Genomic DNA, 115343 nt, shown 5'->3' with positions numbered 1-115343 from the left:
TGTATCGCCTGGATGAGCTGTTTGCGCCGCTGGTCTCGGAGTTCCAGTCGGTGGCGTTGGCGGCCGGGCTGAACCTGCGCGCGCGTACCGGCCATTATGCGATTCGCACCGACTTGCGCCTGGTGACGCGGATTCTGCGCAACTTTCTCAGCAACGCCTGCCGCTACACCGACGAGGGCTGCATCCTGCTCGGCGCGCGCCGCCGTGGCGATCGCCTGCGCCTGGAGGTGTGGGACACCGGGCGTGGCATCGCGGCCGACCGGCTGGAGGCGATCTTCCTTGAGTTCAACCAGCTCGACGTCGGCCGTGCCTCCGACCGCAAAGGCGTGGGGTTGGGACTGGCGATTGTCGAGCGCATTGCCGAGATCCTCGGCTATCCGGTGGCGGTGCGGTCGTGGCCGGGGCGTGGCTCGATGTTCAGTATCGAGGTGCCCATCAGCGAAGAGATGCCCCTGGCGATCAGCCAACTGCCGGTGCTACCGACCACGGGCAACCCGCTGCCGGGGCGGCGTTTGCTGGTGATCGACAACGAGGTGAGCATCCTCGACAGCATGCGCGCGCTGCTGGCGCAGTGGGGCTGTGAGGTGATCACCGCCACCGACCAGGCCGGGGCGTTGCTGGCGTTGCAGGGCAGGGCGCCGGAGCTGATCCTCGCCGACTACCACCTCGACCATGGGGTGGTGGGCTGTGCGGTGGTCAAGCACTTGCGCGAGCATTTCGCGCAGAACATCCCTGCCGTGATCATTACCGCCGACCGCACCGACCAGTGCCGCCGCGCGCTGCGCCGCCTGGACGCGCCGTTGCTGAACAAACCGCTCAAGCCCGGCAAGTTGCGGGCGGTATTGAGTCAGTTATTGACCTAGGGACTTGATACCCGTCAACACCCGTTGCGGCGCTTTGCCCCATGCTGTGGGCCTGATTCAGAGCCTGACGGAGCCCGCCATGAACGCCCCCGCAACAACCGCAGCATCCTTCAAGTTGCCCCTGGGCCTGGTGATCGGCGTGTTGGTGATGGTCGGCGTGCTGCTGTTGCCGCTGCCCGCCGATCTGCCGGTGGCCGGGCAGCGCATGCTGGCGATCCTCGCGTTTGCCGTGGTGGTGTGGATCACCGAGGCGGTGTCCTATGAGGCCAGCGCGATCATGATCACCTCGCTCATGGCGTTTTTGCTCGGCACGGCGCCGTCGCTGCAAGACCCCACGCACCTGATCGGCTCCAGCCCGGCCATCAGCATGGCGCTCACCGGTTTTTCCAACCCGGCACTGGCGCTGGTGGCGGGCGCGTTGTTCATTGCGGCGGCCATGACCCACACCGGCCTGGACCGGCGCATCGCGCTGGTGACTCTGACCCGCGTCGGCACCAGCACCCGCGGCATTCTGCTGGGGGCGATTGCGGTGACCATCCTGCTCAGCCTCGTGGTGCCCAGCGCCACTGCGCGCAGCGCCTGTGTCGTGCCGATCATGATGGGCGTGGTCGCCGCGTTTGGCGTGGACAAGCGCTCCAACATCGCCGCCGGCCTGATGATCGTGGTGGCCCAGGGCACCAGCATCTGGAACGTCGGCATCCAGACCGCCGCCGCGCAAAACCTGCTGACCGTGGGCTTTATGGACAAGATGCTCGGCCAGCGCGTGTCGTGGATCGACTGGCTGATCGCCGGCGCGCCGTGGGCGGTGATCATGTCGGCGGTGTTGCTGTTCCTGGTGATCAAGCTGCTGCCGCCGGAAACCGACAGCATCCCCGGTGGCAAGGAGGCCGTGGCCCAGTCCCTGGTGGACATCGGCCCGATGACCGGCCCGCAGAAACGCTTGCTGACGGTGTCGGTGTTGTTGCTGTTGGCATGGGCGACGGAAGGGCGCCTGCACCCTTTCGACACCACCTCGACCACCTACGCCGGGCTGGTGTTCCTGCTGCTGCCGGGGATTGGGGTGATGACCTGGAAGGATGTGCAGTCGCGCATTCCATGGGGCACGGTGATTGTGTTTGGCGTGGGCATCAGCCTCGGTACCGCGCTGCTGACTACCCAGGCCGGGCAATGGCTGGGCTCCCAAGTGGTGGCGCACACCGGCCTGGATCAGGTCGGGCCGTTGGGGGTGTTTGCGATCCTGGGGGCGTTTTTGATAGTGATCCACCTGGGCTTTGCCAGCGCCACGGCGCTGACCTCGGCGCTGTTGCCGATCTTGATTGCGGTGTTGCAGACCTTGCCCGGGGAGTTCAACCGGTTGGAGATGACCATGCTGCTGGGGTTTGTGATGAGCTACGGGTTTATCCTGCCGATCAATGCGCCGCAGAACATGGTGTGTTTGGGGACCGGGACGTTTACGGCGCGGCAGTTTGCCAAGGTGGGGATTTTGGTGACGTTGATCGGGTATGGGTTGATGTTGGTGTTTGCGGCGACTTATTGGAGTTGGTTGGGCTGGATCTGATTTGGAGTGTGCTTCTGGATGCACATGAGATCCAATGTGGGAGGCCGCTGAATCCCCGACTCAGCGCTGTCGCACGGCAAACTGGAACCCCCGCTCGCCACAAGTCTGCACCTCTTGTGATTCAAACCGGCAGGCGAAATTGCTTACGCAAGGCCTTGTCGAAGAACCCCGCAGGGGCGAAGCGGCGCAGCAGGCTGATTTGTCGTGCGGCCTTGCCAGCCGTGTAGCGAGGCTGAGGGTGGATGTCGGTCGCGGCTTTGACCACGACTGTCGCGACGACGTCTGGTCGGTCGGCTTTCGGCACCACCTCGGCCAGCAGTGCCTTGAATCCGGCTCGGGGTTGATCGTAGGTCTTCAGCGGCGAGTCTGGCTCAATACCGTTTTGATCGAAGACGGTACGCACGAATGCGGGCTCGATGACCGAGACGCGAATATTGAAGGCACGCACCTCGTGGTCAAGGGATTCGGAATAGCCTTCCAGCGCGTGCTTGACCGCCGAATAATGAGCGGAGTAGGGCGCGGGGATTACCCCTAGAATCGATCCGATATTGATGATGCGCCCCTGGCCACGCTCTCGCATTGCCGGGAGTACCGCATTGGTCATGCGGATGACGCCGAACAGATTGACGTCGAACAGTGCCTGTACCTGTGGGAGCGAGAATTCTTCAGCGCCGCCCAGCAGGCCGATGCCGGCATTGTTGACCAGCAGATCGATCCGCCCGGTCTGTGCGAGCACGGTGGAGACGAGCGCACTGACAGAGGCGTCGTCTGTCACGTCGCAGGTGAGCATGGACACCGGCGTTGAGCTGGCCCCCGCCTTCCGACTCGTGCCAAATACCCTATACCCTGCACGCGCCAATGCTTCAGCAGTTGCTTGACCAATACCGGATGAGGCACCGGTGACTATCGCGGTTTTTTCGGAAGGTGTTTTCATTTGATGTTCCGCCGGTTGTTGAGTGCGTGCTGGGTCATAGGATCTTGATGACCACCTTTCCCTTGGCTATGCCCCGCTCGACGTAGCTCAATGCCTCAGCCGTTGCCTCGAAAGGGAAGGTTCGGTCGATCACCGGTGTGATAGCGCCGGACTCGACAAGCTCAGTGATTTTCTGCAATTGCGCACCGCTCGCACGCATGAACACGAATGCATAGTCGATGCGCTGCTTGCGGGCTTTTCTGCGTATGCCGCTGCTTAACAGGCGCATGATCCAACCGAGTCCCCAGAACAGCTTTTGCTCGTGTGCGAACTCAGCGGTGGGTGGACCTGAGATGGAGATGAGCTGCCCACCCGGCTTGAGAATGCGCAGGGATTTTTCCAGTTCGGCAGGGCCGAGGCTGTTCAATACGACGTCGTAGTCGCGCAACACGTTTTCGACGTTTTGCTGTGTGTAGTCGATGACGACGTCTGCTCCCAACGCCTTGACCCACTCCACGTTATGGGTGCTGGTCGTGGTGGCAACAAAAGCGCCCAGGTGTTTTGCAAGCTGGATGGCAATGCTGCCAACGCCACCGGAGCCGGCGTGGATAAAGACTTTTTGCCCCTTCTTCACGCGGGCTGTTTGAACCAGCACCTGCCAGGCCGTCAGTGCGACCAGGGGCAGGGCAGCGGCTTGTTCCATGCTGGTGTTTTTGGGTTTCAGCGCGAGGGCACTCTCCTCGATCGCGATCAGCTCGGCAAAGCCACCGATGCGCGCCTGGGGTGGGCGGGCATAGACCTCATCACCGGGTTTGAAGGTGCGCACGCCTGACCCCACGCGAACGACGACGCCAGCCACGTCGTTACCCATGATCAGCGGGAATGTGTAGGGCAGGATCAGTTTGAATTCACCTTTGCTGATCTTCGAATCCAGCAGGTTGACGCTGCTGGCGTGCACCTTGACCAGGACGTCGTTGATGCCCGGTTCCGGGTCTGGTACCTCGGCAAGACGTCCGTGATTCTTGCCGTAACGGTCGATCAAAAAGGCTTTCATCGTTCAGTTCTCATGGTTCGCGTGACGATCACGCCTGGGCTTGATAGCGCTCGGCGACGACCGATTGGCGAATCTCTGAGAGCAAACCTTGGCGGGCGGCCTGCAGAGCATCCCAGCGCGCGGCGTCCTGCAATGGCGGAATGGTCACTGGCTCGCGACGATCAAAACCGACCAGCGCCGCATCGACCAGCTCGTCCACGCTCATGATTTCGCTCAGGGTATTGATGTCGATGCCTGCGCGATCCCAGATTTCCGTGCGGGTGGCGGCTGGCAGGACAGCTTGCACGTAGACGCCTTTGGGCGAGAGTTCGAGGCTCAGCCCTTGGGATAGAAACAGCACGAACGCCTTGGTTGCGCCGTAGACGCTCATGCCGAATTCCGGTGCCAGCCCCACCACCGAGCCAATGTTGATAATCGCGCCGTTACCGGCGTGTGCCAGGCCTGGAGCGATGGCGCTGGCAAGTCGCACCAAGGCGGTGGTGTTGAGCGCGACCAGGTTGGTAACGCTGTCGATGGATTGCTCGATGAAGCTGCCGGAGAGGGCGGCGCCCGCGTTGTTCACAAGGATGCTGATACTGGCGTCATCACGCAGGCGAGCTTCGACGGTGGTCAGATCGCTGGTTTGAGTCAGGTCGGCCTGAATCACGTCAATGGACACCGCATGTTTCTCGCGCAGCTGTGAGGCCAGTGCGTCCAACCGGTTTTTGTCGCGGGCTACCAGCACCAGGTTGTGCCCACGCTGGGCAAAACGCTCGGCGTAGGTCGCGCCAATGCCTGTTGAGGCGCCGGTAATCAGTACGGTTTCTGGGGTGCTCATAAGTAGATGCTCTTGATGGTTCAGGATGATCAGAGACGGCGATCCGCGCCGCACAGCCGCAGAGACATGCGCTGGTGTTTTTATGATGTCGATCATAATCAAAGCTGTCAACGGTTTTGATTGTGATCGACATCAGAGTATAGTCAGGCCATTGTTCAGAGGTCCCAGGGGCGCGAAATGAAGATCACCAAGACGCAATCACTCGCCAATCGAGCTCATATTGTGGAGACGGCGTCAGAGCTTTTTCGTGAGCGTGGCTATGACGGTGTGGGTGTGGCCGAACTCATGGCTACCGCCGGTTTTACCCAGGGAGGCTTCTACAAGCACTTCGGCTCCAAGGCCGACTTGATGGCTGAAGCGGCCGAAAATAGCCTGGCAAAATCCCTGTCGAGTACGTGCGATCTCGACGTGCCGGGCTTTGTGAACCTGTACGTGTCCAGGGATCACAGAGACGGCAGGGGAGAGGGGTGCACCCTGGCAGCCCTGTGTGGTGACGCCGCCCGTCAGCCAGATGATCTGAAGGCGACCTTTGCCAGTGGCGTTGAAAACACGCTGGCGGCGCTTGAGGACAAGTACACGGCGGGAATGGATGTCACCAGGCAAGAGGCCCGCGCGAAAATGATCGACCTGCTGGCCCACGCAATCGGTGCGGTCATGCTGTCACGGGCGTGTCCGGATGACTCACCCCTCGCGGATGAAATATTGGAAACGTGCCGCGCTGAGATAATGGCATCCCTGCCATCGAGTAAAGAAAGCAGCGCATGAGGGGCAAGATGGGCGCTCACCGATGCGCCCAGGATGGCAAGATGAACCCCGCTCAGGTTTACTACTCTGAGTAATGGTTTTACCGACGTCACCCGTCGGGTCATCTAGGTCATCGAATGGATAAATACACCCCCCACACCTGGGAACCCCACGAGCGCCCGAGTCTGCCCGGTTCGCCGTCGACGCCGTGGCACCCCACCCACAAGCGCTGGCTGTATGCGCTGGTGGGCGTGCTGGTGGCAATCACCGGTGGCCTGGGCAACGCGCTGGTGATCGCCAACCTGCAATACCTGCAAGGCGCCCTCGGTGCGACCACCGCAGAAATGGCCTGGCTGCCCGCCGCCTATGTGATGACCAACGTGTGCATGAACCTGCTGCTGGTGAAGTTTCGCCAGCAATTCGGCCTGCGGGCGTTTACCGAGGTGTTCCTGGTGCTCTATGCGCTGGTGACCTTCGGCCACTTGTTCGTCAACGACCTCAACTCGGCCATCGCCGTACGGGCGGCCCACGGCATGGTCGGCGCGGCGCTGAGTTCGTTGGGCTTGTACTACATGATCCAGGCGTTCCCGGCGAAGTGGCGGTTGAAATCCCTGGTGCTGGGGTTGGGCACGGCGCAGTTGGCCTTGCCGCTGGCGCGACTGTTCTCCGAAGACCTGCTGCAAATTGCCGAGTGGCGTGGTTTGTACCTGTTCGAACTGGGCATGGCGCTGATCTGCCTGGGCTGTGTGTTCCTGCTCAAGCTGCCCCCTGGCGACCGCTTCAAGACCTTTGAAAAACTCGATTTCCTCACCTTCGCCATCCTCGCCAGCGGTGTGGCCCTGCTGTGCGCGGTGCTGTCCCTGGGGCGTATCGACTGGTGGCTGGAAGCGCCGTGGATCGGCGTGGCCTCGGCCTGTTCCCTGGTGCTGATCATGGCCGGCCTGGCCATCGAGCATAACCGCGCCAACCCGCTGCTGATGACGCGCTGGCTGGGCAGCGGCACCATGATTCGCCTGGCGCTGGCGGTGATCCTGATTCGCATGGTGCTGTCGGAGCAGTCCACCGGCGCTGTCGGGTTCATGCAGATGTTGAACATGAGCTACCAGCAGATGCACACGCTGTACGTGGTGATGCTGGCGGGTGCGATCGCCGGGTTGGTGGTCAGTGCGCTGACGATCAACCCGGCGCACCTGCTGATGCCGCTGGTGATTTCCCTGGCGCTGATGGCGACCGGCTCGGTGATGGACAGTTTCTCCAGCAACCTCACGCGCCCGCAGAACCTGTACATCAGCCAGTTCCTGCTAGGCTTCGGCGGTACGTTCTTTCTGGGGCCGACCATGGTGCTGGGGACCAAAAACGTGCTGGCCAACCCCCGTAACCTGGTGAGCTTTTCGGTGATGTTCGGGATTTGCCAGAACCTCGGCGGCCTGATCGGCGCGGCCTTGCTCGGCACCTTCCAGATCGTGCGCGAGAAGTATCACTCCAGCATGATCGTCGAGCACCTGACGCTGCTCGACCCGCGTGTGGCCGCGCGGGTGCAGAACGGCGGGTCGGCCTATGGCGGTATCGTCGCCGACCCGGAACTGCGTAACCTCATGGGCATCCGCAGCCTGGCCACGGCGGCGACCCGTGAGGCGAATGTCATGGCCTACAACGATGTGTTCATGCTGATCGCGATTATCGCGATCCTGACCATGATCTGGATCTTTATCCGCAGTCTGTGGCTGATGAGCACCACTAAAGCAGCCACTCCCGTTCAACCCAGCGGCGCTACTTCATGACCGAACCGACCACCACGACCACCAACGCCATCGCCGCCACCCCGGAAGGCACCACGCCGCCCGGCGCCACGGTCACCGAGCCGCGCTCATTGCGTGTGCGCATCCTCTCGTCCCTGGGCTTTGCCGCGATTGCCATCGTCGGGGTGCTGATCGTGCTGTATGCCTGGCAATTGCCGCCGTTCAGCAGCGCGGTGGAAACCACCGAGAACGCCTTGGTGCGTGGCCAGGTGACCATCATCGGGCCGCAGCTCAGCGGCTATGTGTTCGAGGTGCCGGTGCAGGACTTCCAGTACGTCAAGGCCGGCGACCTGCTGGTGCGCCTGGATGACCGCATCTACAGGCAGCGCCTCGACCAGGCGCTGGCGCAACTGGCGGTGCAGAAGGCTTCGCTGGCCAATGTGGTGCAGCAACGCAACAGTGCCGAAGCGACGATCAAGCTGCGCCAGGCCGCACTGGTGGACAGCCAGGCCCAGGCGCGCAAAAGCACCGCCGACCTGCGCCGCAACGAAGAGCTGATCAGCGACGGTTCGGTGTCCAAGCGCGAGCTGGACGTGACCCGCGCCGCCAATGCGCAGACCATCGCGGCGGTGGCCCAGGCCCAGGCCAGTCTGGAAATTGCGCGGCAGGATTTGCAAACGGTGATCGTCAATCGCGGCTCCCTGGAAGCGGCGGTCGCGAGTGCCGAGGCGGCAGTGGAGTTGGCGCGTATCGACCTGTCCAACACCCGCATTACGGCGCCGCGTGACGGGCAGCTGGGGCAGATTGGCGTGCGTCTGGGGGCCTACGTCAACTCCGGCGCGCAGTTGATGGCACTGGTGCCGAAGCAGCTGTGGGTGATCGCCAACATGAAGGAAACCCAGATGGACAATGTGCAGGTCGGCCAGCCGGTGACCTTCACCGTGGATGCGCTGAACCACCGCAGGTTTCACGGCACGGTGCAGCATATTTCCCCGGCCACGGGCTCGGAGTTCAGCCTGTTGCAGGCGGACAACGCGACGGGCAACTTTGTGAAGATTGCCCAGCGCGTGCCGGTAAGGATTACGGTGGACCCGGATCAGGCTGAGAGTGAGCGGCTGCGGCCGGGGTTGTCGGTAGTGGTGAGTATCGACACGGCTGGGCGGCTGAAAAACTCTCCACCGTGAGCATGGCGCTGATCCCTGTAGGCGCGAGCTTGCTCGCGAAGATCGTCAACGATAACGCGGGGCGCCTGCTGCCCCGCGTTGCCCTGAGGTTTTTCGCGAGCAAGCTCGCTCCTACAAGGGGGTGTATTTCAGGTTGAAATTGAGTTGGATCGACTGATTGTGTTCCAGCAGTTTCAGGCCCGGCCGTCCCGCCAGGTGATGAGCATTCACCGGATGACTCACCGGCTCGATGCAAAAGAACCCCAGCCCCGGTGGGCAGTACAGCAGGAAGTAATCGGCGCCGCTGGCCTGGCATTCCAGCGCATACCCCAGGTCCGGCTGTTCGATCCGACAATGTCCGTCCCACTGGCAAAACCCGTTGTCCACCAGGCCTTCGGGCAGGGTATTCAATACCTGGAAGTCCCACTCGCCCGGCACCGGCGCCAACCCGGTCGGCAGCTTGGACGCATCACTCATCCACACCTGCGTGGCGTTGGCCTGCAGCCGGGTACCCGGCCGGCGCGGAAAGTACGGATGCAAGCCCACGCCATGCCATGCGGCTGTTTCGGCCAGGTGCGTTACCCGCAACTCGATACGCAAGACCCCGTCGCTCAAGCGAATCCGCTGCTCGGCGCGATAGGCAAACGGCGTGTCACACAGCACCTCCAGCACCACTTCATCCGCCGACTGGCTGACCACCTGCCACGCCTGCTGCCAGGCCGAGCCATGGATCGGCAGCGGATCGGTCAGGCTGTTGGGCGTGAGCGCGAGCCAACCGTCGGGGTTGTCAAAACCGCCGTGGGCAATGCGGTTGGACCAAGGTACCAATGGATAGCACCCCAGCTTGCCCGGCAAACCGGTATGGATCGCCTGCTCATCGTTATGGCGCAGCAGCGGCTGGCCGGTGGCGCGCACCGTCCAGTTGACGAGGCTGCCGCCCACGGCCGGGTTCAGGGTGAGGTGGGTCAGGTTGTCTTCAAGTTCAATCATCATCACAACACCACGCTTGGCAGCCACAACGACAAGGCCGGAATGTAAGTCACCGCCATCAGCACCAGGAACAGCACGCCATAAAACGGCAGCAGCGCCTTCACGGTCTTCTCGATACTCACCTTGCCCACCGCCGCGCCCACGAACAGCACCGCACCCACCGGCGGCGTAATCAAGCCAATGCCGAGATTGACCAGCATGATCATGCCAAAGTGCACCGGGTCGACGCCGATACCGAGCACTACCGGCAGCAGGATCGGCGTGAGGATCAGGATCAGCGGCGCCATGTCCATCACCGTGCCGAGCAACAGCAGCATGGCGTTGATGCACATCAGGATCACGTAGCGGTTGTCCGACAGGGTCAGGAACAGCGTGGTGATCTTCGCCGGGATCTGCATCAGGGTCATGATGTAGCCGAAGCTGGCGGCGAAGGCGATCAGGATCATCACGATGGAAATGGTGCGCACCGTGCGGTGCATCAGCTTGGGCAGCTCGCTCCATTTGTAGTCGCGGTAGATGAACATGGTCACGAAGAACGCCCACAGCACGGCAATCGCGGCGGACTCGGTGGCAGTGAAAATGCCCGACAGGATGCCGCCGAGGATGATCACCATGGCCATCAGGCCCCAAAGCGCGTCGGCGCAGATTTTCAGCGCCTGCTTCAAGGGGATGACTTCGCCCTTGGGGTAGTCGCGTTTCTTCGCGAAGATCAGGCACAGCACCATCAGGCATGCGCTCATCAACAACCCAGGCACCACGCCGGCCATGAACAGCGAGGCGATTGAAACGGTGCCGCCGGCCGCCAGGGAGTAGAGCACCGAGTTATGACTGGGCGGGGTCAGCAGCGCCTGTACCGAGCCGCTGATGGTCACCGCCGTGGCGAATTCCCGGGGATACCCGCGCCGCTCCATTTCCGGGATCAGCACCGAGCCCACCGAGGCGGTGTCGGCCACCGATGAGCCGGAGATGGCGCCGAAAAACGTCGAGGCCATGATATTCACCAGGGACAGGCCGCCGCGCACAAACCCCACCAGCACCCCGGCAAACGCCACCAGCCGGCGCGACATGCCGCCCTCGGCCATGATCGCCCCCGCCAGCACGAAGAACGGAATCGCCATCAGCGAAAACTTGTTCACCCCGCCTGCGACCTGAATCATCAGGGCCTGGAACGGGATGTCGATCCACCACGCGCCAATCAACGCGGCAAGCCCGAGCGCGTAGGCCACCGGCATGCCGATCAGGATCAACGCGATAAAGCTGCCCAACAGAATCAATGCGTCCATATCAGGCAGCCCCTTCGCTTTCTTCCACCAGGTCGAAGCGCACCACGCGCCGGTTGCTCTGGTCACCGAGCAGGAGTTTTTCCAGCACGAACACCAGGGTCAGCACGCCGCCGATCGGGATCGGCATATAGGTGATGCCCACGCGCAGGGTCGGGATGGCGCTCATGAACTGGTTCCAGGTCGACAGACACAGCTTGGTGCCCCAGATGGCCATGAACAGGCAGATGGTGCCCATCAGCAGTTGCGAAAGGATGCCGACGATGCGGCGCTGGGCGGGCGGCAGGCGGTCCGTGATCATGGCCACCGACATATGCGCGCCGGCGCGGTAGCTGGCGGCGGCGCCGATAAAGGTGAACACCAGCATCAGCAGGATGGCGGTGGGTTCCGGCCAACTGGAGCCGGTGCCGAGGACGTAGCGGGCGAAGATGCCCCAGGGGATGATCAGTGCGACGCCGAGAACCGAGAGGCCGGCGACCCAGATGCAGGTCATGTAGATGCGGTCGTTGATGCGCAGCAGCAGATTCTTCATGGCGTTCACCGTAACCGGGCGCGTCGGTGCAGACCGCGCCGGGCCTTTTCGAGAGGCTGGAGAAGTTATTGAACGGCGTCGATGCGCGCGATGATGTCGGCGTAAGGCGCGCCGTACTTGGCGCGAACCGCTGCGGTGGCGTCATAGAAGGGCTTTTTGTCGACGGTGATGAACTCGACACCGGCCTTTTTGAGTTTTTCCTCACTGCTGGCGGACTTGGCATCCCACAGCGCGCGCTCATCGGCCTGGGCGGCCTTGGCGGCGTTTTTGACCATGACCTGTTGCGCCGGGGTGAGCTTGTTCCAGGTGATTTTCGACATCACGATGGGCTCAGGCAGGATCAGGTGCTCGGTGAGGGTGTAGTACTTGGCGTTCTGGAAGTGGTTGTGTTCCAGCAGGGTCGGCGGGTTGTTCTCCGCGCCGTCGATCACCCCGGTCTGCAGGGCGCTGAAGATCTCGCCAGTGTCCATGGCAATGCCGTTGGCGCCCATCGCGTTGAACGCATCGATGAACAGCGGGTTGCCTTGCACACGGATCTTCATGCCCTTGAGGTCTTCGATCTTGCGCACCGGCTTCTTGGTGTAGAGGTTGCGCGTGCCGCCGTCCATCCAGGCCAGGGCCACCAGGCCGAACTCGGAGTCGGTGATCTTGGCGAGGATTTCATCGCCGATCTCGCCATCGATGACCTTGCGCATATGCGCCTGGTCGCGGAACACGAACGGCAGGTTGAACACGTTCACGTCCGGCACCACCGGCCCGACGATGCCGAGGCTGACGCGCGTCATCTGCACGGCGCCGACCTGGGCCTGTTCGACCACTTCCTTCTCGGAGCCCAGCACGCCGCCTGGGAAGTACTTGAAGGTCAGTTCGCCGTTGCTTTCCTTGGTCAGGGCCTTGCCCATGTTTTCTTCGGCGACGACGGTGGGGTAGCCCGCGGGGTGGATGTCGGCAAATTTGATTTCCAGCGCGTGGGCGGCGCTGCTGAGGGTAAAGACTGCGGCGGCGAGCAAGGTGCGTTTGAAGTCCATGGGAGGTCACTCCTGTGTTGTTATTGTTGTATTCAAGGCACAGCGATGCAGCTAGAGGGTGAACGTCGGTTCAGGCAGTCCTTGGACGCCGGGGTTGAGGGCGAACACGCCGCCGGACACTGACTGTTCACTCTGGTCGTCACGGATCGAGGTGACGAACAGGGTGTCCAGGCGGCTGCCGCCGAAGGCGCACATGGTGGGTTTTTTCACCGGTACGGTAAGGGAGCGGTCCAGGCGCCCCTCGGGGGTGAAGCGGTGGATCAGGCCGGCATCGTTGGCGCAGATCCAGTAGCAGCCATCGGCGTCCACGGCGGCGCCATCGGGACGGCCGAGGTGCTGGTGCATATCGACGAACACGCGGCGATTGGACGGCGTGCCGGTGTCGAGGTCGTAGTCGAAGGCCCAGATCTGCTGGACCAGCGGGTGCGAATCCGAGGCGTACATCGTGCGGCCATCGGGGCTGAAAGCCAGGCCGTTCAGGGTGATAAAACCGTCGAGCTGGGCATGGGGCGCTGAACCCGATGCATAGCGATAGAGGATGCCTTCGGCCGCATTCGCGCCCATGTTCAGCACCATGCTGCCGGCCCAGAAACGCCCTTGGCGATCACAGCGGCCGTCGTTCAGGCGCATGTCCGGGCGTGGGTGCTCGACGCTGGCCAACGGCGTGGTATCGAGGCTGCCGTCGTTGTGCGGCGTGAGTTGGAAGAAACCGGTTTCCATCCCGGCGACCCAGTTGCCCGCCGTGGTGCGGGCAATGCAGGCGAGCATCTGCGGGGCTTTCCAGGCGGCAACGTGGCCGGTGGCGGCGCTCCAGCGTTGCAGGCCGCCGTTGGGGATGTCCACCCAGTACAGGGCATTTTCTTCGGGCACCCACACCGGGCATTCGCCCACGGCATTGCGGGCGTCGACGATCAATTCAGCAGTCATGGCAACTCATTCCCTTGGGTTGGTGTGAACTCAGTCACCGAATGGCCCGGCGGCGCAGAACGCACCGCCCTGATAGACCTTGGCGGGGTCATCGGCGGCCACGGGTGGCTGGGTTTCGACCTGGGCGCGGAAGACTTCGGAGCTGTCTTTCGGGGCGTAGCCCAGGTGCGCGGCGTAGCGGTTGTCCCACCAGGTGTCGAGGTTATCCGACATGCCGTAGACCACGGTGTGGCCGACGTTCGGCGTATACAGCGCGCGTTCGAGCAGTTGGGTCAGGTCGTCGAAGCTCAGCCAGGTGTGCATCATCCGGCGGTTCTGCGGTTCCGGGAACGAGGAGCCGATACGGATGCTCACGGTCTCGATGCCGTAGCGGTCGAAGTAGAAACTCGCCATGTCTTCGCCGTAGGACTTGGACAGCCCGTAGTAACTGTCGGGGCGGCGTGGGGAATGGGCGTCGATGGTTTCGGTCTGCTTATAGAAACCGATCACATGGTTGGAGCTGGCGAAGATCACGCGCTTTACCCCGTGGCGGCGCGCGGCTTCGTAGATATGGAAGGTGCCGCTGATATTGGCGCCGAGGATTTCTTCAAACGGACGCTCCACCGATACACCGCCGAAGTGCAGGATAGCGTCGACGCCCTCCACCAGGTGGTGCACGGCTTGTTTGTCGGCGAGGTCGCAGGGCTGGACTTCTTCCGAGGCATCCACCGGCGGGGCCATGCTGGCGATGTCCGACAGGCGCAGCACTTGGGCGTAAGGACGCAGGCGTTCGCGCAGGACTTTGCCGAGGCCGCCGGCGGCACCGGTGAGCAGCAGGCGGTTGAAGGGAGTGGGGGTGGTCGTGGTCATGGGGATTCCAAATTTTTTGTTGTAGGTTGTCGTATGACTATGCCGAAGTATTGTTAGGGATCCCCCAGGTTGTCAACGTTCTTCCAGATGAGTGAGATTCAAACTGTGGGAGGGGGCTTGCCCTCGACGAGGGCGTGCCAGTGAATGCATCTGTTACTGACCCACCGCCATCGGGAGCAAGTCCCCTCCCACAGGGGATTTTCTGGGGCTGGGAGACTAGGTTCTACAGCAGGGAGATCGGGTAGCTGATAAAGATCCGGTTTTCGTCGAACTCGTTGTTGCTGAAATCTCGACGCATGGTGGAATTACGCCACTTAACGTTCAGGTTCTTCAACGCACCGCTCTGCACGGTGTAGGCCAACTCCGATTCGCGCCCCCATTCCTTGCCATCGGTGATCGCCCCGGTGTGCACGTTACTGCCGCTGATATAGCGGTTCATCATGGTCAGCCCTGGCACACCGAGTACGACGAAGTTGAAGTCATGCCGCACCTGCCAGGATTTTTCCTTGGCGTTGTCGTAGCTGGCGTTGTAGCTGTCGTTGGCCAGGGTGCCGCCGCTGGTGCCGTTGACGCGCATCCACACGCTGTCGCCGGTGAGTTTCTGCAAGCCAACGTAGAAGGTGTTGCCGCCGTATTTGGCCGAGAGCAGGGCGAACACGGTTTTGTTGTCGAGGTCGCCGGCCAGGGCGCTGCCGTCTTCCTTGCCGTTGAAGAAACCCAGGTTGGCGCCCAGGGTCCAGTCGCCCACGGGTTGGCTGTGGGTCAGGTTGAGGTACTGCTGCTGGTAGATATCGGTCAACTCGGCGTACCACACGCCGACCTGGGTGCGCTTGTCGTTGAAGGTGTATTCGCCGCCGCCGAAGTTGAAGCGGTCAGAGGTGAACGCGGCTTTGCCGTTCATGAACATGTCTTCCATGCTCGCGTCGTTGCGCGGGCTGTTGCCGCGAAACTGGCCGCCGTAGAGGGTCAGGCCGGCGATTTCGTTGGACGTCACCTGGCCGCCACGAAAGGTCTGGGGCAGCGAGCGGCCATCGTCGGAGCGCAGGATCGGCAGCACCGGCATCCATTCGCCGACCTTCAATTCGGTCTTCGACAGCCTGGTTTTCAGCGCCACGCCCAGGCGTCCGAAATTGTCGGCGGGGCGGCCGTCATCGTGGATCGGCAGCAACTGAGTACCGCCGGTGCCTTTGCCGCCATCGAGTTTCTGTGAATACAGCCCCAGCACATCAATGCCGAACCCCACGGTGCCCTGGGTGAAGCCGGACTTGGCGTCGAGAATAAAACTCTGCGTCCACTCTTCGGCCTTACCCTGAGGGTTGCTCGGGTTGGTGAAGTTGCGGTTGAAGTAGGCGTTGCGCAGGTTGAGCGTGGCCTTGGCGTCGTCGACAAAACCTTCGGCGTGGGCGACGAGGGGCAGGGTGAGGGCCAGGCTGGTGAGACCGATAAGGCCGATACACGACGAGGAATTACGGGCGAATTGACTCACAGTGACGCTCCCTTCATTTGTTGTTTTTATTATTTGTTATACGTCGTCGTACAACATTGGGGCGGATATTTGCGGGGTTTTCGTGGCTTGTCAACAATAAGTTATACGATGACTAAGTGAAGGCGGGCACATTCAGTCCGCCAGGACCATCGGTGGCAAGGTGCCCAGCAGGGACACGGCGGCGACTGCGCAAATACCCAGCAGCCACTCCACCATCACACTGGCCTTCAAGCTGCCCGGTCGCTGTTCGCAGCGATCAAGGCGTAATCGGTTCAGCAGCGCCAAGGCCAACATGCCCAGCACCAGCATCACCTTGATCAACAGAATCAGCGCAAACCCACTGAACAACGGCGTGGGCCACAGTTGGCCGGTAAGCACGCGTACGTTGATCAAGCCCGTGACCAGCAGCCCGGCAACAAGGCCATAGCCCACACCGCTGAAGCGCCGCAGGATCGGCTCCAACGCCGGACGCGGCGATTGCCTGAGGATCAACACCAGCAACAACAATCCACCCAGCCACGCACCGACACACGCCAGGTGCACCACTTGATTGAGGATCAGCAGTTGTCCGCTGAGCCCATCGAGCATCGCACCATGACCAACGGGCGCCAGGGTTGCCAGCAGCAACGCGAGCAACGGCGGGCGCAAGGCAGGCCAGGGCTTGATCAGGACGATCACCAGCAACAGGTTGAGCAGCAGGTGCCAGGTCCACACTTGGCCAAAAAAGGTCTTGCCCAGCACCTGTTGCACGGTCGAGAGTTCCAGCGCTGCCGGCCATGAGCCGGCCATGCTGGCGGTAATCAACCCCAACCAGATCACCCCCGACGCGAGGGCCGTCCCTGCCAGCCCACGGGTGATACGCAACAATTGCCGGTCCAGCATGGGCTGCGGTGCAGCGCCCAGGAGCCAGGGCCTGAACACCCAGGCCCCGAACATCAACAGCACGACGATGAAATGCACGAACCGGCACAGCACCAGCAGCGTTGCCATGGGTTATTGGCCGACCTTGAAGCTGTATTCGCCGTTGCTTTTATGGGTGTCGACCGACACCGCATTCCACACCACTTTGTAGTTACCGGCCGCGAGCGGTGCGGCAGGCGTCACCACCAGGGTTTTCTTGTCGGCGTCCGGGGTTTCCAGGCCTTTGATGGCGATTTCGGTGCCGTCCTTGCTCAAGGACACCTTGGTGAAGGTGGCTTCGACGCCTTCGCTGAAGGTCAGGCGCAGATCGGCAGGCGCGGCGACGCTGCTGTCTGCCGCAGGCGTGGCACTTTTGAGATGAGCATGGGCAAATGCTGCGGAGGCACCCAGCAGCGAGGCGAGCAGGGCGACAGTGGTCAGGGTTTTCTTGATCAACATTGTGCGATACCCATCAATGGTTAGGAGCGGGCAGTGTACGAAGTTTCGACTGCGCCTGTCGCCCCGATCTAGAGCGGTGGTAGTCTTTGGGTCATGTCTTTGTCAGGGAGCCCTTATGGGCAATCACAAGAGCGGAATTCGCCGGGTCAACGTCGAAAAAATCCTGCTGGCGGCGGAGAAAATCTTCGCTGAAAAGGGCTACGGCAGCACCGCCATGGCCGATATTGCCGAAGAAGTGCAACTGCCGCGCTCCAACCTGCATTACTACTTCACCACCAAGAGCGAGCTGTACAGCGCGGTGCTGTTCGACCTGTTGGAAGTGTGGAAGCAGGACGCCCTCAGCTTCGAGACCTTCGATGACCCCCGTGTGGTGCTCAGCAGTTACATCCGCGCCAAGATGCAACGCTCGCGCACGCGGCCCTATGGTTCCAAGGTCTGGGCCAACGAGATCATCCACGGCGCGCCGACACTCGGTGAGGCCCTGGATGAGAGCCTGTACGACTGGGCCAAGATGAAGGAAGCGAAAATTCGCCAGTGGGTGGAAGACAAACGCATCCTGCCGGTGGAACCGTCGAGCCTGCTGTACATGATCTGGGCGTCGACCCAGCACTATGCCGACTTTGATCACCAGGTGAAGATTCTGAATGATCACCAGCCGTTGTCGGATATGCAGTTCGAGAAGGCGATCCAGACGGTGACCAGTGTGATTTTGCGCGGGATTGGGTTGGAGCCTTGAGTGTTGTGGTGGGGCTGAGGGCCGCTATCGGGGGCTTGCCCCCGATAGCGGCCTAAAGGCCTACACCGCCTCCCGGTAAGGATTCCTCGGATCCTGCGTCCAATTCAAAAACGGCTTGCCCGTGTCGATGGGCACCATCTCGATGCAATCCGCCACCGGGCAGGTGATCTGGCACAGGTTGCAGCCCACGCACTCATCATCGATCACTTCGTATTTATGCGTGCCGTCCGCCTGTTTCAGGCTGGCGATGGCCTGGTGCGAGGTGTCCTCACAAGCAATATGGCAACGCCCACAGCCAATGCACGCCTCTTGGTCGATCTTGGCGATTACCTGGTAGTTGATGTCCAGATACTTCCAGTCCGTGGTGTTGCCCACCGCGCGCCCGGAAAATTCCTGCAAGCTCTGGTAGCCCTGACTGTCCATCCACCGTGACAGCCCATCCTTCATCTCTTCCACGATGCGAAAACCATGCAGCATCGCCGCCGTGCACACCTGCACCGCGCCGCAACCAAGGGCGACGAATTCCGCGGCGTCGCGCCAGTTGCCAATGCCGCCGATCCCGCAGATCGGCAGGCCCTGGGTCTGTGGGTCGCGGGCGATTTCGGCGACCATGTTCAGGGCAATCGGCTTGACCGCCGAGCCGCAGTAGCCGCCGTGGGTGCTCTGGGTGCCGACCATCGGCAGGGCGACCATGCGTTCCAGGTCCACGCTGGTGATGGAGTTGATGGTGTTGATCAGCGACACCGCGTCCGCACCGCCGCGATACGCTGCCCGCGCGGCCACACGGATGTCGGTGATATTCGGCGTGAGTTTGACGATCACCGGCAGCGAGCAATAGGTCTTGCACCAGCGCGTCACCTGTTCCACGTACTCCGGCACCTGGCCCACCGCTGCGCCCATGCCGCGTTCGGGCATGCCGTGGGGGCAACCGAAGTTCAGCTCAATGCCGTCGCAGCCGGTGGCTTCCACCAGGGGCAGGATGTTTTTCCAGGATTCCTCAACGCAGGGCACCATCAGCGACACGATCAGCGCGCGGTCGGGCCAATCCTTTTTCACCTGGGTGATTTCCCGCAGGTTGATCTCCAGGGAACGGTCGGTGATCAGCTCGATATTGTTGATGCCCAGCACTTCACGGTTGGCGCCGTAGTGCGCCGAGTACCGGGATGACACGTTGACCGCCGCCGGGTCTTCACCCAGGGTCTTCCACACCACGCCGCCCCAGCCCGCTTCAAACGCTCGGACCACGTTGTAGGCTTTGTCGGTGGGCGGCGCGGAGGCCAGCCAGAACGGGTTGGGGGCCTTGATACCGGCGAACACAATCGAGAGATCGGCCATTACGCAGCCTCCACATTCAGCATGAGTTGGGCGTGCATGGCTTCGGCGGCCAGCTTGCCGTGTTGCACCGCCTGCACGGTGAGGTCCTGGCCGAGGCTGACGCAGTCGCCGCCGGCATAGACCCCAGGGATGCTGGTGCGCAACTGTTCATCGACGAAAATACGCTCGCCGACGCGGTGCAGCTGTTGCGCCAGGGGATCGTGCAAGGCGTCGTGATCGAAGCCCTGGCCGATGGCCTTGAAGATGGCATCGGCGGCCAGTTCGAAGGTCTCACCGGTGGGGTGCAGGCGGCCGTTTTCCAGGCGGGTACGGGCGAAACGCATGCCGCGTACGTGGCCCTGGTCGTCAAGCAGGACTTCTTCAGGTTGGGCCCAGGTCAGCAGGCGCACCAGGTTGGCCTTGGCGATGTCCTGCTCATGCTGGGTGGCGCCCATGTCGGACAGGCCACGACGGTAGACGAGATTTACGTCGCGTGCTCCGAGCCGGGCCATTTGCACGGCCATGTCGATGGCGGTATTGCCGGCGCCGAGCACGATGCAGCGGTCGGCCAGGGGCAGTTGGGTCAGGTCATCGGCCTGGCGCAGTTCACGGATATAGTCGGTGGCAGCGAGCAGGCCGGGTGCGTCCTCATGGGGTAAGCCGAGTTGCTTGCTCGCAGCCAGGCCCAGGCCGAGGAACACCGAGTCGAATTGCTGGTGCAGTTCGCTCAAGGTCAGGTTGTCGCCCAGGCGCTGGCCGTGGCGGATTTCGATGCCGCCGATCTGCAGGAGGAAGTCCAGTTCCTTCTGGGCGAAGTCGTCCACCAGCTTGTACTTGGCGATTCCGTATTCATTCAGGCCGCCGGCTTTTTCCCGCGCTTCGAAGATCACCACGTCATGCCCGTGCAGGGCGGCACGATGGGCACAGGCCAGCCCTGCGGGACCTGCGCCGACCACGGCGATGCGTTTACCGGTCGGTGCGGCGCGCTGGAACGGGTGTTCGCTGAAGTGTGCATTATCGATGGCGTAGCGCTGCAACAGGCCGATCAGCACCGGTGCGCATTCGTCGGCGTTGTTACGGACACAGGCTTGCTGGCAGAGGATTTCTGTCGGGCAGACTCGCGCGCAACTGCCGCCGAGGATGTTGGCCGAGAGGATTTTCTGCGCGGCGCCCTGGACGTTGTCGGTGTGGATATTGCGGATGAACGACGGGATGTCGATTTCGCTGGGGCATGCGTTCACGCAAGGGGCGTCGTAGCAATACAGGCAGCGCGAGGCTTCCAGTTGGGCCTGGCGGGCGTTGAGGGGCGGCGCCAGGTCGGTGAAGTGGCTGGCGAGGGTGGCCCCGTCTTCATGGGGATGGGGGAGGTGGGTCAGGGTCTGGATCACGGTGTTGGCCTCACGGTTTTTTTGGATTGCCTCTAAGTGGGCATTTTTGTTGCCGGTTCGGGCTTCATCGGGGGCAAGTCTCAGCGCTTCACAGCAACCGGCCTGGAATGCTCCGCCCGCTTGCTCAACTGCTCAAACACCGACGGATACGCCGGCCGTTCCACATAGCGCCCGGCCCCGCGCTCGGCGCGCAGGTCGCCATCGGCCCAGACCAGCTTGCCCTGGCTGATGGTGTGGCTCGGCACGCCGCGCACGGTCTTGCCTTCGAAGATGTTGAAGTCGACCTTCTGATGGTGGGTCTTGGCGGAAATGGTCCGCGTACCTTCGGGATCCCACAGCACCAGGTCGGCATCCGCACCCACGCGGATCGCGCCTTTGCGCGGGTAGAGATTGAAGATCTTCGCGGTGTTGGTGGAGGTCAGCGCGACGAACCCCTGCATCGACAGGCGCCCGGTGTTGACCCCTTCGTGCCACAGCAGCGCCATGCGGTCTTCGATACCGGCGGTGCCGTTGGGAATCTTGCTGAAATCATCACGCCCGGCAGCTTTTTGCTCGGCGCAGAAGCAGCAGTGGTCGGTGGCGGTGGTGTGCAGGTTGCCGGATTGCAGGCCATGCCACAGCGCTTCCTGATGCCCGCGCGGACGGAACGGCGGGCTCATCACATAGCCGGCGGCGGTTTGCCAGTCGGGGTGCTGGTAGACGCTGTCGTCCAGCAACAGGTGGCCGGCGAGCACTTCGCCGTAGACCGCCTGGCCCTTGCCCCGGGCGTAGGTAATTTCATCCAGCGCCTCCTTGGTAGACACGTGCACCAGGTACAGCGGCGTGCCGATGGTCTCGGCGATACGAATGGCGCGGCTGGCCGCTTCGCCTTCCACCTGGGACGGGCGCGACAGCGGGTGCGCTTCCGGCCCGGTGATGCCCTGGGCCATCAGCTTGCGTTGCAGGTGGTACACCAACTCGCCGTTTTCCGCATGCACGGTGGGCACGGCGCCGAGTTCCAGGCAGCGTTCGAAGCTGGCCACCAGGGTGTCGTCGGCCGCCATGATTGCGTTCTTGTAGGCCATGAAATGCTTGAAGCTGTTAATGCCGTGATGGCTGACCAGCTCGGCCATTTCCTCGCGCACCTGTTCGCTCCACCAGGTAATTGCCACATGGAAGCCGTAGTCGGACGCAGACTTTTGCGCCCAGCCACGCCACTGATGGAACGCTTCCATCAACGATTGCTGCGGGTTGGGAATCACGAAGTCGATGATCGAGGTGGTGCCTCCCGCCAAACCCGCCGCCGTGCCGCTGAAAAAATCTTCACTGGCCACCGTGCCCATGAAGGGCAGTTGCATATGGGTATGGGGGTCGATGCCGCCGGGCATCAAATATTGGCCGCTGCCGTCGAGTTGTTCAGTGCCGGCGGGAATATCCAAGTCCGTGCCAATGGCGCGAATCAGACCGCCTGCGCATAAAACATCGGCGCGGTAACTTTCATCATGGGTAATAACGGTGGCGCCACGGATCAACAGCGACATGTCGAGTTCCTCACAGGCTTGACCGGCTTGTGCCAGTTCTAAGTGTTGTATGGCTACGCGCCGATGTTCGGTTAATTCCTGTCATCGGTGACAGGAATAGAAACTAGCCCGAGTTTTTCGATAGAGCAAGAAGATTTTTTATAAGCATATATCGTATTTAATATATTGATTTATAAGGATAAAAATACAAAATCACCAAAATGTAGCGGTCTCTCACCATTTTGACGCACTTGACAGGTTATTAATATGAGCAACATTTCTTATTGCAAATCAGACGCTTGAGACATGCCTCTTGACGGGGTCGGTAAATAAAAATAATTGTGGTGCACCAGATTGAGTCCTGACCGTTCGGATAACTGGCGCGTTATTTAGCCTGAGTAGCGCGGCAAGTACCGCAGGCACAATCGGAAAGCTGATTAACATCAGCGAGTTATATAAGCGGTGCGGGTTAAAGGGTGGTTGTCGGCACGGTTATTGAGTGCAGTGGCGGCTGGCCGGACCCGTGATGTCATGTTGTTTACGAGGTACTCCGGCCACCCAGCGTTCAGCGCGGGGTGAGCAACAATAATTCGAAAAAACCGTGGAGCGGCCATGCAACAGAACAGATCGCAAGTCATTGAGCGCAACGGCCTGTACGAACTCGACGCCGGCCCCGACGTCCTCGACAGTCCTCGCTACAACCACGACATGGCACCGACCAAGGTGCACGAACGCACCTGGAACAAGTGGCACATCACCGCGCTGTGGGTCGGCATGTCGATCTGCGTGCCCACCTACACCCTGGGCGGGGTGCTCACCGCGTATTTCGGGTTGTCGGTGGGCGAGGCGCTGATGGCGATTTTGCTCGCCAATATCGTGGTGCTGATCCCGCTGACCCTTAACGCCTTCCCCGGCACCAAGTACGGCATTCCGTTTCCGGTGTTGCTGCGTTCGTCCTTCGGCATCCTCGGTTCCAACGTGCCGTGCCTGATCCGCGCGCTGGTGGCGTGCGGCTGGTTCGGGATCCAGACCATGTTTGGCGGGCTGGCGATTCACCTGTTCCTGGGCTCGATTTTCGAGGGATGGAAGTCCCTCGGCGGTACCGGTGAAGTGATCGGCTTCATGATTTTCTGGTGCCTGAATTTGTGGGTGGTGCTGCGGGGCGCCGAGTCGATCAAGCGCCTGGAAACCCTGTCGGCGCCGTTGCTGGTGGCGGTGGGCATTGGTCTGCTGGTGTGGGCGATGCCGAATGTGTCGCTCAGCGAACTGATGGCGATCCCGCCCAAGCGTCCCGAGGGCGCGAGCCTTACCGGTTACTTCATGGCCGGCCTGACTGCGATGGTGGGCTTCTGGGCCACCTTGTCGCTGAATATTCCCGACTTCAGCCGCTACGCCAAAAGCCAGAAGGACCAGATCCTCGGGCAGATTTTCGGCCTGCCGCTGACCATGTTCCTGTTCGCCGCCCTCGGTGTGATCATGACCGCCGCCTCGGTGAAACTGGTGGGCGTCAGCGTGTCCGATCCCGTGACCCTGATCGGGCATATCCAGAGCCCGGTGTGGGTGGCCGTGGCGATGGCGCTGATCATCGTCGCGACCTTGTCCACCAACACCGCCGCGAACATCGTCTCGCCCACCAACGACTTCCAGAACATCGCGCCCAAGCTGATCAACCGCACCACGGCGGTGATCCTTACCGGCCTGGTCGGGCTGGCGTTGATGGGCCATGAGCTGCTGAAAAAACTCGGGCTGATCGTCTCGGATGTGAGCCTGGAAACGGTCTATTCCAACTGGTTGCTGGGCTACTCAAGCCTGCTGGGCCCGATCGCCGGGATCATGGTGGTGGACTACTTCATCACCCGCAAACAGCAACTGGACCTGGCCGGTTTGTACCGCGATGACGTGTACCCGGCGTGGAACTGGAGCGGCTTCATCGCCTTTGGCGTGCCGGTGGTGTTGACGTTGCTGTCCCTGGGCAGTGATGCGTTCAGCTGGTTCTACAGCTACGGCTGGTTTACCGGTTCGGCCTTGGGCGGTTTGTTGTATTACGGCCTGAATGCCAGGCGCGGAGCCAGCCCGGTCGTTGTCAATTCATAAGAAATACACGCTTGAGGAGATCCCCATGAACGCTGCCCTTGACGTTCTGCAATCGACCCACCAGCACATCAACCGCGACCGCTTGTGGCAGTCGCTGATGGACCTGGCCAAACTCGGTGCCACTCCCAAGGGCGGCGTGTGCCGCCTGGCCCTCACCGACCTCGACCGCAAGGCCCGCGACCTGTTTGTGCAGTGGTGCGAAGACGCTGGTTGCATCGTGACCGTCGACGGCATCGGCAATATCTTCGCGCGCCGTCCCGGTCGTAATCCCAACCTGCCGCCGGTGATGACCGGCAGCCATATCGACACCCAGCCCACAGGTGGCAAGTTCGATGGCTGCTTTGGCGTGCTGGCGGGAGTGGAGGTGCTGCGTACGCTCAATGACCTCAAGATCGAAACCGAGGCGCCCTTGGAAGTGGTGGTGTGGACCAACGAGGAAGGCTCGCGCTTCCCGCCGTGCATGATGGGCTCGGGGGTATTTGCCGAGAAATTCACCCTGGCCGATACCTTGGCCAAGGTTGATGCGGACGGCGTCAGCGTGGGTGATGCGCTGAATGCGATTGGCTACGCGGGAACCCGTCCTGAGAGTGGGCACAAGGTCGGTGCGTATTTCGAAGCGCATATCGAACAAGGGCCGATTCTGGAGGACGAGAAGAAGACCATCGGCGTGGTGCTCGGCGCCCTCGGGCAAAAGTGGTTCGACCTGAAACTGCGCGGCGTTGAAGCGCATGCGGGGCCGACGCCGATGCACCTGCGCAAGGACGCCCTGGTCGGCGCGGCAGCGGTGGTGGCTGCGGTCAATGCGGCGGCGCTGGGGCATCAGCCCCATGCGTGCGGGACCGTCGGTTGCCTGCAGGCGTATCCCGGTTCACGCAACGTCATTCCTGGCGAAGTGCGCATGACCTTGGACTTTCGTCACTTGGAACCGGCGCGGTTGGATTCGATGATTGCCGAGGTGCGCAAGGTGATTGACGAGACCTGTGCCAAGCACGGGTTGAGTTTTGAAATGGAACCCACGGCTGACTTCCCGCCGCTGTACTTCGACAAAGGCTGCGTCGACGCCGTGCGCGATGCGGCAAATGGGCTGGGCTTGTCGAACATGGACATCGTCAGTGGGGCAGGGCACGACGCGATTTTTGTCGCCGAGTTGGGGCCTGCGGGGATGATCTTTGTGCCGTGTGAGGGGGGGATCAGCCATAACGAGATCGAGAATGCCGCCCCCGATGATCTGGCGGCGGGGTGTGCGGTCTTGCTGCGCGCCATGGTGGCTGCATCGGCAGCCATCGCCAGCGGCAAACTCGCGGCTTGAAATGCGGGTAAAAAATGTGGGAGGGGGCTTGCTCCCGATTGCGGTGTATCAGTACAGATAAGCTGGCTGACCTACCGCAATCGGGAGCAAGCCCCCTCCCACATTTGAACTGTGTTTGACGTTAAACCCAGATGGCATCCCACAGTGGGTAGTCGCCAATCCGCTCGACCAAGCCCGCCCGCAATGGATTAGCCACCACATACCGGGCCATTTTCACCAAGTCATCTTCCTTGCGCAGTGCGCGGTCATGAAAGCTTTCTTGCCAAAGCCGTCCCTTGCGACCGCTCAGGGCATTGACGGTCCTGGTGCTTTTTGACTTCACCTGGCACATCAAGTCCGTCAGCGAGCCTTTTTTCAGTTCAAGCAGCCAATGGAAATGGTCCGGCATGATGACCCACGCCAGCGAGTTGGCCAGCCCTTGGTACTGGGCCAACCGAAATTGCCAGACCACCAGGCGAGCGAGCTGGAAATTGTCGAATATCGGTATGCGTTCGTGGGTGTTGGTGGTGATGAGGTAGATGCGGTTGGGGTCGCTGAATCGACCGATGCGCAGGCGGTGTGAAGCGGGTAAATCTGCCATTCCCTGGCCCTCTCTAGATGTGCTTAGAGAGGCTAGATTGGAGAGCAAGAGGTTGATGGGCGGGCTTTTGGCAGGATGTGTCTGGAAGGACGCTATCGGGGGCAAGCCCCCTCCCACATTGGTTCAGCGGTGTTCATACATTGTGTGTCTGACGCGGGGCTAGTGTGGGAGGGGGCTTGCTCCCGATTGCGGTGGCTCAGCTACGGATAAACTGGCTGTTTCACCGCTATCGGGGGCAAGCTCTCTCCTGGATTTAGCTTGAACTGTGCCTGGAGGTGATGTCAGGCGCCAGGTTGCCAGCCGCCGCCGAGTGCAGTCATGAGTCCTACACTGGCCTGCAACTGCCGTGTCTGCACCGCCTGCAATGTCCGCTGCGCTTGCAACGCCGCCGTCTGCGCTGTCACCACATCCAGGTAACTCACCGCACCCGCTTGATAGCTGTTCATCGCCAGCGATTGCGTGTGTTGCGCCGCGTCCGCCGCCGCTTGCTCATCCTGCGCTTGCTGCTGCAAATCCCGCAGTTGCGCGAGGTTATCTTCCACCTCGCGCACGGCCTTCAGCACCTGGCTGCGGTACTGCGCGGACGCTTCTTCAAACTCGGCCTTGGCCTGGCGTTCATTGGCGCTCAGGCGCCCGCCATCAAAGATCGGCACATTTACCAACGGCCCCAGCGCCCAATACCGATTACCCGCCGACAGCAGGTTGCCAACGCCCTGCGTCTGTCCGCCTATCAACCCGGTCAAGCTGAAGTCCGGATACCATGCCGCCTTGGCTACGCCGATATTCGCGTTGGCCGCAAACACCCGGCGCTCTGCCGCCGCAATATCCGGGCGACGTTGCAGCAGGTGGCTTGGCAACTGCGACGGAATTCCCGGCAGGGCGATCAGTTGCTGGCCGGGTGGCAGCGTGAAGTCGCTGGCTGCCACACCTACCAATTCACCGATGGCGTGCTCGGTGAGGTTGCGTTGGCCGCGTACCTCATCCAATTGCGCCTTGGCCTGCGCCAATTGATTTTGCGCCCGGGTCAGGTCCAGCTCCGAGGCTATCTGGCCCTCGTAACGGCTGCGGGTCAGTTGCAGTGCCTGGCTGAAATCCTCCAGCGAGCCAGTAAGAATCCGGCTCTGCGCATCCAGCCCATTGAGCTGCACGTACAAAGTCGCCAACTGACGCTGCAAACTCAGGCGCGCCACCGCCAGGTCATCCCCGGACGCTTGCGCCTGGGCGTCACCGTTCGCGACCTGATTGCGAATTTTGCCCCACAGGTCCAGGTCGTAACTCAACGAAAAACCGGCGGTGTTGCTGTTGTACACCGACGGTTGTGTATTCCCCCGCAACGGCCGCGAGTCAGATTGGCGCTGGCGCAACGGTTGTGCGCTGGCGGTGATCTGTGGGAACAGCCCGGCATGTAGCTGACTGGCATAGGCTTGGGACGCATCGAAGTGCGCCAGCGCCGCCGCCAAGTCCGGGTTGGCCTTGAGCAGTTGCTGCTGCAGGTCATTCAGGCGCGTGTCGTTGTAGAGCGTCCACCATTCGGGGGCCAGTTGGTCGGACGGCTGCGCGCTGTGCCAGGGGCCGTCGCTGGTCTGTTCGCGGTAGTTGGCCGGCAGGTCAATCGCCGGGACCTTGTAGGTCGGGGCCATCGAGCAGCCTTGTAAGGTCAGCAGCATCAACGCGGCGAGCGGTTTAAGCCTTATGCGCATGTGCACCTCCGGAGGCATCGGCGAGTTGTACGGGATCACCTTCGCGCAACGCATCGGGCGGGTTGTCGACGATGCGGTCGGCGGGCTTCAAACCTTGGTCGATCACCAGGCGTTCGCCTAGGTCGAGGCCGATATGGATGGCTTGCAGGTGCACATGGTTCTGCCCATCCAGCACCGCCACCTGGGTGCCCTGGGCGCGGAAGATCAGCGCGCTGGCCGGGATGCTCACGCCATGGGTATCGGCCGGAATCGGCAGAGTAGCCTCGGCATAATCACCGGGCAGCAATTCGCCGTTGGGGTTGTCGGCGACGAACTGGGCGAGCAGGGTGCCGGAGCGGCGGTCGATGGCGGTGGAATCACCGATCAAGCGCGCCTTGAAGTGCTTGCCGGGATGCTCGGGCACGGTCAGCTCGGCTTCAAGGCCGGGATGGATGACCGCCGCGTAGTTCTGCGGCACCGGCACATAGAGGCGCAATTGGTGGGTGTCGGCGATGTTGAACAGTTCCGGATCGCTGTCGGTGTCGGCCTTGATCAATTGGCCGATATCGGTGTTGCGCGCGGTGATGGTGCCGGCGAACGGTGCGCGCAGCGTCTTGTAGCTTTCCAGGGCGGACAGTCGTGCATAGTCGGCAGCGGCGGCCTCGGCGTTGGCCTTTGCGGCAGCGGCGTTGGAGGTTTTTTCATCGGCCTCCTGGCGCGAGACCGAATGGCTGGCCAACAGGTTTTGCCAGCGCGTGGCGGTGGTTTCTGCCAGGCGTGCATTGGCCTGTTCCTGCACCAGGCGTGCACGGGTTTGTGCCAGTTGCTGATCGAGGTCGGGGCTGTCGATTTCAGCGAGGACTTGCCCGGCCTTGACCTGGCTGCCGATGTCGACTTTCCAGTCCTTCAAATAGCCGCTGACGCGGGCGTGGATCGGTGCCTTGCTCCAGGCTTCCAGGTGCGCCGGCAGGCGCAAGGTGTCGCCGGCCACATTCTGCTTGGGCTGGAACACCATCACCTGCGGGATGGCGGCGGTCTCGGTCCAGGCGGTGACCGATTGTTCGTGCAGCGTGCGGGCATGCAAGCCGTTGGCGACCAACAGGGCGGCCAGGGTCAGGCCGCCGACACCCATGAGCATCAGACGCTTGCGCGAGGGTTTGTGATCAGACGACATGTGGGGTTTCTCCTGCAACTGCGCGAGTAGGGTGACGACCGTGGACCAGGCTGAAGACCACGGGAACAAACAACAACGTGGCGAGGGTGGCGAAGATCAAACCGCCGATAACGGCGCGCCCGAGCGGGGCGTTCTGCTCTTCGGAAATCGCCAGGGGCAACATGCCGATGATCATCGCCAGGGCAGTCATGCACACCGGGCGGAAGCGCGTGTAACCGGCCTCCATGGCGGCCTTCAACGCATCACCATGTTCGGCCAGGCGCTCACGGCAGAAGCTCACCACCAGGATCGAGTTGGCCGTGGCGACGCCCATGCACAAGATGGCTCCGGTGAGCGCCGGCACCGACAATGAGGTGCCGCTGAGGAACAGCATCCACACGATCCCTGCGAGTGCCGCAGGCAAGGCCGTAATGATCACAAACGGGTCGGCCCACGACTGGAAGTTGACCACGATCAGCAGGTAGATCAGCACCACCGCGCCGAGCAGGCCGAGGCTCAGGCCGCTGAAGGCTTCATGCAGCGCATCGATTTGCCCATGCAGGCTGATCACCGCGCCTTTGGGGCGCAGGGACGCGGTGTCATCCAGCACTTTTTGCACGTCGCGGGCCACGCCGCCGAGGTCGCGGCCTTGCACGTTGGCGTACAGGTCCAGGGTCGGTTCGATGTTGTAGTGGGTCACCACCGCCGGGCTTTGCACGCGGGAGATGGTTGCCACGCCGCCGAGGATCTGTGACTGGCCATCGGCGCCGGTCACCGGCAGGGCTTCCAGTGACGGCAGGCTGTCGAGGCGGTATTGCGGGGTGGCGGCGACGATGGAATAGGACACGCCGTTGGCCGGGTTGAGCCAGAAGGTCGGCGCGGTTTGCGAACTGCCGGCGAGGGAGGCAACCATGCTGTTGGTCACGTCCCGCTCGGTAATGCCAAGGCCGTTGGCGCGCATGCGGTCGACATTCACCTGCAGCGACGGGTAGCCGGTGGACTGCTGGATGCGCAGGTCGGCGATGCCGGGCACGTGTTGCAGGCGACGTTCCAACTCGACGGCGTAGGCGCGGTTTTCTTCATCGCTGCGCCCAGAGATTTTTACGTCCAGCGGCGCCGGCGCGCCGAAGTTGAGGATCTGGCTGCTGATGTCCGCCGGCAGGAACGCGAAGTGGCTGCCGGGGAAACTTTGTGGCAGCGCTTCACGCAGTTTTTTCACGTAGTCGGCGGTGGGTGCGTGGTGTTTTTTCAGGCTGACCTGAATGTCGCCATCCTGCGGGCCGATGGTGCCGCTGCTGCTGTAGGCCATGTCGATGCCGCTGAGCGGGATGCCGATGTTATCGACGATGGTGTCCAGTTCCTCGGCGGGGATCACTTCACGGATCCGTGCTTCGATGCGGTCGAAGGCGGCAGCGCTTTCTTCGATGCGCGTGCCCAGCGGCAGGCGCACATGCAAGGCCAGCGCACCGGCATCCGTCGCCGGGAAAAAGTCCTGGCCAAGGCTGGGTATTAGCAGGAATGAGGCGAGCACACAGGCCAGAAAGCCCACGATAAAGCGCTTGCGATGACCCAGGGCCAACGTCAGCAAGCCATGGTAGGTGTCGCGGATATTCGAGAAGTGGCGCTCGAAACCTTGCTGGAAATTCAGCACGGCTTGCAGCGCGGCATTGCGCGGTTTCTTGTGCTGCTCGCCCTCATGGTGGTTGATGAATTCGTCTTCAGGGTGATGTCCGGCACCTGGCTCCGGCATATGTGGCTTGAGCAGGAACATCGCCAGTGTCGGCACCAAGGTGCGCGAGAGAATGAACGAGCTGGCCATGGCAAAGATCACCGCCAGCGCCATCGGCCGGAACAGATAACCGGCGATGCCTTGCAGCAGGAACATCGGCACGAACACGATGCAGATGCACAGCAGTGAGACGAACGCCGGGCCGACAATTTGCGCGGCGCCGTCGAGGATCGCGGTCTTCACCGCCTTGCCTTGCTCCAGGTGCCAGTTGATGTTTTCGATGGTCACCGTGGCGTCGTCCACCAGGATCCCCACCGCCAACGCCAGCCCGCCGAGGGTCATGACGTTGAGGGTTTGTCCGCTGACGGCCAGCAGCGCAATGGCCGACAGCACCGCCAGGGGAATCGACGCCGCAATAATGAGCGTGGAGCGCCAGCTGCCGAGGAACAGCAGGATCATCGCACTGGTCAGCAGCGCGGCGATGATGCCTTCCTGGGCCACGCTGCCCACCGATTGCTTGACGAACACCGACGCGTCGCCCAGCAACGAGGTTTTCAGTGACGGCGGCAGGGTTTCGTTGATGCGCGGCAGCATCTTGCGGATACCGTCGATGATCGACAGGGTGGAAATGCTGCCGTTTTTCAACGCCGGCATCAGCACCGCGCGATGGCCGTCGACGCGCACGATGTTGGTCTGCGGCGGCGAGCCGTCGCGCACATGGGCAACCTGGCCGATGGTGATCAGCGCGCCGTCGACGGTCTTGATCGGCAGGTCGTTGAGCTCATCGATAGCCTTGGGGCTGTTGTTGAGCAGGATCGTGTATTCGTTGGGGCCGAGTTTGGCGGTGCCCACCGGAATGATCTGGTTCTGCAGCGCCAGGGCATTGCCCACATCCTGGGCCGACAAGCCCTTGGCAGCCAGCGCCTGGGGGTCGAGATCGAGGGTGATCTGGCGCTGTTTGCCGCCCATTGGCGTGGGCATGGCCAGGCCGGGGAGAGCGCTGAGGGGCAGGCGGATATTGTTCTGTACCAGGTCGCGAATCCTGGCTTCCGACAGCGTCGGGCTGGAGAACGCCATTTGCAGGATCGGCACCGTGGAGGCGCTGTAGTTGAGGATCAGCGGCGGCGTGATACCCGGTGGCATCTGCTTGAGCACGGTCTGTGACACGGCGGTCACTTGGGCGTTGGCAGTGCGGATGTCGACGCCGGGCTGGAAGAAAATCTTCACGATGCCCATGCCGGGCAGGGATTGCGATTCGATATGTTCGATGTCGTTGACGGTGGTGCTCAGGGAGCGTTCGTAGGTGTAGATCACCCGACCGGCCATGGCGTCCGGCGACAGGCCGTTGTACTGCCAGACCACGGCGACCACCGGGATGCCGATGTCGGGGAACACGTCGGTGGGGGTTCGCAGGGCCGCCATCGGCCCGATGATGCAGATGAATATGGCCAACACGATAAACGTGTACGGCTTTTGCAGTGCGGTCTTTACCAGCCCGAGCATGCGTGAACCTCCGAGGGAGCAGGATTGCAAACCCCGGCAGTCTTGCCCGACCCACCTAACACGCGCCTTTCAGCCAGGTGAAGGAACATTTAGTTAAGGGCTGAAGATCGTTTCATATGTATTCATTTGTTCTACAAAGGGCGGCTCGCCAAGCTTGTGACCCATCGGATACGACTTTTTATTGATGCCCTTTGGAGCCCTGCCATGTCACTGAAACCTCTGTTGTTGATCCCTGCCCTTGGCGCTGTTTTGTTGTTGTCGGCGTGTGCGGGCCCAATCCCGAAGGCTGATCCGAGCGAAGCCTGGATTGGTTTGAAAGAGGAAGCACCGAATGACCTGATGGCCGAACGCGTGGATGGCAAGCGCGTGGATGACGGCCGCTTTTTTGAAGTGGCGCCTGGAGATCATCGCCTGGATGTGACGTTATTCGAGGAAGAGGCTGGCGACGACAACCAGCAGGACTGCCAGGGCCGTGTCGAGTACAAGCATTTCAAGGCGGGTGAGCATTACACCCTGGTGGAGTCCAGCCTGGGCACCACCGTGCGAGCATCCCTGAGGGATGGGCACGGTAAGGAAGTCGCAGCAACTCAGGATTTCAATTGCATGCCTGGCTAGGCGTGGTGCACCGCCGCTCTATGGGGCTTGGCGGGCGCCGCAGGTTTGACGTGGGGGTGATGGTGCCGGCGGGTAATGCGCAACACCCCCCACAACATGGCGCTGGCTACCGCCAGCCATCCGCAGATCAACAGGAAAATCGTTGTTGCAAGGCTCATTTTGGCCTCCTTTCGCCCCGCAGGGGGCACACACAGTCTTCTCAATGGACAGTCTAGCTACCCGGTGGTTGCCTGCTATTGACCAATGGTCGTGTTCGACCAACTCGTTTGCTCTATCCACGACGCTTTACTAAGCCTGTGGGCTATACCCGCGTGGCAGAGCGTCCTATGATCAGGGCCCTCACCGGCAGTTGATCAAGAGAGTAAAAAATTGCGGTTACGGTCGAACGTTAAAACATCCTTGTTGCTGGCCTGTGTCATAGGGCTCGCGGCCTGTTCCGGGCATCCGTCGAAACTTCCGGGCCTGCCGGAACGTGTCGAACTCAATGGTGTGCCGACCTTTCGCAGCGAGGCTTATCAGAGTGGTCCTACGGCGTTAGCCAGCATGCTGTCGCAACAAGGCATTGTCATGACACCGGGCCTGTTGGATAAGCCGTTGCATTTGCCGGGCGGTGAAGCGGACCTGGAGCGCAACATGCAGGTGCTGGCCCGTGAGTACGGGCTGATGGTGTACCCGCTGGACGCCAAGCTGACCGCGGTTCTGGCGCAGGTGGCGGCGGGTTACCCGGTGATGGCACGGATTGGCGGCGGCCTGTTGTCTGACGCGCACTACGTGGTCGTGGTGGGTTTCAACCAGCAGAAAAGCACGGTGCTGTTGCGCTCAGGCATGGACCGACGCCTGCTGATGAGCTTCAGCGACTTTGAGTCGAAGTGGAACAGCGCCGGGCACTGGGCAATCCTCAACCAGCGCCCGAGCCAGTTGCCGGCCAATGTGGATGCGCAGCGTTGGCGGGATGCGGCGAATGCGACGGCCCAGGCCGGGCAGGAGCAGGCGGCTGCGCAGGCACTCAAAGTGCTGGCGGAACACAGATAAAAATGTGGGAGGGGGATTGCTCCTCCCACATGGGGTCTTCGGTGTTCTTTAGCGGCGGACTTCGGCTGCGTTCGCGCGGTTCTTCAGGTTCTTGTCAGCCTTGTAGCGCAGCGCAACGTCCGGCACCGAGCCGCCCTTGCCGGTTTCAACCCAGCTACGAATACGGCTGGCATCGGCAAAGTGCGTGAATTTGCCGAACGCATCCAGGATTACCAGCGACACCGGGCGATTCCCCATGCTCGTCACCAGTACCAGGCAATGGCCAGCCTGGTTGGTAAAGCCGGTCTTGGTCAGCTTGATATCCCAGTTGGCGCGATTGATCAGGTGGTCGGTGTTGGAGAAGCCCAGGGTGTAGTTGGGCTTGCGGAACGCTACGGTCTTTTCCTTGGTGGTGCTCAGCTGGCTCAGCATTGGAAACTTGTGTGCGTAGGCCAGCAGCTTGCTCAGGTCACGGGCGGTGGACACGTTGTGGATCGACAGGCCGGTGGGCTCAACATAATGGGTGCTGGTCATGCCCAGAGCCTTGGCCTTGGCGTTCATCGCGGCAATAAAAGCCGCGTAGCCGCCCGGATAGTGGTGCGCCAGGCTCGCGGCGGCGCGGTTTTCCGAGGACATCAGGGCGATCAGCAGCATCTCTTTGCGCGGCATCTGACTGCCGATCTTCACGCGCGAGAACACACCTTTCATTTCCGGTGTGTCGGTGATGTTGATGTCGATGTACTCGTCCATGTTCTGCTTGGCTTCGAGCACGATCAGGCCCGTCATCAGCTTGCTCACCGAGGCGATAGGCACCACCACGTCGGGGTTGCTGGCGTAGATGACCTTGTTGGTTTGCAGATCCACCAGCATGGCGCTGCCGGAAGCGATCTGCAGTTTGGACGGATCACGCGGCGCCAGGGTGGATTCGGCGGCGTGCGCAAAGGTGCCTGTGAAAACAAAAAATAGGCTGACAATAGAAAGACGAATTTTCACGCGGATGAACTCGCTAAAAAAGTAAGAAATACCGTTGGGAAACGGGTTTTGTGACAAATGGCGTTACATTTTAGGAGTATGGACGAGAGACTGTCGAATGTTCTTCTAAAACCAGACGAAAGTGCTTAAAAACTAAGAAAAAACAGGTTTTCTTCCGGGCAATAAAAAGCCCTGCGATAAGGCAGGGCTTTTTCAGTGCTGCTGGTTATTAGTCGTGCAGGGTTTCGGCTGCATACAGGGTATTTTCCAGCAGGCAGGCACGGGTCATCGGGCCAACGCCGCCTGGCACCGGGGTGATCCAGCCAGCGCGGGGCAGGGCGGTCTCGTACACTACGTCACCCACCAGCTTGCCGTCTTCCTGGCGGTTGATGCCCACGTCGATGACGATGGCGCCTTCCTTGATCCATTCGCCCTTGACCAGTCCCGGCTTGCCGGCGGCCACAACGACCAGATCGGCACGGCCAACGTGGCCGGCGAGGTCCTTGGTGAAGCGGTGGGTCACGGTCACGGTGCAACCGGCCAGCAGCAACTCCATGGCCATGGGGCGGCCCACGATGTTGGACGCGCCGACAACAACGGCGTCGAGGCCGTACAGGTCGACACCGGTGCTTTCCAGCAGGGTCATGATGCCTTTGGGCGTGCACGGGCGCAGCAGCGGGATACGCTGGGCCAGGCGACCGACGTTATAAGGATGGAAACCGTCGACGTCTTTGTCTGGGCGGATGCGTTCCAGCAACTTGGATGCGTCGAGGTGCGCAGGCAATGGCAATTGCAGGAGGATGCCGTCCATCGCCGGGTCGTCGTTGAGGCTGTCGATCAGGTCGGTCAGGGCCTGCTGGGTGGTGTCGGCAGGCAGGTCGTAGGCCTTGGAAATAAAGCCGACCTCTTCACAGTCTTTACGCTTGTGCGAGACATAAACCTGAGAGGCAGGATCGCTGCCGACCAGGATCACCGCGAGGCCAGGCGTGCGCAAGCCTTGTTGGCTGCGCTCGGTGACTCGTTTGGCGATCTGCTGGCGCAGGCTGGCGGCGATTGATTTGCCGTCGATAAGTTGTGCAGTCATTACGCGTGATTAACCATCGAGAGGGGGAGGAAAAGTGCGCGCATTCTCGCACGCCATGACGTGAGGGCAAAGGCGCTTGGTCCGCAAATTGGCCTAACCCCTTAAATAAAATGAATTTTTTTCAAAAAAGATTTGACGGGTTTCCAGGCCCTCTATACTATTCGTCGCACTTGTCGGGCACAGCCTAGCACTGGTTAAGAAGGTCGAGCAGAATCGTTGTTCTGTAAGGCTGGAAGCACTTAGTTTGTAATCCTCCAAGAGTACAGATTAATAAGGCGCCCGTAGCTCAGCTGGATAGAGCATCCGCCTTCTAAGCGGATGGTCGCAGGTTCGAGTCCTGCCGGGTGCGCCATTAGGCAGCTTTGGCACAAGTAGCGCTATATGGTGGGCGTAGCTCAGTTGGTAGAGCACGGGATTGTGACTCCCGTTGTCGAGGGTTCGATCCCCTTCGTCCACCCCATATTTTGAAAAGGCGCCAGATTAATCGTCTGGCGCCTTTGCTTTAAGAGCTTCAAGCGCGGATGTGGTGGAATTGGTAGACACACTGGATTTAGGTTCCAGCGCCGCGAGGCGTAAGAGTTCGAGTCTCTTCATCCGCACCAATAAAGCTTTACTCGGTCTATACGCAGGGTAGGGCTCGACAAAGAAGTGGTTTGGTTTCTTTGTTAACGCAATATGGTGGGCGTAGCTCAGTTGGTAGAGCACGGGATTGTGACTCCCGTTGTCGAGGGTTCGATCCCCTTCGTCCACCCCATATTCGAAAGGCGCCAGATTTAACAGTCTGGCGCCTTTTTTGGTTTTGGCGGTTCGGATTTTCGTGGCTGCAGGTTCTGGGTCGCGATGGCGGTGCATTTCATCGTATTTATGTGTCTCGATGATGCTGCGTTGTCTATCTGCCCTCACTGCGGGGTGGGCGTCAGGGAGATGGGTGACGACCCCTTCTATATATAGAAGGGGCGGCGCAGAGCCCTGGCGTGATTGGCTTTATTTGTCACCGGGGCGGGGCGCGACAGTGCCTTCGTACCGATAAATTGCCGGCTGTTTACGGGCGTATTTCCAGTAGGGTGACTTCTTGAGTTTGACCCACTAGAATGCATGCCCTTGATTGGGGTCGGAAATGGCCGGCTAACGTCTGTGCAACGAGGAATATCCATGCAAGTTTCTGTTGAAAATACTACTGCTCTCGAGCGCCGCATGAGCATCACCGTGCCGGCTGAGCGCATCGAGACTGCGGTCAACAAGCGTCTGCAGCAGACTGCCCAAAAGGCCAAGATCGCTGGTTTCCGTCCAGGCAAAGTGCCAATGAGCGAAATCAAGCGCCGTTTTGGTGCTGATGCGCGCAATGAAGCCGTCGGTGACGTGATCCAGGCTTCCTTCTATGAAGCAGTGGTTGAGCAAAAGCTGAACCCGGCTGGTTCGCCTTCGATCGAACCTAAGTCCCTGGAAGCAGGCAAGGACCTGGAGTACGTTGCCGTATTCGAAGTCTTCCCTGAGTTCGAAGTGGCCGGTTTCGACGGTATCGCTATCGAGCGCCTGAGCGCCGAAGTGGCTGATTCGGACCTGGACAACATGCTGGAAATCCTGCGCAAGCAGAACACTCGTTTCGAAGTGGCCGACCGTGCCGCCCAGAACGAAGACCAGCTGAACATCGATTTCGTGGGCAAGGTTGACGGCGAAGCGTTCGCTGGCGGCTCCGCCAAGGGTACTCAGCTGGTGCTGGGTTCCAACCGCATGATCCCTGGTTTCGAAGACGGTCTGGTCGGCGCCAAGGCCGGTGAAGAGCGCGTTCTGAACCTGACTTTCCCTGCTGACTACCAGAACCTGGACCTGGCTGGCAAAGCCGCCGAGTTCACCGTGACGGTCAACAGCGTTTCCGAGCCTAAGCTGCCAGAGCTGAACGAAGAGTTCTTCAATCAGTTCGGTATCAAGGAAACCGGTATCGAAGGCTTCCGCACCGAAGTTCGCAAGAACATGGAGCGCGAGCTGCGCCAGGCCATCAAATCCAAGGTCAAGAACCAGGTCATGGACGGTCTGCTGGCTGCCAACCCGATCGAAGTGCCTAAGGCCCTGCTGTCCAACGAAGTGGATCGCCTGCGCGTACAAGCTGTTCAGCAGTTCGGCGGCAACATCAAGCCAGACCAACTGCCGGCCGAGCTGTTCGAAGAGCAAGCCAAGCGTCGTGTGGTACTGGGCCTGGTCGTGGCTGAAGTGGTCAAGCAGTTCGACCTCAAGCCTGACGAAGACCGCGTTCGCGAAATGATCCAGGAAATGGCTTCGGCCTACCAGGAGCCTGAGCAGGTTGTGGCTTGGTACTACAAGAACGACCAGCAACTGAACGAAGTACGTTCGGTTGTGCTGGAAGAACAAGTTGTGGATACTGTTCTGCAGAAGGCTAAGGTGACCGATAAAGCGGTCTCTTACGAAGAAGCAGTCAAACCGGCGGAAGCAGCACAAGCCGACTGATTGTCCAACTCGTTGGAAATACAACCATAAGCCAGCCTCGCGCTGGCTTATGCGTTTTCAAGACATGACTATTTGGGAGTAACTGCAGAGCATGTTCCGTAATTCCTATATTCAGCAGAACTCTGATATCCAGGCCGCAGGCGGCTTGGTCCCGATGGTTGTCGAGCAGTCCGCTCGTGGCGAACGCGCCTACGACATCTACTCGCGCCTGCTCAAGGAGCGAGTGATCTTTCTGGTGGGCCCGGTAGAGGACTACATGGCCAACCTGATCTGTGCGCAACTGCTGTTCCTTGAAGCGGAAAACCCGGACAAGGACATCCATCTCTACATCAACTCGCCGGGCGGTTCGGTGACAGCGGGTATGTCGATCTACGACACCATGCAGTTCATCAAGCCGAACGTATCGACTACCTGCATTGGCCAGGCCTGCAGCATGGGCGCGTTCCTGCTGACCGCAGGTGCCGAGGGCAAGCGTTACTGCCTGCCGAACTCGCGCGTGATGATTCACCAGCCACTGGGCGGTTTCCAGGGCCAGGCGTCGGACATCGAAATCCACGCCAAGGAAATCCTCTTCATCCGCGAACGTCTCAACACGCTGATGGCCAAGCACAGCGGGCACACCCTGGAAGAAATCGAGCGCGACACCAACCGCGACAACTTCATGAGCGCCGAAGCCGCACGTGAATACGGGTTGATCGACGCAGTGATCGAAAAGCGCCCCGCTTAATATAAGCCGCTCAAAATAGGGCTGGTCGGGTTTTCCGATCATCGGCGGGCTTGAAAAAGCCCGCATAAGCCTTCATCTTGTGTTGCAAGCCTATCGGATTTGGATCGAACGAATGACTGACACCCGCAACGGCGAGGACAACGGCAAGCTGCTCTATTGCTCCTTCTGTGGCAAAAGCCAGCATGAAGTGCGCAAATTGATTGCCGGCCCCTCGGTCTTTATCTGCGACGAGTGCGTCGACCTGTGCAATGACATCATCCGTGAGGAGGTGCAGGAAGCCCAGGCCGAAAGCAGCGCGCATAAATTGCCTTCGCCTAAAGAAATCAGCGGCATCCTTGATCAGTATGTGATTGGTCAAGAGCGTGCAAAGAAGGTTCTGGCCGTAGCGGTGTACAACCACTACAAGCGTCTGAACCAGCGTGACAAGAAAGGCGACGAAGTCGAACTCGGCAAGAGCAACATCTTGCTGATCGGTCCTACAGGCTCGGGTAAGACCCTGCTTGCAGAAACCCTCGCTCGCCTGCTGAACGTTCCGTTCACCATCGCCGACGCCACCACCCTCACTGAGGCCGGTTACGTGGGTGAGGATGTCGAGAACATCATTCAGAAACTGCTGCAAAAGTGCGACTACGACGTAGAGAAAGCCCAGATGGGTATTGTCTACATCGACGAAATCGACAAGATCTCGCGCAAGTCCGACAACCCGTCGATCACCCGGGACGTTTCCGGTGAGGGCGTGCAGCAGGCACTGTTGAAACTGATCGAAGGCACGGTAGCTTCCGTACCGCCACAAGGCGGCCGCAAGCACCCGCAGCAGGAATTCCTTCAGGTTGATACGCGCAACATCCTGTTTATCTGTGGCGGTGCGTTCTCCGGCCTGGAGAAGGTTATTCAGCAACGGTCTACCCGTGGCGGCATCGGTTTCAGTGCAGAAGTTCGCAGCAAGGAAGAAGGCAAGAAGGTGGGCGAGTCCCTGCGTGAAGTCGAGCCTGACGATCTGGTCAAGTTCGGTCTGATCCCGGAATTCGTTGGCCGTCTGCCGGTCCTGGCCACGTTGGACGAGTTGGATGAGGCGGCTCTGATTCAGATCCTCACCGAACCGAAAAACGCCCTGACCAAGCAATATGCCAAGCTGTTCGAGATGGAAGGTGTGGACCTTGAGTTCCGTACTGACGCACTCAAGTCGGTAGCCAAGCGGGCACTGGAGCGCAAGACCGGTGCACGTGGTCTGCGGTCTATCCTCGAAGGCGTATTGCTCGACACCATGTACGAGATCCCCTCGCAGTCAGAGGTGAGTAAAGTGGTGATCGACGAAAGCGTTATAGAAGGCAAGTCCAAGCCACTGTATATCTATGAAAACAGTGAGCCGACTGCCAAGGCTGCGCCTGACGCGTAAGCGTTTCGCAGTTTCGGTACAAACAAGGGGCCTCTAGGGGCCCCTTTGTTTTTCATAAGGATTTTTACTGCGTGTAACTGCCAGCATTGAGCTTGTTTTTTTTACACGTAGCCCCCATCTTGGTTTCAAGTTTATTTTTCAACTGTCATAGAGGCGAAATCATGAAGACAACCATCGAATTGCCTCTCCTGCCGTTGCGTGATGTCGTCGTCTATCCGCACATGGTTATCCCGCTGTTCGTGGGGCGCGAGAAGTCTATCGAAGCCCTTGAGGCCGCGATGACGGGCGACAAGCAGATCCTGCTGTTGGCCCAGAGAAATCCTGCTGATGATGATCCAGGCGAAGATGCCCTGTATCGCGTCGGCACCATTGCCACTGTCCTGCAACTGCTCAAACTGCCTGACGGCACCGTCAAGGTGCTGGTGGAAGGCGAGCAGCGCGGTGCAGTCGAGCGCTTCATGGAGGTGGATGGCCACCTGCGCGCTGAAGTAGTGCTGATCGACGAAGTCGAGGCGCCTGAGCGCGAGTCCGAAGTATTTGTACGCAGCCTGCTCTCGCAATTTGAGCAGTATGTGCAGTTGGGCAAGAAAGTCCCGGCTGAAGTCCTGTCTTCCCTCAATAGCATCGATGAGCCAAGCCGCCTGGTCGACACCATGGCCGCGCACATGGCGCTGAAGATCGAGCAGAAGCAAGACATCCTTGAAATCATCGACCTCTCGGCCCGTGTCGAACACGTGCTGGCATTGCTGGATGCCTAAATCGATCTGCTCCAGGTCGAGAAGCGCATCCGTGGTCGTGTCAAAAAACAAATGGAGCGCAGCCAGCGCGAGTACTACCTGAATGAGCAGATGAAGGCCATTCAGAAGGAACTCGGCGACAGCGAGGAAGGCCACAACGAAATCGAAGAGCTGAAAAAGCGCATCGATGCTGCCGGCCTGCCGAAAGACGCCCTGACCAAAGCCACCGCCGAGTTGAACAAGCTCAAGCAGATGTCGCCGATGTCCGCCGAGGCCACCGTGGTGCGCTCGTACATCGACTGGCTGGTGCAGGTGCCGTGGAAGGCCCAGACCAAGGTACGCCTGGACCTGGCGCGCGCGGAAGACATTCTTGATGCCGACCACTATGGTCTCGAAGAAGTCAAAGAACGCATCCTCGAATACCTCGCCGTGCAAAAGCGCGTGAAGAAGATTCGTGGCCCCGTGTTGTGCCTGGTTGGCCCGCCTGGCGTGGGTAAAACCTCCCTGGCCGAGTCCATCGCCAATGCCACTAACCGTAAATTCGTGCGTATGGCCCTCGGTGGTGTGCGCGATGAAGCGGAAATTCGTGGTCATCGCCGGACTTACATCGGTTCGATGCCAGGAAGATTGATTCAAAAAATGACAAAGGTGGGTGTGCGCAACCCGCTTTTCCTGCTCGATGAAATCGACAAAATGGGCAGCGACATGCGTGGCGATCCGGCATCGGCCTTGCTGGAAGTGCTCGACCCTGAGCAGAACCACAACTTCAACGACCATTACCTGGAGGTCGACTACGACCTGTCCGACGTAATGTTCCTGTGCACCTCCAACTCCATGAACATTCCGCCAGCATTGCTGGACCGGATGGAGGTGATTCGTCTGCCGGGTTACACCGAAGACGAGAAGATCAACATCGCCGTCAAATACCTCGCGCCCAAGCAGATTTCGGCCAACGGCCTGAAGAAGGGCGAGATCGAATTCGACGTCGAGTCGATCCGCGACATTGTGCGTTATTACACTCGCGAGGCCGGTGTACGGGGCCTTGAGCGCCAGATCGCGAAGATTTGCCGCAAGGCGGTCAAGGAGCACGCACTGGAAAAACGCTTCTCGGTGAAGGTCACGGCCGACGCTCTTGAGCACTTCCTGGGCGTGCGTAAATTCCGTTACGGCCTGGCTGAGCAGCAGGATCAAGTAGGGCAGGTGACTGGCCTGGCGTGGACCCAGGTGGGCGGTGAATTGCTGACCATCGAAGCTGCGGTGATCCCCGGCAAAGGCCAGTTGATCAAGACCGGCTCCCTCGGGGACGTGATGGTCGAATCCATTACCGCCGCGCAGACCGTGGTGCGCAGCCGCGCGCGGAGCCTGGGGATCCCCCTGGACTTCCACGAGAAGCACGACACTCACATCCACATGCCGGAAGGGGCCACTCCTAAAGACGGCCCTAGCGCTGGCGTAGGCATGTGCACGGCCCTGGTATCGGCGTTGACCGGCATTCCGGTGCGCGCCGACGTGGCCATGACCGGGGAAATCACCCTGCGTGGTCAGGTATTGGCCATCGGTGGCCTGAAGGAGAAATTGCTGGCGGCGCACCGGGGTGGAATCAAGACCGTGATCATTCCTGAAGAGAATGTTCGCGACTTGAAGGAAATTCCTGACAATATCAAGCAGGATCTCCAGATTAAACCGGTTAAATGGATTGACGAGGTCCTGCAAATTGCGCTGCAATACGCGCCGGAGCCCTTGCCGGATGTGGCTCCGGAGATAGTTGCAAAGGACGAAAAACGAGAGTCTGATTCCAAGGAAAGAATTAGCACGCATTAATGTGAATAAGCCTGGGTGCTTCCTTGACAGCTTTTTAGAGCCCTTGTTATAAAGCGGCTCTTAAGTGTCTGTAGGCCATTCAGCACTGGTTTTTGCTGTTTACCAAAAAACTTAGAATCATACTCAATAGATATATAAGGGGACTTAGAGTGAACAAGTCGGAACTGATTGATGCTATCGCTGCATCCGCTGATATCCCGAAAGCTGCTGCTGGCCGTGCGCTGGATGCAGTAATCGAATCCGTCACTGGCGCTCTGAAGGCCGGCGACTCCGTGGTACTGGTAGGCTTCGGTACTTTCTCTGTGACTGACCGCCCAGCTCGCACTGGCCGCAACCCACAGACTGGCAAAGCACTGCAAATCGCTGCTGCCAAGAAACCAGGTTTCAAAGCCGGTAAAGCCCTGAAAGAAGCGGTTAACTAAGCTTCGATCGAGCCTTTACCGACCCGGGTCAGACGCAGGTCTGGCCTGGCAGCGGAGCGACAGCTGACCCCAGTATCCATCGGGTCGCCAAGCCGGGGGTTCAAGTTCAACCCCCCGTCCGCTCCGCCAGTTACGAGAAGGCGCATCCTCGGATGCGCCTTTCTTCTATCCGGACTCTACCCACGCTCCACGGTTGCCAATTTTTGAAGTTCAACCGTTTCTGGGGGACGCATGCTGCAAAATATCAGGGACAATTCACAAGGCTGGATTGCCAAGACCATTATCGGGATCATCGTCGCATTGATGGCGTTCACCGGTATCGAGGCCATTTTCCAGGCTTCGACCAACACCAAGCAGGACGTGGCCAAGGTCAACGGTGAAGAGATCACCCAAACCGAACTGAGCCAGGCCGTCGACATGCAACGTCGCCAGCTGATGCAACAGCTGGGCAAGGATTTCGATGCTTCACTGCTGGACGAAAAACTGCTGCGCGAAGCGGCCCTCAAGGGTCTGATCGATCGCAAACTGCTGCTGCAAGGCGCCGCCGATTCCAAGTTTGGCTTCTCTGAAGCTGCGCTGGACCAGGTGATCCTGCAAACGCCGGAATTCCAGGTGGACGGCAAGTTCAATGCCGAACGTTTTGATCAGGTGATCCGCCAACTGGGCTACAGCCGTCTGCAGTTCCGTCAGATGCTGACCCAGGAAATGCTGATCGGCCAGGTACGCGCAGGTATTGCCGGCAGCGGTTTCGTGACCGACGCCGAAGTGCTGGCATTCGCCCGTCTGGAAAAACAGACCCGCGATTTTGCCACCGTCAATATCAAGGCCAACCCTGCGGCGGTGAAACTCACCGACGACGAGGTCAAGGCTTACTATGACCAGCACGCCAAAGAGTTCATGACCCCGGACCAAGTGGTCATCGACTACCTGGAACTGAAGAAGTCGTCCTTCTTCGACCAGGTCAGCGTCAAGGACGATGAGCTGCAGGCTGCTTATCAGAAAGAAACCGCCAACCTCGCTGAACAGCGTCGTGCGGCGCACATCCTGATTGAAGTCAACGACAAGGTCACCGAGGCGCAAGCCAAGGCCAAGATCGAAGAAATCCAGGCACGCCTGGCCAAGGGGGAGAAGTTCGATGCCCTGGCCAAGGAGTTCTCCCAGGATCCAGGTTCGGCCAACAACGGTGGCGACCTCGGCTTTGCCGGCCCAGGCGTCTACGACCCGGACTTCGAAGCAGCCTTGTACGCGCTGAACAAAGACCAGGTTTCGGCGCCAGTGCGCAGCACCTTCGGTTGGCACTTGATCAAGCTGTTGGGCGTTGAAGCACCGCAAGTGCCGACGTTTGCCAGCCTGAAAGACAAGCTGACCCGCGAGCTCAAGACCCAACAGGTTGAGCAGCGTTTTGTCGAAGCGACCAAGCAATTGGAAGATGCGGCATTCGAAGCCTCTGACCTGGCCCAACCAGCATCGGACCTGAAGCTGAGCGTGCACACCTCCGCGCCGTTCGGCCGTGAAGGTGGTGAGGGTGTTGCGGCCAACCGTGCCGTAGTTACCGCAGCGTTCAGCCCGGAAGTGTTGGATGAGGGTGCCAACAGCACCGCCATCGAGCTGGACCCGGAAACCATCATCGTGCTGCGTGCCAAAGAGCACCGCAAACCTGCGCAACTGCCGCTGGAAAGCGTTGCTGCGGCGATTCGCACTCAGATGGCCAAAGAGCGCGCCAGCGCGGCTGCCAAGACTCACGCTGACGAGTTGATCGCCAGCCTGCGTGACGGTAAGACCCCGCTGAACCAGCCGGTCGACGGCCAGGCCTGGAAAGTCACAGAAGCGGCTACCCGTAGCCAGGAAACGATTGACCCTGCCGTGCTGCAAGCCCTGTTCCGCATGCCTAAGCCTGCGGCCAAGGACAAGCCGACGTTCACCACCGTGACCCTGGCTGATGGCAGCCTGGTGATCGTGCGCTTGAACGGCGTCAACGAAGCGGCTGCCCCAACGGACGAAGAAAAGGCGCAATACCGCCGCTTCCTCGCTTCCCGTGTTGGCCAGCAGGACTTCGCGGCGTACCGCAAGCAGCTGGAAACCAAGGCTGATATCAAGAAGTTCTGATATCGGTTTGAATAAGAAGCCCCCGGCCTGAAAAGACCGGGGGCTTTTTTATGTGCGCTAGACTGGGTGCTCGTTACCGTCGACCCAGGAGTTTCAAGCGTGTTGATTCAAGGAATGGATGGCTTGCTGATCCGCCGCGCCAGTGTGGCGGATGTTCCTGCCGTGCTGCAGGTGTTCGACGAGGTGATCGCCTGGTTCGTTGGCATGGGCAATACCCATCAGTGGGGCACCGAGCCCTGGTCGGCTTCGCCCGGGCGGGTCGCGCAAGTGGCTGAAGCCTGCGCGTTGCCCGGAGCCTGGGTGGTCGAGGGCCCCGGAGGGCATCTCAGCGGAGCGCTGGTGTTGGGCGATCCCATGCCTTATGTACCGTCGGCGACTGAGCCCGAGGTGTATGTGCGCCTGTTGATTGCCGCGCGTAACCCGAGTGTTCGCGGCCTTGGGCGGCGCATGATGGCCTTCGCCGATGACCAGGCCCGCGCAGCAGGAGTGACACGCTTGCGTGTGGACTGCTACGGCGGCGGGACCGGGGATCTGGTGCGTTTTTATGAGTCCTGTGGCTACGAGCGCATTTCAACGTTCGACTTGGCGGGGTGGCCGGGCCAGCTGTTGGGGCGCCGTCTGTGATGCTCCGGCCCACGCCAGTAGCATCAGCAGCATAACGGCCCATGGAAAGCCCGCGACGCCCCAGCCCTGAAGCAACACGCCACCCGCCAGTCCGCCACCGGCTATCCCCAGGTTCCACACGGTCACCAGCATGGCTTGTGCGGCATCCGCCGACTCGCCCGCCGATTGGGCCAATGCGGTTTGCAGCAGTGCCGGCACGCCGCCGAACGCCAGTCCCCATAACGCCACGGCGGTATAGATGACTGCTGGCACATTGATCCAGAACGCCAACCCCAGGGCGATCAAGCCAAACAACGCACAGCTGATCAGCAGCAAGGCGCGCAGCCACCGGTCAATCAACACACCTGCCAGCCAGATGCTCAGTACCGCCGAAAGGCCAAACACCAGCAGCACTCGGTCAACATCCGCATCGATCCCGGCGGGCACCAGCAACGGAGCGATGTAGGTGTACAGAATGTTGTGGGCCAGCACGTAGGTAAACGTCACCCACAGCACCGGACGAATGCCCCGCAGGTTCAGCACCTGGCGCAGCCCCAAGCGTTTATCCGCCCGTTCGCCGGCAAAATCCGGCAGTTGCCAACGCGCCCAGGCCAGTAACACCAAGGTCAGCCCGGTCATGATTGCAAAACTCAGGCGCCAGCCAACGGCGGTGCCGAGGAAGGTGCCCGCAGGCACACCCAGTGACAGCGCCAGCGGTGCACCCAGCATCGCCACGGCAATGGCGCGACCTTGCAGGTGTGGCGCCACCATTCGGCTCGCATAACCCGCCAGCAACGCCCAGAGCAGGCCCGCGAAGACCCCGGCAAAAAAGCGTGCCACCAGGGTCAGCCCGTAGTGGCTGGACAGAGCCGTCACGCTATTGACCAAGGCAAAGCCGCCAATGGCCAGCAGTAGCAACGGCCGCCTGCGCCAGCCGCGGGTCAGCAGCGTCAGCGGGATGGCGGCCAGCAGGGAGCCAAGGGCGTAGAGGGTGACCAATTGGCCGACCAAGGCGGGCGACACGTCCAGGCCTTCGCCCATCTGCGGCAGAAGTCCGGCGGGCATGGCTTCGGTGAGGATGGTGATAAAGCCGGCGCTGGCCAGGGCCAGTAGTCCGCCCAGCGGTAATGAATCCCGCTGGGCTGATGCGGCGAGTGAAGGGCTGCTGCTCATGACGTTTTATCCAGGTAAAAGGGCAAGCAGGCAGAGTAGGGGGCTGTGGTTGACGGAAAAACAGGCTAAGGTTCCGAACTTATCGGACGCCAGAGTCCGCAATCGCTAAAGGCGGGATCATGGACAGCTTGGGCAGCCTTTCGGTATTCGTGCAGGTGGCGCAGACGCTCAGCTTCACCGCTGCCGGCCGTGTGCTGGGGGTGTCGTCGTCGGCCGTGGGCAAAAGCATTGCGCGGATGGAAGAGCGCCTGGGCGTGCGGCTGTTTCACCGCAGCACGCGCAGTATCACCTTGACCAGTGAAGGCTCGCTGTTCCTTGAGCGGTCGCGGCGGATTCTCGCTGAGGTGGAAGCGGCAGAGCAGGAGCTGACGGACGCCGGTGCAGCGCCACGGGGCAAGCTGCGCATCAGTGTGCCGCAGGTGCGGGGCTTGTTGATGCCGGTACTCAGTGACTTTATGCGCGCCTATCCGGATATCGAGTTGGATGTGGATTTCTCCGACCGCATGGTGGACGTGATCGAGGAAGGTTTCGATGCGGTGATTCGCACCGGCAAGCCAGAGGATTCGCGGTTGATGGCGCGCCACTTGGGGCACTACCAGTTGGTACTCGTCGCCACGCCGGGCTACTTTGCCCAGCACGGCACCCCACAGCAACCGCAGGACCTGAATGGCCACGCCTGCCTGCGCCACAAGTTCTGCGCCACGGGCAAGCTCGAGCCCTGGCCGTTGCGTCTTGCCCCAGGCGCAGCCGAACCGCTGTTGCGCACGCCGTTGGTCAGCACCACCATCGAGTCCCTCAACCATGTGGTGCTCGAAGGATTGGGCATTGCCTGCCTGCCGGACTACATGGTCAAGCAGGCCGTGGGCGAGGGGCGCTTGCAACGGGTGCTGGATGATTATCTGGAACACCGGGGCAGTTTCTGGATGTTGTGGCCCGGTCGCCATACCTCGACCAAGCTGCGCGTGTTTATCGAGCATATGTGCGCCGGGCTTTTTCCTGCAGCTCCCGGTGGGTAACCCTGTGACGTTTTACCGACAGGAATGCGCGCGCCAAGGCCTCGTTCTGTTGCACAATACCGCCCGGACCGTTTTCCTCAGGATTTTCAATGTCGACATCATTCCACTTGCGTAGCCTCGGGCTGGCGCTGGTGCTGGCGGGCGCCGCGGGCTGCTCGTCACCCAAGACCGCTATTTATGAACATGAGAACTTCGACGACTCCGGTACGTTTTCCCGGGATTATCCGGTCAGTGATACGGCAGCGTGCGAAGCCGCGCGACGTGCCTTGCTGAGCCAGGGCTACATCATCACCAGCAGCGATCCGAAACTGGTCGTGGGTAACAAGAGCTTCCAGCAGACCGGCGAAACTCACCTGCAGATCAGCTTCAACGTGGTGTGTGCCGATGATGGCAAGGGCAAAAACCACTCGACGATGTTTGCCAACGCCCTGCAGGATCGTTATGCACTGAAGAAGGTCAATAACTCCGCGAGCCTGGGTGTGGGCGTGCTGGGGTCGGTGTCGATGCCGATCGGTTCCACCGATGACTCGATGGTGAAGGTGGCCAGTGAGACAGTGTCCGCGCCGAAGTTCTACGACCGTTACTTTGCGTTGGTGGATGTGTTCCTGCCCCAGGAAGTGAAGAAGGCTGAGCATATCCCCGAGCAGCCAAAGGCCGACCTCGGTGTACCGGAGCCGAAGGCCGCACCGGCTGTCGAGAAGGTCGAGGCGCCGAAGGAAGAGCCTGCCGCGCCAGCGGCCTCGGAGCCGGTTGTGCCTGCGCCTGAAGCCGCACCGATTGCACCGCAGGCCGAACCCGCACCTGCTGCGACCACGCCGGACCTGCCGCCGCCGACAGAAGCGATTCCGCCCCTGCCGACGCCTGCGCAGTAAATCAAACGGCTACGGGGTCGACCTTGTCGACGTTGATCCCGTAGCGTTTGATCGCTTCACTGACCTTGTCGCGACCGATCGCGCCGTCATCCGCCAGCGCCTTCAGGGCAGCCAGGGCGATGAAGTGGCGATCCACCTCAAAGAACGCACGCAAGGCTTCCCGGGTGTCTGATTGCCCGAAGCCATCCGTGCCCAGTGCGGTCAAGCGTCGGCCTGGCACAAACGGACGAATCTGATCGGCGAACAGTTTCACGTAGTCCGTCGCCACCACCACTGGCCCGGTTTGCCCGGCCAGGCATTGCTCTACATAGCTCACGCGAGGCTCGCTTTCCGGGTGCAGCAGGTTCCAGCGTTCGGCCGCATGCCCGTCACGTCGCAACTCGGTGAGGCTGGTCACGCTCCACACGTTGCTGTGCACGCCGAAATCGGTGGCCAACAGTTCAGCGGCGGCGATCACTTCTCGCAGGATCGAACCACTGCCCATCAATTGCACTTGTGCCTGAGGGTTGGCGCTGAGCCGGTACATACCCTTGAGAATGCCGTCTTCCACGCCTTCGGGCATCGCTGGGTGCGGGTAGTTTTCGTTGAGCAGGGTGATGTAGTAGTAAATGTCCTCTTGCTCGACGTACATGCGCCGCATGCCCTCGCGGATAATCACCGCGAGTTCGTAGGCAAAGGTCGGGTCATAGGAGATGCAGCACGGAATCACCGACGAGAGGATATGGCTATGACCATCGTCGTGCTGCAAGCCTTCGCCCATCAGCGTGGTGCGCCCGGCGGTGGCGCCGAGCAGGAAGCCGCGTGCTCGTGCATCGCCCGCTGCCCAGGCCAGGTCGCCGACGCGCTGGAAGCCGAACATCGAATAGAAGATATAGAACGGCACGGTCATCAGGCCGTGGTTGCTGTAGGACGTACTTGCTGCGATCCACGAGGAAATGGCGCCGGACTCATTCAAGCCTTCCTGCATGATCTGTCCGTCCTTGCTCTCCTTGTAATAGCTCAGTTGCCCGGAGTCCTGTGGGGTGTAGAGCTGGCCGACGGCGGAGTGGATGCCGATCTGACGGAACAGGCTTTCCATGCCGAAGGTGCGTGATTCGTCCGGCACGATGGGCACGATCAGTTTGCCCAGGTGTGGGTCTTTCAGCAGGGTGCCAAGGATGCGCACGAAGGCCATTGTGGTTGAGATCGCGCGCTCGCCAGTGTCCTTGAGCTGAGTGGCGAAGGCGCTCAGTTCGGGGATCTGCAGCGATTCGACCGCCGTGTGGCGCGCGGGCACATAGCCGCCCAGGGCCTGGCGACGTGCGGCGAAGTAACGGGCTTCTTCGCTGTCGGCTGTGGGCTTGAGGTACGGAATTTCAGCGAGTTGCTCATCGGGTACTTCCAGGCCGAAGCGATCGCGGAAGGCTTTGACGGCGTCGGCGCCCATCTTCTTCAATTGGTGGTTGATGTTCTGGCCTTCGCCGGCTTCGCCCATGCCAAAGCCCTTGACGGTTTTTGCCAGGATCACCGTCGGTTGGCCGCTGTGACGCACGGCGGCGGCATAGGCGTTGTAGACCTTGTCCGGGTCATGGCCGCCTCGGGAGAGTTTCCAGATGTCGTCGTCGGACAGGTCCGCAACCAGTGCCAGCAACTCCGGGTATTTGCCGAAGAAGTGTTCGCGTACGTAGGCGCCGTTCTGGGATTTGTAGTTCTGATAGTCACCGTCCACGCATTCCATCATGCGTTGGCGCAGCAGGCCGCTTGTGTCTTTTTCCAGCAGTGCATCCCAGCCACCGCCCCAGATCACTTTGATCACATTCCAGTCGGCGGCACGGTACAGGCTTTCGAATTCCTGGATCACCTTGGCGTTGCCGCGTACCGGGCCGTCCAGGCGTTGCAGGTTGCAGTTGACCACGAAGATCAGGTTGTCGAGTTTCTCGCGCCCGGCCAGGGAAATGGCGGCCAGGGATTCTGGCTGGTCCATTTCGCCATCACCCAGGAATGCCCAGACCTTGCGGCCCTGGTGTTGCTTGAGGTCACGAAACTCCAGGTAGCGCATAAAGCGCGCCTGATAGGCCGCCGTGATCGGCCCGAGGCCCATGGACACGGTGGGGAATTGCCAGAAGTCCGGCATCAGCCGTGGGTGGGGGTACGACGAAATGCCTTCACCACCGACTTCGCGGCGGAAGTTATCCAGTTGTGCTTCGCTGATGCGGCCTTCGAGGTAGGCACGGCCGTAGATGCCTGGGGAGGAGTGGCCCTGGATGTACACCAGGTCGCCGTCGAAGTTGTCGGTGCGGCCACGGAAGAAGTGGTCGAAACCTACGTCGTACAGTACAGCGGCTGACGCATAAGTGGCGATATGCCCACCCACGCCTGAGTGCTTGCCTGCACGCAAGACCATGGCCATGGCGTTCCAGCGGATAAACGCATTGGTGCGGCGTTCGATGGCCAGGTTGCCGGGGTAGGGCAACTGGCGATCCACCGGGATGGTGTTGACGTAAGGCGTGGTCACCCGCCCGTAGAAGTCGCCATGCCGCGCCACGTCAAAATCCAGCAACTGATCGATCAGGTAGTGGGCGCGCGAGCGGCCTTCGGTGGACAGCACCGATTCGATGGACTCCAGCCATTCGCGGGTTTCCTGTGGATCGGCGTCGCGTCTGACTGCGTTATTCGGGGTCATGTGAGGCTCCAGGGTCGGCGGATTTCAAGTGGCGGGCTCCTTGTGGGAACGTCGCCAAAGTTGTTGCAATTGCAACTACATGGCCGAATCTAGCGCGGGATGAGCTACTATTGCAACCTTCTTGAAATCCACCGGATGGTGTTGCATGTCGTCGAAAGAGCCCGATGTATGGTTCCGTTTTGTCAGGGCCCACAGGACGGTCATCCGTGAAATCGAGCGCCGCCTGGCGGCCGCCGACTTGCCGCCTTACGCCTGGTACGACGCACTGTGGGGCCTGGAAAGCGGCCCCGAAGGCACGCGCCGCATGCACGAATTGGCCGATGTGCTGGCCATTGAGCGCTATAACCTCACGCGTCTGGTCGACCGCCTGGAAAAGGACGGCCTGGTGGTGCGTTCACGCTCCGACGGCGATGGCCGCGCCGCATTTGCGTCGATCACCGATGCCGGCCGGGCGTTGCGTAAAAAAATGTGGAAGATCTACGAAAGTACGGTGGACGAGTTGTTCCTGTCGCAGATCGAACCGGAGCAGCGCTGGGCGTTTGCCGAGGCGTTGGAGCGTACCGCCGGGATGGCGGTGGAGGCAGGTGTTCAAACCCGTGGCCGACGCAAGTCTGAAACTTGATGCATTGCATTTCAGTGCATGCCTGATTGCAATCGCGCCTCAAAACCCCGGTGCTAAATCCGCATAACGCTGCTACGTTTAATCCTGGAGTGCAGGAACGTCATGACGTCGACATTTTTTCGTCATCACGGCACTTTAGGCTGGCTGTGCAGGTCATTTATCTGCAGCCGCTTTTAATTCAAAACAAGGAGCCCACCATGGACGAATATCAGGAAGAACTGCTGGAGTACCAGGCCTTTGAACTGGATCCTCTGGATCCGGCCGATGATGCCACCGAGCTGTAAGACCGACTTCAGGCGGAATGCCGCTGACTGCGGCGAAATTCCCCTGGGGTCTGGTTGTTCCATCGCCTGAACGCCCGTTGAAACGCTTGGGCCGAGGCAAAACCGAGCAAGTAGGCGATTTCGCCGAATGCCAGTTCCGTATCGCGAATGTAGGTCATGGCCAGGTCGCGGCGGGTATCGTTGAGAATTGCGCGAAACTGTGTGCCTTCCTCGGCCAGTTTGCGGCGCAGTGTCCAGGTCGGCAGCTTCAAGCGTGCCGCCACTTCTTCCAGGTCGGGTTCCCGGCCGCCATTGAGCATCGGCCCGAGCAACCGGGTAATCCGCTCGCGCAGGCTGCGGGTACGGGTCAACTGCTCCAATTCCCTTTCACACAATTGCAGCAACAGCTGCCAGGTGCTCGGGCAATGCTGCGGATTGCGCAGGGCCAGGGTGGATTGGCTCAGGCGCACTTGATTGGCCTCGGCGCCGAACTGGATCGGACCATCGCCCAGCACCGCGTACCGTTCGCTGTAGTCCGGCGCTTCAAACTCGATTTCAATCCGCTGCGCCTGCACGGTTTGCTGGGCCAGGCTCGACAGTTGCTGCAGCCAGCCGGCGATGATCGAGTCCACCACAAAACGGTTATAGGCGTTGTACGGGCTGATGGAATAGAACCGCAGCCAGGCACCTTCGGCGTCTTCGTGAAAACTCGATTGCCCACGATAGTTGGAGCCGTATAGCGCTTCGAAGCGGGTCAGCGTGCGAGCCGCTTCGCGCACGTTGGGCGCCTGGGCGGCAGTGACCCCGGCCAATCCCGCCTGGCTCAGGCGGCTGCACTGGCCCATGCGCAGGCCCAGGGCGCAGTCGCCGGTCAACTGAATGGCAGCATGGCCCAGGCGCATATAACGTGGGATCGACAAGCGTGCGCCGGCTTCCGCGAGGCGCGCCGGGTCAAGGCCGTATTGCAGCAGCAGCGGTTGCGGGTCGAGGCCGTGGCTGTGGATCGCGTCGGCCAGGGTGTGCACGAAGCCCACCGACAGATCCCCCAGGCGCACCGGCTTCACGGGGTTACAGCCAGATATTCAGCAGACGCGCGCCACGGGCGTCGCCGTCAGCGTTGATCTGCCCGTTGCTGCTGAGAAAACTGTGCCCGGCGGTGCCCAGGTCCCAGAACTGCCCGCGCAGGAATACGCTCATGCCGGCGCTGGCCTGGCTGATCGGCGCTTGGCTGATCAAGGTCAGGCGGCGCCACGCTTCGCCCTCGCTGAGCTCCTCGGGCTTGAGGCTGATTTCCTGTGGCGTGGAGACACTTTTGAAACCGCGCCATGGCCGGTCCCAGGTATCGCGGCCGAGCACAAACGCCGGCACCGCGATTAACTGCGCACCTTGCTCGTTGAGCTTGCGGTAGTTGTCCGGGTACCAGCTGTCACTGCCCACCAAGACGCCCAGGCGGCCGGCCGGTGTATCGACCACACTGACGATGTTTTCATCGCCGGGCTCGATAAAGCCGCGCTCGTCGTAGATCGGATAGAGCTGGCGCTGGGGATCGCCGATGGGCAAGCCGTCAGCATTAAACACCACGCTGGCGTTGTACAACGCCCCCGAGCCGACCAACAGTTGTCCCTGGCTGACACTCGGGTTAGGCAAGGCGATGGAGCCGGCCACCAGCGTGACGCCAAACTCCTTGGCCAGGCCGCCGAACAGCACCTGATAGTCCCGCGCCATGCCCTTGGCTTTCATCCGCAGATAGGCGTCATCGGTGCGATTTTCGCCGGTGGCACTGATCCAGGCGCGGGCAAAAAGCAGCGGGTTGCTGACCGATAGCCAGTTCATCGCATCCTTCACGTGCAGCGCCTGGTACACCTCATTTTTTTCGCCGGTCAACATGAGCCAGGTGCCGATATGTTCGGGCAGCACCACGATGGTTTTTTCGTTGATCAACCCCTGGTCCCGGGCCTTTTGCAGGTAAGCCGCGAGCTTCAGGTGCAGGCGTTCCAGGCTCTGGTAATCGGCCGGAAACAGCTCCGGCTGAATGCCCAGCAGGTTACCGCGATCGGCGGGCAGGCCTTCATTCACGGCCAGGGTGATGCGCAGGTCCGACAGGTAATGCGCCACGGGGCGCTCCTGGGTCCAGACCAGATACGCGGCGACGGCGGCAACCAGGGCCATGGAGACGGTAAAAGCTAGAAGTTTACGCATGGGGCAACAGACAACAGACCGGGTGCAGGGTTCGCGACTAGGGTAGGGCCCATGCAGCGGCTTGCCAAGGGGCGCTGTGCATTTGGATCAATAACTTGTCAGTTTCAGTCATTGAGCCGTTGTCCACCGCCTCTTAGTCTGTGGGACATAAACCGATGGGGTGCCATTCGAGCCCCCCACGTCCCGTGATGATCCGTTGTGGAGCTGTACCATGACCGCTGCTGCCTACCCGCACCTGTTGGCCCCGTTGGACCTGGGTTTTACCACCTTGCGCAACCGTACCCTGATGGGGTCGATGCACACTGGCCTGGAAGAAAAACCCGGTGGTTTCGAGCGCATGGCGGCCTACTTTGCCGAGCGTGCCCGTGGTGGCGTCGGGCTGATGGTCACCGGCGGCATTGGCCCGAATGATGAAGGCGGGGTGTACTCCGGCGCGGCCAAGCTCACCACCGAAGAAGAAGCGCAGAAGCACAAGATCGTCACGCAGGCCGTGCATGAGGCGGGCGGCAAGATCTGCATGCAGATCCTCCACGCCGGCCGTTATGCCTACAGCCCCAAACAGGTCGCGCCGAGTGCGATCCAGGCGCCGATCAACCCGTTCAAGCCCAAGGAGCTGGACGAGGAAGGCATCGAGAAGCAGATTCAGGATTTCGTCACCTGTTCGCTGCTGGCCCAGGTCGCCGAGTACGACGGCGTGGAAATCATGGGGTCCGAAGGCTACTTCATTAACCAGTTCCTCGCCGCCCACACCAACCACCGCACCGACCGTTGGGGCGGCAGCTACGAAAACCGCATGCGCCTGGCGGTGGAGATCGTGCGCCGCGTGCGTGAAGCGGTGGGCCCGAACTTCATCATTATCTTCCGCCTGTCGATGCTCGACCTGGTGGAAGGCGGCAGCGTCTGGGAAGAAATCGTGCAACTGGCCAAGGCCATCGAGCAGGCTGGCGCGACCCTTATCAACACCGGGATTGGTTGGCACGAAGCGCGTATCCCGACCATCGCCACCAAAGTACCGCGTGGCGCGTTCAGCAAAGTCACTGCCAAGTTGCGCGGCGCGGTGCAGATCCCGCTGATCACCACCAACCGCATCAACACACCGGAAATCGCCGAGCAGATCCTCGCCGAAGGCGATGCCGACATGGTCTCGATGGCGCGGCCGTTCCTCGCCGACCCGGAGTTCGTCAACAAGGCCGCCGCCGGCCGCGCCGATGAAATCAACACCTGCATCGGCTGCAACCAGGCCTGCCTGGACCACACCTTTGGCGGCAAGTTGACCACCTGCCTGGTTAACCCTCGGGCCTGCTATGAAACCGAACTCAACTATTTGCCGGTCAAGCAGGTCAAGAAAATCGCCGTGGTCGGCGCCGGTCCCGCCGGTCTGGCGGCTGCCACCGTAGCGGCTGAGCGTGGTCACCAGGTGACCTTGTTCGATTCGGCCAGTGAGATCGGTGGCCAGTTCAATATCGCCAAGCGCGTACCGGGCAAGGAAGAGTTTTTCGAGACCCTGCGCTACTTCAATCGCAAGTTGCAGACCACCCACGTCGAACTGTGCCTCAACACCCGTGTCGACACCGCACAACTGGTGGCGGGCGGTTACGACGAGATCATCCTGGCCACCGGCATTGCGCCGCGTACGCCGGCGATTCCGGGCGTTGAAAATGCCAAGGTGCTGAGCTACCTGGACGTGATCCTCGAGCGCAAGCCGGTCGGCAAGCGTGTGGCGGTGATCGGCGCCGGCGGCATTGGTTTTGACGTATCGGAATTCCTTGTGCACGAAGGCGTGTCCACCAGCCTCGACCGCGAAGCGTTCTGGAAGGAATGGGGCATCGATACCCAGTTGCAAGCCCGTGGCGGCGTGGCCGGGATCAAGCCGCAACCCCATGCCCCGGCGCGTGAGGTGTTCCTGCTGCAACGCAAGACCTCCAAGGTCGGCGACGGCCTGGGCAAGACCACCGGCTGGATCCACCGTACCGGCTTGAAGAACAAGCGCGTGCAGATGCTTAACAGCGTCGAGTACCTGAAGATCGACGATGACGGCCTGCATATCCGCATCGGCGCCGAGGGTGAGCCGCAACTGCTGGCCGTGGACAATATCGTCATCTGCGCCGGGCAAGACCCGCTGCGCGAATTGCAGGATGGCTTGGTCGCGGCGAGGCAGAACGTGCACCTGATCGGCGGCGCCGATGTGGCGGCCGAGCTGGACGCCAAGCGCGCGATCAACCAAGGCTCACGCCTCGCCGCCGAGCTGTAAGACGACGCAAGGGGCGGTGTTAGACTACCGCCCCTTTTTCGATGCAGATGCCGCCCGATGGGTCCTTTCGATTGGCTTCCCCATGCACCGCTTGAACCGTTAGCGCTGGAGTGGCTGAACGGCGTCGAGTTGGCCGTGCTGCGCCTGGACCGTATCGACCCACTGATCAGCGGCAATAAGTGGTTCAAGCTCACCCAGCACCTGGCCCGGGCGCAGCAGGCCGGTGCCAGCGGCATCGTCAGCCTCGGCGGTGCTTACTCCAACCATCTGCACGCGCTGGCAGCGGCGGGCAAGCGCTTTGGTTTTCCCACCGTCGGCCTGTTGCGTGGTCACCCTCAAGACACCCCCACAGTCCTCGATCTGAAAGCCTTTGGCATGCAGTTGCATTGGCTGGGCTATGCCGGCTACCGCGCGCGCCACGCGGAGGATTTCTGGTTGCCGTGGCGCGCGCAATATCCCGATCTTTACCCCGTGCCCGAAGGCGGCGGCGGGATGGCCGGGGCGTTGGGTTGCGGGGTCTTGGTCGAGCAGGCACGCCGGCAATTGAGCACCGTGGGCTGGGCCGATTACGACGCCTGGTGGTTGGCGGCAGGCACCGGTACGACGTTGGCAGGTTTGGCGTTGGCAGAGGCGGGCGCGCATCCGGTGTATGGCGCCATGGCGGTACCGGATGATCATGGTGTGGCGCAGAACGTGAGTGCCCTGGTGCAGGGTGGTTATGAATTGCTGGACGCCAGTCGGGGCGGTTTTGCCAAGGTTGATCCGCTGTTGCTTGAATTTATCGAGAGCACTGAACAGGCCTGCGGTTTACCGCTGGAGCCGCTCTATACCGGCAAGGCGTTGCTGGCGTTGAAGCAGCAGATCGAGGCCGGGCGTTTCGCACCCGGCACTCGCCTGATCTTCGTGCATACCGGTGGCTTGCAAGGCCGCCGAGGGTTTACAGCCTAGCGCGCTTACCCGGCATCATTCGCAGCGCCGTGTTATCACGCATCACATAATGATGAAAGATCCCCGCCAACGCATGCAGCCCGATCAGCCAGTAACCGACCTTGCCGAACCACACATGCCAGCCTTCAATCTCTTTGGCCAGCGCCTTGTTTTCAGCGATCAGCGGCGGCAACTCGATCCCGTAAAACATCACCGAATGCCCCTCGGCACTGACGATCAGCCACCCCGCAATCGGCATGCCGATCATCAAGGCGTACAGCGCGAAGTGCATCAGCGTGGCGAGCAGGCTTTGCCATTGCGGCGGAGCGGGGACGATCTTCGGCGCAACCCCCAGGCTGCGCGCGAACAGGCGCAGCCACACCAGCACAAACACGGTGAGGCCGAACATAAAATGCATCTCGACGATCAACGTCCGTGCACCGCTGCCTTTGGGAAACTGTCCGCGTAACTCAATGCAGGCGTAGACCACCGCCAGTAGCACCACCATCAACCAGTGCAGCGCAATCGACATGGTGCTGTAGCGCGTATCGGAATTTTTCCACGGCATCGCTGGGTTCCTCACTCATCAGGGCAAACCTTCGTTCTTTGGCGACGAAGTCCTTTTACTGTAAGCCTGTTTTGTGCGGTTTGCCCGGCGCGATGCCGTTGTTTTGACCTCTATCAGTAGCTTTGCGGCATTTCACCGCGTGCAAGGCGCTGGTTGATGTCGGTGATGACGGCCGGCAGGTCGGTAATGGTGTCGATCAGGTAGTGAGGGCGCGAGCCTTCGAACATCGCTTCGATACGCGTGCGCTCGCTGGCCAACGTGGCGCTGTCCAGGGCGCGGAACTGCGCGTAGGTCAGGCCCAGTGCGTTGCCGGAGCAGGTCAGCGCCACGGTCCACATCCCGGCGCGACGGCCTTCGAGGATACCCGGCACGGTGTCGTCAACCTTGACGCACGCAGCCACATCGTCAATACCCAGCGCGATCACGTTGGCGAGTGCCTGGGCCGGCCATGGGCGGCCGTTGGGCACTTCGTCGGTGGCGACCACGTGGTCGGCGACGTAGCCGTTGGTGGTGGCCAGTGCGACGACCTTGTCCATCACTTGCTTGGGGTAGCCGGAGCAAGAGCCGATCTTGATGCCTTGCACGCGCAACCGGGCGATGGTGTCGAGGGCGCCGGGGATCAGCGCAGAGTGTTCGGCGATCTTCTCGATCTGCAACGGCATGAAGCGCTGGTAGATCGCCGTCACGTCGTCATCGGTGGGCGTGCGGCCGAACGCCTGGCGGTAGCGCTCGGCGACTTGCGGCTGGTCGCACAGGGTGCGGATATGGTCCCACTTGCCCATGCCCATCGGGCCACGGGCTTCTTCGATGGATACCTGCACATCGAACTCGGCGAAGGCCTCGACAAAAATCTGCGTGGGGGCGAAGGAGCCGAAGTCGACCACGGTGCCGGCCCAGTCGAGGATAACGGCCTGGAGGGTGTTGGGGTTTTGATAGTTCATGGTTCAGATCCTGTGGGTAGGGGGCAATCAGATGTCCAACACTTCCATTTCTTCCAGCACCTCGGCGATCGCTTTGACCGCAGCGCGCATGCCGGCCGCGTCGACATGGCCGATACAGCCCACGCGGAACGTCTCCACCTGGGTCAATTTGCCGGGGTACAGAATGAAACCCTTGGCCTTGACCCGTTCGTAGAAATCCTTGAACTGGTAGCGCGGGTCTGTCGGGGCATGAAAGGTCACGATGATCGGTGCCTGGATCGCCGCCGGCAGGAAGCTGCGCAGGCCCAGTGCGGCCATGCCGTCGAGCAAGGCCTGGCAGTTGTCGGCATAGCGTCGGTGGCGCGCGGGCAGGCTGCCTTCTTCCTGGTATTGCAGCAGCGCTTCGTGCAGGGCGGCGACCACATGGGTCGGCGGGGTAAAGCGCCATTGGCCGGTCTTGAGCATGTAGCTGTGCTGGTCGAACAGGTCCATCGCCAGGGAGTGGCAGTTGCCCTGGGCGGCGGCCAGCGCCTGTTTGTCGGCAAAGACGAAGCCCATGCCCGGCACGCCTTCCAGGCACTTGCCCGAGGCGGCGATCAGTGCGTCGAACGGCACCTCACGGGCATCGATCGGCAGCGCGCCGAAGGAGCTCATGGCGTCGATGATCAGGCGCTTGCCGTGGTTTTTCACGACCTGGGCGATCTGCGGCAGCGGGTTGAGGATGCCGGTGCTGGTTTCGCAGTGGATCAACGCAACGTGGGTGATGGCGCTGTCTGCCGCCAGCAGGCGGTCCACGTCGGCGGCGGTGGTGGGCTCGTCCTCGGCGGTTTCAAAGGTGCTGAAATCACGGCCGAGCACTTCGCAGATCTTGGCCAGGCGCTTGCCGTAGGCGCCGTTGATCAGCACCAGTACCTTGCCGTCACGCGGGACCAGGGTGCCGATGGCGGCTTCGACCGCAAAGGTGCCGCTGCCTTGCAACGGCACGCAATGGTGGCTGCCTTCGCCGTGGAGGATCGCCAGCAATTGCTCGCAGACGCTGGCGGTGAGTTGGTTGAAACGGTCATCCCATGAACCCCAGTCCACCATCATCGCCTGACGGGTGCGGTTGGATGTGGTCAGGGGGCCAGGGGTCAGCAGGATCGGCGCGGCAGTGGTCATCTCAAGTCCTCGCAAGGCATCGGGGTTGAAGCTACGGCGCCTAAATTGCAGTTTGGCTTGTCATCAATCAAATTGTTTGTTGTTATGCGAGCTATCAGTGAGGCCGATAACCATGAACCTGTTCCAACTGCGCGCATTCGATGCCGTGGCCCGCGAGGGCAGCTTTACCCGTGCTGCCGCGCGGCTGTTCATCAGCCAACCGGCGGTGACCGGGCATATCAAGGCCTTGGAGGAGCACTACCAGATCCCATTGCTGCGCCGCACCGCCCGACGGGTGGAGTTGACCGAAGAGGGCGCGCGGCTGGCGGCGATCACGCGGGCGATCTTTGGTCTGGTGGACGAAGCCCAGACGATGCTGGAGGCCAACCGCCAACTGCTGACCGGGCGCCTGGAAGTCGCGGCGGACGGCCCGCACCTGGTGATGCCGATGATTGCCAGCCTGCGCGCGCGCTACCCCGGGATTACCGTCAACCTGCGCCTGGGCAATGCCCAGGAAACCCTCGCCGCGCTGTTGTCCGAGCATGCGGATGTGGCGGTGCTCACCGAAGTGGAGCCGCGCAATGGCCTGCACCTGCAACCGTTGAACGAGTCGCGGATTTGCGCACTGGTGCCGGCCAGTCATCCATGGGCACAGCAACCCGAGGGTATTCGCCTTGAGCAACTCAACGACGTGATCATGGTGCTGCGCGAGCCCAGTTCCATCACCCGGCGCACCTTCGATGACGCCTGTGTGGCGGCGAATGTGCAGCCCAAGGTGCTGCTGGAACTGGACAGCCGCGAGGCGGTGACCGAAGCCGTCGCCGCTGAGCTGGGGGTGGGCGTGGTCTCGTCCATGGAAGTCAGCCCTGACCCGCGCGTGCAGGCCGTGGCGATCCAGGGCGATGGGCTGGTCAACCGGCATACGCTCGGTTGCATGGAGCGGCGTCGCTCGTTGCGCCTGATTCAGGCGTTCTTCGAGTTGGCGCCTGGCTGAAGGCTGTCGCGCACGATCTCCAGGAACGTCGCCACCACCCGGCGCGAACTCTGTTCCTTGAGGCATACCAGGGTTTCTTTCATGCGCTGGCTGCAATCGCGGATCGGCATGGCGCACACCCGTGAATCGGCGCCGAACTCCGCCGCCGAGACCACGCCCACGCCGATGCCCACCACCACCGCTTCACGCGCGGCCTCACGGCCTTCCACCTGGATCGCCGGGCGAATGCGCAAGCCGGCCTGGCTCATTTCCTGTTCCAGGGTCTGGCGGGTGACCGAGCCGATTTCGCGCAATACCAGCGGGGTGTCGTCCAGGTCAGCCAGGCAGATGGACTCGCGCCCGGCCCACGGATGGTTGCGCGCGACAAAGGCAAGCAACTGGTCGTCCGGGAGCGGCAGTGACAGCAGGCGTTCATCGTCGACATCGCGCCCCAGCAAGGCCAGGTCGGCCTGGTAGTTGTATAGGCGAAACAGCGATTCGTCGGTGTTGCCGGTTTCGATCTTCACGCTGATCCCAGGGTACAGCTGGCAAAACCGCGCGATCTGCGGCAGCACATGCACGGGGGCATCCACGGCGAGGGTGAGGGTGCCGGTGAGCAGCGCGCGGGAGTCCTGCAACAGTTCCTCGGCTTCGGCCTCGATCACAAACAGGCGCTGGGTGATGCTCAGCAGGCGTTCGCCCAGGTCGGTCAGGCGCACCGAGCGCTTGTTGCGATGAAACAACAGCACGCCGAAGCGCTCCTCGAGTTTGCGCACCTGGTCGGAAATCGCCGGTTGCGTCAGAAACAACCGTTCGGCGGCCTGGGTAAAACTGCCGTGGACGGCCACGGCATGAAAGGCTTTGAGTTGGGCGTGGGACACCGACATCGCGAATCCTCTTACAAGCTGAGCTTATATTTGAAATACGATAAATCGATTTTACCTATTAGTCAGCCATTGCTTTGATACGCCTCAACCGCCGTAGGTTGAGTCCTACAACCTACGGTGGTCATGGGCTCTGGGACACCGGACTCATCTGACCAATGTCGCGCTTTCCAGGGCTCGGCATTGCAGTGCTTAACCATAAAAACAACAGGCATTTGCTTCTCGATTCTGCCGGCACACTCACCTGAGGTCAGAACCACCATGAATATCCCTATGGGTAGCATCAAGCGTTGGCGCGTGCAGATTTTCGCCATCACCTGGCTGGCGTACGCCGCGTTCTATTTCACTCGCAAAGCGTTTTCCGTGGCCAAACTGGGGATCGTCGACGACCCGAGTTTCCCCCTCGACAAAATGATGATGGCCAACCTGGATGGCATTTACCTGGCGGCCTACGCCGTCGGTCAGTTCACCTGGGGCATGCTGGCTGACCGCTTCGGGCCGCGTGTCGTGGTGCTCGGCGGGTTACTGATTTCTGCCGCAGCGGCGCTGGTGATGGGCACGTTCGCCACCTTGCCGATCTTTATCAGTTGCATGTTGATCCAGGGCTTGGCGCAGTCCACAGGCTGGTCGGGACTGTGCAAGAACCTCGGCAGTTTCTTCCCGGCGCAACAGCGCGGGCGGGTGTTGGGGTTATGGAGTTCGTGCTACGCCTTCGGTGGCCTGGTGGCGTCGCCCTTTGCCGGGTGGTGGGCGTACACCCTGATTGGCAGTTGGCATGCGGCGTTTATCTCCAGTGCGGCGGTGGTGGCGTTCGTGGCGTTGCTGTTCTTCATCTTCCAGCGCAACACCCCGCAGGATGTGGGCTTGCCGGCCGTAGAGCCGGAGCCGCTGTTGAGCGCCGAGGAGGCCGCCGCCGAGAAGCGCATCAGCGTGCTGGAACCGCTGCGGGCGATCTTGCGTAACCGCACCGTCTTGACCCTGGGGCTGGCGTACTTCCTGCTGAAACCGGCGCGCTACGCGATCCTGTTGTGGGGACCGGTGATCGTGTATGAGCAAATGCCCTCGGTCGGTAAGGTCGGCGCGGCCATCGTGCCGACGGCGTTCGAACTGGCCGGTTTGCTGGGGCCAGTGCTGATCGGGCTGGCGTCCGACAAACTCTTCGGCGCCCGACGCATGCCGGCCTGTGTGCTCAGCCTGCTGGCCCTGACCGTTGCTCTTGCGCTGTTCATGGGTGCGCTGCACACCGGCAGCGTGCTGCTGGTGATGGCCTTGCTGTTTGTGATGGGCCTGACCCTCTATGGGCCGGACTCGATGATCAGCAGCACCGCTGCCATCGACTTCGGCACCGCCAAGGCCGGCGCCACGGCCGCAGGTTTTGTGAACGGTTGCGGTTCGGTAGGGGCGATCCTCGGCGGGTTGCTGCCGGGTTACTTCGATACGGTGACGGTGTTTATCGTGTTTGCTGGCGCCGCGCTGTTTTCCTCGCTGGTGCTGCTGCCCTACTGGAACGCCAGGCCGGCCGTGCTGGCGCAGGTCGGGGATTTCGTGCCGGAGCGCGGTGCTGCGATCAAACCCTTGCGAACCTGAGGGGTATGGCCGGTTTTTGGTGGATCAGAGCGTTTTTGCCCTATAAACTCTGCCCCCAAAGCGCCGGCCAGTAGACGTTTCGGCGCGATGTATAGAAGAGAGTGAGTCATGGGCGCACAGTGGAAAGTCAAACATAAAGAAGCGGCATCCAATGCCAAGGGCAAGATCTTCGGCAAGCTGGTGAAAGAAATCACCATCGCCGCCCGCAACGGTGCGGACACCGCGACCAACGCCCACCTGCGTCTGGTCGTGGAACAGGCCAAAAAGGCCTCGATGCCCAAGGAAACCCTGGAACGCGCGATCAAGAAGGGCGCCGGTCTGCTCGGTGAAACCGTGCAATACCACCGCGTGACCTACGAAGGGTTCGCCCCGCACCAGGTGCCGTTGATCGTCGAGTGCGTGACCGACAACATCAACCGCACCGTGGCGGAAATCCGCGTGGCGTTCCGCAAGGGTCAGTTGGGTGCTTCCGGCTCCGTGGCCTGGGACTTCAACCATGTCGGCCTGATCGAAGCCTCGCCAGACACCCCGGACGCTGATCCGGAGATGGCCGCGATTGAAGCCGGTGCACAGGACTTTGAAGACGGCGAAGAAGAGGGCGCCACCCTGTTCATCACCGAAACCACTGACCTGGACGCCGTGCAAAAAGCCCTGCCGGAACAGGGTTTCACCGTGCTGTCGGCCAAGCTGGGCTACATCTCGAAAAACCCGGTAAGCGGCCTGACCGATGAGCAGATGGCTGAAGTCGAAGCCTTCCTCGAAGGCCTGGACAACCACGACGACGTGCAGGATATGTTCGTCGGCCTGGCGGGCTGATTTATCAACTGAAGAAACGCGATCCACATGTGGGAGGGGGCAAGTCGAATCGTCGCACCGCCCCTCCCACAGTTGCTTAGTGGTGTTGGATGGATTGCAGCAAGGCGTTGATGTCTTCGAAGCTCGGCCGTGCCAACACGTCGGGCTGGCAACAGCTTTTCTGCAAATCCAACAGCGCTTCGTCAATCAAACCCGCCTCAACCCGCTCCAGCAATTCCCCCAGCAACACCCCGAACGCGCGCACTTCAATGCGTTGCAATGCTCGCGTTTCCAGGGTGTCCGCCAGGGCATGGAACGACGCCGCGCCGAAGTCGCCGAGCAAACAATCTCCCGCTTCATTCCACAGGATATTGTGGCCATACAGGTCGCCATGGGTGATGCCGTGCCGGTGCAAATGTGCGGCGACGGAGGCGATGCCCCGTGCCATGCGCAAGGCTACGTCGACGCTGAAGCGGATGGTGGGGTCGTAGACGTCGCGTGTGCAGGAGGCCAGGCTCGGCAGGGCGGCGAGGTTGCGGTAGCTCGGGTCGATCAGGTCCATGACCAACGCGGCCTGATCCTGAGGGGCACCCACCACGCGGCCTTGCACCTTGATCAGGTTAGGGTGCAGCCCGGCGGCGATGCAGGCCTGCATTTCGTGCAGCGGCGAGCCGTCGCTGGTGATCGTGCCCTTATACAACTTGACGGCGACGGGCTTGGCCGTGGGGGTCCACAGGGCCTTGCGAATCACCCCCGAGGCGCCTTCGCCGAGCACGTCGGCCAGCTCCAGTTCCGTCCAGGCAATAGCCGGTGTCGCGTCGTCCGTCGCCACCTCTACAGCCATCTCCACCGGGTTGCCCGCATAGGCCAGCCAGGTCAGGCTCGGCAGTGTCAGCAGCCACTCGGGCAGGCGCGTGAGGCGGTTGGAGGCGATGCGGATCAGCTCCAGGTTGCTGCAGTTGGCCAGGCTCTCCGGCAACTGTGTCAGATGGTTCCCGGCGAGCATCAGCTTCTGCAGCAGCGGTCGCTCGCCCAACTCGCTGGGTAACTGGCTGATGCGGTTGTCGGTGAGGATCAGCCAGCGCAGCAACGGTGGCAGCGCGGCGGCGGGCACGTGGCTGATCTGGTTGGCCTTGAAGCCGATCATGCTCAGTTTGGCGCACTGGCCCAGGCATTCCGGCAGTTCGGTAAAGGCGTTGTCCGAGCAGAACAGCACGCGCAGGTGTGGCAGGCGGTGCAGGTCGTCGGGCAGTCGACTCAGGGCATTGCCGCTGAGGTTGAGGATTTCCAGGGAGTCGGCCAGCCCGAAGATTTCCTCAGGGAATTCGGTGAGCCCGCAGGACAGGTCCAGGCGCGTAATGCCGGCCAAGTGGCCGGCCTTGAGTTGGGCGAGGGTATTCATGAACGGCGCGGTCACTCGGCAAGGGGGGCGTAAATGGCGCTCATGATACCGGTTCGGTCAGCGGTTGCGGGTTGACCTGCTGCAATTGGCTCAGGCGGCTGGCGGTGCGTGCCAGGTCGATGGCCTCGCCGCTCATCGCCTGGGCCAGGGGATGTTCGCCGATCAGGATCAGGTGCTTGTCCTTGTCGTAGAGCACGTCCACCAGGTTGATAAAGCGCTGCTGCACGGCGATTGGACACTCTGCCAGGTGGGGCAGGCCGTCGATGATCCACTGATCGAACGCCTCGCACAGCAGCAAGTAGTCCATCACTGCTGTCAGCTGTTCGCACAGGTCGTTGAAGGTGAATACGATGGTGCGGGCGTGATGCTGGCGGCAGATCAGTGTGCGGTTGCCCACCGTCAGCGTCTGCGCGGCGCCACCGCTGACAGGCGCGCCGAGCGCCATGCGCTGGGCCGGCGTGCCGGGCCACACGTACCTGCCGGTGGTAAAGCGCTGCACGGCATGGGCCTGGGGCAGGCTACGAAAGTCCTGGGGCGAACTGACTTCCACTACGTCCATGCGCGCGGCGATCAAGTCGATCACCGGCTTGAAACGCTGATGGTACAGCGGGTTGGGCAACAGCCCTTCGGGCGCGTAGTTGGAGGTGACCAGCACCCACACGCCGCGCTGGAACAGGGCCTTGAACAGTCGGGTAATGAGCATGGCATCGCCGATGTCGTGCACGTGGAACTCGTCGAAACACAGCACGCGGCAGCCATCGAGCAGCTCATCCAGGGTCACGGCGAGGGCGTCGTGCGCCGCCTGGTGGGTGAACATACCGCAGTGCAGTTGGGCGAAAAACCCATGGAAATGCACGCGCTGCTTCTCGGCGATGGGCAACGCCTGGAAGAAGCCATCCAGCAGCCAGCTTTTGCCGCGTCCCACCGGGCCGTGCAGGTACAGGCTGCGGGTGGGCTGGCCGGCGAGCAGGTGCCCGGTCTGGCGCGCCATCGCAGCGATGGCCTGGGCTTGGCCTGCACTGAGGGTATAGCCCTGCTGCAGGGCTTTGTTCTGAAAGAACGTCTGGATAGGTGCATCGTCGTGGGTGTCGGTTTTTTTACCGAGCAAACGACGGATAAGGGCAAGCACGGCCAATGCAAGTCACTCTGTAGTGCGGTGGTCGCTCACTTTAGGGCCCTCGTGGCGATTTGACCAATAGAGAAGGGCGCCACCGGCTATCGCAAAACAGCATAGGTGGCGAAATCCTGTCCTGACTGGCAGATTTTTCCTGAGTGTCTAACCTCTACGCAGAAGTCACCCCTGTACAAGGATTTGGGGCTGTGAAGGGACGAGCAGTATTGACAGTGATGGGCGCGATGCTCTGCAGCACGGTTTACGCTGCGCAACTGCAAGTGGTGGTGCGTATCGACGTGCAGCGCGGCTGCCAACTGGTGGGCACCACCCGCAGCGCTGGCATCGAGCAACTGGGCCTACTGGATTTTGGCAGCGGGCCGCGCCTGGATGACCCGGCCGGGCCCTTGAGTGCCGCACTGATCAGCCAGCGCCAGCCGCGCCTGGAATGTAACCCTGACACCCCGTACCAAATGCGCGTGGATGGCGGATTGAACGGCGGTACGGGCGAAGTGCGTTACCTGAGCACGGGCGTTCCCGCCAGCAAACCCATTGCCTATCGTATCTACGCTGACGCCGCGCGTCGCATCCCCCTGCCGGTCAATGTGCCGCTCAGTGGCCGTGTACCGGACTCCGGCTCCGTCGACCTGCCGCTGTATGGCCGTATTGAACCGCTCAAGGACATCCCCGCCGTGGGCCGTTACACCGACCTGCTCAAGGTCACCGTCACATGGTAAGTCGCGGCTGGACCCTGGTGGCCATGGGCGGCCTGCTGTTGCTGGCCGAAGACGCCCGCGCGGCGGTGGCCAGCGGCTTCATCCAGGCGCGCATGGTGATCACCGCCAGTTGCGAGGTGAGCAAAGGCACTGACACGGCGCCGGTCAGCCCGACGGGTGGCACGGCGATGCTGGATTTCGGCAGCCAGGGCCCGACCTGGAGCAACCCCTTGGGGGCGGGGCTCTCGGCTGGCGATAACGCGCCGTTGACGGTCTCATGCAACCCGACAGTCGCCAGTTTTACCGTGACCATCGACGGTGGCACCAATGCCGTCGGCACCACCCGGCGCCTGAGCAACGGCCGCCAGACCATTGCCTACCACTTGATGGCCGACCCGCTCGGGCGTGTGCCCTACCGCATCGGCCAGCAACGCAGTTTTGTAGCCACCAACGGCACGCAAATGACCATCCCGGTGTGGGGCGCCGTGGTGGCTAATACCACGGCCCTCCCGGCAGGAACCTATACCGACACTTTGACGGTGACACTGGATTGGTAAATCAAAAGGATGACGATCATGCATGCACTTGTATCTCGAATCGGCGTAGGCGCACTGGGTCTGGCCATGGCCATGGCCAGCGGCGCGATGGCAGCCACCACGGTGACCGGTCAGATCACCTCCAGCCTGACATTGATTGCCAGTTGCCAGGTCAACGGCTCCGGCGCGGCCACCGGCCTCAACTTCGGTAGCCTGAACTTCGGTACCACCAACAGCCTGTTTACCAACGCCGACGCCCAACTGCTGGGCGGTACCGGCACCGGCGGCGCGCTCTCGATCCTGTGTTCCAGCGGCACCACGCCAGCCGTGAAGGTGCGTGCCGGTGCCCATGATGGCGCCTCACCGGGCGGCACTCGGGCGTTGGCGGACGGCGCGGGCAACTTCGTGCCTTACGACTTCTACACCGACAGCGGGCACTCTGCGCTGCTGGCGATTGACGGCGTGATCACCCTCGCCACCAGCACCGGCGTGGCGCAAACCGTGAACCTCTATGGTCGCGCGGTGGGCAAGGCGGGGCTGCCGGCAGGCACCTATTCCGACACGGTGGCGGTTGAACTGACGTTCTGATGCGCTGGCTTGGAGCGTTGTTGGCGTGTGGGCTGGCGGTGCCGCTGCCGTTGTCGGCGGTGACCAGCCAGAGCTTCCAGGTGAGCGCGACCGTCACGCCCGGCTGCCTTGTCGTGGGGGCAGGTGCCAATTATGGCGCGCTGGCTTTCGGCAGTTATTCGGCCTTGGCCACCAGCACGGTGACTGCCGCACTGACCGCTGGGGTGACTTTGCAGTGCACGCCGGGCGTGGCGTTGAGCATGAGCGTCGATGGCGGCCTGCATAACAGCAGCGGGCGCAACTTGCAGCTCAACAGCGGCAGTGCGCGGGTGGCTTACCAACTGTTCCGCGATGCGGCGTTCAGTCAGAGCCTGGGGGTCAGTCAGAGCGTCAGCGTGACGTACAGCGATGCCAACAACATCAGCCTGCCGATCTACGGGCGGGTGGTTTTACCGGGCAATCAGCCTGGGGGGACGTACAGCGACACGCTGCAGGTGCAGCTGACGTGGTAGGGCTTACCGGTATAAGGAGTGGTTTTATGCGTTCACCTTCCCGGCGGTTGTGGGCCGCGGGTATCACCTTGGGGGCCTTGTGCGCGACGGGGTTCGCACAGGCCGCCAGCTCTGTGCTGATCTGGCCCATCGACCCGGTGCTGGAGGCCGATCAACAGGCCAGTGCGCTGTGGCTGGAGAATCGCGGTACGGAAACCGCGAGCCTGCAGATTCGCGTATTTGCCTGGAGCCAGAGTGGCTTTGACGAGCAGTACCAGAACCAGCGCGATGTGATCGGCAGCCCGCCGGTGGCCAGGATCGAACCGGGGCAAAAGCAATTGGTACGCCTGACCCGCACCCGTGAGGTGCCGCCGGGTCGGGAGTTGGCCTATCGCATCATCATCGATGAAATCCCCTCGCCGTTGCAGGTGCCCACGCCGCCGGAAGGCAAAAACACCGCCGCCGCGATTCGCTTCCAGATGCGTTATTCGGTGCCGTTGTTCGCCTACGGCGCGGGACTGTGGAGCAAGCAAGACGCCACGCGTGAGCGCGACCCGGCGGGGGCGGGGAAGCCGGACCTGAGTTGGCACAAGGTCACGGTGGCCGGGCGCAATTATATCGAGGTGCGTAACCAGGGCGCGGTGCATGCACGGCTGACGGATGCGTCGTTCAAGCAGGGCGGGCAGACCCGGCCGCTGGTGGAAGGCTTGCTGGGTTACGTGCTGCCCGGCGCGACCATGCGCTGGCCGGTACCGGATACCGTGTCCGCCGATCAGCCGTTGCAAGTACGCATCAACGGTGCGTCGCAGTTGGAGAGCCTGGCGCCGAAGCGTTGAGGGCGGTGTAGCGGGGCGGGGAAGCCCCGGGTTTTAAGCGGATGGAGATGTCCATTGAAGGACACAACGCCATGGTGAGTCGTGGTCAGGCTCGTTGTATATGGCTGTCGATGGCGGTAAGCGGGTTGTGGGGCGCAGCGGTGGCTGGCGACCTGCCGCCGCCGCCGAGCAGTATGGAGGCTGTCGCCGATGCACAGCTGTTTCTGGAGCTGGTGGTCAACCAGATGGACACCGGTCGTGTCATTGCGGTCGATCAGCGCGCTGGGCAGTTGTATGTGGCGGCGAGCGCGCTGCAGGACGTGGGCATGAAGCTGCCCGGTGAACTCAATGGCAGCGTGGCCCTGGACCAGGTGCCCGGCCTGCACAGTGACTACGACAGCCATGGCCAGCGCCTGCTGATCGACGTGCCGCCGTCATGGTTGCAGGCACAGTTCATCGGCAACCGCAGCACCTATCCGCGCACCCAGGCGATGAGCAGCTTCGGCGCCTTGCTCAACTACGACCTGTACTTCAACGACACCGACGAAGGCGGCAGCTACCTCGCCGCATGGAACGAAGTGCGGCTATTTGACAATTGGGGCACCTTGTCCAACACCGGCCAATACCGCCAAACCCTGGCCGGCGGTATCAGCGACAGCACGTTCAACCACGGCTATCGGCGCTACGACACCACCTGGCGTTTCTCTGATGATGAGCGGCTGCTGACCTATGAGGCCGGCGACGTGATCAGCAGCGCGTTGCCCTGGAGCAGTTCGGTGCGCCTGGGCGGGGTGCAGCTGTCGCGGGATTTTGCGGTGCGTCCGGACCTGGTGACTTACCCCTTGCCGCAATTTGCCGGCGAGGCGGCGGTGCCGTCGTCGGTGGATTTGTTTATCAACGGCTACAAGTCCGAAAGCGCGCTGCTGCAACCGGGGCCCTACACCCTGACCAATATCCCGTTTATCAACGGCGCCGGCGAAGCGGTGGTGGTCACCACCGATGCGCTGGGCCGCCAGGTATCGACCACGGTGCCGTTCTACGTCACCAGCACGTTGCTGCAAAAAGGCCTGACGGATTTCTCGCTGGCGGCCGGGACGTTGCGCCGCGATTACACCTTGCGGGATTTCGCCTACGGGCCAGGGGTGACCAGCGCCACGTTGCGTTATGGCTATTCCGATAACCTGACCCTGGAGAGCCACGCCGAAGCCGCCAGCAGCCTGACCCTCGGCGGCCTGGGCGGCAACCTGCGCCTGGGCAATTTCGGCGTGCTTAACACCGCCGTCAGCCAGAGCCAGTTCGAAGGCCGCGGTGGCCAGCAACTGAGCCTCGGCTATCAGTACAACAGCACGCGCTACAGCCTGTCCTACCAGCGGGTCGAACGGCGCGAACACTACGCCGACCTGACCCTGGTCGACACGCCCTACGCCAGCCTCAGCAAGCGCAGCGAACAGGTAACCCTGAGCCTCAACCTGGAACGTTTCGGCAGCCTGGGCCTGGGCTATTTCGACGTGCAGGCTGCGGATGACTCGCGTACGCGGCTGCTCAACCTGAGTTGGAGCAAGCCGCTGTGGCGCAACACCAGTTTCTACCTGTCGGCCAACCGCGAGATCGGTGACCGCAATTGGGCCATGCAGGCACAGCTGGTGATTCCGTTCGACCTCAACGGCAGCCTGGCGCTGAGCACCGAGCGCGGCAAGGACGGCGCCAGTCGCCAGCGGCTCAACTACAGCAGCGCAGTGCCCAGCCAGGGTGGGTTCGGCTACAACTTGGGGTATGCCCAAGGTGATGCGCCCACCTATCGGCAGGCTGACCTGACCTGGCGCCTGCAGTCGGTGCAGTTGCAGGCCGGTGTGTACGGCAGCCGCGACGCCGAGACGCGCTGGGCGGATGCCAGTGGGTCTGTGGTGTGGATGGGCGGTGACACCTTTGCCGCCAACCGCATCAACGATGCCTTCGTGGTGGTCAGCACCCAGGGTTTTGCCGGGATTCCGGTGCGCTACGAAAACCAGTTGGTAGGCGAGACCGATCGCAACGGTCATTTGCTGGTGCCATGGAGCAGTGCGTACTACCGCGGCAAGTATGAAATTGATCCGCTGAACCTGCCGCTCAATGTGCAGAGTCCCAATGTCGAGCAACGGGTATCGGTGCGTCGTGGTGCGGGCTATCTGTTGGAGTTCCCGCTGCGCCGGGTACTGGCGGCAAGTGTCACGCTGGTCGACAGCCAGCACCAGGAACTGCCACTGGGCAGCCTGGTGGCGCATGAGCAAAGCGGCCAGCAGGCGGTGGTGGGCTGGGATGGCTTGGTGTACCTGGAGAACCTGTCGGCCCATAACACTTTGCAGGTAACGCTGGGGCAAGGGCGTACCTGCCAGGCGACATTCGATATCGACGAGCAGCAACAGGGCGTGCCGTTGATTGGGCCGTTGGTGTGCCAATGAGGGGCAAGGGCTGGCTGCTGGCTGGACTGCTGTTGTCGGGCCAGGCCATGGCGGCGTGCTCGGTGGTCACGACCGCCCCGGCCAGTTTCGGCTCGATCAGTTCGATGACGGTGCGTACGGCTGCACAAACCAGTTCCACGCTCAATGCCGGGTTGAACTGCACCTCGGCGCTGATTTCGCTATTGGCGTCGACGGATCATTTTTACGCCACGATCACCTCGACACAGAGCGGCATGGTCGGGCCTACGGGGGATGTCATCGGCTACACCCTCTACGGCAACAACAGCAGCAGTTATCCGATAACCCGAGGGACGCAATTCGATTTTGGCGGCGCCGGGGGAATTGCCCAAGTGCTGGGGCTGATTGCTGGCCCAGGGGCGAAATCCTTGCCGCTGTATATGAGCAGTATCACCGGCAGCAATGTGGCGGCGGGGCTGTATACCGAGACGTTGAACGTCGCCTGGAACTGGAACTATTGCTCGGGGATCGGCATTGGTGGCATCTGCCTGGGACGCGACACCGGCAGTGGCACGGCGTCCCTGACGGTCAGCATGACCGTGACCAACGACTGCCAGATCACCGCCCCCAATATCAGCTTTGGCAGCGCCCCGGTGATCAGCGGCTTTACCGCCGTGACCGGGCAAACTATCAATATCGCCTGCACCAAGGGCAGTGCCTACACCGTGGGCCTGAGCGATGGCCAGAATCCGCTCAGTGTGGGCGGGCGGCGGCGCATGGTCTCGGGCGGTAACTACCTGGCCTACGACATTTTCAAAAGCGCCGGTACCACACGCTGGGGCAGCGTCGGTGCGGCGCGCCGGGCCAGTTCCACGGCCGAGGTGAACCCTGGTAACGGGCTGGGTATCGGCAGCCAGGTGTTCAATTACAACGCCAAGGTCTACACCGATCAGGCCACGCCACCCGCCGGCACCTATATCGATAATGTGGTGCTGGACGTGGGGTTCTAGAACGGCTGCAGAGGCGGCGCCTGATCGGTGGGGCTGACCACCGCATAGTTGTAGCCGTCGCCGGACCAGTATTGCGCTTGCAGCCCATCCGCCGTGCGCTCGCCACGCGGCAGGAAACCGTTGTTCGGGCCAGGTGGGCGGATATAGAAGCTGATGCGCCGACCTTGCGCGTCCTGGTAGAGCACCATCGCGGCGGCGCCTTGCTCGGTGGTGAGCAGTCGCCCGCTGACGGGTGTGAAGCCCGCTTGGCTCAAGTCCGGCAGGCGATGGGCTTGATTGAAGTAGCGGTCGAGCCACGCCTGCATGGTGCCGCTGTCCTGACCCTTGTAGTCGGCGGGCATGATGCCCTCCTGGGCAAACAGGCGGAACGCTTGCATCGCATCGGCCATCGGTAACAGGGCGGGTTGTGTGGCTTCACGGGCATGCCAGCCGCCGAGGCCGCCGAGGCTGACGGCAATCAGCAGCACAGCGGCGCTGGCAAAGTGGCGCCGCGATTGCTGCTTGAGGCGCTGGCGAATCAGCGCCGGGTCCAGCGCCGGGTTGGGCGGCTGTTGCAGGGCGCCGCTCAATGACGCACGCAGCAATTGCGCGTCCTGCTGCCACGCCTGCACTTGGGCCGCGAGCTCGGGGTGGGCGGCCAGATAGGTTTCGAGCACACGGCGATCACTGTCCAGGAGTTGGTGATCGACGTAGGCATGCAAATCGCGTTCGCTGGGAGGCAGGCTGATCATTTGAGTATCCGCAGGGAAGGGCTGGCAATGTCGCCATCACTGAGTTGACGCAACGCTTGGCGCGCACGGGACAGGCGCGACATCACCGTGCCGATTGGCACGTCGAGTATTTCGGCAACTTCCTTGTAGCTCAAGCCTTCCACCGACACCCACAACAGCAGGGCGCGTTGTTCGGTATTGAGTTGATCGAAGGCTTGCAGGGTCGCCTGGGCGATCACGGTGCGCTCCACCGACGGCTGTGCATCGTCGCGGCCGCTGAAAAACTCCAGCAGGCGTGCGTAGCGCCGGCTGCGGCGGTGGGCATCGAGGAACTGCCGGTAGAGGATCGAGAACAGCCACGCGCGCAGATCGCCTTCGATGCGTTTGTCGGCCCAACGGGTGATCGCCCGTTCCAGGGTCGCCTGCACCAGGTCATCGGCACTGCTGGGGTTACGCGTCAGGGACACAGCGAAACGCCGCAGCCTGGGGATGAGTTCACGTAACGGTTCGTCGAGTTCATGCATGGGCATCGGATGAGTCACTACGCTGGGACTAGAGAGACGTCCGGCGTTGGCGGTTATTCCAGGCCCTGGAAAATAAATCCAGGGCTCGGGAATAGAGCAGGTCGGCGTTCGTCTTAATGCTCCGACCTTATGTTTATCCCCTAAGGCCTTTCGGCCCTGGAGTCTGTTCATGGTAGATCACTCATCACCGCCACGTCCCCCGTTAAGCACCGCGAGCCTGATCGCGCGATTGGCGGGGATTGGTGCCGTGGTTGCGGTTATTGCCGGGGCGTTTGCCTACGTCAACGGCACCCTCGACCCACAGCGGTTGCGTCCGAAGACCCTGGTCAATGCCTTGGAAACCAACAACGGCGTACACCCTGGATTCCGGCGTAACCATGCCAAGGGCGTGTGCGTGGCCGGGTACTTCGAAAGCAGCCCCGAGGCCCGTGTCTACTCCAGCGCCCAGCTGTTCAGCGAAGCCAGGACCCCGTTGATCGGCCGGTTCGCCTTGCCCAGCGGCAACCCGTATGCGCCGGACAGCAGTGTGCCGATCCGCAGCTTTGCCGTGCAGTTCAGCCAGGCCAACGGCCAGCAGTGGCGCACCGGTATGAACAGCATGCCGGTGTTCCCGGTGGGCACGCCCGAGGCGTTCTACCAGATGCTCAAGGCCGGTGCGCCGGACCCGGCTACCGGCAAGCCGAACCCGGCGAATATGCCGGCGTTTTTTGCTGCTCACCCTGAGGCGGCGCCATTCCTGGCGTGGGTCAAGACCGCCAAGCCATCGGCCAGTTACGCGACCGAAACCTATAACGGTATCAACGCGTTTTACTTGGTGAGTGCCGATGGCAAGCGCCAGGCCGTGCGCTGGGGCGTAGTGCCCCAGAGTCAGGATGCAGCGGGGGAGACCGCACCGGCCGGGGGCGATTTTCTTGAGAAAGACCTGGTGCAACGCCTGGCTTCCGGGCCTTTGCGTTGGCAGTTGAACATGACCCTGGCCAACCCCGGCGACCCGTTGGAGGACGCGAGCAAACCCTGGACCGGTGAGCACAAGGTGTTGAACGCCGGCACGCTGGTGCTGCAAAGCAGCCAGCCCCAGGCCGACGGTGATTGTCGCGACATCAATTTTGATCCGTTGATTTTGCCCAGCGGCATCGAAGCCTCCAATGACCCCTTGCTGGCGGCACGTTCGGCGGCCTATGCCAGTTCGTACCTGCGCCGTGCCGGTGAAGTCAGTCCCTTGCACACAGCCCCAGCGGAGTCGAAGCCATGAATGCCCAACCCCGGTTTTTCGCGCCCCTGGCGCGCCTGCTGCATTGGTTGATGGCGCTGATGGTCATCGCCATGTTGTTTATCGGCGCAGGCCTGGCGGCATCGGTGTCGGAGCGCCATGAATGGTTGATCCACCTGCACAAGCCGCTGGGGATCGCGATCCTGGTGCTGGTGATCGTGCGCCTGGCGGTGCGCTTTTCCACCCGCCAGCCGCCGTTGCCGGCTGACTTGCCGTTGTGGCAAGTGCTGGCGGCCAAGGCGTCCCATCTGGTCTTGTATGGGTTGATGCTGGTGTTACCGTTGCTGGGCTGGGCAATGATCTCGGCGGCGGGCGACCCGGTAATGCTCAGCAGTTCGGTGCAGTTGCCGGCGCTGGTGGCGGCGGATGCACCGTTGTTTGCGCTGTTGCGCAAGGCCCATGGGTATCTGGCCTACCTGCTGTTCCTGACGGTGCTGTTGCACCTGGCGGCGGCGCTGTTCCACGGGTTGATTCGGCGCGACGGCGTGTTGCAGAGCATGACCGGCACCAAGGACTGATGCCGGGGCGTGAGGACGTCAGCGCAGGACCGTAACGATATCGGCGACGGTGCTCAAGACGTCCTTGGCCAGTTGTTTGGAACGTTCGCCTGACCAACCGGTTTTCGGGTTGGGGGCGTCGTCGTTGTCCTTGAACGGCATTTCGAGCGTCAGGGACAGGCAGTCGTATTTTTCCCCGACGGCATTGCAGGCCAGGGTCATGTTGGCTTCACCCGGCAAGTCACGGGTGTAGCCGTGGGTGGTTTGGAAGTCACGGGTCAGCGCGCTCAAATGGCTGCGGAAGCGTTTTTCCAGCGCTTCAATACGCGGGGTGTAGCCGGGGTTGCCTTCGCACGCGGCGGTGAACACGTAGGGGATTTCTTCGTCGCCGTGGATATCGAGGAACAGGTCGACACCGTACTGTTCCATTTGCTGTTGCACGAACAGCACTTCCGGGCTGATCTCCAGGCTGGCGCTTTGCCAGGCGCGATTGAGGTCCTGGCCCATGGCGTTGGTGCGCAGGTGACCGTGGAAGGCGCCGTCGGGGTTCATGTTCGGCACCAGGTACAGGTCGGCAACCGCCAGCAGTTGTTTCATCTCGGCATCGCCATCCTGTTGCAGACGCTCGATGATGCCCTCCATAAACCATTCGGCCATATGCTCGCCGGGGTGCTGCTGGGCGATGATCCAGACCTTGCGCCGGCCTTCGCCGCCTTTGCCACGTCGCAGCAGTTGGATATCGCGGCCTTCGACACTTTTACCCGTGGCCAGCAGTTTGGTGCTGGCGTACTTCAGCGCCTGCTCGATCAGCCAGTCATGGCGTTCGCGGCTGTAGGGTTCGAAGTAGGCTATCCAAGCGTGTTTCTCGCTGGTTTCGAGGCTGATGTGCAGGATCTCGCCATCGAAGCGCGTCGGGACTCGGAACCAGTTGACGTGATCATAGGACGCGACCGCGTTGTACCCGCTCCAGGCGTGCTTATACGAAGAGCCACCGGCGTTGCTTAGGCGAAAGTTGTGGGTGTGGCCCACGTGCATGCCTTCGGCCTTGAAGTGGAACCATTGGTAATGGTGGCTGCGGGTGTCGGGTTGGATGGCCAGCAACAACTGATAGGCATCGCTGGCGTCGAGCACTTGGATATTGCCACTGTCGAAGTCGGTACTGATCTTGATGGAGGTCAAGGCCACGGTCATAGTCTGGTTGCCTGAATATGAGTGTTGTGGCGGCTATATTACACAGGAGTCTGGTAAAGCCTGGATGCAAAATTGTTGCGGGGGAGGGGGGCGTCGTCCATGACGCCGCCGCAGCTTAGAATCTATGAGATTGATTCTCAAGCGCTATTTCGCAGAGAAGTGCGCTAGAGCGCTCTACTGGCTTTCTTTAGGCGATGGTCTTTTGCTACCATGCGCGCCATCAAGCAACACACAGTCTTCATTAGCCTGAAGCCATGCCAGGGAAACTGGCAAAAAAAAGACCCGGCCAAAGAGCCGGGTCAAAAACCGTGATTAGCCTGATGAGGAGATATTCCAAGAGTCCGACCTAAGGTCCCTTGGTCTATCGACTGATCTCGCGATCAGCTGAGCCAAATAATAATCATTATCATTTGCAAGTCAAATGTTTTTATCCGCGGGATAGAAATATTTTTCTTTTGCGCCTGTCATCCGTTCGCCCGAACCTCCGGTGCCTGCAACGACCGTTCCACCATCGCCTTCGCCATATCAATCAAATACACCACCGAAAACGCCAGGTCGCGCTGATTGCCCTGATGGCTGCTGGCTGATTCGTAGGCCGTGGCGGCGGCACTGCGCAACAGGTCCGAGGCGTGCACCAGGGCCTCCTCCTGGCTGATGCCGGGCTTGATGGCGAAGAAGCTGTCATCCTGGACGGGTGCTGACATATTTTCTTTCAAGTAAAAGTCCAAGGCACGCTGGGCAGCACCGCTGCTGCGCAGGCCTTGAACGTCATCGTTTTCGGGTGTTTCAGACAGGGGATATGGGCTCGTCGTCATAAGGGGCGGTACTCTGGGTGGGTGTCGAAAACCTTATGCCCGATGATAGTACGTATCGTATTTATGTCGTTTTATGGATTACTACAAACTGTTTATTGCCCTGGAAAATGCCTGACGTATTGTCAGCGCCCATGGATAAATGGATAGCGTTGGTGAAGGCCAACATGAAAGACCGCAAGGTCACCCAGGGTGAGTTGGCTGAACGCTTGGGCATGTCCCAGGGCGGTATTGGCCATTGGCTCAACAAGCGTCGCGTGCCGAGCCTGGTGGATATGAACCGGGTGCTGGCCGAGTTGGGACTGGGCGACCTGGAAGTGGTGCAGGAGCTGCGTGAGAAGGGCGCCGAGGCGGATGGCCCGGCAAGACAGTACACGTCGTATTTTCGCTACCCGGTCAGCGAGTGGAAAGGCCTCTGCGAAATCCGCGAAGAGCGCCCATCCTATGGCACCGCGCGCTTCGAACTGACGGATTACCACGCCCAGGGCGACGCCTTCTGGCTGCCGGTGACAGGTGACGCCATGACCGCGCTCAGCGGCCCGAGCATCGCCGCGGGGATGATGATCCTGGTGGATCCGGCCATCGCTGCCGAACCGGGCAAACTGGTAGTCGCCCAGCGGGCCGACAGCCCCCAGGCGACCTTCCGCCAGTTGATAGAAGAGAGCGGCCAGCTCTATCTGGTGCCGCTCAACCCCACCTACCCGAAACTGCTGTTCACCGCTGATTGCCGCATCCTCGGCGTCGTCGTGCAGGCCACGGCGAAGTTCTAGTCCGCCGTTTCGAGTTCCACCAACGCGCTACCTTCGGCAACCATTTCGCCTTCCTGGCAGAACAGCGCCTTGACTACCCCGGCCTGGGGCGCGCGGATGCTGTGCTCCATCTTCATCGCTTCGAGCACCACCAGTTGCGTGCCGGCTTCGACCGTTTGGCCGATGTCCACCAGCACTCGTACGATGCTGCCGTTCATCGGTGCCGTGAGGCCGCCCTGGTGAGACTGGTTGGCCTCGACGGCCGCAATCGGATCGAACAGGCTCACGCCCTGCATCTCGCCGTCCCAGCGCAGGAAAACCGTGTGCTCGTTGCGCACTGCCAGATGTGAGCGACGTACGCCTTGGTGCTCGATCCACAGCTGTTCGCCCTGCAATATCGCGGTGTCTGCGGCCAGCGTCACCAGGCGGTCCTGGCCATTGCAGCTCAAGTGCAGCGAGACCTCGGCGGGCAGTCCTGCACGAAATCCACGGGTGTCCGCCCACGGCCCGTCACCCGCAGGCAAGCTCTGCATGAAGGCTGAACCTGCGGCCTGCCAGAATTCATCGCTCAACGCGCCGGGCACTGGCAGCAGATCGTCCTGATAGCGCGGAATAAACCCGGTATCCAGCTCAGCGGCTGCAAATGCAGGATGGCCGATGATGCGCCGCAGGAACCCCAGGTTGGTCTTTAGCCCGCCCACGGCAAACTCATCGAGCATGCTCAGCAACCGCAGGCGCGCCTGTTCACGGTCTTCGCCCCAGGCAATCAACTTGCCGAGCATCGGGTCGTAGAACGGCGACACGCTGTCTCCTTGCTCGACACCGCTGTCTACGCGGCGGCCCGGGCCGGGGGCGGATTCGCGGTACAGCGCCAGGTGTCCGGTGGCGGGCAGGAAGTCGTTGGTCGGGTCTTCGGCGTACAAACGCACTTCAATCGCATGGCCGATCAGCGGCACCTGCTCCTGGGTGATCGGCAGCGCTTCGCCCTGGGCGACGCGAATCTGCCAGGCCACCAGGTCGAGGCCGGTAATCGCTTCGGTGACCGGGTGTTCCACCTGCAGCCGCGTGTTCATCTCCATGAAGAAAAACTCGCCGCGTGCGTCCAGCAAGAACTCCACCGTGCCCGCGCCGACATAACCAATGGCCTGGGCCGCACGCACGGCGGCTTCGCCCATGGCCTTACGCTGTTCAACACTCAGCCCGGGTGCCGGCGCCTCTTCGACGACCTTTTGGTGCCGACGCTGGATCGAGCAGTCGCGCTCATTGAGGTACAGGCAATGCCCATGCTGATCGGCAAACACCTGGATCTCTACGTGGCGTGGCTTGAGCAGGTATTTCTCCACCAGCATCTGCCCGTTGCCGAAGGACGACAGTGCCTCACGCTGGGCCGAGGCCAGGGCTTCGGCAAGTTGGCTGACATCCTCCACCACCTTCATGCCCTTGCCGCCGCCACCGGCCGTGGCCTTGAGCAGTACCGGATAGCCGATGCGCTCGCAGGCATCGCGGAAGGTGTCCAGGTCCTGGTCGGTGCCGTGATAACCCGGCACCAGCGGCACACCGGCGGTTTCCATCAGGGCCTTGGCGGCGGATTTGCTGCCCATGGCGTCGATGGCCGAGGCGGGCGGGCCGAGAAAGATCAGGCCCGCCGCTTCGATCGCCCGGGCAAACCCGGCGTTTTCCGACAGGAAGCCGTAGCCTGGGTGGATGGCCTGGGCACCGCTGGCCTGGGCGGCGGCGATCAGTTTGTCGATTTGCAGGTAGCTCTCGGTGGCCTTGCTGCCGCCCAGATCGACGCGAATATCCGCCTCGCGGCTGTGCCGGGCATCGCGGTCGATGGCGCTGTGCACGGCCACGGTGGTCAGGCCCATGGCCTTGGCGGTGCGCATCACCCGGCAGGCAATCTCGCCCCGGTTCGCCACCAATACGGTGTTCAAGGTGCTCATGAGCGTGGCTCCTGCGCCTGCCACCCGGGCGAGCGCTTCTGCAGGAAGGCTCTTAACCCTTCCTGGCCTTCGGCACTGACGCGAATCCGTGCGATGGCATTCTCGCAATAGCGGCGCAGGGCCGGGGTGAGGGCGCCGTTGCCGACTTCACGCAGCAGGTCCTTGCTGGCGCGCATCGCCGCCGGGCTGTTTTGCAACAGGTTGGTGATCCACTGTTCCACTTGGGTATCCAGCTCGACGGCGGGGTAACTTTCCGCCAGCAGCCCGATATCCCGCGCACGCTGGCCGCCAAAACGCTCGGCGGTCAGGGCATAGCGCCGCGCCGCACGTTCGCCGATGGCCTGTACCACGAACGGGCTGATCACCGCTGGCGCCAGGCCAATGCGCACTTCAGACAGGCAGAACTGCGCGTCATCGGCGCCGATGGCCATGTCGCAGCAACTGATCAGGCCCAGCGCGCCACCGTAGGCCGCGCCTTGCACCACCGCGAGGGTGGGGATTTTCAGCTTGGCCAGGTTGTACATCAGCTCCGCCAGTTCGCGGGCGTCGTCCAGGTTGGTGTGGTAATCCAGCTCGGCCGACTGCTGCATCCAGGCCAGGTCGGCACCGGCGCTGAAGTGTTTGCCGCGCCCGCGCAGCACCAGGAAACGCAGGGACGCATCACCTTGCACATGGTCGAGGGCGATGATCAGTTCGCGGATCATCTCGGCGTTGAACGCGTTGTTCTTGGCTTCACGACTGAGCCACAGCGTGGCAAAGCCACGGCTGTCGGTGATCAGTTCGAGGGTGTTGAAATCGCTCATGGGGGACAGCTCCATTTACATGCGGAACACGCCGAAGCGGCTCGGCTCGATGGGGGCATTCAGCGCGGCGGACAAGGCCAGGGCCAGCACCTCGCGGGTTTGCAACGGGTCGATGACGCCGTCGTCCCAAAGACGTGCGCTGGAGTAATAAGGGTGACCCTGGGTTTCGTATTGGTCGAGGATCGGCTGCTTGATCGCGGCTTCCTCTTCAGCGCTGAACCCGACGCCTGCACGTTCGGCCTGCTCACGCTTGACCTGCACCAGCACGCCCGCAGCCTGTTCGGCACCCATCACGCCGATGCGTGCGTTGGGCCACATCCACAAAAAGCGCGGGTCATAGGCGCGCCCACACATGCCGTAGTTGCCGGCGCCAAAGCTGCCGCCGATGATCACCGTGAATTTCGGCACCTTGGCGCACGCCACCGCCGTCACCAGCTTGGCGCCGTGCTTGGCAATGCCCCCGGCTTCGTATTTCTGGCCGACCATAAACCCGGTGATGTTCTGCAGGAACAGCAGGGGGATCCCGCGTTGGCAGGCCAGTTCGATAAAGTGCGCGCCTTTCTGCGCGGCCTCGGCGAACAGAATCCCGTTGTTCGCCAGAATCGCAATCGGGTAACCGTGCAAATGTGCGAAGCCGCACACCAGGGTGGTGCCGAACAGCGCCTTGAACTCATCGAACACCGAGCCATCCACCAGCCGTGCGATCACTTCGCGCACATCGAACGGCTGCTTGGCATCGGCCGGGATCACGCCGTAGAGCTCTTCGCTGCTGTACAGCGGCGCCACGGGCGTGCGTTGCAGCAATTGGCCCTGCTTGCGCCAATTGAGGTTGGCCACGCTGCGCCGGGCCAGGGCCAGGGCGTGTTCGTCACTGTCGGCATAGTGGTCGGCCACGCCGGAGATCTTGCAGTGCACATCGGCACCGCCGAGGTCTTCGGCGCTCACCACTTCACCGGTAGCCGCCTTTACCAGCGGCGGGCCGGCCAGGAAGATCGTGGCTTGGTTGCGCACCATGATCGCTTCATCGGCCATGGCCGGCACGTAGGCGCCACCGGCGGTGCACGAGCCCATTACCACGGCGATCTGCGGGATGCCCTGGGCACTCATGTTGGCCTGGTTGAAGAAGATCCGCCCGAAGTGTTCGCGGTCGGGAAACACTTCATCCTGGCGCGGCAGGTTGGCGCCGCCGGAGTCCACCAGGTAGATGCACGGCAGGCGGTTCTGCTCGGCGATGGTCTGGGCGCGCAGGTGTTTTTTTACCGTGAGCGGGTAGTAGGAGCCGCCTTTGACCGTGGCGTCGTTGGCGACGATCATGCATTCGACGCCTTCCACGCGGCCAATCCCGGCAATTACCCCGGCGGCCGGCACGTCTTCGCCGTACACCTGATGGGCGGCCAGTTGGCTGAGTTCAAGAAACGGCGAGCCCGGGTCCAGCAGGCGATTGATGCGCTCGCGTGGCAGCAGTTTGCCGCGCGAGGTGTGGCGCTCCTGGGCCTTGGCGCCGCCGCCTTGCTGCACATGGGCGAGCAGGGTGTGCAGGGCGTCGACCTGCTGGCGCATCGCCGCGCTGTTGCTGGCGAACTCCGCAGAACGTGGGTTGAGCTGGGTGTGCAAGGTGGCCATGGGGCGCTCCTTCAGCGGGTTTCGTTGAAGAGTTCGCGACCGATCAGCATCCGCCGAATCTCACTGGTACCGGCGCCGATTTCATACAGCTTGGCGTCCCGCAGCAGGCGTCCGGCGGGGAACTCATTGATATAGCCATTGCCGCCGAGAATCTGGATCGCGTCGAGGGCCATTTGCGTGGCGCGTTCGGCGCTGTAGAGGATCACCCCGGCCGCGTCCTTGCGCGTGGTTTCGCCGCGCTCGCAGGCCTGGGCTACCGCGTAGAGGTAGGCGCGGCTGGCGTTGAGTTGGGTGTACATGTCGGCGACCTTGCCCTGGATCAGCTGGAATTCGCCGATGCTTTGGCCGAACTGCTTGCGGTCGTGGATGTACGGCACGATCAGGTCCATACACGCCTGCATGATCCCGGTGGGGCCGCCGGACAGCACCACGCGCTCGTAATCGAGGCCGCTCATCAGCACTTTCACGCCGCCGTTGAGCACGCCGAGGATGTTTTCTTCCGGCACTTCGACGTCATCGAAAAACAGCTCGCAGGTGTTGGAGCCGCGCATGCCGAGCTTGTCGAACTTGTTGCTGCGGCTGAAGCCTTTCCAGTCGCGCTCGACGATAAACGCGGTGATGCCGTGGGGGCCCTTTTCCAGGTCGGTCTTGGCGTAGATCACATAGGTGCTGGCGTCGGGGCCGTTGGTGATCCAGGTCTTGCTGCCGTTAAGCACGTAGTGATCGCCGTGTTTGTCCGCGCGCAATTTCATCGAGACCACATCGGAACCGGCGTTCGGCTCGCTCATGGCGAGGGCGCCGACGTGTTCGCCGCTGATCAGTTTGGGCAGGTATTTGAGCTTCTGCTCGTGATTGCCGTTGCGGTTGATCTGGTTCACACACAGGTTGGAGTGGGCGCCGTAGGACAGCGCCACCGAGGCCGAGCCACGGCTGATTTCTTCCATGCTCACCACGTGGGCCAGGTATCCCAGGCCGGCGCCGCCGTATTCCTCCGGCACGGTGATGCCCAGCAGGCCCATGTCCCCGAACTTGCGCCACAGGTCGGCGGGGAACAGGTTGTCGATATCGATTTGTGCCGCGCGGGGCGCGATTTCCTTGGCCACGAAGGACTGCACCTGGTCGCGCAGCATGTCGATGGTTTCACCGAGGGCGAAGTTCAGGGACGGGTAACTCATGGACAGGCACCTTCAATGTGAGCTTGTTGTTGTGTGGATGGCGCGCCAGGGAAGGGCGCTCACCTTTACGTTAACGTAAGCTTGCGTTACGGTGCTGTCAATCGTAGTTTACGTTTACGTCAACCTACAAAAAAGACAACAGGGGTCGTTATGGATCAACCGCATCCGAGCTACAGCCGTGGCTCCCAGGACAAGAGCTTGCTGGCCATGACCATTGGCCAAGCCTTCGATCACACCGTGGCGCAATACCCTGACGGCGAAGCCCTTGTGGTGCGTCATCAGCAGCGTCGCTACACCTGGCGGCAACTGGCTGAGACGGTTGACCTGCACGCCCGCGCATTCATGGCCCTGGGTATGCAACCCGGCGATCGCCTGGGCATCTGGGCGCCCAATTGCGCCGAGTGGTGCATCAGCCAAATTGCCAGCGCCAAGATTGGCGTGATCCTGGTCAATATCAACCCGGCATACCGCAGCAGTGAACTGGACTACGTGCTCAAGCAGTCCGGCTGCGAGTGGCTGGTGTGCGCCGGTTCGTTCAAGACCTCCGACTACCACGCGATGTTGCAGGCATTGAAGCCTGAGCTGCGCGGCATGATCAGCCTCGACCCCAGCCCGCCCCCGGGTTTTCTGCCCTGGTCGCAACTGGCGGCCCTCGGTGCAGACATCCCGCCCGCGCAACTGCACAGCCGCCAGGCCAGCCTGCACTTCGATCAAGCCGTCAATATCCAGTACACCTCCGGCACCACCGGTTTCCCCAAGGGGGCTACCCTCAGTCACCACAACATCCTCAATAACGGCTACATGGTTGGCGAAAGCCTGGGCCTGACCGCGCAGGACCGCCTGGTGATCCCGGTGCCGCTGTACCACTGCTTCGGCATGGTGATGGGCAATCTGGGCTGCATCACCCACGGCACCACCATGATCTATCCGAATGACGGCTTCGACCCGCTGCTGACCCTCACCGCCGTGGCCGAAGAGCGCGCCACTGGCCTGTACGGCGTGCCCACCATGTTTATCGCCCTGCTCGATCACCCACGCCGGGGCGAGTTCGAGCTGTCTACCCTGCGCACCGGCATCATGGCCGGCGCCACGTGCCCCATCGAGGTGATGCGCCGGGTCATCGGCGAATTGCACATGGGTGAGGTGCAGATTGCCTACGGCATGACCGAGACCAGCCCCGTGTCCCTGCAGACCGGCGCGGATGATGACCTGGAACGCCGCGTGACTACCGTTGGCCGCACCCAGCCGCAACTGGAAAGCAAGATTATCGATGAGGCCGGTAACACGCTGCCCCGTGGCCAGGTCGGCGAACTGTGCACTCGCGGCTACAGTGTGATGCTCGGCTACTGGAACAACCCCGAGGGCACCCGCGAGGCTATCGACGACGCCGGCTGGATGCACACCGGCGACCTGGCAACCATGGATGCCCACGGCTATGTTTGCATCGCCGGGCGCAACAAGGACATGATCATTCGCGGCGGCGAGAACGTTTACCCGCGCGAGGTGGAAGAGTTTTTCTTCACCCACCCGGCGGTGGCCGATGTGCAGGTCATCGGTATTCCGGATGAGCGCTACGGTGAGGAGATCGTGGCCTGGATCAAGTTCCACCCCGGCCATGTGGCCAGCGAACTGGAACTGCAGGCCTGGTGCAAGGGCCGCATTGCACACTACAAGACGCCCCGGTACTTCAAATTCGTGGAGGAATTTCCGATGACGGTGACAGGCAAGATCCAGAAATTCCGCATGCGTGAGATCAGCCTTGAGGAGCTGAGCATCAACCGCTGAAACGGGGTGCATGCCTACCGCGCCCCGCGCGGAGGTGTTGCCTAGAGTGGCGCATTATTTCGCCACTCGAAGGCTATACGCATGACAGACAGCATCACAGACCCACCCGCCGACAGAGTGTCGGACCTGCAAAGTCCGCACCTGAGTGTCATCAAGGACAATACTCCCGACTGGTACACCGAGGCGCAGGGCAGCCGCAAAACTGAACTGGCGTCATTGGACCTGCGTATTCCCGACTGGTACAAAAAGGCCCCGCAGGCTGACAGGGACCGCCTGGGGAAGGTCCACAAGCGCAGCAGGGCGTCGTTGAACCAATTGGATCAGATGCTCGGTGTACTGAAACCGCCGGCAGAGTATGCCGAGCCATTGTTGGCGGACGCGATCGAAAAAAAGTTCGGGCAACGGCTGGATACCAGAAAGGTGTTCTATGCCCGCAAGCTGGAACAGACCACCTGCGACGCGCAGCTCACTGAGGTTTCGACCACGCGCGTCAGCGAATTGGGCCCGCAGTTTTATTCTTATAAAGGTGTCAGCCTGTTGGAGGCGGCGCTGAACAACTTTGCTCCGGACCAGGCGAATGAGCCGGTGTGCGCGGACTGTCACTTGATCACCGGGTACGATTTTCACCGGTATTCAAGCGCTCTGGTGCACACCTCAGCCAATGTCAAGTCGCTCAAGCTCGACATCAAGGCCCACGCGTTCCCCCAACTGTGCAGGGACTTGGATCTGGGGCGTTCCTACTACGAATACCTGCGAGCCGCCATCAACCGCCATAGTGCGCCGGCAACCCAGAATCAGCCGGCGGGCAAGTTATATAGCAGCCTGATCATCAGCCATCGAAACCAATTGGAACTGGCGGCAGAAATCGCCGTGATGAAGGGCGATATCCAGCCTGCGCAACACCAGTTGATCTGCAGCCTGCTGCTTAATCAGTCCACCGGTAAATGGTCAGAAAAGACGGTCAAGTTTTCGCCGTTGCGGCTGTGCAATCTTTATATCGAGAACATCCTGGTCATCGGTCCGGTTGAGTGGCGGGAAAACACAAGGAATGCCCAACTCCTGCCGCTGCCCTGCATGGTGTATATCCCTGGCGATCCGCTTCATCCACTCAAGAGCTATCACCACATAGCGGCTTTTACCGACCATTTGACGACACGTCTGTGCCGGGCTGAATACCGCAAATTCTTCAGCCAGTTTGTGCCGCTCGCCCATCAGGACGGTTTTTTTACCCGGCTCAAGGCCTTGCTCGACCCCGGCGCGGCGCATGCCGTGGATGAAGATTTTTCCGCCGCCAATAAAAGTCGCATCACCGACCAGGGGACGTATGGCGCCTCATGGCGTGATGTCTGGATGGACTGCGCGACGCAGCGTATCCGGCTGATCATGAACAACGCCAGTGCCGCCGTGGCCTCCACCCAATCGGTGACCGATCGGGCGTATAACGCCTGGCTCTGGTCGTGGGGCAGCACGGCACTGGATATTCTCAATCTGGCTTCTTTCGTGGTGCCCTTCCTGGGGGAGGCCATGCTGGTCGTTGCGGCCGCGCAGATGGTCTATGAGATAGGCGAAGGCGTTGAAGCGTGGTCCGAAGGCGACACTCGCACGGCCTGGGCGCACTTTTCGGCGGTGGGTCTGGATCTGGCGGGGCTGGCGGTGCCCAAAGTGCTGATGGCAGCCAAAGACACGGCATTTATCAAGCGCCTGGTGCACGTGGAGTTCGGTGGGCGCACGCGTTTGCACAGTGTCAATCCGGGCCAATACCTGCACCGGATCGCCTTGCCCGAAGGGCTGCGGCCGAACGCGCAGGGGCTGTATGCCCATGAGGGAAGCCTCTATCTGCCGGCAACTGACGGTGGTCACTACAAGGTCGTCACCGGCGCCGAGGGTGAATCCAGGCTCCAGCACCCCGACGGCGATTCACGTTATGCGCCACGCATTCACCATAACGGCATGGGCGCCTGGGTCCATGAGTTCGAACAACCCCTGACGTGGGACCGCAAGACCTTGCTCCGGCGCATTGGCCATACGGTCGATCACCTGAGCGATAGCCAGCTTGAGCAGGCGAGGCTATTCAGCGGAGTGTCGGATGACGAGTTGCGTCAGGTGTTTATCGAGCATCGGGCGCCGCCGCCACTCTTCAGAGACATGCTCCGGCGATTTGAGTGCGACGCCAAGCATCAGGCTTTTATCGATCGGCTGAGCAGCCCCGACCCCAACGTGTTCAGTCGCGTCAACTGGTTCATGCAAGTCAAGTTGTTGATCGACAATGGTATGTGGCCTAAATCGCGGGTGCTGATAGCCTTTGATTCCGAGGGCAATCTGACGTGGCTTTCAGGCAAAGTGAGAAGCCCGCGTGAAGTGGTCAAGTTGCAGCCTGAACAGCTCGGCAGTGGGGTCCTGCTCCCCGCCATGCTTAATCAACTGACTGAAGGTGAAATACGCCAGTTGCTGGATGAAGAGGAGGTCGAGCACGAGATACACGCGGAACAGGTGATGCTGGGCATCATTACGCCCGGTGAGCGTTCGGTTGACGGTAAACCGACATTCGCCGAGGAACGTATGGCGCAACTGATGTGCGCGCAGCGTACACCGGCAGCCAGGGCCGCAAGGTACCGGGATCGATTGCTGACAGCGGCTAAAAACACCCGGAATGAGCTGTTCAATCTGGAAATGTCGGCCGGTGATATCTCCAGTGATGTCCACGTCCAGTGGCTTCAGCGCAGCTTTCCCAGCCTGCCTAAATTGGCCGCCGAAGAAATAGTCGCCCATGCCAGGCCCGAAGAGTTGGCACGTCGCATTGAACCCACATCACGCTTGCCGTTGCGGCTGGCCGAAGAGGCACGCCGTTACGCGCAAAAGGCGCGTGTCATGCGGGCGCATGCCGATCTGCTGTTCGACAACCAGCTGACAATGGACGGCGTACACCTGGCGCTGCACAAGCTGGCCGCCATTCCGGGGCAACTGGAAGGGGTGTGTATTGAGCTGCGCGCCGATACGTATGAGGGGGCTGTGCTGGACCGGGTCGGCGATACGACCGCCCCCAGGCAGCTTCGTCTGATCCGCAGCGACATGAAGGAGTGGATGTTATACAGCGTGCCGCAACAAAGACTCTATTGGCGCTATGACAAGGACGCCTTTTTCAGCGCGCTGTGGCTTGCCAGCGGAGGTCGGTTCACCCGTTGGCCAGCGTTGCAATCGTCCACCCAGGCCTTGAAAGCGCAACTGGCGCACTTGCCGCTGGGTGAGCAGGCAAGCCGGCGTGCGCTGGGCCTGCAACCGATCAGGCCCGGTTTCAAATCCCCGATGCGCCTGGCGGATGGACGCATCGGTTATCCGCTGAGTCCGGTGGGGGGCGCGGCACAGCGTCCGTTTGTTTGCACCATGAAAGCGATGGTGCTTTACCCCTCGAAGTCCCTGGCTGAAGTCGAGACCCTGCTAGGGCTTCAAGGTGCGGCGGATGCTGTGCTATTGGCGAGGCTGGCGCAACTGGAAACGGAGTTTCTCGATCTGAATAAAGCGCTGATGAACTGGCAGGAGGAGGAATCGGGCTATGCGAGTGCCAGGCGCAGAGTGTCGGCGACGATCAAAGAAGTCTGGCAGCGAGGTGGCGCACAGGCATTCGCGGGGGATGGCGCACCCATCGGCCATGTGCTGGATCTATCCGAAGAAGCGGTCGGTGAGCTGCCTGCGATTACCGCCAATATGGATCATGTGGGCCATCTGAGGTTACGTCGAATGGGGCTTTCCGACCGTTCTTTGCCTTTTCTGCAGGCATTTGGCGGCCTGCGCTGGTTGAACCTGAGCGAAAACAATTTCACCCAACTGCCGGCGCTTCGAAACGGCGGGGCAGGGCTGACCAAACTCAACTTGAAGAGCAATGACATCCAACTGACCGAGCAGAGCCGAACGCGCCTGGAGAGCATGCAGCAGTTGAAGATTTTGAATCTGGGACACAATCGACGTTTGGGATGGTCGGCCGATGTAAGCCGCTTACGCGAGTTGAACCAGTTGTATCTGCCGAACACCGGCACCACCCGATTTCCCGTCGGCGTCGAACGTTTGCCTGCTCTCGCCCGTATCGACCTGCATGCAAACCAGATCACCACGTTGCCTGAATACGCTTATCAGCACCGGGAGCGCATCAACGTGCACGAAAATCCCTTGTCGGCGGCCACCCTTGCGCGCCTTCAAATGGGCGAGCCCTTGATGCAATGGGGCGAGCACGTCACCGTGGATGAGGCGCGTGATCTCTGGCTGGGCGAGCCATCGGCCGCAGAGCTGGCACGGCGTGGTGGGATCTGGGACGAACTGCGGAGCATTCCTGGGTCGGCGGCTTTTTTTACCGTATTGGCCGATACCACCCGCAGTGCCGAGTACGCCAGTGCAGTGACCCGCCCGGCACTGACGCAGCGAGTGTGGGACATGCTTGAGGCCGCGAGTGAAAGCCAGGCTATTCGCGAAGCGCTGTTTACCACCGCCGATGATCGAGTCACCTGTGGCGACGGCAGTTCGGTCGAATTCATGAACCTTGAAAGCGAGCTGATGGGGGCCAGGGCACTGGAAATGGCGGGAACGGAGCACGTTGAAGGCTCGCTGATCGCCACGGGCAGGAAGCTGTTTCGTTTAACCCTGGTGGACGCCATTGCTCAGCGGGATGTCCAGGCCAGGGGGCCCGGGTTTACTGAACAGGTCGAAGTCATCCTGGCATACCGTACCCGGCTTGCAGACCGGCTTGAGTTGCCGGTCAAGTCCCGCGAGATGCTGTTTCCCCAGCAGGCCAATGTGAGTCAGGCCGCGATCGACGAAGCCTATGCGCAGGTGCTGAGGGACGAGCGCAATACCGCTGCCGAAGAGACTTTTTTGACCGGGCGCCTGTTCTGGGAAACACATCTTCGCAGTCGATACCCCGAGGAACTCAAGGCATTGATGGCACCGGAGCTTGATCTGATCGACGAGAAAAGCACCGCGTTGTTTGAGCTTTCGGATCTGCAAGGCGAGCAGGTTGGCGCCGCAGACCAGGCCACAAAAGACCAGTGGCAGGCGATGCATGACCAGGTGACTGACCGGCTGGCCGGCCTCTTGGGCAGGCGCCGGGATGAAATACTCGTGAACGGCGCGATGCAGAGTGCGTTTTTTGAGAGCGAACTCAAGCAGTTGGGAGTGGCGCGGCAGGCGCTGGAACAACGATCACTGCGAATTTTGACCCGCAGGGTGCTCAACAACTTCGCCGCCACCCAAGGAACACCGCTTTAAATACCAAGGTGCAGACAGCACAAAGGGGACCCGGAGGTCCCCTTTAATTTGTCGTTGCGTGCTCTTTTTTTATTATTGAGGGGCGGTCTATTGTTGTTTTTGGCAACCGTTACCCTTTACCGCTGTTTTTGGCGACCCCCATCCGGGGTCAAGAGCAAACGTATTTTTTTGAGCGCTGATCTGCTTCTTCGTTATCGATCCAACCAGTGGGTAGCTACCTGAGGTAGTTTTATTTTTCTCTTACCGGTTGCGGGTTTCGGCATGCCGGACCCTGCGAAGCACATCTTCTCCAAAAAAATCTGTTAGCTGCGTCTCTGCCGTGTTGTTTTTGTTATGTCAGAGTCGTTTCGTCTTATTTTTATTAGGTTTGGCGCTTTTTATTCTTGTTATGCCATAGAGATAGCAGAAGCCGTGCCAACTTTATAAAGTCGTTTAAAATCAATAGGTTAATTTTTTTGTGGGATGTCGCCTACGGCAAATACGACAAAATATGTTCCCGTGTTACTCGATGTGTAGCCGTGCGGTAACACATTGTCACGGCCACGCTACTCAAACGCTGTTACGCACCTTCGCCACGCGTGAACCGGTGGGTCGGCCCAGGACGTTACTGATTTGCAGGCCCGCGCGAATCAACGCGTCCAGGTCGATACCGGTGTCGATCCCGAGGCCATTGAGCAGGTACAGCACATCTTCGGTGGCGACGTTACCGCTGGCGCCCTTGGCATAGGGGCAGCCGCCGAGGCCCGCGATAGAGCTGTCGAATACGCTGATGCCCTCCAACAGGCTGGCGTAGATATTGGCGATGGCCTGGCCATAGGTGTCATGGAAGTGGCCCGCCAGTTTGTCCCGTGGCACCTGCGCACCGACCACATCGAACAGGCGTCGCGTGCTGCCCGCCGAGCCGGTGCCGATGGTGTCGCCCAGGGACACTTCGTAGCAGCCCATGGCATACAACTCCCGCGCAACCGCTGCCACTTGTTCAGGCGCAACCTCACCTTCGTAAGGGCAGCCCAACACACACGACACATAGCCGCGCACGCTGATGCCATGCTGCCTGGCTGCGGCCATGATCGGCGCAAAGCGCTCCAGGCTTTCGCTGATGGAACAGTTGATATTGCGCTGGGAAAACGCCTCGGACGCCGCGGCGAACACCGCCACTTCCTTCACGCCCGCCGCCAGCGCGTCCTCAAAACCGCGCAGGTTTGGCGCCAGCGCACCATAGGTCACGCCGGGCTTGCGCTGGATCTGCGCGAACACTTCGGCAGAACCGGCCATTTGCGGCACCCACTTGGGCGAGACAAAACTGCCGACTTCGATATAGCTCAGGCCCGCCGCGCTGAGGGCATCCACCAGTTGGACCTTGTCAGCCACGCTGATGGGCTGGGCTTCGTTCTGCAAACCGTCGCGCGGGCCGACTTCCACCAGGCGCACATGGGAGGGGAGGGACATGGCAGCTACCTTCTGATCAATGGCCAACCTGGCTCATGGTGTGGGCCAGGGCTTGGGTGCAACGCTCTTCAGCGGTGTCCAACTCCAGCTTCATTTGTTCGATGTCCAGCAGTTGCTGCTCCAACTGCTCACGGCGCTCGGCGATCTTGGCCAGCATGCTGTTGAGTTGGATGTGATTGCCGCTGGTGGGGTCGTAGAGTTCGATCAGCTCGCGGCACTCGGCCAAGGAAAAGCCGATGCGCTTACCGCGCAGGATCAGCTTGAGGCTGACTTTGTCCCGCGCCGAGTAAATGCGCTCCTGGCCCCGGCGTTCCGGGGCCAGCAGGCCTTGTTCTTCATAGAAGCGAATGGCCCGGGTGGTGATGTCGAGCTCGCGGGCGAGGTCGGAGATACTGTAGGTCGTGCTCATGGGGGCGCTCAAGAAAGTCTTGGCGCTAAGCTAAAGGCAGGTTGACGTGAACGTCAAGGGCCGCTGCGCAGCCCATCGCGGGCACGCCTCCTCCCACAGGGGGCGTTCTTCAACCTCAGGCCTGTTGTTGATCCAATTTCTTTTCGTGGGCGGTGACTTGCTGGCACAACTCGATCATCTGCTCGCGCATCCAGCGGTTGGCCGGGTCCTGGTCGGTGCTCTCGTGCCAGTACAGGTGGGTTTCCACCGGTGGCACGTCATTGACCGGCAGGTTGAACCAATGCAGTTCATGACGGCGGGCGAAGCGTTCGGGCACGGTCATGACCATATCGGTCTGCTGCAACACCTGCGAGGCCATCAGGTAATGCTGGGAGCGCAGCGCGATCTTGCGCTGGATGCCCATCTTGCCCAGGGCCAGGTCGACGTGGCCCAGGCCGTTGCGGCGGCTGGAAATATGGATATGGGTCAGCGACAGGTAGTCATCCAGGCTGAATTTATCCTTGCCCGCCATGGGATGGCCCTTGCGCATGGCACACACATAGCGATCTTCCATCAGCTTCACATGGCGTACCTGCGGGTCAGTGTTGAGCGGCGCATCCACAGCGAAATCCAGGCGCCCGGCCGCCAGTTCCTTGGTGGTCTCGCGACGTTTGGAGAGGAAACTCTCGATCACCACGGTGGGTGCCAGACGGCGCAGGCGTTGGAACAGCAGCGGCAGAATCACCGCCTCGGTGAGGTCGGTCATGCTGATGCGGTAGGTCTTGGCCGCCTGCTGCGGGTTGAAGATGCGGCTTTCCTGCACCGACACCCGCAGCAACGACAGCGCATTGCGCACCGGGCCGATGATGTTCTGCGCCATCGGCGTGGGCACCATGCCCTGGGCGGTGCGCACGAACAGCGGGTCGTTGAAGGTTTCCCGAAGACGCGCCAGGGCGTTGGACACCGCCGGCTGGGTGATGCCGACAATCTGCCCGGCGCGGGTCAGGTTGGCTTCGGTGTAGATCGCGTCGAAGACGATAAAGAGGTTGAGGTCGACCTTGCTCAGATTCATTGGGTTGCGCTCTTATTATTAGGTGGCGATTTGTTACGTGCTCATACGTCGATCATATATCGGTGATGAATGTTAATACACGCCGAGAATAGGCTAGGTAAATTATCAACGCTGTTCTAGCATCGATTGCATGACCTAAACAACCTCTCAAAGAAGGGAGCTGCTCATGGATTTCGCCTATTCGCCCAAGGTTCAGGAACTGCGTGAACGTGTCACTGCGTTTATGGACGCATACGTCTACCCGGCCGAGCCGGTGTTCGAACGTCAGGTCAGCGAAGGCGACCGCTGGCAGCCCACCGCCATCATGGAAGAGCTGAAAGCCAAGGCGAAAGCCGAAGGCCTGTGGAACCTGTTCCTGCCCGAATCCGAACTGGGCGCCGGCCTGACCAACCTTGAATACGCACCCCTGGCCGAGATCATGGGCCGCTCGCTGCTGGGCCCGGAGCCGTTCAACTGCTCCGCCCCTGACACCGGCAACATGGAAGTGCTGGTGCGCTACGCCAACGAAGAGCAGAAACAACGCTGGCTCGAGCCGCTGCTGCGCGGTGAGATCCGTTCGGCCTTCGCCATGACCGAGCCCGATGTGGCGTCCTCGGACGCCACCAACATGGCCGCCCGCGCCGAGCGTCAGGGCGACGAGTGGGTGATCAACGGCAAGAAGTGGTGGACCTCCGGCGCCTGCGACCCGCGCTGCAAGATCCTGATCTTTATGGGCCTGAGCAACCCGGATGCACCGCGCCACCAACAGCACTCGATGATCCTGGTGCCGGTGGATGCCCCCGGGGTAAAAATCGTACGCCCGCTGCCGGTGTTCGGCTACGACGATGCGCCCCATGGTCACGCCGAAGTGCTGTTCGACAATGTGCGTGTGCCGTATGAAAACGTACTGCTGGGTGAAGGCCGAGGCTTCGAGATTGCCCAAGGCCGCCTTGGCCCTGGCCGTATCCACCACTGCATGCGCTCCATCGGTATGGCTGAGCGCGCACTGGAACTGATGTGCAAACGCTCGGTCAGCCGTACCGCGTTCGGCAAACCCCTGGCGCGCCTGGGCGGCAACATCGACAAGATCGCCGACTCACGGATGGAAATCGACATGGCGCGCCTGCTGACGTTGAAAGCGGCGTACATGATGGACACCGTGGGCAATAAAGTGGCGAAAAGTGAAATCGCCCAGATCAAGGTGGTGGCGCCGAACGTGGCGTTGAAGGTCATCGACCGCGCGATCCAGATCCACGGCGGCGCCGGCGTCTCCAACGACTTCCCGCTGGCCTACATGTACGCCATGCAACGCACCCTGCGCCTGGCCGACGGCCCGGACGAAGTGCACCGCGCGGCCATCGGCAAGTTCGAGATCGGCAAGTATGTGCCTAAAGAGATGATGCGCAGCGGGCAGTAACACCGCGTCGCCTGCATCGGGGGCTTGCCCCCGATGAGGCCGGTTCAGGCACTGAAGATCCAGCAGCCCTCAGTACACCCACACCTCCACCCGCCGATTCTTGATCCGCCCCTCATCCGCCGTATTCGCCGCCACCGGCATCTGTGCGCCGAAGCCGCGAATATCGCGCAGCACCACGCCGCTCTTCACCAACTCCCGACGCACCGCCATCGCCCGCAATTTCGACAGCAACGCGGCGCGTTGCGGGTCATTCTTGGCATCACCAAAGCCCACCAGCGTTACCTGCTTATCCAGCTTGGCGTGGCCGTTCAGATACGCCACCACCCGCTGCAAGTCCTGGCGCGCCTTGTTGTCGAGGCTGGCGCTGCCTTCTTCGAAACGAAAGTTCACGGTTAAACGCTGGGCGTCACGGGCGATGGCTTGATAGTCCTCGGGCATTGACGAGCGTGGCTCCACCGCGATCGCCTGCACCTGCTGCGCAATAAACCCATTGGCCGCCACAATCGCCTGGCCTTTGCTGCTCTGGGCAAAGTCCACCAGCGCCTTGGCCCACGGGTTGCTGGAGGACGGCGGCAGGTAGAAGAACAGCCGGCGTGACAGCGGGTAATCCTCGGTGGCAATCAGGCTGTTCAATGGCAGCATCGGTTGCGAGTCGCCATCGACAATCGCCACCGCCTTGGCCTGGCGCACGTAAGGCAAGCCGATAAAGCCGATGCCCTGAGGATCCTGGCTCACCGCATCGGACAACGCTTCGCTGGACTCGAAACGCTTGGCGGACGCGGCCAGGGGCTTGCCGCGCAGGCGCAGCACCAGTTCCTTGAAGGTGTCATAGGTGCCGGATTGGTCATCCCGCGCGTACAGGTGAATGGCGCCGCCGATGCCGCCCAATGCCTCCCAGGTGCTGACTTCACCGTTGAAAATCTGCGCCAGTTGCTCGGTATTCAACGTATTCAGGGGGTTGTGCGGGTTGAGGATAATGGCCAGGCCGTCGATGGCGATCACCTGTTCGGCCTCCCTGCTTTTCAGGTCACCGAGCGGTTCGAGGTCCACCAGTTCGCTGTCCTTGATTGGGCGCGACGAGGCGGCGAGGTCGGCAGTGGATTTTTTCAACGCCGCAAACCCGGTGCTGGAACCATGGGCCGCCACCTCGACGGTCACCGTCTTGCCCTGGCGCGTCTTGCCGACCACGCGCTGTTCATTGGCGCCCTCGGCCGGTTCAACGTGCACCGCCTGCAGGCCTTGGTGCTCCATCAACCCCTTGACCAACGCCGGCCCCAACGCCGCGCCAATGGTGTTGGAACCCTGGATGCGCAAAGCCGGGCCTTGATCGGGAACGGGTAGGGGGGCAGCCACGACGGAGAGGGAAAACGCGCTACACAACAGGAACAGCACGCGCAGCATCATGCCGGCACCTTCTCAAGCCAAAGGGAGTGCCGCGAGATTAAGTCAGTTGGATTTCAATAATGTGACGGTTACTCAAATGATCAAATCTGTGTGAGGGGCGGTGTGACAGTCAGCTTATCTGTTACTGATACACCGCGATCGGGGGGCAAGCCCCCTCCCACATTTGATCCGAGTACAGTCAGCGGGATCAGCTCAATTCCAGCCAGATCGGCGCATGGTCCGACGGTTTCTCCAAACCCCGCAGGTCGTAATCCACCCCCGCATCCTTGACCCGCGCCAACAAGCCATTGGAGGCCATGATCACGTCAATGCGCAGCCCACGCTTGGGCTCATCCTCGAACCCGCGGCTGCGGTAGTCGAACCAGCTGAAACGGTCGGCCACCTCGGGGTTCAGGTGGCGGAAGCTGTCCACCAGGCCCCAGTTCTTCAGGCGCGCCATCCACTCGCGCTCTTCAGGCAGAAAGCTGCACTTGCCGGTTTTCAGCCAGCGCTTGGCGTTGTCGGCACCGATGCCGATGTCGCAGTCTTCCGGGGAAATATTTACGTCGCCCATCACCACCAGGGCCTGGTCGTTGCTGAACTGGCTTTCCAGCAGGTGCTGCAAATCTGCGTAGAAGCGCTCCTTGGCCGGGAACTTGGTCGGGTGGTCGCGGCTTTCACCCTGTGGGAAATAGCCGTTCATGATGGTGATCGGCTGGCCGTTTTCATCAGCGAAGGTGCCCCAGATAAAGCGGCGCTGGGCGTCTTCTTCATCACTGGCAAAGCCCTTGTGCACGCTCAACGCTTCTTTGCGCGAGAGCAGTGCCACGCCGTAGTGGCCTTTTTGCCCGTGGTAGTACACGTGATAGCCCAGTGCCTGCACTTCGGCCAGGGGGAACTGGTCGTCGTGGACCTTGGTTTCCTGCAGGCCGATTACGTCGGGTTGGTGTTTTTCAATCAGTGCCGCCAGCTGATGAGGGCGGGCGCGCAGCCCGTTGATATTGAAGGAGACGATTTTCATGGTCGGCGGTCCAGTCTGGCAAAAGGGCGATGCTAGCGGACAAGTCGGACGGGGGCCAGCGTGGCGGTAGGGCAGATGCACTGCTAATGTCTGGGAACGACTGGTGCTGCGTAGGTTCGTACCCATAAGAACGCCATCTATTGAGTGGCGCCCAGGGAGATTGACTGTATGACTGACACTGCCATTGGCGAAGTTCGCCTGCTCAACAGCGGCTATTCCCGCGAAGCCCGCTCCCTGCTGTACCAGGCCTATCGGCATGAGCCGACGTTTGCCTACATCTTTGAAGCAGAACGCGCCGGCTATGAACAGCGGGTACGCGCCACCGTGCGTGAACTGGTCAAGCAGCATTTCTTCCAGAAACTTCCGGCGATTGGCCTGTTCGTCAATGACCGCCTGATCGGCATCGCGTTGATCGCGCCGCCGCAGCGGCGCCTGGGGATTACCGAAAGCTGGGCCTGGCAATTGCGCATGTGGCTGAGCACCGGCGTGCGCGGTACCCGGCGCTACCTGGACTACCACTATGCGGTGATGGCGTGCTTGCCCAACGAGTCGGTGCATGTGTTGCCGCTGATGGGCATTCACCCGCAATTCCAGGGCAAACACTACGGTGAACAGCTGCTGGAAGCGGTGCACAACTGGTGCGCGGAAGACCCGCACTCGTCCGGTGTGGTGTTGGACACGGGGAATTCGCGCTATCTGGAGTTCTATAAGCGCCAGGGTTACGAGGAAATCGGCGAAGTGGCCGTAGGACCTATTCTGGAGCACGTTTTTTTCCACCCCAATCCGCAGGTGTTACAGGCTGCAACGGCTTAGCGCAGAATTTTTCAGAATCGTCTGAGTTCTAAGTTTCTCCCCAGCTCGTGTAGCATCCGCGCCTATGAAGTTTCCAGGAAGATTTACCAGCGGCTTGGTTCTGCTGTTCACAAGCTGCGGCGCATTTGCGCAAAGCGAATTGGACGTGCGGATCAAGCCTTCAAACGACGCGTTGAAAGCCAACATCGAAGGCTATATCGGCGGGGTTGGCGATCGTGATGAAGAGGCCTTGCTGCGGTTCAGCCGTGGTGCCGAAGAGCAGGCGCGCAAAGCCGCCCAGGCGCTGGGTTTCTATCAGCCCCGGATCGAAAGCGATGTGAAGGGCGGCAAGAACCCGAGGCTGATCCTCACCATCGACCCCGGCGAACCGGTGCATTTGCGCAACGTGACCATTCGGGTCGACGGCCCTGCCGCGGACCTCAAGGTCTTTCGCGTGCCCGCCAGCGACGACCTCAAATCCGGTGCCGTGCTCAACCACGGCCATTACGAAGACGCCAAGCGTCTTATCCAGAACCAGTCCTCGCGCTACGGCTTTTTCAGCGGGCGCTTCACCCGCCAGAAACTCTCGGTAGACCCGCAGGCCGGCGTCGCCGATATCGAACTCATCTATGACAGCGGCCCGCGCTACACCTTGGGCAAGGTCAGCTTTGCCGGCGATACGCCGTTTGACGACGAACTGCTGCAACGCATGGTGCCGTTTAAAAGCGGAGCCCCCTACGATTCCGAACTGATCGCCGAACTCAACCAGAACCTGCAGGCCAGCGGGTTTTTCGAGGGCGTGCGCGTGGACGCCGCCCCAGCCGCATCGGCCAATGATGTGATTCCGGTGGCCGTCAACCTGGAGACCCGCAAGCCCCGCACCATGGGCCTGGGCCTGGGTTTCTCCACCGACGTCGGCCCGCGCGGCAAGGCCAACTGGACCCGCCACTGGGTCAACCCCCAGGGCCACAGCTACGGCTGGGAAGCGGAGCTGTCGGCGCCACGGCAGAACGTCGGCCTGTGGTACGACATTCCGCTGGACCCGCCGCTCACCGATAAATTCCGCTTCGCCGGCGGCTACCAGAACGAAGAAATCGCCAACACCGACACCTTGAGTAAATTGCTCACCTTAGGCCCCGAGTGGCACAGCAAGTTGCCCAGCGGTTGGACACGGGTGATCTCGCTCAAGTACCAGCGCGAAGAATATCGCCTGGGCAATGACTCGGGCCTCAGTAATCTGGTGATGCCGGGGATCAGTTATTCCTACCTGCGCAGCGATAACCGCATCGACCCCCACCACGGCTACCGCCTGCAATTCGACAGCAAGGTCGCCAAGGAAGGGTTGGGCTCCGACACCAACCTGCTTTACGGCACGGCCATGGTCAAAGGCCTGACCACCCTGTGGGACAACCACCGCTTCCTGGCGCGGGCGCAGGTCGGCGGCAGTGCCACCAACGGCTATAAGTCGGTGCCACCCTCACTGCGCTTCTTCGCCGGTGGCGACCAGAGCGTGCGCGGTTACGAGTACCAGACGCTGTCGCCGGAGAACGACCGGGGCGACCGTGTCGGTGGCCGCTATATGGTGGCCCTGAGCGCCGAGTATCAATACTCCATCGCCGAAAAATGGCGGGTCGCAACCTTTATCGACCAGGGCAACTCCTTCAACACCCTGGACTTGCCCAGCCTGAAGACCGGCGTCGGCGTCGGCATTCGCTGGGTCTCGCCGGTCGGGCCGATCCGCCTGGACCTGGCCCATGCCCTGGAAGATCCGGGCGGCGTTCGATTGCACTTTTCCATGGGGCCTGAGCTGTGATGCGTGGTTTGAAAATAGCGGGGGTGGCTCTGGTGGCCGTCCTCGTCGTGTTGTTACTGGCACTGTGGGCAGTACTCGGTACCCAAGCGGGCAGTCGCTGGGCCGTGGAGCGTGTACCGGGGTTGAGCGTGGAGAATTTCCACGGCCGCTTGGGCGGCCAGTGGAGCGCCGATCATCTGCTGTGGGCGCAAGACGGCAGTCGCGTCGAACTCAATGCGCCGACGCTTGACTGGTCACCGGCGTGTCTGCTGCGCATTACCCTGTGCATCAATCGCTTGGACGTGGAGCAAGTCAGCCTGGACTTTGCGCCGAGCACTGAAGAGAGCGAGGGGCCGATTCAACTGCCGGATCTGAAGTTGCCCGTTTCCATTCAGTTGGGCGACGTTCGTGTCGGCAGCCTGCTGTTTAACGGCAGCGAACAACTCAAGGGCCTGCAACTGGCCGCGCACTGGACCGCCGCCGGCCTGCAGATTGACGCGGTGCACCTGCAACGGGACGGCCTGGTGCTGGACCTGAACGGCCAGTTGCAACCCAGCGGCGACTGGCCGCTGACCGCCAGCGGCAACCTGAGCCTGCCTTACGCGCCGGGCGGCGCGCCGTGGACGGTGGCGCTCAAGGTCGAGGGCGACTTGCTCAAGACCCTCACGCTCAATGGTGAAAGCAGCGGTTACCTGCCTGGGAAACTGCTTGCCGAGTTGCAGCCACTGGCACAAAACCTGCCCGCACAGGTGCTGGTAACGTCCGACGCCTTCAAACCCGACGCCGACTTGCCGGACACGCTGCAACTCAATGAATTGGTGCTACTGGCCAAGGGTGACCTCAGCAGCGGTTACCTGCTGTCGGGCAAAGCCGTACTCCCTGCGCAAAAAAGCCCTGTGGCGTTGTTGCTCAAAGGCAAAGTCGACGCCAAGGGTGCGCAGATCGACAACCTCGATCTGCATGGCGATGCCAACCAAAGCCTCAAACTCACGGCCCAGTTGGACTGGCAACAAGGCTTCAGCGCCGAGGCCAAGATCGACTGGCTGGACTTCCCCTGGCATCGCCTCTATCCGGTGATCGACGAGCCACAGGTGGTGTTGCGCACCTTCAACGGCGAGGTCTCCTACAAAGACGGCAATTACCTTGGCAACCTCAAGGCCGACCTCGACGGCCCGGCCGGCAAATTCAATGTGGTCACGCCGTTCAGTGGCGACCTTACGCAAGTCTTCCTGCCGGAACTGAAACTGACCGCTGGCCAAGGCAAGGCCGAAGGCCATCTGAACCTGAAGTTCGCCGATGGCATTGCCTGGAATACCGCGTTGGACCTGTCGGCGCTGAACCCGGCGTACTGGGTGGCGGAGTTGCCGGGCACGCTGGCCGGCCCCTTGCGCAGCCAAGGTGAGTTCAAAAACGAACAGCTCAAACTCAACGCCGATCTCGACCTCAAGGGCCGCCTGCGCGGGCAAACTGCGGTGCTGGCGGCCAAGGCCGAAGGCGCGGGCGAGCAATGGACCCTGGCCAACCTGGATATCCGCCTGGGCGATAACCGCATCAACGGCAGCGGCAGTCTGCAGCAACGCCTGGCCGGGCAGATCGATATCAAGCTGGCACGTCTGGCCCAGCTGTGGCCGCAGTTGCGTGGTCAGGTGAATGGTCGGCTCGACGTGGCCGGCAGCCTCAAGGCGCCCCAAGGCAAACTCGACCTTAAGGGCCAGCAACTGGCATTCGCCGATAATCGCCTGCAAAGCCTTAGCCTGGACGCGACCCTGGACAGTGCCCAGCGCGCGAAAATCGACCTCAAGAGCAGCGGCATTCAAAGCGGCGACACCCAGGTCGGCACGCTCACCGCCAGCGCCCAGGGCGACATCAGGAACCAGAAGGTTCAACTCGACCTGGCCGGCCCCTTGGTCGAGCTGGCCCTGGCCTTGGACGGCAACCTCGACAAAGGCAACTGGCGCGGGCGCCTGGCCAGTGGTGATGTGCAGGCCGGAGGCCAGGACTGGAAGCTGCAAGCGCCGGCAAAAATCGAGCGCATGGCCGACGGCAAGCTGACTTTTGCGGCCCACTGCTGGGTGTCCGGGGCTGCCAGCCTGTGCGGTGAAGACCAGCGCCTGATGCCCGAACCGAAATTGCGCTACCACCTCAAGCAATTCCCCATCGACAGCCTCGCGGCGTTTTTGCCCAAGGACTTCGCCTGGCAGGGCAAGCTCAACGCCGACATACAACTGGACTTGCCCGACAGCGGCCCCAAAGGCGTGGTCGCGGTGGATGCCAGCGGCGGTACCTTGCGCGTCAAGGACAAGGACCAGTGGCTGGACTTTCCCTACGACACCCTGAAGCTGGAAACCACCCTCAACCCCAAGCGTATCGATACCCAGCTGAACTTCCGTGGCGGCAAGCTCGGCGAGTTGCTGGTGCAGGCGCAGATCAACCCGCTGCCAAAAAACAAGCCGATCAGCGGCAATTTCAGCCTCACCGGCCTTGATCTCGCAGTGGCGCGGCCATTTGTGCCGATGGTGGAGAAACTCAACGGCAAGCTCAACGGCAGTGGCCGCATCTCCGGTGGCCTGCTGGCGCCGCAGGTCAACGGCAACGTGAACCTGGTGGGCGGCGAAGTCTCCGGGCCGGAACTGCCCATCAGCCTTGAAGGCCTGAACGTGCAGGCGTTGATTGCCGGTGAGAGCGTGCAGCTCAATGGCGCATGGCGCAGTGGCAAGGCCGGGCAGGGCAGCCTCAAGGGCCAGATCGATTGGGGGCAGGCCCTGGTGGTGGACCTCAACCTGCAAGGTTCGCAGCTGCCGGTCACGGTGGAGCCCTACGCGGTGCTCGAAGTGGCCCCCGACCTGAAGATCAGCCTGAAGCACGACAAACTGGCAATTGCCGGCAAAGTGCGCATCCCGCGTGGTGATATCACTGTGCGGGAACTGCCGCCCTCCACCGTCAAGGTCTCGGATGACACAGTGATCGTTGGCAGCCAGACCGAAGAGGGCAAGCCGCCGATGGCCATGGCCATGGATATCGACGTGGCGGTGGGTGAAGACCAGCTCAACTTCTCGGGGTTCGGCCTGACCGCCAAGGTGCAGGGGCATGTGCACATCGGCGACAACCTGGATACCCGTGGCGAACTGTGGCTCAACGACGGCCGCTACCGTGCCTACGGCCAGCGGCTCGATGTGCGCCGCGCACGCCTGCTGTTCGCCGGGCCGCTCGATCAGCCCTACCTGGATATTGAAGCGATCCGCAAGACCGATAACGTCGTCGCCGGCATCCGCCTCAGCGGCAGCGCCGAGCAGCCCACCACGCAGATCTTCTCGGAACCGGCCATGAGCCAGGAGCAGGCGCTGTCCTACCTGGTACTGGGGCGCCCACTGAGCACCACCGGCGAAGACAACAACATGCTCGCCCAGGCGGCCCTCGGCCTGGGCCTGATGGGCAGCGCCGGGGTGACGTCGGATCTGGCCAACAAGCTGGGTATCCGCGACTTCGACCTCGACACCCAGGGCAGCGGCAACAACACGGCGGTGGTGGCCAGCGGCAAGATCACCGAGAAACTCAGCCTGCGTTACGGGGTAGGCGTGTTCGAACCGGCCAGCACCATCGCCTTGCGCTACCTGCTGAGCAAGAAGGTCTACCTGGAAGTGGCGAGTGGCGTGGCCAGCTCCCTCGACATCTTCTACAAACGCGATTTCTAGATCCTTTCGCAGTACAAAATGTGGGAGGTGGCTTGCCCCCGATAGCGTTGGGTCAGTCACTGATGTGTTGACTGAACGACTGCTATCGGGGGCAAGCCACCTCCCACATTAGCAAGCAAGCTAATTATTCCATTTGACTTTCGCTGCCTAGGCAGTAACATCTCGTCATACATTCACTGCCTAGGCAGTAATAAGGTGACTTCCGATGTCTCACTTCACCCCCGAAAACTTCCACAACTGCCACCTCGGCCTGTTGCTGGGCCGCGCGGCGCTCCTTAAGGACCGCATCATCGACACCCACATGGAACCCCACGGTATCACTGCCGCGCAGTTCAAGGTGTTGATCATCATGGCCCAGTTCGGCGTCGACACCCCGGCGGAGCTGTGCCGCAACCTGTCCCTGGACAGCGGTTCGATGACCCGCATGCTCGACCGGCTGGAGCAGAAAGGCCTGCTGGGCCGCAAACGCTCCGAGCAGGATCGCCGCCAGGTGCAACTGGTCCTGACCGCCGACGGCCAGCGCCTGGCAGACATGCTGCCGCACATAGGCGCCCAGGCGTTGAACCAGTTGGCAGGCGTACTTGAGGCTGGCGAGCTGGAAACCCTGGAACGGATCCTCAAGAAAATTCTGATAGCTGCCGGTGATCCCATCACCCTGCAGCGGGTAGGTAAAGAATGAACTCACGTGTCCTTTGCCTGGTGCTCGTGGCCATGAGCATGGCCGGTTGCGCCAATTTCAGCGGCCTCGACACCCAAGGCAAGCGCCTCGACGCCAACACCCTGCAAACCGGTAAATCCCTGAGCGGGGTGACCCTGTCGAGTGCCGCCTGGCCCAGCGCCGACTGGTGGAAAAGCCTCGGCGACCCGCAGCTCGACGGCCTGATCCAGGAAGCCCTGCAAAACAGTCCCGACATGCAAGTCGCCAGTGCTCGCGCCCATCAGGCCGAAGCCGCCGCGTATGCCGCGAATGCCGCGCGCATGCCGACCCTGGATGCCAGTGCCGGCGTGAGCCGTTCACGCCTGGCCAAGGACCAGGACCCGCGCGGCGAGGGCGATGCCTATTCGACCGTGCGCAATATCGGCGCCAGCTTCAATTACAACTTCGACCTCTGGGGGGGCCAGCGCGCCGCCTGGGAAGCCGCGCTGGGCCAGGCCCGCGCCGCCGAAGTCGACCAAAAGGCCGCGCGCCTGACCCTCGCTGCCAATGTGGCCAAGGCTTATAGCGACCTGGGCCAGGCGCATATCGTGCGTGACCTGGCCACCGATGACCTCAAGCGCACCCGGCAAATGCTCGACCTGAGCAAGCGCCGCCTCGACTCGGGCATCGACAGCCATTACCAGTACCAGCAAACCGAAAGCCTGGAAGCCAGCTCCCAGTCGCAATTGATCGATGCCGAAAAACAATTGCAGAGCGCCAAGATCGCCCTTGCCGTATTGCTCGGCAAAGGTCCGGACCGTGGCAGCGAACTGGCCCGCCCGAATGTGTTGAAGCCCGCCGCTGTCGCCGTGCCTTCGGTGTTGCCCGCCGAATTGCTGGGCCGCCGCCCGGACCTGATCGCCGCGCGCTGGAGAGTCGAGGCCGCCAGTCAGGACATTGCCGCCAGCAAGACGCGCTTCTACCCCAACCTCAACCTCAGCGCGAGCGCCGGGGCCGAGTCGTTGCTGGGGGATGCGATGTTCGGCTCGGCCAGCCGCTTCTTCAATATTGCGCCGACGATCTCGCTGCCGATCTTCGATGGCGGCCGCCTGCGCGCCGACCTTGATGCTCGCGATGCCGACTACGACCTGGCCGTGGCCCAGTACAACAAGACCCTGGTGCAAGCCTTGGGCGATATCGGCAACACCCTTTCGCAACTGCGCGAAACCGGTCGGCAGATCCAGGCCCAGCAACATGCTGCGGACATTGCCCAGCAGTCTTACGACACCGGCATGCAGCGCTACAGCTCAGGGATCGGTAACTACCTGGATGTGCTCAGCATCGAGCAGCAATTGCTGCAGGCCCAGCGCCAGCTGGCAAGCCTGAATGCCGCGCAGATCGATCTGTCGATTCAATTGATGCAGGCCCTGGGTGGCGGATACAACGCCGACAACGTGGCATCGACCACCCCAGCCACTCGCACGGAATAATTTGAGGTATTTGTCATGGCCACTGCCGAAAACACCAACGCTACAGAACAACCCAAAGACAACAACCCACGCAAACGCAAAGTCATGCTGATTGGCCTGGCACTGATCGTTATCCTCTGCGTCGTGGGCGTATGGGCCTGGCACGAATTCTACGGGCGCTTCAACGAGAGCACCGACGACGCCTACGTGAATGGCAACGTGGTGGAAATCACCCCGCTGGTCACCGGCACCGTGGTCAGCATCGGCGCCGACGATGGCGACCTGGTCCACGAAGGCCAGGTGCTGATCAACTTCGACCCCAACGACGCCGCCGTCGGCCTGCAAAGTGCCCAGGCCAACCTGGCCCGCACCGTGCGTCAGGTGCGTGGCTTGTACAGCAACGTCGATGGCATGAAAGCCCAGGTCAACGCACAGAAAGCCGATGTGCAAACCGCCCAGGACAACTTCAACCGCCGTAAGACCCTGGCCCAGGGCGGCGCGATTTCCCAGGAAGAACTGTCCCACGCCCGTGACAGCCTGACCGCTGCCAAGAACGCGCTGACCAACCTTGAGCAACAACTCAAGACCAGCAACGCGCTGGTGGATGACACCGTGATCTCGTCCCACCCGGACGTGCAGGCTGCCGCCGCGCAACTGCGCCAGGCCTACCTGGCCAATGCGCGCAGCACCTTGATCGCACCGGTCACCGGCTACGTGGCCAAGCGCACCGTGCAACTGGGCCAGCGTGTACAGCCGGGTACTGCGCTGATGGCGGTGATTCCGCTGAACCAGCTGTGGATCGACGCCAACTTCAAGGAAACCCAGCTGCGCGATATGCGCATTGGCCAGCCGGTGGACATCGAATCGGACATCTATGGCAGCGATGTGAAGTACAGCGGCACCGTGGATAGCCTCGGCGCCGGTACCGGCAGTGCGTTTGCCCTGCTGCCGGCGCAGAACGCCACCGGTAACTGGATCAAGATCGTGCAACGGGTGCCGGTACGCATCCATATCAATGCCGAAGAGCTGGCCAAGCACCCGCTGCGGGTCGGTTTGAGCACCGTCGTCAATGTTGACCTGCATGACCAGAGCGGCCCGGTGCTGGCGCAACAGGCGCCGCAGAAGGCTTCGTTCACCACCAACGTGTATGACCGCCAATTGGCCGAGGCTGACGCCATGATCACCCAGTTGATCCATGACAACAGCATCGCCGCGCCCAAGGCTGTGCAACGCTGATGAGCAATAACGCCTCCTTCACGCCGCCCAGCCTGTTGATGGCCACTATTGGCCTGTCGCTGGCGACCTTTATGCAGGTGCTCGACACCACCATCGCCAACGTGGCGTTGCCGACCATTTCCGGCAACCTCGGCGTGAGTTCGGAGCAGGGTACCTGGGTGATCACCTCGTTTGCGGTGAGCAACGCCATCGCGTTGCCGCTGACCGGTTGGTTGAGCCGGCGTTTTGGCGAAGTGAAGCTGTTTTTGTGGGCCACCATTCTGTTTGTGCTGGCTTCGTTTCTTTGCGGTATTTCCACTTCGATGCCCGAACTGATCGGCTTTCGGGTGCTGCAAGGCCTGGTGGCCGGGCCGCTATACCCGATGACCCAGACCCTGCTGATCGCGGTTTACCCGCCGGCGAGGCGCGGCATGGCCCTGGCGTTATTGGCGATGGTCACGGTGGTGGCGCCGATTGCCGGGCCGATCCTCGGCGGCTGGATCACTGACAGTTATAGCTGGCCGTGGATCTTCTTTATCAACGTCCCCATTGGCATTTTTGCGGTGATGGTGGTGCGTTCGCAGCTCAAGAAACGCCCGGTGGAAACCAGCTACCAACCGATGGATTACGTCGGGCTGTTGAGCCTGATCGTCGGTGTCGGTGCCCTGCAGATCATCCTCGACAAGGGCAACGACCTGGACTGGTTCGAATCCAACTTCATCATTGTGGGCGCGGCGATTTCGGTGATTGCCCTGGCGGTGTTCATCATCTGGGAAATGACCGACAAACATCCGGTGGTTAACCTGCGGTTGTTTGCCTACCGCAACTTTCGCATCGGCACGATTGTGTTGATCCTGGGGTACGCGGGCTTCTTCGGCATCAACCTGATCCTGCCGCAATGGCTGCAAACCCAGATGGGCTATACCGCCACCTGGGCCGGCCTGGCGGTGGCGCCGATCGGCATCCTGCCGGTGCTGATGTCACCGTTTGTGGGCAAGTACGCGCACAAGTTCGACCTGCGCCTGCTGGCGGGCCTGGCGTTCCTGGCGATTGGCTTGAGCTGCTTTATGCGTGCGGGCTTCACCAATGAGGTGGACTTCACCCACATCGCCTTGGTGCAGTTGTTCATGGGGATTGGCGTGGCGCTGTTCTTCATGCCGACCTTGAGCATCCTGATGTCCGACCTGCCACCGCACCAGATTGCCGACGGTGCCGGTCTTGCGACCTTTCTGCGGACCCTGGGCGGCAGCTTTGCGGCCTCGCTGACCACCTGGATCTGGATTCGCCGGGCGGACCAGCACCATGCGTACATGAGCGAGAACATGACCGCCTATGACTCGGCCACCCGCGACGCGCTGCAGGCGCTCGGTGGGGCAGGGCACAAGGCCTATGCGCAACTGGACCAGATCCTCACCAGCCAGGCATACATGATGTCCACCGTGGATTACTTCACGTTGCTGGGGTGGATGTTCATGGGGTTGATGTTGCTGGTGTGGCTGGCGAAGCCGCCGTTTACCGCAAAAGCGGGGCCGGCTGCTTCGGGGCACTGATTGGCAAAGACTGAAATGCAATCAAGTGTGGGAGGGGCAAGCCCTAATGCCAGTTAGTTAAGGGACAGAACGGGCAACCCGTCACCTGTGGCGAGCGGGCTTGCCCCGCGTTGGGCTGCGAAGCAGCCCCAAAACATAGCCCCGGAGCTGTCTGGCACACTGCAGTGCTCTTATTGGGGCTGCTGCGCAGCCCAACGCGGGGCAAGCCCGCTCGCCACAGTTACAGTGTTCCTCCTTAATTGACTGGCATCAGGGCTTGCCCGCGATGACGTCAGTTGCTTCAACACAGTTGTGAGCGTTGAACAATCAAATCGACCACTTGCTCAAGGGTGGTGATGTGATCCCAATCTTCCTGGGTCGCTTGCAAGTTGAATTGCCACTTGATCTGCATGACAAAGCAGGTCAAATCATCATCAATAATCTTGAAGTCATGGATGAAGTCCGTTTGCTCCGTGACCTGACTTCGGTCGATGAAACCGATGATATCGACGAATAGCTGAATCACCTTTTCGCTGATCTCGGCTCTAGTCGGGCTACCTTCCATTTCTTGCCTCATAGGCACACTTACCAATACTGATTAGATCAAAGACAGCCAACCCCGCAGCAACGAAAGGAATGCCCTGTCCAATAATGCCAAATACCCGGACGGTGCCAAACGTTGCAGCAGCGGGCGGTGATGCATTTGGTGGAGATGGCGAAGGGGGTGGTGGATCGGGCGTTGGAGTGTGTGCAGCCTCGATGAACGACAGATAACCAATGTGGGAGGGGCGTTGTTCTGTCAGAACCCGCGATGCTTCTTAAGATGCTCATTGATCTTCGCCGCCGGCACTTTCTGCAGGGTGCACAGCAGGTCGTGGGACAGTTCGCGCAAGCCGTGGGTACGCCGCAGTTCCTGGGCCAGGTGCGCCGTGAGGTTGGCGGCCATTTCCGCATCCGCCAGCGCTCGGTGAGCCTGGCCGGTGTGGGGCAGTTTCGCGTAGGTGTTGAGGGTGCCGAGCTTGTGGTTGGGCGCAGCCGGCATCAGGCGGCGGGCCAGCAGCAGGGAGCAGGCGAATTTTTGCAGGCGGGTGCGGCGGATCAGGCCGAGTTCGAAGTCCCAGAACTTCTGGTCGAACGCGGCGTTGTGCGCCATCAGCGGTGTGGTGCCGACGAATTCGTTGACTTCGTTCATCACCCGCTCGGCCGGCGGGGCGCTGCGCAGCATGGCGTTGCTGATGCCGGTGAGTTGCTCGATAAAGCCCGGCACGCGCACGCCTGCATTCATCAGGCTCTGGTAGCGGTCCACGATCTGGCCACGCTCGAGGATAACCACCGCGATTTCCGTGGCCCGGCAGTGGCTGCTCGGGGTGATGCCGGTGGTTTCAAAGTCGATGACCGCTATACGTTCCAAACCTGTTCCAACTCCGTCTAATCCATTTATTTATTGAGCCGCAGCGCTTATTTAAGCAACAACGCGCCTTCGATCGGCACGTAGCGGCTGGCGGCACGTATCAGTGAGTTGGCCGTCAGCCCCGGTACGCCGTAGGCCACGGCTTCGACGCCGTGCTTGTGGATGATGCGGTCGAGCAGCATGTCGAAGTCGCCGTCACCCGAGGCCAGCACAATTTCGTCGACGTGGTCGGCGGCGTCCATGATGTCGATGGTGATGCCCACATCCCAGTCGCCCTTGGCCGAGCCGTCGCTGCGCTGGATATACGGCTTGAGTTTTACCGTGAACCCCAGGTTGCGCAGGATCTGCTGGAACTGCTGCTGCTTGCTGTCACCGCGGTCGATGGCATACGCATAGGCCTCGACGATCTGCCCACGCGAGCTGATATCAGCCCACAGCGCGGCGTAGTTGAAATGGCAGCCATAGGCCTGGCGGACGGTGTAGTAGAGGTTTTGTACATCGGCGAACACTGCAATTTTCTTCACCGCACTTCCTCATGACAGCCAGGCGCCAGGGCCCGGAAAGGGTGCCAGTATGCCAGCCGCGAGAACGTTTCCGGGAAAAATCAGACCGGGGCGGCTCAGCGCCCCGGGCCGGGAGTGTCAGACGAAGGAATCGTCGTCGCCGAAGGAGGAAGAATCGTCGGAATAGTCGCTATCGGCAAAGCTGTCCGAGGCATTGTCGCTGCCCCAGCTGTCATTGCCGGCGAACTTCTGGTCATCGTTGCCCCAGTTGCCGTTGTCGCTGGCGGGCGCCGGCTCTTCGCGGATGATTTCTTCCACGACCTGCGGCTGTTGCGAGTTGTGGCTGAACAGGCTGCTGATGCCTTCGGCCAGCAACACACCGCCGGCCACGCCCGCGGCGGTTTTCATCGCGCCACCGAGGAATCCGCTGCCAATGGGGGCGGCGGCCGGTTGCTGCGGCTGTTGATAGTTCTGTTGCGGCGCTGGCTGGCCAAAGGACGGCCGCGCCGGTTCACGCCAGCCACCGCCCGACGATGCCGGAGCGCTCTGGGCCGGTTGCGGGTCACGGGAACCGCCGCCAAAGATGCTCGACAGGAAACCACCGCTGCTCGCCGGGGCCGGTTGTGCGGACTTGGCCCGCTGCAACTCATCCTGCAATTGCTGGATCTGCTGCGCCTGTTGCTTGTTCTGCGCGTCGAGACTCTTGAGCGCGTGTTCCTGCACCAGGATCGACTGGGTCATGTAGTACCCGGCGGCCGGTTGGCGAGTCATGTGCTCCTTGATCCGTGCTTCTGCTTGCGCATCGCGCGGGGCTGAGTCCGTTTCGGCTTGCTGCAACCGTGAAAACAGTCCATCGATCAGGGTTTGCTCTTCGCTGTTCATGGCGACCTCGTTAGATTGCCGGTAGAAATCGTGGTCCTGCCTGTAATCAGGCAGGTGCGTGCTAGTTATGGGGCTGTTACCAGTTGTTTCAATGGTCTTTACTCAAGGTTTACGTTTGCTTACCGCTGGCCATGATCGGTTAAAGTGTTGCCCTTGCTTTTAGGCCTGCGATGAACCTGATGAATCCGTTAGACGTATTGCGCGACTCCTTCCGTTTTACCCGAGGCAACCTGGGCGCCATCGTCCAGCTGTGCCTGCCGCTGGTGATCCTCGAAGCCCTGCTGCAACAGGTGCTCGACCATGCGCTCGGCCCGGATGCCTTCCCCGGCTACAGCGTGGTGGTGGGCTTGCTGGTGTACCCGCTGTACACCGGCGCGTTGATCCTGTTCCTTGACGCCCGCACCCGTGGCGAGTCGCCGCGCACCAAGGACATCTGGGCCATGGCGCTGACCCTGTGGCCGCGCTTCGCCCTGCTGACCGCCATGAGCACCTTGCTGATTCTGCTGGGCCTGTCGCTGTATTTCCTGCCTGGGCTGTGGCTGATGGTGGTGTTGGCGTTCGCCGAGTACCTGCTGGTGCTGCGCGGCATGCCGGCGCTGGAGGCAATGAAGGAAAGTCTGCGCCTGACCCGTGGGCATTTCTGGCGAATCCTGGTGTGCCTGCTGTGTGTCATGACGCCCCTGTGGCTGCTCAAGGGCGCCAGTGTGGCGGCGTATCCCAATCCCGCGCCTCTTCTGGGGCTTGTGATGGACAGCGCCCACAGCTTCCTGCAACTGTTCACCAGCGTGGTGCTGTTCCGTTTATTCATGCTGATCGGTGGCGATGCCGACGCGCGGTGATATGCTCCACGCCACTCCTGAAACGCCATAAGCCGAGCCGATGACCCGTTTATTGCGCATCACCCTGCTGGGCCTGCTGATAGTTGCGGGCCTGCTGACGGCCCTGATCTACAGCCTGACCTGGCGCCCCGCCGCCAAAGAAACCCTGCCCGTCAGCTGTGTCGCGCCCCGTGCGCCAACCCTGTTGCCGGGGCAGGCGCTCAAGGTCATGACCTGGAACGTGCAATACCTGGCCGGCAAGAACTACGTGTTCTGGTACGACACCGCCGACGGCAGCGGCCCGGACGAACGCCCCACCGTCGAAGACATGGCCGTCAGCCTCGACGAAGTGGCGCGGGTGATTCGTGACGAACAACCCGACATCCTGCTGTTGCAGGAACTCGACGAAAACGCCAAGCCTTCCCACTACCAGGACCAGCTAGCGCTTTTGCAGGAGCGCCTGGTCGACCTCTACCCGTGCAGCGCCCAGGCCTTCGACTGGAAAGCCGACTTCGTACCCGACCGGCATATCTTCGGCAGCGTGGGCCGCAAGCTGGCGACCCTGAGCCGCTACCAGATCGAACACGCCGAGCGCCTGCAATTGCCGGCACCCGAGGCCAATATCATCAGCCGTCAGTTCCAGCCCAAGCCGGCCTTGCTGCTGACCTACCTGCCATTGAGCGACGGCGGCCAACTGGCCGTGCTCAATACACGCCTGGACGGTGACGCGCCGGGGCGCAGCGCGGTGCAGGAACAGGTCATCAGCACGGTCAAGCTGCTGGATAAATTCGAAGGCCGTGGCACGCCCTGGCTGATCGGCGGCGATTTCAACCTGCTGCCCCTGGGGCAGTTCCTGCGTTTGGATGCGGATAAGCGCGGGCAGTATTCGCCGGACAGCGAGCTGCATTTATTGTGGGACAAGTACCCGATGATCCCGAGCAACAGCCAATCCAGCGGGATTGATCGTGAGAAATGGCTGACGTACTTTCCCAATGACCCAAGCATCGATGGCCCGGATCGCACCGTCGATTACCTGTTCTACAGCCCCCGTATCAAGCGGGTAGAGGCGAAGGTGCGGCAGGAGGATACATTGCGTATTTCCAACCATTTGCCGGTGATTGCGCGCTTCCTGTTGCCCGCCGCGCAATAACCCACACCACAAACCTAATGTGGGAGTCCCCACTACCTCTTCGACGTAGCGCTGTCGCGCAGCAAACGGGGACCTCTGTGGCGAGCGGGCTTGTCCCGCGTTGGGGTGCGAAGCGCCCCTGATGAAGACGAATGCGGTGTATCAGGTACTCCTCTGCGCCTGGTTTTGGGGCTGCTGCGCAGCCCAACGCGGGACAAGCCCGCTCGCCACAGGAATACGCTCGCCTGAAATTGTTTATTCAAGACTCAAGACTTAGGGTGAAATTTTAACCTT

At 61.5% G+C, this 115343-nt stretch carries 96 protein-coding genes, 4 tRNA genes and 3 pseudogenes (1 of these 103 running past the window's edge); 54 read left to right on the top strand and 49 right to left on the bottom strand.

The features are described 5' to 3' along the window. Positions 1-863 carry the 3' portion of a hybrid sensor histidine kinase/response regulator gene (locus J1G35_RS03615; RefSeq protein WP_223013553.1) on the top strand. 508 nt of this gene lie to the left of the window's left edge, so only the last 863 of its 1371 coding nucleotides appear in the window; its start codon lies off the left edge, out of view; it ends in the stop codon at positions 861-863. A gap of 79 nt (positions 864-942) precedes the next feature. After that, positions 943-2421 (top strand): DASS family sodium-coupled anion symporter, encoded by a 1479-nt coding sequence (locus J1G35_RS03610; RefSeq protein ID WP_223013551.1) that lies wholly within the window; start codon positions 943-945, stop codon positions 2419-2421. A 121-nt stretch (positions 2422-2542) separates the two neighbouring features. Here J1G35_RS03610 and J1G35_RS03605 read toward each other — a convergent pair whose 3' ends face one another. From J1G35_RS03605 to J1G35_RS03595, 3 genes are read right to left on the bottom strand one after another with little or no spacing between them, the layout of a single operon-like run. After that, positions 2543-3355: an oxidoreductase gene (locus J1G35_RS03605; RefSeq protein WP_223013549.1), complete on the bottom strand. Its 813-nt coding sequence runs from the start codon at positions 3353-3355 to the stop codon at positions 2543-2545. Positions 3356-3389: 34 nt separating this feature from the next. Next, complete coding sequence (locus tag J1G35_RS03600; RefSeq protein WP_223013548.1) at positions 3390-4388, bottom strand: NADP-dependent oxidoreductase; 999 nt, start codon at positions 4386-4388, stop codon at positions 3390-3392. 28 nt (positions 4389-4416) lie between these two features. Continuing rightward, positions 4417-5205 carry an SDR family oxidoreductase gene (locus J1G35_RS03595; RefSeq protein ID WP_223013546.1) on the bottom strand — a complete coding sequence of 263 codons (789 nt, stop codon included), beginning with the start codon at positions 5203-5205 and terminating at the stop codon, positions 4417-4419. A 177-nt stretch (positions 5206-5382) separates the two neighbouring features. Between J1G35_RS03595 and J1G35_RS03590 the strand changes: the two genes are divergently transcribed. The 4 genes and pseudogenes from J1G35_RS03590 to J1G35_RS30830 form a co-directional block, all read left to right on the top strand. Further along, positions 5383-5970, top strand: a complete 588-nt coding sequence (locus J1G35_RS03590; RefSeq protein WP_223013544.1) for a TetR/AcrR family transcriptional regulator — start codon at positions 5383-5385, stop codon at positions 5968-5970. A gap of 116 nt (positions 5971-6086) precedes the next feature. After that, complete coding sequence (locus J1G35_RS03585; protein WP_223013542.1) at positions 6087-7730, top strand: MFS transporter; 1644 nt, start codon at positions 6087-6089, stop codon at positions 7728-7730. Then, complete coding sequence (locus tag J1G35_RS03580; RefSeq protein ID WP_223013540.1) at positions 7727-8872, top strand: HlyD family secretion protein; 1146 nt, start codon at positions 7727-7729, stop codon at positions 8870-8872. Before J1G35_RS03585 ends, J1G35_RS03580 begins: the two co-directional genes overlap by 4 nt. A gap of 2 nt (positions 8873-8874) precedes the next feature. Continuing rightward, positions 8875-9000 (top strand): annotated as a pseudogene (locus J1G35_RS30830) (outer membrane lipoprotein carrier protein LolA); the annotation flags it as partial. Here J1G35_RS30830 and J1G35_RS03575 read toward each other — a convergent pair. From J1G35_RS03575 to copC, 9 genes are all read right to left on the bottom strand, one after another. Next, complete coding sequence (locus tag J1G35_RS03575) at positions 8984-9841, bottom strand: aldose 1-epimerase (RefSeq protein ID WP_223013696.1); 858 nt, start codon at positions 9839-9841, stop codon at positions 8984-8986. The pseudogene J1G35_RS30830 and the gene J1G35_RS03575 sit on opposite strands and share 17 nt — an antisense overlap. A 2-nt stretch (positions 9842-9843) precedes the next feature. Next, complete coding sequence (locus J1G35_RS03570) at positions 9844-11124, bottom strand: TRAP transporter large permease (RefSeq protein WP_223013539.1); 1281 nt, start codon at positions 11122-11124, stop codon at positions 9844-9846. A 1-nt stretch (position 11125) separates the two neighbouring features. Next, on the bottom strand, positions 11126-11653 hold the full coding sequence (locus tag J1G35_RS03565; RefSeq protein WP_223013537.1) for a TRAP transporter small permease: 528 nt from the start codon (positions 11651-11653) through the stop codon (positions 11126-11128). 65 nt (positions 11654-11718) lie between these two features. Then, on the bottom strand, positions 11719-12681 hold the full coding sequence (locus tag J1G35_RS03560) for a TRAP transporter substrate-binding protein (RefSeq protein ID WP_053138521.1): 963 nt from the start codon (positions 12679-12681) through the stop codon (positions 11719-11721). A 51-nt stretch (positions 12682-12732) separates the two neighbouring features. Then, positions 12733-13608: an SMP-30/gluconolactonase/LRE family protein gene (locus J1G35_RS03555; RefSeq protein WP_223013535.1), complete on the bottom strand. Its 876-nt coding sequence runs from the start codon at positions 13606-13608 to the stop codon at positions 12733-12735. Between the two features lie 30 nt (positions 13609-13638). After that, positions 13639-14457, bottom strand: a complete 819-nt coding sequence (locus J1G35_RS03550) for an NAD(P)-dependent oxidoreductase (RefSeq protein WP_053138515.1) — start codon at positions 14455-14457, stop codon at positions 13639-13641. Between the two features lie 223 nt (positions 14458-14680). Further along, positions 14681-15943 (bottom strand): OprD family porin, encoded by a 1263-nt coding sequence (locus J1G35_RS03545; protein WP_053138513.1) that lies wholly within the window; start codon positions 15941-15943, stop codon positions 14681-14683. Positions 15944-16075: 132 nt separating this feature from the next. Continuing rightward, a complete protein-coding gene (gene copD, locus J1G35_RS03540) occupies positions 16076-16933 on the bottom strand; it encodes a copper homeostasis membrane protein CopD (RefSeq protein WP_223013533.1) in 858 nt (285 codons plus the stop codon). A 3-nt stretch (positions 16934-16936) separates the two neighbouring features. Beyond that, entirely contained in the window at positions 16937-17302 is a 366-nt protein-coding gene (gene copC / locus J1G35_RS03535; RefSeq protein WP_053138508.1) for a copper homeostasis periplasmic binding protein CopC, read from the bottom strand. A 115-nt stretch (positions 17303-17417) separates the two neighbouring features. Here copC and J1G35_RS03530 point away from each other — a divergent pair, with 115 nt between their 5' ends. Next, positions 17418-18038: a TetR/AcrR family transcriptional regulator gene (locus tag J1G35_RS03530; protein WP_027606227.1), complete on the top strand. Its 621-nt coding sequence runs from the start codon at positions 17418-17420 to the stop codon at positions 18036-18038. Between the two features lie 60 nt (positions 18039-18098). Here J1G35_RS03530 and preA read toward each other — a convergent pair whose 3' ends face one another. From preA to hydA, 3 genes are all read right to left on the bottom strand, one after another. Then, on the bottom strand, positions 18099-19373 hold the full coding sequence (preA, locus tag J1G35_RS03525) for an NAD-dependent dihydropyrimidine dehydrogenase subunit PreA (protein WP_053138505.1): 1275 nt from the start codon (positions 19371-19373) through the stop codon (positions 18099-18101). Continuing rightward, positions 19373-20740 (bottom strand): NAD(P)-dependent oxidoreductase, encoded by a 1368-nt coding sequence (locus J1G35_RS03520; protein ID WP_223013532.1) that lies wholly within the window; start codon positions 20738-20740, stop codon positions 19373-19375. Before J1G35_RS03520 ends, preA begins: the two co-directional genes overlap by 1 nt. 80 nt (positions 20741-20820) lie before the next feature. Then, positions 20821-22260: a dihydropyrimidinase gene (gene hydA, locus J1G35_RS03515; RefSeq protein ID WP_223013530.1), complete on the bottom strand. Its 1440-nt coding sequence runs from the start codon at positions 22258-22260 to the stop codon at positions 20821-20823. A 591-nt stretch (positions 22261-22851) separates the two neighbouring features. Between hydA and J1G35_RS03510 the strand changes: the two genes are divergently transcribed. Next, on the top strand, positions 22852-24333 hold the full coding sequence (locus J1G35_RS03510) for an NCS1 family nucleobase:cation symporter-1 (RefSeq protein ID WP_053138496.1): 1482 nt from the start codon (positions 22852-22854) through the stop codon (positions 24331-24333). Positions 24334-24358: 25 nt separating this feature from the next. After that, positions 24359-25642, top strand: a complete 1284-nt coding sequence (locus J1G35_RS03505) for a Zn-dependent hydrolase (protein WP_223013528.1) — start codon at positions 24359-24361, stop codon at positions 25640-25642. Between the two features lie 121 nt (positions 25643-25763). On the opposite strand, the gene J1G35_RS03500 is transcribed toward J1G35_RS03505, so the two are convergent. The 4 genes from J1G35_RS03500 to J1G35_RS03485 form a co-directional block, all read right to left on the bottom strand. Continuing rightward, positions 25764-26222 carry a transposase gene (locus tag J1G35_RS03500; RefSeq protein ID WP_223013526.1) on the bottom strand — a complete coding sequence of 153 codons (459 nt, stop codon included), beginning with the start codon at positions 26220-26222 and terminating at the stop codon, positions 25764-25766. Between the two features lie 281 nt (positions 26223-26503). Continuing rightward, positions 26504-27922, bottom strand: a complete 1419-nt coding sequence (locus tag J1G35_RS03495; protein ID WP_223013524.1) for an efflux transporter outer membrane subunit — start codon at positions 27920-27922, stop codon at positions 26504-26506. Further along, positions 27906-29075 carry an efflux RND transporter periplasmic adaptor subunit gene (locus tag J1G35_RS03490; protein WP_053138486.1) on the bottom strand — a complete coding sequence of 390 codons (1170 nt, stop codon included), beginning with the start codon at positions 29073-29075 and terminating at the stop codon, positions 27906-27908. Before J1G35_RS03490 ends, J1G35_RS03495 begins: the two co-directional genes overlap by 17 nt. Continuing rightward, positions 29065-32286, bottom strand: coding sequence for an efflux RND transporter permease subunit (locus tag J1G35_RS03485; RefSeq protein WP_223013522.1), 3222 nt, complete (start codon positions 32284-32286; stop codon positions 29065-29067). Before J1G35_RS03485 ends, J1G35_RS03490 begins: the two co-directional genes overlap by 11 nt. Before the next feature lie 204 nt (positions 32287-32490). On the opposite strand from J1G35_RS03485, the gene J1G35_RS03480 reads away from it, so the two are divergent. Further along, a complete protein-coding gene (locus J1G35_RS03480; RefSeq protein ID WP_053138482.1) occupies positions 32491-32901 on the top strand; it encodes a hypothetical protein in 411 nt (136 codons plus the stop codon). Here the strand turns inward: J1G35_RS03480 and J1G35_RS03475 are convergent. Further along, positions 32898-33059: a hypothetical protein gene (locus tag J1G35_RS03475; protein WP_172681524.1), complete on the bottom strand. Its 162-nt coding sequence runs from the start codon at positions 33057-33059 to the stop codon at positions 32898-32900. The genes J1G35_RS03480 and J1G35_RS03475 overlap by 4 nt on opposite strands. A 211-nt stretch (positions 33060-33270) precedes the next feature. Between J1G35_RS03475 and J1G35_RS03470 the strand changes: the two genes are divergently transcribed. Next, positions 33271-33933, top strand: a complete 663-nt coding sequence (locus J1G35_RS03470) for a C39 family peptidase (RefSeq protein WP_223013520.1) — start codon at positions 33271-33273, stop codon at positions 33931-33933. Positions 33934-33981: 48 nt separating this feature from the next. Here J1G35_RS03470 and pbpG read toward each other — a convergent pair whose 3' ends face one another. Continuing rightward, entirely contained in the window at positions 33982-34905 is a 924-nt protein-coding gene (gene pbpG, locus J1G35_RS03465) for a D-alanyl-D-alanine endopeptidase (RefSeq protein WP_223013518.1), read from the bottom strand. A 208-nt stretch (positions 34906-35113) separates the two neighbouring features. Continuing rightward, positions 35114-35968 (bottom strand): bifunctional methylenetetrahydrofolate dehydrogenase/methenyltetrahydrofolate cyclohydrolase FolD, encoded by an 855-nt coding sequence (folD, locus tag J1G35_RS03460; RefSeq protein ID WP_053138473.1) that lies wholly within the window; start codon positions 35966-35968, stop codon positions 35114-35116. 275 nt (positions 35969-36243) lie between these two features. Here folD and J1G35_RS03455 point away from each other — a divergent pair. The 11 genes and pseudogenes from J1G35_RS03455 to J1G35_RS03405 all read left to right on the top strand — a co-directional run bounded on the left by J1G35_RS03455 (position 36244) and on the right by J1G35_RS03405 (position 46264). Beyond that, a tRNA-Arg gene (locus J1G35_RS03455) sits at positions 36244-36320 on the top strand. Between the two features lie 32 nt (positions 36321-36352). Further along, positions 36353-36428: transfer RNA gene (locus tag J1G35_RS03450), tRNA-His, on the top strand. Between the two features lie 57 nt (positions 36429-36485). After that, positions 36486-36570 (top strand) — tRNA-Leu (locus J1G35_RS03445). 76 nt (positions 36571-36646) lie between these two features. Continuing rightward, positions 36647-36722: transfer RNA gene (locus tag J1G35_RS03440), tRNA-His, on the top strand. Between the two features lie 398 nt (positions 36723-37120). Further along, positions 37121-38431, top strand: a complete 1311-nt coding sequence (tig, locus tag J1G35_RS03435) for a trigger factor (RefSeq protein WP_053138471.1) — start codon at positions 37121-37123, stop codon at positions 38429-38431. A 91-nt stretch (positions 38432-38522) separates the two neighbouring features. Beyond that, the gene (clpP, locus tag J1G35_RS03430; protein WP_003174822.1) at positions 38523-39158 is read left to right on the top strand and encodes an ATP-dependent Clp endopeptidase proteolytic subunit ClpP; all 636 of its coding nucleotides are present in this window, start codon (positions 38523-38525) and stop codon (positions 39156-39158) included. Positions 39159-39270: 112 nt separating this feature from the next. Beyond that, positions 39271-40554 carry an ATP-dependent Clp protease ATP-binding subunit ClpX gene (gene clpX / locus J1G35_RS03425; RefSeq protein WP_003238279.1) on the top strand — a complete coding sequence of 428 codons (1284 nt, stop codon included), beginning with the start codon at positions 39271-39273 and terminating at the stop codon, positions 40552-40554. A gap of 161 nt (positions 40555-40715) precedes the next feature. After that, positions 40716-43112 (top strand): annotated as a pseudogene (gene lon / locus J1G35_RS03420) (endopeptidase La). A 149-nt stretch (positions 43113-43261) separates the two neighbouring features. After that, on the top strand, positions 43262-43534 hold the full coding sequence (locus J1G35_RS03415; protein WP_003174819.1) for an HU family DNA-binding protein: 273 nt from the start codon (positions 43262-43264) through the stop codon (positions 43532-43534). A 231-nt stretch (positions 43535-43765) separates the two neighbouring features. Continuing rightward, on the top strand, positions 43766-45640 hold the full coding sequence (locus J1G35_RS03410; RefSeq protein WP_223013516.1) for a SurA N-terminal domain-containing protein: 1875 nt from the start codon (positions 43766-43768) through the stop codon (positions 45638-45640). 99 nt (positions 45641-45739) lie between these two features. Continuing rightward, on the top strand, positions 45740-46264 hold the full coding sequence (locus J1G35_RS03405) for a GNAT family N-acetyltransferase (protein WP_347709449.1): 525 nt from the start codon (positions 45740-45742) through the stop codon (positions 46262-46264). On the opposite strand, the gene J1G35_RS03400 is transcribed toward J1G35_RS03405, so the two are convergent. Beyond that, positions 46211-47416 (bottom strand): MFS transporter, encoded by a 1206-nt coding sequence (locus J1G35_RS03400; RefSeq protein ID WP_223013514.1) that lies wholly within the window; start codon positions 47414-47416, stop codon positions 46211-46213. The genes J1G35_RS03405 and J1G35_RS03400 overlap by 54 nt on opposite strands. A gap of 119 nt (positions 47417-47535) precedes the next feature. Here J1G35_RS03400 and J1G35_RS03395 point away from each other — a divergent pair, with 119 nt between their 5' ends. Further along, positions 47536-48432: a LysR family transcriptional regulator gene (locus tag J1G35_RS03395; RefSeq protein ID WP_053138461.1), complete on the top strand. Its 897-nt coding sequence runs from the start codon at positions 47536-47538 to the stop codon at positions 48430-48432. An 89-nt stretch (positions 48433-48521) separates the two neighbouring features. Beyond that, entirely contained in the window at positions 48522-49304 is a 783-nt protein-coding gene (locus tag J1G35_RS03390) for a DUF2242 domain-containing protein (protein ID WP_053138459.1), read from the top strand. 1 nt (position 49305) lies between these two features. Here J1G35_RS03390 and aceE read toward each other — a convergent pair whose 3' ends face one another. Further along, positions 49306-51966 (bottom strand): pyruvate dehydrogenase (acetyl-transferring), homodimeric type, encoded by a 2661-nt coding sequence (gene aceE / locus J1G35_RS03385; protein WP_223013512.1) that lies wholly within the window; start codon positions 51964-51966, stop codon positions 49306-49308. Between the two features lie 145 nt (positions 51967-52111). Between aceE and J1G35_RS03380 the strand changes: the two genes are divergently transcribed. Further along, complete coding sequence (locus J1G35_RS03380) at positions 52112-52588, top strand: MarR family transcriptional regulator (RefSeq protein WP_223013510.1); 477 nt, start codon at positions 52112-52114, stop codon at positions 52586-52588. Between the two features lie 26 nt (positions 52589-52614). Then, complete coding sequence (locus J1G35_RS03375) at positions 52615-52872, top strand: hypothetical protein (RefSeq protein ID WP_137212152.1); 258 nt, start codon at positions 52615-52617, stop codon at positions 52870-52872. Positions 52873-52880: 8 nt separating this feature from the next. On the opposite strand, the gene J1G35_RS03370 is transcribed toward J1G35_RS03375, so the two are convergent. Then, a complete protein-coding gene (locus tag J1G35_RS03370) occupies positions 52881-53915 on the bottom strand; it encodes an AraC family transcriptional regulator (protein WP_053138451.1) in 1035 nt (344 codons plus the stop codon). 4 nt (positions 53916-53919) lie between these two features. Then, positions 53920-55050: a carbon-nitrogen hydrolase family protein gene (locus tag J1G35_RS03365; protein ID WP_223013508.1), complete on the bottom strand. Its 1131-nt coding sequence runs from the start codon at positions 55048-55050 to the stop codon at positions 53920-53922. Positions 55051-55261: 211 nt separating this feature from the next. On the opposite strand from J1G35_RS03365, the gene J1G35_RS03360 reads away from it, so the two are divergent. Together J1G35_RS03360 and J1G35_RS03355 are read left to right on the top strand one after the other, a co-directional pair. Further along, on the top strand, positions 55262-57301 hold the full coding sequence (locus J1G35_RS03360; RefSeq protein WP_223013506.1) for an NADPH-dependent 2,4-dienoyl-CoA reductase: 2040 nt from the start codon (positions 55262-55264) through the stop codon (positions 57299-57301). Positions 57302-57358: 57 nt separating this feature from the next. Then, positions 57359-58249, top strand: a complete 891-nt coding sequence (locus J1G35_RS03355) for a pyridoxal-phosphate dependent enzyme (RefSeq protein ID WP_223013505.1) — start codon at positions 57359-57361, stop codon at positions 58247-58249. Here the strand turns inward: J1G35_RS03355 and J1G35_RS03350 are convergent. The 3 genes from J1G35_RS03350 to J1G35_RS03340 form a co-directional block, all read right to left on the bottom strand. Continuing rightward, entirely contained in the window at positions 58239-58796 is a 558-nt protein-coding gene (locus J1G35_RS03350; RefSeq protein ID WP_053138440.1) for a cytochrome b, read from the bottom strand. The genes J1G35_RS03355 and J1G35_RS03350 overlap by 11 nt on opposite strands. 113 nt (positions 58797-58909) lie before the next feature. Beyond that, the gene (phnX, locus tag J1G35_RS03345; protein ID WP_053138437.1) at positions 58910-59737 is read right to left on the bottom strand and encodes a phosphonoacetaldehyde hydrolase; all 828 of its coding nucleotides are present in this window, start codon (positions 59735-59737) and stop codon (positions 58910-58912) included. A 27-nt stretch (positions 59738-59764) separates the two neighbouring features. Then, entirely contained in the window at positions 59765-60874 is a 1110-nt protein-coding gene (locus J1G35_RS03340) for a 2-aminoethylphosphonate--pyruvate transaminase (RefSeq protein WP_223013503.1), read from the bottom strand. A 112-nt stretch (positions 60875-60986) separates the two neighbouring features. Here J1G35_RS03340 and J1G35_RS03335 point away from each other — a divergent pair, with 112 nt between their 5' ends. Then, complete coding sequence (locus J1G35_RS03335) at positions 60987-61847, top strand: LysR substrate-binding domain-containing protein (RefSeq protein ID WP_115488515.1); 861 nt, start codon at positions 60987-60989, stop codon at positions 61845-61847. On the opposite strand, the gene J1G35_RS03330 is transcribed toward J1G35_RS03335, so the two are convergent. Beyond that, positions 61817-62713: a LysR substrate-binding domain-containing protein gene (locus J1G35_RS03330; protein WP_053138428.1), complete on the bottom strand. Its 897-nt coding sequence runs from the start codon at positions 62711-62713 to the stop codon at positions 61817-61819. The two genes, J1G35_RS03335 and J1G35_RS03330, sit on opposite strands and share 31 nt — an antisense overlap. Before the next feature lie 258 nt (positions 62714-62971). Here J1G35_RS03330 and J1G35_RS03325 point away from each other — a divergent pair, with 258 nt between their 5' ends. Both J1G35_RS03325 and J1G35_RS03320 read left to right on the top strand, forming a co-directional pair. Then, the gene (locus J1G35_RS03325; protein WP_223013501.1) at positions 62972-64297 is read left to right on the top strand and encodes an MFS transporter; all 1326 of its coding nucleotides are present in this window, start codon (positions 62972-62974) and stop codon (positions 64295-64297) included. Positions 64298-64405: 108 nt separating this feature from the next. After that, a complete protein-coding gene (locus J1G35_RS03320) occupies positions 64406-65113 on the top strand; it encodes a YebC/PmpR family DNA-binding transcriptional regulator (protein ID WP_032889871.1) in 708 nt (235 codons plus the stop codon). Between the two features lie 76 nt (positions 65114-65189). Here J1G35_RS03320 and J1G35_RS03315 read toward each other — a convergent pair whose 3' ends face one another. Then, positions 65190-66494, bottom strand: a complete 1305-nt coding sequence (locus tag J1G35_RS03315; RefSeq protein WP_223013499.1) for a protein kinase — start codon at positions 66492-66494, stop codon at positions 65190-65192. A gap of 40 nt (positions 66495-66534) precedes the next feature. Next, positions 66535-67629, bottom strand: coding sequence for a cell division protein ZapE (gene zapE / locus J1G35_RS03310; RefSeq protein WP_223013497.1), 1095 nt, complete (start codon positions 67627-67629; stop codon positions 66535-66537). Positions 67630-67850: 221 nt separating this feature from the next. On the opposite strand from zapE, the gene J1G35_RS03305 reads away from it, so the two are divergent. The 7 genes from J1G35_RS03305 to J1G35_RS03275 all read left to right on the top strand — a co-directional run bounded on the left by J1G35_RS03305 (position 67851) and on the right by J1G35_RS03275 (position 74136). Continuing rightward, positions 67851-68342, top strand: a complete 492-nt coding sequence (locus J1G35_RS03305; RefSeq protein WP_172681525.1) for a spore coat U domain-containing protein — start codon at positions 67851-67853, stop codon at positions 68340-68342. Beyond that, positions 68336-68878 (top strand): spore coat protein U domain-containing protein, encoded by a 543-nt coding sequence (locus tag J1G35_RS03300; protein ID WP_053138417.1) that lies wholly within the window; start codon positions 68336-68338, stop codon positions 68876-68878. The genes J1G35_RS03305 and J1G35_RS03300 overlap by 7 nt, the downstream gene beginning before the upstream one ends. A gap of 18 nt (positions 68879-68896) precedes the next feature. Then, complete coding sequence (locus tag J1G35_RS03295; RefSeq protein WP_223013495.1) at positions 68897-69445, top strand: spore coat protein U domain-containing protein; 549 nt, start codon at positions 68897-68899, stop codon at positions 69443-69445. Beyond that, on the top strand, positions 69445-69936 hold the full coding sequence (locus J1G35_RS03290) for a spore coat U domain-containing protein (protein ID WP_053138409.1): 492 nt from the start codon (positions 69445-69447) through the stop codon (positions 69934-69936). The genes J1G35_RS03295 and J1G35_RS03290 overlap by 1 nt, the downstream gene beginning before the upstream one ends. A 26-nt stretch (positions 69937-69962) precedes the next feature. After that, positions 69963-70751 carry a molecular chaperone gene (locus J1G35_RS03285; protein ID WP_223013493.1) on the top strand — a complete coding sequence of 263 codons (789 nt, stop codon included), beginning with the start codon at positions 69963-69965 and terminating at the stop codon, positions 70749-70751. 110 nt (positions 70752-70861) lie between these two features. Next, the gene (locus J1G35_RS03280) at positions 70862-73168 is read left to right on the top strand and encodes a fimbria/pilus outer membrane usher protein (RefSeq protein WP_262417130.1); all 2307 of its coding nucleotides are present in this window, start codon (positions 70862-70864) and stop codon (positions 73166-73168) included. Then, a complete protein-coding gene (locus J1G35_RS03275) occupies positions 73165-74136 on the top strand; it encodes a spore coat U domain-containing protein (protein WP_223013491.1) in 972 nt (323 codons plus the stop codon). The genes J1G35_RS03280 and J1G35_RS03275 overlap by 4 nt, the downstream gene beginning before the upstream one ends. Here the strand turns inward: J1G35_RS03275 and J1G35_RS03270 are convergent. Both J1G35_RS03270 and J1G35_RS03265 read right to left on the bottom strand, forming a co-directional pair. After that, positions 74133-74867: an anti-sigma factor gene (locus tag J1G35_RS03270; protein ID WP_223013489.1), complete on the bottom strand. Its 735-nt coding sequence runs from the start codon at positions 74865-74867 to the stop codon at positions 74133-74135. The two genes, J1G35_RS03275 and J1G35_RS03270, sit on opposite strands and share 4 nt — an antisense overlap. Then, a complete protein-coding gene (locus J1G35_RS03265; RefSeq protein ID WP_223013690.1) occupies positions 74864-75370 on the bottom strand; it encodes a sigma-70 family RNA polymerase sigma factor in 507 nt (168 codons plus the stop codon). The genes J1G35_RS03270 and J1G35_RS03265 overlap by 4 nt, the downstream gene beginning before the upstream one ends. 169 nt (positions 75371-75539) lie before the next feature. On the opposite strand from J1G35_RS03265, the gene J1G35_RS03260 reads away from it, so the two are divergent. Both J1G35_RS03260 and J1G35_RS03255 read left to right on the top strand, forming a co-directional pair. Beyond that, a complete protein-coding gene (locus J1G35_RS03260; RefSeq protein ID WP_223013487.1) occupies positions 75540-76622 on the top strand; it encodes a catalase family peroxidase in 1083 nt (360 codons plus the stop codon). Further along, positions 76619-77158, top strand: coding sequence for a cytochrome b (locus tag J1G35_RS03255; protein ID WP_053138397.1), 540 nt, complete (start codon positions 76619-76621; stop codon positions 77156-77158). Before J1G35_RS03260 ends, J1G35_RS03255 begins: the two co-directional genes overlap by 4 nt. 18 nt (positions 77159-77176) lie before the next feature. Here the strand turns inward: J1G35_RS03255 and J1G35_RS03250 are convergent, their stop codons facing one another. After that, the gene (locus tag J1G35_RS03250) at positions 77177-78328 is read right to left on the bottom strand and encodes a M14-type cytosolic carboxypeptidase (protein WP_053138395.1); all 1152 of its coding nucleotides are present in this window, start codon (positions 78326-78328) and stop codon (positions 77177-77179) included. Positions 78329-78792: 464 nt separating this feature from the next. Then, on the bottom strand, positions 78793-79143 hold the full coding sequence (locus J1G35_RS03245) for a DUF3077 domain-containing protein (protein WP_053138393.1): 351 nt from the start codon (positions 79141-79143) through the stop codon (positions 78793-78795). Between the two features lie 131 nt (positions 79144-79274). Here J1G35_RS03245 and J1G35_RS03240 point away from each other — a divergent pair, with 131 nt between their 5' ends. After that, a complete protein-coding gene (locus tag J1G35_RS03240; RefSeq protein WP_223013486.1) occupies positions 79275-79910 on the top strand; it encodes an XRE family transcriptional regulator in 636 nt (211 codons plus the stop codon). Here J1G35_RS03240 and J1G35_RS03235 read toward each other — a convergent pair. From J1G35_RS03235 to J1G35_RS03220, 4 genes are read right to left on the bottom strand one after another with little or no spacing between them, the layout of a single operon-like run. Beyond that, positions 79907-81832, bottom strand: coding sequence for an acetyl/propionyl/methylcrotonyl-CoA carboxylase subunit alpha (locus tag J1G35_RS03235; protein ID WP_223013484.1), 1926 nt, complete (start codon positions 81830-81832; stop codon positions 79907-79909). The genes J1G35_RS03240 and J1G35_RS03235 overlap by 4 nt on opposite strands. Then, complete coding sequence (locus tag J1G35_RS03230) at positions 81829-82635, bottom strand: gamma-carboxygeranoyl-CoA hydratase (RefSeq protein ID WP_053138387.1); 807 nt, start codon at positions 82633-82635, stop codon at positions 81829-81831. The genes J1G35_RS03235 and J1G35_RS03230 overlap by 4 nt, the downstream gene beginning before the upstream one ends. Before the next feature lie 15 nt (positions 82636-82650). Continuing rightward, entirely contained in the window at positions 82651-84258 is a 1608-nt protein-coding gene (locus J1G35_RS03225; RefSeq protein ID WP_223013482.1) for a carboxyl transferase domain-containing protein, read from the bottom strand. A gap of 11 nt (positions 84259-84269) precedes the next feature. Next, positions 84270-85433, bottom strand: a complete 1164-nt coding sequence (locus tag J1G35_RS03220) for an isovaleryl-CoA dehydrogenase (RefSeq protein WP_053138383.1) — start codon at positions 85431-85433, stop codon at positions 84270-84272. Between the two features lie 150 nt (positions 85434-85583). Here J1G35_RS03220 and J1G35_RS03215 point away from each other — a divergent pair, with 150 nt between their 5' ends. Continuing rightward, positions 85584-87218: an AMP-binding protein gene (locus J1G35_RS03215; protein ID WP_223013480.1), complete on the top strand. Its 1635-nt coding sequence runs from the start codon at positions 85584-85586 to the stop codon at positions 87216-87218. An 81-nt stretch (positions 87219-87299) separates the two neighbouring features. Then, positions 87300-92471: an NEL-type E3 ubiquitin ligase domain-containing protein gene (locus J1G35_RS03210; protein ID WP_223013479.1), complete on the top strand. Its 5172-nt coding sequence runs from the start codon at positions 87300-87302 to the stop codon at positions 92469-92471. Between the two features lie 549 nt (positions 92472-93020). On the opposite strand, the gene J1G35_RS03205 is transcribed toward J1G35_RS03210, so the two are convergent. The 3 genes from J1G35_RS03205 to J1G35_RS03195 all read right to left on the bottom strand — a co-directional run bounded on the left by J1G35_RS03205 (position 93021) and on the right by J1G35_RS03195 (position 95380). After that, complete coding sequence (locus J1G35_RS03205; RefSeq protein ID WP_223013477.1) at positions 93021-93920, bottom strand: hydroxymethylglutaryl-CoA lyase; 900 nt, start codon at positions 93918-93920, stop codon at positions 93021-93023. Between the two features lie 16 nt (positions 93921-93936). Then, positions 93937-94329, bottom strand: a complete 393-nt coding sequence (locus tag J1G35_RS03200; protein WP_053138375.1) for a MerR family DNA-binding transcriptional regulator — start codon at positions 94327-94329, stop codon at positions 93937-93939. Positions 94330-94444: 115 nt separating this feature from the next. Then, positions 94445-95380, bottom strand: coding sequence for a LysR family transcriptional regulator (locus J1G35_RS03195; RefSeq protein WP_053138373.1), 936 nt, complete (start codon positions 95378-95380; stop codon positions 94445-94447). Between the two features lie 166 nt (positions 95381-95546). Here J1G35_RS03195 and J1G35_RS03190 point away from each other — a divergent pair, with 166 nt between their 5' ends. After that, positions 95547-96776 carry an acyl-CoA dehydrogenase gene (locus tag J1G35_RS03190; protein ID WP_053138369.1) on the top strand — a complete coding sequence of 410 codons (1230 nt, stop codon included), beginning with the start codon at positions 95547-95549 and terminating at the stop codon, positions 96774-96776. Between the two features lie 69 nt (positions 96777-96845). On the opposite strand, the gene J1G35_RS03185 is transcribed toward J1G35_RS03190, so the two are convergent. Next, positions 96846-98180 (bottom strand): phosphate ABC transporter substrate-binding/OmpA family protein, encoded by a 1335-nt coding sequence (locus J1G35_RS03185; RefSeq protein WP_223013475.1) that lies wholly within the window; start codon positions 98178-98180, stop codon positions 96846-96848. 187 nt (positions 98181-98367) lie between these two features. Then, positions 98368-99180, bottom strand: coding sequence for an exodeoxyribonuclease III (xthA, locus tag J1G35_RS03180; RefSeq protein ID WP_223013473.1), 813 nt, complete (start codon positions 99178-99180; stop codon positions 98368-98370). A 168-nt stretch (positions 99181-99348) separates the two neighbouring features. On the opposite strand from xthA, the gene J1G35_RS03175 reads away from it, so the two are divergent. The 7 genes from J1G35_RS03175 (at position 99349) to J1G35_RS03145 (ending at position 110327) form a co-directional block, all read left to right on the top strand. Then, positions 99349-99993 (top strand): GNAT family N-acetyltransferase, encoded by a 645-nt coding sequence (locus J1G35_RS03175; protein WP_223013472.1) that lies wholly within the window; start codon positions 99349-99351, stop codon positions 99991-99993. A 64-nt stretch (positions 99994-100057) separates the two neighbouring features. Then, complete coding sequence (locus tag J1G35_RS03170) at positions 100058-101785, top strand: autotransporter assembly complex family protein (protein ID WP_223013470.1); 1728 nt, start codon at positions 100058-100060, stop codon at positions 101783-101785. Further along, on the top strand, positions 101785-105456 hold the full coding sequence (locus J1G35_RS03165) for a translocation/assembly module TamB domain-containing protein (protein ID WP_223013468.1): 3672 nt from the start codon (positions 101785-101787) through the stop codon (positions 105454-105456). Before J1G35_RS03170 ends, J1G35_RS03165 begins: the two co-directional genes overlap by 1 nt. A gap of 205 nt (positions 105457-105661) precedes the next feature. Then, entirely contained in the window at positions 105662-106135 is a 474-nt protein-coding gene (locus J1G35_RS03160; RefSeq protein ID WP_053138352.1) for a MarR family transcriptional regulator, read from the top strand. Further along, positions 106132-107583 carry an efflux transporter outer membrane subunit gene (locus tag J1G35_RS03155; RefSeq protein ID WP_223013466.1) on the top strand — a complete coding sequence of 484 codons (1452 nt, stop codon included), beginning with the start codon at positions 106132-106134 and terminating at the stop codon, positions 107581-107583. The genes J1G35_RS03160 and J1G35_RS03155 overlap by 4 nt, the downstream gene beginning before the upstream one ends. A gap of 15 nt (positions 107584-107598) precedes the next feature. Then, positions 107599-108798 carry an HlyD family efflux transporter periplasmic adaptor subunit gene (locus J1G35_RS03150; RefSeq protein WP_223013464.1) on the top strand — a complete coding sequence of 400 codons (1200 nt, stop codon included), beginning with the start codon at positions 107599-107601 and terminating at the stop codon, positions 108796-108798. Next, complete coding sequence (locus tag J1G35_RS03145; RefSeq protein ID WP_053138343.1) at positions 108798-110327, top strand: DHA2 family efflux MFS transporter permease subunit; 1530 nt, start codon at positions 108798-108800, stop codon at positions 110325-110327. The genes J1G35_RS03150 and J1G35_RS03145 overlap by 1 nt, the downstream gene beginning before the upstream one ends. A 280-nt stretch (positions 110328-110607) precedes the next feature. On the opposite strand, the gene J1G35_RS03140 is transcribed toward J1G35_RS03145, so the two are convergent. Continuing rightward, positions 110608-110871: an acyl carrier protein gene (locus J1G35_RS03140; protein WP_053138035.1), complete on the bottom strand. Its 264-nt coding sequence runs from the start codon at positions 110869-110871 to the stop codon at positions 110608-110610. Between the two features lie 120 nt (positions 110872-110991). Here J1G35_RS03140 and J1G35_RS30825 point away from each other — a divergent pair. Beyond that, positions 110992-111069 (top strand): annotated as a pseudogene (locus tag J1G35_RS30825) (DUF3077 domain-containing protein); the annotation flags it as partial. 36 nt (positions 111070-111105) lie between these two features. Here J1G35_RS30825 and J1G35_RS03135 read toward each other — a convergent pair. The 3 genes from J1G35_RS03135 to J1G35_RS03125 form a co-directional block, all read right to left on the bottom strand. After that, a complete protein-coding gene (locus J1G35_RS03135; protein ID WP_053138038.1) occupies positions 111106-111717 on the bottom strand; it encodes a 3'-5' exonuclease in 612 nt (203 codons plus the stop codon). A gap of 47 nt (positions 111718-111764) precedes the next feature. Then, the gene (locus J1G35_RS03130) at positions 111765-112241 is read right to left on the bottom strand and encodes an NYN domain-containing protein (protein WP_024077544.1); all 477 of its coding nucleotides are present in this window, start codon (positions 112239-112241) and stop codon (positions 111765-111767) included. Between the two features lie 117 nt (positions 112242-112358). Next, positions 112359-113102, bottom strand: coding sequence for a DUF2076 domain-containing protein (locus J1G35_RS03125; protein ID WP_223013462.1), 744 nt, complete (start codon positions 113100-113102; stop codon positions 112359-112361). A gap of 179 nt (positions 113103-113281) precedes the next feature. On the opposite strand from J1G35_RS03125, the gene J1G35_RS03120 reads away from it, so the two are divergent. After that, entirely contained in the window at positions 113282-113941 is a 660-nt protein-coding gene (locus J1G35_RS03120) for a YciC family protein (protein ID WP_223013460.1), read from the top strand. A 40-nt stretch (positions 113942-113981) separates the two neighbouring features. After that, positions 113982-115070, top strand: coding sequence for an endonuclease/exonuclease/phosphatase family protein (locus tag J1G35_RS03115; protein WP_053138045.1), 1089 nt, complete (start codon positions 113982-113984; stop codon positions 115068-115070). Positions 115071-115343 lie beyond the last annotated feature (273 nt).

The sequence above is a fragment of the Pseudomonas sp. SH10-3B genome (assembly GCF_019891415.1).
Taxonomy (GTDB): domain Bacteria; phylum Pseudomonadota; class Gammaproteobacteria; order Pseudomonadales; family Pseudomonadaceae; genus Aquipseudomonas.
The sequence above is the reverse complement of the archived record's forward strand: the minus strand, read 5'-3'. Positions and strand labels throughout refer to the sequence as shown.

Bases quoted from the DNA above. Each gene is read 5' to 3' on its own strand.
- J1G35_RS03565 (WP_223013537.1), bottom strand. From the start codon at position 11,653: ATGAAGAATCTGCTGCTGCGCATCAACGACCGCATCTACATGACCTGC.
- J1G35_RS03350 (WP_053138440.1), bottom strand. From the start codon at position 58,796: ATGCCGTGGAAAAATTCCGATACGCGCTACAGCACCATGTCGATTGCG.
- J1G35_RS03505 (WP_223013528.1), top strand. From the start codon at position 24,359: ATGAACGCTGCCCTTGACGTTCTGCAATCGACCCACCAGCACATCAAC.
- J1G35_RS03600 (WP_223013548.1), bottom strand. From the start codon at position 4,388: ATGAAAGCCTTTTTGATCGACCGTTACGGCAAGAATCACGGACGTCTT.
- J1G35_RS03495 (WP_223013524.1), bottom strand. From the start codon at position 27,922: ATGCGCATAAGGCTTAAACCGCTCGCCGCGTTGATGCTGCTGACCTTA.
- J1G35_RS03595 (WP_223013546.1), bottom strand. From the start codon at position 5,205: ATGAGCACCCCAGAAACCGTACTGATTACCGGCGCCTCAACAGGCATT.
- J1G35_RS03410 (WP_223013516.1), top strand. From the start codon at position 43,766: ATGCTGCAAAATATCAGGGACAATTCACAAGGCTGGATTGCCAAGACC.
- J1G35_RS03290 (WP_053138409.1), top strand. From the start codon at position 69,445: ATGCGCTGGCTTGGAGCGTTGTTGGCGTGTGGGCTGGCGGTGCCGCTG.
- J1G35_RS03150 (WP_223013464.1), top strand. From the start codon at position 107,599: ATGGCCACTGCCGAAAACACCAACGCTACAGAACAACCCAAAGACAAC.
- J1G35_RS03320 (WP_032889871.1), top strand. From the start codon at position 64,406: ATGGGCGCACAGTGGAAAGTCAAACATAAAGAAGCGGCATCCAATGCC.
- J1G35_RS03265 (WP_223013690.1), bottom strand. From the start codon at position 75,370: ATGCATGAACTCGACGAACCGTTACGTGAACTCATCCCCAGGCTGCGG.
- J1G35_RS03200 (WP_053138375.1), bottom strand. From the start codon at position 94,329: ATGAGCACGACCTACAGTATCTCCGACCTCGCCCGCGAGCTCGACATC.
- J1G35_RS03530 (WP_027606227.1), top strand. From the start codon at position 17,418: ATGGGCAATCACAAGAGCGGAATTCGCCGGGTCAACGTCGAAAAAATC.
- J1G35_RS03580 (WP_223013540.1), top strand. From the start codon at position 7,727: ATGACCGAACCGACCACCACGACCACCAACGCCATCGCCGCCACCCCG.
- J1G35_RS03500 (WP_223013526.1), bottom strand. From the start codon at position 26,222: ATGGCAGATTTACCCGCTTCACACCGCCTGCGCATCGGTCGATTCAGC.
- copD (WP_223013533.1), bottom strand. From the start codon at position 16,933: ATGGCAACGCTGCTGGTGCTGTGCCGGTTCGTGCATTTCATCGTCGTG.
- hydA (WP_223013530.1), bottom strand. From the start codon at position 22,260: ATGTCGCTGTTGATCCGTGGCGCCACCGTTATTACCCATGATGAAAGT.
- J1G35_RS03485 (WP_223013522.1), bottom strand. From the start codon at position 32,286: ATGCTCGGGCTGGTAAAGACCGCACTGCAAAAGCCGTACACGTTTATC.
- J1G35_RS03490 (WP_053138486.1), bottom strand. From the start codon at position 29,075: ATGTCGTCTGATCACAAACCCTCGCGCAAGCGTCTGATGCTCATGGGT.
- J1G35_RS03300 (WP_053138417.1), top strand. From the start codon at position 68,336: ATGGTAAGTCGCGGCTGGACCCTGGTGGCCATGGGCGGCCTGCTGTTG.
- J1G35_RS03220 (WP_053138383.1), bottom strand. From the start codon at position 85,433: ATGAGTTACCCGTCCCTGAACTTCGCCCTCGGTGAAACCATCGACATG.
- J1G35_RS03255 (WP_053138397.1), top strand. From the start codon at position 76,619: ATGAATGCCCAACCCCGGTTTTTCGCGCCCCTGGCGCGCCTGCTGCAT.
- J1G35_RS03480 (WP_053138482.1), top strand. From the start codon at position 32,491: ATGTCACTGAAACCTCTGTTGTTGATCCCTGCCCTTGGCGCTGTTTTG.
- J1G35_RS03390 (WP_053138459.1), top strand. From the start codon at position 48,522: ATGTCGACATCATTCCACTTGCGTAGCCTCGGGCTGGCGCTGGTGCTG.
- J1G35_RS03560 (WP_053138521.1), bottom strand. From the start codon at position 12,681: ATGGACTTCAAACGCACCTTGCTCGCCGCCGCAGTCTTTACCCTCAGC.
- J1G35_RS03315 (WP_223013499.1), bottom strand. From the start codon at position 66,494: ATGAATACCCTCGCCCAACTCAAGGCCGGCCACTTGGCCGGCATTACG.
- J1G35_RS03155 (WP_223013466.1), top strand. From the start codon at position 106,132: ATGAACTCACGTGTCCTTTGCCTGGTGCTCGTGGCCATGAGCATGGCC.
- J1G35_RS03335 (WP_115488515.1), top strand. From the start codon at position 60,987: ATGAACCTGTTCCAACTGCGCGCATTCGATGCCGTGGCCCGCGAGGGC.
- J1G35_RS03605 (WP_223013549.1), bottom strand. From the start codon at position 3,355: ATGAAAACACCTTCCGAAAAAACCGCGATAGTCACCGGTGCCTCATCC.
- J1G35_RS03210 (WP_223013479.1), top strand. From the start codon at position 87,300: ATGACAGACAGCATCACAGACCCACCCGCCGACAGAGTGTCGGACCTG.
- J1G35_RS03330 (WP_053138428.1), bottom strand. From the start codon at position 62,713: ATGTCGGTGTCCCACGCCCAACTCAAAGCCTTTCATGCCGTGGCCGTC.
- J1G35_RS03125 (WP_223013462.1), bottom strand. From the start codon at position 113,102: ATGAACAGCGAAGAGCAAACCCTGATCGATGGACTGTTTTCACGGTTG.
- J1G35_RS03590 (WP_223013544.1), top strand. From the start codon at position 5,383: ATGAAGATCACCAAGACGCAATCACTCGCCAATCGAGCTCATATTGTG.
- J1G35_RS03610 (WP_223013551.1), top strand. From the start codon at position 943: ATGAACGCCCCCGCAACAACCGCAGCATCCTTCAAGTTGCCCCTGGGC.
- J1G35_RS03510 (WP_053138496.1), top strand. From the start codon at position 22,852: ATGCAACAGAACAGATCGCAAGTCATTGAGCGCAACGGCCTGTACGAA.
- J1G35_RS03295 (WP_223013495.1), top strand. From the start codon at position 68,897: ATGCATGCACTTGTATCTCGAATCGGCGTAGGCGCACTGGGTCTGGCC.
- J1G35_RS03140 (WP_053138035.1), bottom strand. From the start codon at position 110,871: ATGGAAGGTAGCCCGACTAGAGCCGAGATCAGCGAAAAGGTGATTCAG.
- J1G35_RS03190 (WP_053138369.1), top strand. From the start codon at position 95,547: ATGGATTTCGCCTATTCGCCCAAGGTTCAGGAACTGCGTGAACGTGTC.
- J1G35_RS03355 (WP_223013505.1), top strand. From the start codon at position 57,359: ATGGGTCCTTTCGATTGGCTTCCCCATGCACCGCTTGAACCGTTAGCG.
- J1G35_RS03555 (WP_223013535.1), bottom strand. From the start codon at position 13,608: ATGACTGCTGAATTGATCGTCGACGCCCGCAATGCCGTGGGCGAATGC.
- J1G35_RS03240 (WP_223013486.1), top strand. From the start codon at position 79,275: ATGGATAAATGGATAGCGTTGGTGAAGGCCAACATGAAAGACCGCAAG.
- J1G35_RS03400 (WP_223013514.1), bottom strand. From the start codon at position 47,416: ATGAGCAGCAGCCCTTCACTCGCCGCATCAGCCCAGCGGGATTCATTA.
- J1G35_RS03285 (WP_223013493.1), top strand. From the start codon at position 69,963: ATGCGTTCACCTTCCCGGCGGTTGTGGGCCGCGGGTATCACCTTGGGG.
- J1G35_RS03250 (WP_053138395.1), bottom strand. From the start codon at position 78,328: ATGACCGTGGCCTTGACCTCCATCAAGATCAGTACCGACTTCGACAGT.
- J1G35_RS03120 (WP_223013460.1), top strand. From the start codon at position 113,282: ATGAATCCGTTAGACGTATTGCGCGACTCCTTCCGTTTTACCCGAGGC.
- J1G35_RS03195 (WP_053138373.1), bottom strand. From the start codon at position 95,380: ATGAATCTGAGCAAGGTCGACCTCAACCTCTTTATCGTCTTCGACGCG.
- phnX (WP_053138437.1), bottom strand. From the start codon at position 59,737: ATGAACTATCAAAACCCCAACACCCTCCAGGCCGTTATCCTCGACTGG.
- J1G35_RS03160 (WP_053138352.1), top strand. From the start codon at position 105,662: ATGTCTCACTTCACCCCCGAAAACTTCCACAACTGCCACCTCGGCCTG.
- J1G35_RS03185 (WP_223013475.1), bottom strand. From the start codon at position 98,180: ATGATGCTGCGCGTGCTGTTCCTGTTGTGTAGCGCGTTTTCCCTCTCC.
- J1G35_RS03305 (WP_172681525.1), top strand. From the start codon at position 67,851: ATGCTCTGCAGCACGGTTTACGCTGCGCAACTGCAAGTGGTGGTGCGT.
- clpP (WP_003174822.1), top strand. From the start codon at position 38,523: ATGTTCCGTAATTCCTATATTCAGCAGAACTCTGATATCCAGGCCGCA.
- J1G35_RS03165 (WP_223013468.1), top strand. From the start codon at position 101,785: ATGCGTGGTTTGAAAATAGCGGGGGTGGCTCTGGTGGCCGTCCTCGTC.
- J1G35_RS03340 (WP_223013503.1), bottom strand. From the start codon at position 60,874: ATGACCACTGCCGCGCCGATCCTGCTGACCCCTGGCCCCCTGACCACA.
- J1G35_RS03280 (WP_262417130.1), top strand. From the start codon at position 70,862: ATGGCGGTAAGCGGGTTGTGGGGCGCAGCGGTGGCTGGCGACCTGCCG.
- J1G35_RS03205 (WP_223013477.1), bottom strand. From the start codon at position 93,920: ATGTCCCTCCCCTCCCATGTGCGCCTGGTGGAAGTCGGCCCGCGCGAC.
- aceE (WP_223013512.1), bottom strand. From the start codon at position 51,966: ATGACCCCGAATAACGCAGTCAGACGCGACGCCGATCCACAGGAAACC.
- folD (WP_053138473.1), bottom strand. From the start codon at position 35,968: ATGACTGCACAACTTATCGACGGCAAATCAATCGCCGCCAGCCTGCGC.
- J1G35_RS03145 (WP_053138343.1), top strand. From the start codon at position 108,798: ATGAGCAATAACGCCTCCTTCACGCCGCCCAGCCTGTTGATGGCCACT.
- J1G35_RS03585 (WP_223013542.1), top strand. From the start codon at position 6,087: ATGGATAAATACACCCCCCACACCTGGGAACCCCACGAGCGCCCGAGT.
- tig (WP_053138471.1), top strand. From the start codon at position 37,121: ATGCAAGTTTCTGTTGAAAATACTACTGCTCTCGAGCGCCGCATGAGC.
- preA (WP_053138505.1), bottom strand. From the start codon at position 19,373: ATGGCCGATCTCTCGATTGTGTTCGCCGGTATCAAGGCCCCCAACCCG.
- J1G35_RS03365 (WP_223013508.1), bottom strand. From the start codon at position 55,050: ATGCGTAAACTTCTAGCTTTTACCGTCTCCATGGCCCTGGTTGCCGCC.
- J1G35_RS03270 (WP_223013489.1), bottom strand. From the start codon at position 74,867: ATGATCAGCCTGCCTCCCAGCGAACGCGATTTGCATGCCTACGTCGAT.
- J1G35_RS03115 (WP_053138045.1), top strand. From the start codon at position 113,982: ATGACCCGTTTATTGCGCATCACCCTGCTGGGCCTGCTGATAGTTGCG.
- J1G35_RS03475 (WP_172681524.1), bottom strand. From the start codon at position 33,059: ATGAGCCTTGCAACAACGATTTTCCTGTTGATCTGCGGATGGCTGGCG.
- clpX (WP_003238279.1), top strand. From the start codon at position 39,271: ATGACTGACACCCGCAACGGCGAGGACAACGGCAAGCTGCTCTATTGC.
- J1G35_RS03325 (WP_223013501.1), top strand. From the start codon at position 62,972: ATGAATATCCCTATGGGTAGCATCAAGCGTTGGCGCGTGCAGATTTTC.
- J1G35_RS03245 (WP_053138393.1), bottom strand. From the start codon at position 79,143: ATGACGACGAGCCCATATCCCCTGTCTGAAACACCCGAAAACGATGAC.
- J1G35_RS03230 (WP_053138387.1), bottom strand. From the start codon at position 82,635: ATGAGCGATTTCAACACCCTCGAACTGATCACCGACAGCCGTGGCTTT.
- J1G35_RS03215 (WP_223013480.1), top strand. From the start codon at position 85,584: ATGGATCAACCGCATCCGAGCTACAGCCGTGGCTCCCAGGACAAGAGC.
- J1G35_RS03380 (WP_223013510.1), top strand. From the start codon at position 52,112: ATGTCGTCGAAAGAGCCCGATGTATGGTTCCGTTTTGTCAGGGCCCAC.
- J1G35_RS03550 (WP_053138515.1), bottom strand. From the start codon at position 14,457: ATGACCACGACCACCCCCACTCCCTTCAACCGCCTGCTGCTCACCGGT.
- J1G35_RS03170 (WP_223013470.1), top strand. From the start codon at position 100,058: ATGAAGTTTCCAGGAAGATTTACCAGCGGCTTGGTTCTGCTGTTCACA.
- J1G35_RS03360 (WP_223013506.1), top strand. From the start codon at position 55,262: ATGACCGCTGCTGCCTACCCGCACCTGTTGGCCCCGTTGGACCTGGGT.
- xthA (WP_223013473.1), bottom strand. From the start codon at position 99,180: ATGAAAATCGTCTCCTTCAATATCAACGGGCTGCGCGCCCGCCCTCAT.
- J1G35_RS03175 (WP_223013472.1), top strand. From the start codon at position 99,349: ATGACTGACACTGCCATTGGCGAAGTTCGCCTGCTCAACAGCGGCTAT.
- J1G35_RS03395 (WP_053138461.1), top strand. From the start codon at position 47,536: ATGGACAGCTTGGGCAGCCTTTCGGTATTCGTGCAGGTGGCGCAGACG.
- copC (WP_053138508.1), bottom strand. From the start codon at position 17,302: ATGTTGATCAAGAAAACCCTGACCACTGTCGCCCTGCTCGCCTCGCTG.
- J1G35_RS03225 (WP_223013482.1), bottom strand. From the start codon at position 84,258: ATGGCCACCTTGCACACCCAGCTCAACCCACGTTCTGCGGAGTTCGCC.
- J1G35_RS03570 (WP_223013539.1), bottom strand. From the start codon at position 11,124: ATGGACGCATTGATTCTGTTGGGCAGCTTTATCGCGTTGATCCTGATC.
- J1G35_RS03235 (WP_223013484.1), bottom strand. From the start codon at position 81,832: ATGAGCACCTTGAACACCGTATTGGTGGCGAACCGGGGCGAGATTGCC.
- J1G35_RS03575 (WP_223013696.1), bottom strand. From the start codon at position 9,841: ATGATTGAACTTGAAGACAACCTGACCCACCTCACCCTGAACCCGGCC.
- J1G35_RS03275 (WP_223013491.1), top strand. From the start codon at position 73,165: ATGAGGGGCAAGGGCTGGCTGCTGGCTGGACTGCTGTTGTCGGGCCAG.
- J1G35_RS03260 (WP_223013487.1), top strand. From the start codon at position 75,540: ATGGTAGATCACTCATCACCGCCACGTCCCCCGTTAAGCACCGCGAGC.